Origin of the sequence: Nocardioides alkalitolerans DSM 16699 (assembly GCF_000426525.1) — a bacterium.
GTDB lineage: Bacteria > Actinomycetota > Actinomycetes > Propionibacteriales > Nocardioidaceae > Nocardioides > Nocardioides alkalitolerans.
This window is the reverse complement of record NZ_AUFN01000012.1, coordinates 112922-227337: the sequence shown is the minus strand read 5'-3', so window position 1 is coordinate 227337 and position 114416 is coordinate 112922. Positions and strand designations below refer to the sequence as shown.

Sequence of the window (114416 nt, the reverse complement as noted above, 5' to 3'; positions counted from 1 at the left end):
CCCGGCGGCACGAGCAGCGTCGAGGTGTCGCTCCATCATGAGCTCCAAGCGTTTGAGCACCCGGGTCGCGTTCACTAGCAACCCCTTGAGGTAAGAGTCCGCCAACGCGGCATGCACGCCCTCGCCGGAGGTCTCTTGGCTCCCCAGATCATCACCGGGCCTCGCATCGATGTGCTCCACCGCAAGGTCGACGTAGCCGAGGGCTGCCGTCAATGGCGCCCGCAGGTCGTGCGTAAATGCCGCGTACTGCTGCTCTCTGTCGAGCTCCAGCAACCGTTGCGCGGTCACGTCTCGTGTGACCTTTACGTAGCCCGCTAGCTCGCCGTCGGGCTCGCGGAGCGAGCTGATAGTGACGTCAGCCCAGAACAACGTCCCGTCGCGACGCACCCGCCACCCCACCGCATGGGCCACACCATCCGACTGAGCCCGTTCTAAGAGGCGCCGCGGCAACCCGGCTCTCTCATCGGCTTCGGTATAGAAGCGGGTGAACGAGGTCCCGACGATCTCATCGGCTCGGAACCGCTTGACCCGCTCTGCCCCCACGTTCCACGACAGCACGGTGCCTTCCACGTCGAGGGTGATGACCGCGTAGTCTCGGATTTGCGCCAACAACGCGTGGACGTCGCGCAGGACCCAAGAGCTGCCAACCAACTCTTGGTCCGGCCGTTGCTCGGCTTCGGCGTCGCTGCAGCCAGCACGACCCGTTCTCGGGTCGCGAGGCGCATTCGGTTTGGTCGTACTCACGAGTTGGTCTCCTCGGTGACAGGCCACGAACGCATCGGCAGCCGCCATCGGCGACCCAAACCGCCGCGTGCGCCGAAGCCCGAGAACCGACCAGAATTTAATTACCCACTGGCATACAGATCAGCCCTACGCATCAGCCCTCGTGTGGCCTGAACCGCGGCTCCCTTGGCGCGGTCGTACCCAGAGCCCCCGTGTCGGTGGGCGCAGCGGTTGACTTGGCGTTGACCTTCGAAGGCACGGGGCCCACCGGTGTCCGCGGGAGGCGGACGCCGGTGGGCCGGAGGGGGTGCTTAGCGCCGGACGGGCACCGAGAGCGACGATCCGCTCGGCATGATCGTCGGGTGGGACGGGTCGGTCCACACCCGCAGGCGGTGCCAGCCGGTGGGCATCGCCGGGAGGGTCACCCGGGCGAAGCCGTTGCGGACCCAGACCTGGAACCGCACGCCGCCGTACACGACCTGCACGCTGCCCGTGTAGGGCGCACCGCTGGAGTTGCCGACTTGGATGCCGAGCGTGCCCGTGCGACCGGTCGGGACCGGCTGCGGCCAGGCCGAGACGATCACCGTGGAGCGCGCCCGGTTGACGGTCACGACCACGCCGCTGGAGGCGGCCGCGGTGGTGGCGTCACCGGCGTAGCGCAGCCCGACGCGATAGGTGTTCGGCGCGAACGTGCGCGGGATCCGGACCGTGGCCCGCCCGTCGCGCAGCTCGCCCGAGCCGATGACCCGACCGCCCCACACCGCCTCGACGACGCCGGTGGCGGTGCCCTCCGAGGTGAGCGTGACCGGCACTAGGGTGTCCTGGCCGAAGAACCCGGTCGCCGTGCCCGGGGACGTCAGAGTCGAGGCCGCGGGACCCGCCCCCTCGACGGCGACCTGTGCCTCGGCGACGTTGCCGGCGACGTCGGTGACGCGTCCGGTGGCGGTGACCCCCTGGCGCCCGAGCGCCACGGGGCCGGTCCAGGGGGTCCACTCACCGTCGTCGAGGCGGTACTCGAGGAGCTGGACGCCGGAGTCGGTGTCCGCTCCCTCGACGACGAGCCGGCGCTGGTCGTCGACCCGCACCGTCACCGTGGGCAGGGCCGTGTCGACCTGGACCGTGGTCGATCCGGAGGCGAGCACGACGTCGCCGTCGATCCAGCGGTGGTCGACCGTGTAGCTGCCCGCCGCGAGCGCGACCGGGGTCGTGTAGGGCGTCCACTCGCCGCCGTCGATGGCGTACTCGAGCCCGGCGGTGTCGCTGCCCGGGTCGCCCTGCGGGGTCAGGGTCAGGGCGGCGCCGGCGCCGTACCAGCCCTCGTCGCCCGCGTCGCTGACCTCGGCGACGACCGAGAGCCCGGTGGCGGGCTCGGCCGCGCAGACGCTCAGCAGGCGCTCGTCGGTCTCGCTCCCGCCCATCTGGCCGGGGGCGGTCGAGAGCACGTGGCAGCCGGCCGGGACGGACCCGACGACCGCGAAGCCGTCCGCGGCTTGCACCGTGCGCGGGGATCCGTCGACGTACACCGTCACCGGCCCCGACGCGGACGTCGGCACGCTGACGGTCGCCGCGGTGTTGCCGGGCACGGAGACCGCGAGCCGCAGCGCACCTTCCTCGCCGGAGCGGTCAAAGCCCACGCCGACGCTGCCGCGCACCGTGGGCGTGGCGATCGTCGCCCACTCCAGGTCACCCGGCTGCGGGCGCACCGCGAAGGTGCGGTAGCCCGGCGTCAGCGGCTCGATGCCGAACAGCCCGGCCGGCACGCTGAACGCCGGCGACGCCGCCCACGGGTGGGAGTAGGTCAGGTTTCCCTTGAGCGACGGGTCCCAGGCCTCGGCCGTGGCGCCGGCCCCGAGCGCGATCATGTTCATCCAGCTGCGGGTGCCCGTGCCGGTGAGCAGGTCGAGCGCCGACTGGCCCTCGCCCCCGTCGTAGAGGCCGGGGATCAGGAACCCGGCGCAGTAGACGCTGCACGCCATGCCCTGCGAGGCGACGTGGGCGGCGACCGCGGGGCGCTGCTCGTCCGCCGGGACGCCGAACGCCAGCGAGAAGGCGCTCGCGTGCAGCGCCGAGTGGCCCGTGCGGTTGTACGACGCGTCCATGCCGTCGTCGTAGCTGCCGGTGGCCGGGTCGTAGAGCCTCTCGTTCATCGCGGCCCGGAGCCGGTCGGCCGTCGCCGTGTAGGTGGCGGCGTCCTCCGTCTCGCCGAGCGCCTCGGCCAAGGCAGCCATGTCGCGGTAGGAGCGGTACGACAGTGCGTTCAGCACCGTGTTGAAGTGGCGGAACTGGTAGCCGTCGCGCTCGCTGGCCGGCCAGTCGACGATGTCGCAGTCGGTCTGGCTGTTGCAGCCGTTGGCGCGGAAGTTCTTGCCGACCAAACCGGTGGCCGGGTCGATCCACTCATCGGGCAGCTTCAGCGCGAGGTTGTCGTAGTAGGCCGCCGCCTGGGTGAGGTCGCCAGTCTGACGCCACGCGTCGTGCACGGCCAGCACCACGTAGAGCGGCCACTCGGTGGGCCACGTCCGGTTGTCGCGGAAGTAGTCCATGGAGTAGCGACCCAGCGAGAGGTCGTCCATCAGGTAGAGGGTCGACATCAGCTGCAGGTAGGCGTCGGCCTCGTAGTTGGTGCGCTCCCGGGTCCATGAGTCGGTGTAGAAGTTCATGTTCGTCGACTCGATCGTGTTCTTCGACAGCGCGTAGACCTGGTTGAGGTTGTCGCTCGAGGACGCGAACCGCGAGGCCTCGGCGTCGAAGGGGTAGACGAGGGCGAGGGCCTGCAGGTTCTCGGCCGTGATCGCCTCGGGGGCGCCGATGATCTCGACGTAGCGGAAGACGCGCGCGCCCCAGGTCTCGACCGTCTGCTCGCCGTCTCGCAGGGTCACGACGTCCTGGTAGGTGTTGCCGGTGTTCAGCTGGTAGCGGACCGTGTCGGCCGAGGACGTGACCTCGCCGAAGCGCAGGTCGACGCGCTGGCCGGCGACGCCCTCGGTCAGGTCGAGGCGCACCCCGCCGATCCAGGTGCGGCCGAAGTCGACGAAGTAGTGACCGGGCGCCTTCTCCACGACGCGGGCCGGAGCGCGGAGCTGCTCCTCGACCTTGTCCATCGGGGCGGCGCGCAGTTCGCCGAGCGCCGGGCGGGCGACGGCCGCCGGCCAGGCGGACGCGTCGTACCCCGGCTCGTCCCAGCCCTCGGGGTAGGCCCGCAGATCGAGGTTCTCCTTGGGCGCGTTGAAGTAGCTCGTGCCGATGCTGCCCGCGGTGGGCCAGACGTCGGAGGCCACCCGCGCCCGCCAGATGCCGGGGTCGGTGCCCAGCACGGTGCGCGTGCCGTCGGTGAAGGCGACGACCAGCTCGGACTGGAACTGCTGGCCGCTCGTCGTGAACGCGACCGCCCCGACGACGTTCTCGCCGGCGCGGACGAGCTCGGTGACGTCGAAGCCGTCGTAGCGCGACTCGCGGCCCATGGGCTGCGTCGGGCCGAGACCGACGAAGGTGCCGTTGAGGTAGAGCTTGTGCACGTACTGCTTCGCCGGACGGGGGTCGCTCGCCGTGGCCGTCAGGGTCGCCCAGGCGACCTCCTTGTCCGGCACGTCGACCGCGCCCCGCAGCAGCGCCCAGTCGGCGGTCAGACCGGTCTGCAGGCAGACCCCGGAGTTCGGGACGGTCAGGTTGCCGCCGGCGACGGTGCCGCAGGCGAAGGTGCGGTCGCCGTCGGCGAACGTGGTGTCGAGCAGCGTGGCGCCGTCGGCGGCGGTGACCTTCACCGATTCGTACGTCGCGGACTCGGTGCGCCCGTGCCGCACGCCGATCCCGCCGCGCGTGTCCTGGGGAGCGACCGTGATAGTGCGCTCGTCGACGAGCACGCCGTCGATCGAGGTGCGCACGACCGGGCCCGCCACCTGGACGGAGAGGTCGGCCGACCGACCGGCGGCGAGGGTGCCCGCCGGGAGGGCGACCGCGGGCAGCGCGGTGTAGGTGCCGCGCACCTGCGTGTGGGGCACCAGGCGGTTGTCGGCCCGGAACTGCCACATGAGGCCGTTTGAGGAGTCGGTCGCCCGGAAGGTGAGGCCGGTGGCCACCTGGTCGATGCGGACGCGCGCCTCGATCGTGTAGTCGCGCCAGGTCTCCACCGGGGAGGGCGCCCAGACCGGGACGGAGCTCGACCACGAGGTGCCCGGACCGGTGCCGAACGAGGCGGCCGCCGACCACTCCGAGGCGGTGCCCTGGCCGTCGTACGTGCGCACGGCCCACCAGTAGCGCTGCGAGGGCGCGAGGCCGGGGCCGCCGTACGCGATGCCGGTCTGCTCCGTCGAGGCCACCCGACCGCTCGCCCAGACGTCGCCGCTCCCGCCGGCCGCGGAGGCCGCCGAGGAGGCGACGACGACCTCGTACGCCGTCTGCCGCGGCGTGGAGACGTGCCACCCGAAGGCGGGCGTGACGTCGAGGTCGACCGGGCCGGGCAGGCCGTTGACGCTCAGCCCGGAGGGCGCGGTCGACGCGCTCTCCGGCGCGGACACCGCACCGAGGACGGCGCCGGCCGGGCTCGACGACGCCGAGGCGACCGGTGTGACGCCGAACGAACCGGCGAGCACGAGGAGCGCAACGGCGGACGCCGAACGCCATCCGGCATGGGCGGGACGGATGGGGCTGCGCGGGAGCGCGACGGTGGGTGGGGGCACCACATCTCCTATTAAAACGATTTAAACCGAGGGTCATTCGGAGCGTATGACCTTCGTCACCTGGGCGTCAACAGACGTCACCGCCTTGTGGAAGCAGCTCTGACTCTCGCCGAAACGACACGCCGGCCGCGCACCGGTGCGTTCAGATAGTTTGTCCACTGCCGCTTCTCAGGGAGGCCAGTGGCGTGTCGTCGGCACCCGAACGCCGCGGCTCAGATCGGCTCCACGTGGGCGCCGTAGCCGGCCGCAGCCTGCCACCGAACCACCCCAATAATGCCCGTCTCGAAGGCGCCGATAACCGACATTATGTCACTCTGGAGGGAGTCGACCTGTTCAAGGACGCGCTGCGTCGAGCCCCAGCAGGTTGGGTACGTTCCCCCGACTAGCGTTCAACCCACTCCGCTGGATCACCAGCAACTGCTACGCCAAAGGATGGCGGCGCCCGTCGGATGGGGCGGCCACGATGCGCAGCAAGGCCTCGCCCGGCGGTCAAAGTTCGGAAGCCCGACCATCGCGGCTTCGCCTTCACCATCACGTCAAACCACCAGCGTCCCGTCGAACGCGTTGTTAAAGTCCCACAAAGCAATCTGCCGCCCGATGGAAGGCCTCTCATGCTTCGACGACAACTGGCCCGAGTCTCATCCGTGATAGCGGTGGCAGCACTGGCAGCGACCACAGTCACCCCCGCCCACGCAGCAACGCCCCTGCCCTCGGGGGTCTACTCCGATCCAGTAGCCGATGTTCGAGCCAACGAGTTCGACACTGCGGGCCCCGGGTTCACCCCACCTCCACTACCCGACAGCCGCGCCCTCCCCGGCAGCGTCGACATTCTCAGCATTGAGGTGGCTCGCACCGAGGCCGTCACCTACGTCCGCGTCAACATCACCGACCTCTTCGGGTACAGCAAGGCGACCGACCGCCGTGCCTACCAGACCGTCGAGATCCAGGCTGGACCGCATGTGGGGTGGCTGTTGTGGGGCCAACGACCTGGTGCACCCGTCGCCGGGGCGACCTGCAACCCCTTCCCCAGCGGCCCTTCTTACTCGCTACCCGTCACTTGGTCGACGACGCAGGAGTACATCCTCTTCCGTTTCGACAACCGCTGCGAGGTCGACGACCAGAACGTCCTCACCGGCGTTCAGGTCGACACGACCTGGCTCGCCCAGAAGCTCGTCAACAACAGGCCCTCCACCGACGTCAGGCGCCAGTTTTACGACGGAGCCCGAGCCGCCGCTCCGCAGTGACGCGACGAGGACCTAACGAGAGCACGCACGGCGCCTTGTCTGGTTGTCGCTCCCCCAGAGCAAGGACAGTGGCGCGTCAAGCCAGCGACCTCGGGGAGGAGTGAGCTGTACCCAGAGGGCCCCACGGCACGCCGGCGAACGCCGGAACTCGTCAAGCACAACGTCGTGACGGGGACCGGTGGCAGCAACTAGACGGAACTCGGGGTCCACGTGATGGCAAACGCACGACTCATCGATGGACACGATGGGGCGGCACCTGAGGTGCCGCACACACTACGGGCACGCCTGTCCCCACCACCCCCGGCTGCCACCAGTGACCCCCGCCACCGGCAGCCAGCGGGGTCGATGCGTGGCTCGAGTCTCAGCAGCCCAGGTCCGCGCGCATGCGTCGACGGCATCTCACTGGGAGGGGACTTGCTAGCGGCTAGAGGCCGCGCGCTGGGCCGCTATCGCGACCTTTGGCGGGCGGCGACCGGAACGGCGATCGATCCTGCGTCTTCGTCCGCTCCTTCTTTACTACCTGCCCGGCCACCGTACTGGAGGGCACCGTCGTCGCAACGGCCCAACGACGCTCGACGTCTGGACGAAGGTGTGACGCGGCCTCGCTGGCCGCGGCTGCCTCACCGTGGCGTTGCCCGCCTACGCCATCGACGAGCAGACGGCGGTCCGGGTCGACGGCGCCGAGGTCGACGTGGTCTCCGAGGGACGGTGGACGTCGTTCACTCCGTAGGCCGACAGCCGGCCGCCGGCGAGATGGCGCTGGGTCCTCGACGGAGCCGCGTGCTCACCCGGGACCGAGGAGGAGGGGCTCACCCGCCCATGATCGCCGAGCCGAGCGCTTCTCCCCCGCCGCCGGTGGTCCGCTTCGGGGCGAGCGCCTCGTCGTACACCTCGGCGGTGTCACGGGCCATCCGGGTGGCGGTGAAGAGCTCCTCGTGGCGCCGCTTCCCCGCCGTCGCCATCCGCCGGCGGAGCGCCGGGTCCCCGAGGAGGCCGTCGATCGCCCCGGCGAGCGCCGTGGGGTCCTGCGGTGCCACGAGCCGACCGGTGACGCCGTCGTCGACCGCTTCGGAGGTGCCGATGACGCGGGTCCCGACGACGGGGAGCGACGCGTCCATGGCCTCGAGGACCGCGAGGGGCATGCCCTCGTGGCGCGACGGGAGCACGAACACGTCCGCGGCGGCCAGCAGGTCGCGGGCGTCGGTGCGGTGGCCGGGGAACCGTACGGCGTGGGCCACTCCGAGGGTCCGGGCGCGCTCCTCGAGCACCTCGCGCAGGTGCCCCTCGCCGACCACCACGACCACGAGGTCGGGGAAGCGCTCGAGGAGCATGGGGACCGCCTCGACCAGGTAGCGGTGGCCCTTCATCACGGTGAGCCGGCCGACGGTCATCACGACGGGCTGCTCCGGACGGAGGCCGAGCTCGCGCCGGGCAGCGTCCCGGCCGAGCGAGCCGGTGTGCGGGTGGACGCCGTTCGGCACGGTCACCATCCGGTGCGCGGCCACGCCCATGTGCTCGTAGGTGGCGCGCTGCCAGTGCGAGACCGTGATGATGCGGTCGACCGGCTCGAGCGCGGTCAGGGCGCTCGCCCGCTTGTGGTGGTTGCGGATCAGCCACGGCAGGTGGAGCGTCTGCACGATCGCCGGCACCCGGACCGACCCGGCGGCGGCCCGGGCGGCGTCCCAGTTCTCGCGGCCGGTGCCCACGTGCAGGTGGAAGACGTCGCTGGGGTGGCGGTCGAGGTCCTCGGCGATGCGGGCGGCGAAGCGTGCGTCGCGGGGGTGCGGGATGCGGGCCAGGCGCACGCCGCGCTCCCCCGCCGGCGCGAACAACCGCTCGGCCTTGGCGTTCGGCCAGTACATCAGGGTCACGCGTCGGCCCTCGCGCACGTACGCGTCGGCCAGGCAGAGCATGTGCGCCCCCATCCCGGACGGGTCGGCCGACGGCGTGTAGAGGTGGACCGACGGCAGGTCGCCGGGCGGGCCGCGCCGGCCCGGGGTCGCCTCGAGGGGGCTCCTGACCTCGTGGGGGGCGATCGCCGTCGCGGGTGTCGCGCGGTAGTCAGACATCGTCGTCAAGAGAGCCTCCGGAACGTGCTGACAGTGTGTGGCGCACCGTACGCGTGCGACACGGTCCCAGCACATCGCCGCCGTACCGACCGGCGGTCGCCCACCGCAGCTCCGCTCAGGTCACGGAGCATCCCTCTCCGCCAGCCGCCGGAAGGTGGCGAGCTGGCGGCGCGCCATCACCAGGTCGCCCACGGACACGACCGGCGCGACCAGGCGGCCGCGCGCCATGACGATCTTCATCAGCAGCCGGGTGCCGTCGGGAGCCGGCACGAGCACGTACGACATCACCGCCCCGGCGATGCGTCCGGTGAGCTGCTCCCCCGGCGCCACGGAGAGGATGCGGCCCACCGGCCGGCCCGCGGTGGCCGTGAAGCGTTCCCCCACCACCGGCTCCGGCAGGCCCCGCAGTTCCTGCGGCGACCGGCGCCCGAGGTTGTCCACCCAGTCGTAGGAGTACGGCGCCAGCCGGATCTGCGCCACCCAGGGCCAGACCCTCTCCGGCATCGTCGCCACGGTGACACCGCGCCATGCCTCGAGCACCGGGGAGCTCACGAGGTCGTCGCAGGGATACCGGCGGGCGACCTCGGCGTCGCTGACGCCCCAGCGGTCGCCGATCACGCGGGGTTCCCGGACGAGATCCTCCGCAGCTCGTCCGCCAGGTGCCCGAGCACCGACACGTGCCCGTCCCCCGGGTGCACCACCGCAGTCGCCCCCGGCACCCGGGCGGCGAGCGCCGTCGCGTGGCCGGCCGGCACCACCCGGTCGTCCTGCCCGTGCACCAGGCGGGTGGGCCCGTCGTACGCGTCGAGGGCGACGCCCCAGGGCCGCACGAAGGCCAGGTCGTCGTCGACCTCGCCGTCCGGACCGTGCTGGTGGGCGGCCTGCGCGTCGGCGCCGAGGGCGCCCCACTCCCCCTCGAGCGCCGCGTGGTCGCGGTCGTTGAAGCTGCGCGGGTCGAAGTCGCCGGCGTGACCGCCGCGCGCGACCGGTCCCTCCACGGCCGCCTGCAGGCCCGACGGGTCGACCATGCCCGCGAACCAGTCGGGCGTGCCGTCGTACGGCGCGATGCCGCCGAAGGTCAGGACGGCGCGGACGCGTCGCGGCACCGCCGCGGCGACCGCGAGGGCGTGCGGTCCCCCGCCGGAGTAGCCGACGACGAGCACGTCCTGCAGGTCCAGCCGCTCGAGCACCCCCACCGCGTCCTCGGCCCCGTCCGCCACCGTGCGCCCCTCCCGACGGGGTGCTCCCCCGAACCCGGGGCGCGCCACGGTGAGCACGTCACGTCGTACGGCGGCCGCCGCCGCGACCACCGGGGCCAGGAGCGCGCCGGTGTGCGGCGTGCCGCCGCACCAGAGGACGACCCACGACAGCTCGCTCGGCGGCGCGGTGGCGTGGACGAGCGTGCCGGACGACTCGTGCTCGAGGATGCGCATCCCGCCATGCTCGCGGAAGTGCCACGATGCCGCCATGCCCCTGTGGTCGGAGCACACCCGCGTCGAGACCGAGCGCCTCGTCCTGCGGCCGCGCGCCGCCGAGGACGCCGACGTCGTACGACGCCTGTGGGCCGAGCGCGACCCGTGGGTGCCGGCCCACCGCCGGTTCGACGCGGAGGGACGCCCGACGGTGGCGGACCTGGCGGCGCGGATCGCTCGGGAGAGGGACGACCCGACGGCGGGCCTCATGACGGTGCAGCGACGAGAGGCCGGCGACGTCATCGGCTACTGCGGGCTGCTCCTCCCCGGCGAGGGTGGTTCCGACGAGCCCGAGCTGGCCTTCGAGCTGCTCCGCGAGGTGCACGGCCGCGGCTACGCCACCGAGGCCGCGTCGGCGGTCGTCGAGCTCGCCACCGCGGCCGGCCACCACCGGCTCCGGGCGACGGTCCGGGACTGGAACGTCGCCTCACGTTGGGTGCTCGAGAAGCTCGGCTTCCGCGAGACCGGTGACGTCGAGGTCGATGCCGTCCACGGCGACAGCCTGCTGACGGTGAGATCGGCGCCGACTTCTTCGTCGTAGCCGGACCGCGGAGAGCGCGGCGGTGCGATCGTGGACCGCACCGGGGTCGCCCGATCCCTGCCGACGCCCCGCTCCGCGCCGCCCGTCCGCGAGAGGTCACCCGCATGGCCGAGCAGTTCCGGCACCACCCGGGTCCCGGGGACGCACCACCCGCGGCGTTCGACGAGCCGACCCGAGCGGTCCGGGGGCGCTGGGTCACCGTCTTCTCCCTGGCCTGGCTGGGCCTGTGGATGGGGCAGCTCGCCCCGCTCCAGCTGCTGCTCCCCGCGCAGGTCGACGAGCAGCTGCCGACCGACGACTGGCTGCGCACGCTCGTGTACTTCGGGGTGGTGTCGGGCATCGCGGGGCTGGTCGCGGTGGTCGTCTACCCGGTCGCGGGCGCGCTGAGCGACCGCACCCGGTCGCGGTACGGCCGGCGCCGTCCGTGGGTGGCCGCCGGCGTCGGCCTCCTCGGCGTCGGCCTGGTGCTGCTCGGCGCCCAGTCGACGCTGCTGGGCATCGTCGCCTGCTGGACCGTGGCGCTCTCCGGCTTCTGCGTCGCCTCGGCGGCGCTGTCGGCCGTCATGAGCGACCACGTCCCCGAGGGCCAGCGCGGGTACGTGTCCGGCTGGATCTCGGCCCCGAACGCGATCGGCATCCTGCTGGGCCTGGTGCTCGTCACCGCGGTCTTCACCGGTCAGCTGGCCGGGTACGTCGCGATCGCGGTGCTGCTCGCCCTGCTCGCCGTGCCGTTCCTCGCCACCCACCCGGAGCCGGTGCTCACCCGCGCCCAGGCGGCGGGCCTGCCGCCGCTGACGGCCCGCACCGTCGCCGGCTCGCTGTGGATCGACCCCCGGCAGCACCCGGACTTCGGCTGGACCCTGCTCAGCCGCGTGCTCATCAACCTCGGGAACGCGATCGGCACGACGATGCTGCTCTACTTCTTCACCTACGGCCTCGCCCTCGACGACCCCGAGGGCTTCCTCGTGCGCTCGAGCCTGATCTACATGGTGATGACCGTGCTCTCCGCCGTCGTGCTGGGTCGGCTCAGCGACCGCGTCGGGCGACGCCGGGTCTTCGTGCTCCTCTCCGGAGCAGCCCAGGCGCTGGCGGCGTTGCTGCTGGCCGGCTGGCCCTCGGCGGGGATGGCGGTCGTGGGGAGCGTCGTGCTCGGGCTGGGCCAGGGCTGCTTCTTCGCCGTCGACCAGGCGCTCGCCACGCAGGTGCTGCCGGCCGCGGCCTCCCGCGGCAAGGACATGGGCATCATGAACGTCGCGATGGCGCTGCCCCAGGCGATGGGGCCGTTGATCGGCGCGGGGCTCGTGGTGCTCACCGGCGGCTTCGCCGGGCTGTTCGTCGCGAGCGGTGTCGCCGGCCTGCTCGGCTCGGTCGTCATCTACCGGGTGCGGTCGGTGCGCTGAGGCTCCGGCGTCCTGGTTTGAGCAGGGGCCTCCCGGCGCACGCTCGTGGGCGTGACGCTCGCGCACCGCGCGCGAGGGACGGGGGAAAGAGGCCACCATGCAGACCGAAGTGCTCTACCGACCGGCGTACCCGGCCGCCAAGCTCACGCTCGCCGCGGGCGAGTCCGTGCGCGCCGAGTCCGGTGCGATGCTCGCCATGTCGGGCGTCGACATCACGACCTCCGCCCAGGGCGGCGTGATGAAGGGGCTGCGCCGCGCGGTGCTCGGTGGCGAGTCCTTCTTCATGAACACGTTCACCGCCCAGACCGACGGCGCCGAGCTTTACGTCGCGCCGTCGCTGCCGGGCGACGTCGTCTCGTGGTCGATCAACGGCCCGCTCTACGTGCAGTCCGGCTCGTTCCTCGCCTCGTCCGCCGACGTGGAGGTCGACACGCAGTGGGGCGGCGGGAAGTCGTTCTTCTCCACCGACGGGCTGTTCCTCCTGCGCATCGACGGCGCCGGCGAGCTGGTGCTGTCGGCGTACGGCGCGCTCCACGCGATCGACCTGCAGCCGGGCCAGACCTACACGGTCGACACGGGCCACGCGGTGGCGTGGACCGAGGGCGTCTCCTACGAGCTGCGCCGGGCCGGCAACTGGAAGTCGACGCTCTTCTCCGGGGAGGGCATGGTCTGCGACTTCACCGGTCCCGGACGGATCTACCTCCAGACCCGCAGCGAGGAGGCGTTCCTCGGCTGGCTGATCCCGAAGCTGCCGAAGCCCGACGCCGGCCGCGGCTGAGCGTCAGCCGTTCGTCGCGCCCCGGCCGTGGGGCGCGACGACGGCACGCCCGCTGAGCTCGCCGGCCTCGAGGGCGCGGTAGGCGTCGAGCGCGTCGTCGAGCGCGTAGACCTCGATGTCGGGGGTGATCTGGCCGGCGCGGTAGAGGTCGACGACCTCGTGCAGCTCCTCGATCGTGCCCCAGTAGGTGCTGGTCAGCTCGACCTCGTAGGGCACCTTGTAGAAGTTCCACTCGACGGTGCCGTTGGCGATGCCGACGACGGTCACCCGTCCACGCAGGGCGACGGTCGCGAGCGCCAGCTCGATGGTGGGAGCGGCGCCGACGAAGTCGAAGACGGCGTCCACTCCCCGGCCTCCCGTGAGCTCCCGGATGCGCGCGGCCTGGTCGTCTCCGCCGCCCACGGTCACGGCACCGGACGCCTCGGCGCGGCGCATCGCGTCGGGCTTCGTGTCGGTGGTGATCACGGTCGCGCCGGTCAGCGCCGTCAGGATCTGCACGGCGATCTGCCCGAGACCGCCGAGGCCGATCACCAGCGCCGTCCTGCCGCCGCCGGCGAGCGTCGGCAGGGCGAGCTTGATCGCGTGGTACGGCGTGAGGCCCGCGTCGGAGAGCGGCGCCGCGGCGACCGGGTCGGCGTCGCCGAGCGGCACCAGGTTGCGGGCGGGCACGGAGACGTACTCCGCCATGCCGCCGTCGCGACCGAGACCGGCCCCGAGGTGGGGCACCGACGCCGCGTTCTCGCAGTACGTGTCCTGCCCGCGCGAGCAGGCGCGGCAGCGCCCGCAGCCCATCGGCCCGTAGACCAGGAACGCCTGGCCCACCTCGATGCCCGTCACGCCGTCGCCGAACGCCTCGGCCCAGCCCGAGTTCTCGTGGCCGAGCACGAACGACGGCTTCAGCTGGGACGGTCCGAACGACTCGTCGAAGTCGCGGAAGACGGCGACGTCGGAGTGGCAGGCGCCGGCCCCCGCGACCTTGAGCAGGACCTCCCCGGGGCCGGGGACGGGCTTCGCCACGTCCTTCAGCGTCGGGGTCGTCTTGTACTGGTCGAACACCACGGCCTTCATCGTCGGATCCCTCTCGTCGTACTGCTCTCACGACGCGGGCGCCGCTCGATGGTCGCCTCCCACGCTACTCACCGGTCGACGGGACACCGGGGCGGCCGGCGTGCGAGCGTTCACCCCGATGCCTGCCGCTGCCCGCCGTACCCCTCGCACCCGGTCCCTCTCCCCCGCACTCGGAACGGTCCTCGCCGCACTGCTCCTCGGCGGCTGCGCGCCCGCCGCTGCACCCTCCGACCCCGGTACGACGAGGTCGTCGACGCCCGCCGTCGCGACGACGGCTCCCGCGGCCGCCGGGACCGCCGCCGACGTGCTCGGCACCCTCGAGGTGCGCGGACGCGCACCGATGACGGGCTACGACCGGGACCTTTTCGGCCAGGGTTGGATCGACACGGACCGCAACGGCTGCGACACGCGCAACGACGTGCTCGCGGCGCACCTCGCGCCGCTCGCCGTGCGGCCCGGCACCAACGGCTGCGTCGTCGAGGCCGGCACGCTGGCGGACCCCTACACCGGGACGAGCATCGACTTCGTCCGGGGCGACGGTGCCCTGGTCGACGTGGACCACGTGGTGGCGCTCGGCAACGGGTGGGTCTCCGGGGCGCAGGCGTGGGGCGCCGGCACGCGGGTGGCGTTCGCCAACGACCCGCTCAACCTGCTCCCGGTCGACGCCGGGCAGAACCGGCAGAAGGGCGACGGCGACGCCGCGACGTGGCTCCCGGCCGACCGCTCCTACCGGTGCGCGTACGTCGCGCGCCAGGTCGCCGTGAAGGCGAAGTACGCGCTGTCGGTCACCCCGGCCGAGCACGACGCGATCGACGGTCTCCTCGACGGCTGCCCGGACGAGCCGGTGCCTGCCGACTCCGGCCTGCCGACGACGAGTGACGTGGGCGTCCCGGCCGGGAGCCCGAGCGGCACACCGTCCGGCGGCTCCGCGTCGTACGAGAGCTGTGCGGCGGTGCGGGCCGCGGGTGCCGCGCCGATCCGGTCGGGCGACCCCGGCTACGGGCGCCACCTCGACGGGGACGGCGACGGCGTCGCCTGCGAGTAGGCCTCAGTCGCGCTGCTCGCCCGGCGTCACCAGTCCCGACTCGTAGGCCAGGACGACGAGCTGCACCCGGTCGCGCAGCCCGAGCTTGCGCAGCACCTCGCTGACGTGCGACTTCACGGTCTGCTCCCCCACCGTGCGCGCCGCCGCGATCTCGGCGTTCGACAGCCCGCGCGCGACGTGGACGGCGACCTCCCGCTCGGTCGGGGTCAGGACGTCGAGACGGCCCGGATCGGCCGTCCGCCGGCGGAGGGCGACCTTCTCGACGAGCCGGCGGGTGACGGAGGGGCCGAGGAGCATCGCGCCCTCGGCCACCGCACGGACGGCGTCGACGAGCGCCGCGGCCCGCGTGTCCTTCAGCACGAACCCGCTCGCGCCGGCGCGCAGCGCGTCGTACACGTGCTCGTCGAGGTCGAACGTGGTGACCATGAGCAGCCGGGTGGGCAGGCCGCGGGCGGTGATCGCCCGCGCCGCCTCGATGCCGTCCATGCGGGGCATCCGGATGTCGACCACGGCGACGTCCGGCACCAGCCGCTCGACGAGCTCGAGCAGCTCGACCCCGTCGCAGGCCTGCCCGACGACCCGCAGGTCGGGCGCGGCGTCGATCATGGCTTCGAAGCCGGTGCGCGCGACGGGTTGGTCGTCCGCGACGACGGCGGTCCAGCCGCCTGGTGGGGAGGTGCTCACACGAGGGAGCCTGCCGCGGTGCGCAGCGGTAGACGAGCAGCCACGCGGAACCCGCCGTCGACGGTCGGCCCGGCGTCCAGGGCGCCTCCGAGGGCGTCGACCCGCTCGACCATGGCGGGGATGCCGATGCCGTGGTCGGTGGACCCGGCCGTGGGTACGTCGCCCCGCCCGGCGCTGTTGCTCAGCTCGACGAGGAGGTCGTCGCCGTCGAGGCCGAGCCGCACCAGGACCGCACCGCCGCGCGCGTGGCGGCGGGCGTTCGTCAGTCCCTCCTGCACCACGCGGTAGGCGACGTGGCCGGCCACCGGGTCCACCACCCAGCGCTCGTCGAGGCCCGAGACGGAGACGTCGTCGCCCGCCGCCCGTGCACGCTCCACCAGGTCGGCCACGTCCTGCAGACCGGGCTGCGGTGCCCGCGACCCGGGGGCCCCCTCGTCGCCGTCGGCGACCTCCGCGCGTCGCAGCACCTGCAGCACCCCGCGCAGCTCGTCGAGCGCACGCCGCGCGTCGTCGGCGATCTCCGCGAGCACGGTCGTGGCCTCCGGAGCCATGTCGGGGTGCTGGTACGGCGCCGACTCCGCCCGCACGGCGATGAGCGAGACGTGGTGGGCGATCACGTCGTGCAGGTCCCGGGCGAGCCGGGCCCGTTCGACCTGCACCGCCTCGGCAGCGGCGAGCCGACCGCGCTGCAGGCGGAAGCCCTCGGCGAGGCGGACCGCCCGGGCCAGCCCGAGCAGGCACCCGCCCACGAGGACGAGGGTCGGGACCAGGAGCGGGACGACGAGGAGGTCCGCCGTCGTGCGCTCGGTCTCGAAGGAGACGGCGGTCTCCGGCAGCAGGAGGAGCAGGGACCGACTCGCCATCAGGGACACCAGGGTCGCTGCGGCTCCCGCCACGGCCACCGCCCCGCGGGCGCCGCCGTGGCGCAGCACGACGACGACCGCCGTCAGCGTCGACGCGAGCGCCCAGGCCCACGGGAGGTAGTCGTCGCCCACCGCGAGGTAGATCAGGGGACCGAACGTGGCCAGACCGGCGACGACCGGATGGCGGTCGAGGAGCACGGCCGCAGCGACGAGGCCGGCGCCGACCACGACGCCCAGCGCGACGAGCAGGGGCGTCGGCGGGACGACCACGAGGAGGGACTCGCCCCACGAGAACACCTGCACCTCGTCGGCGACGTAGCCGTCGAACGCGACGAGCAGGAGGGCCCCCACGATCCCGAGCGCGGCCACGACGGCGGCGCACCCCCGGACGAGCAGCGACGAGCCGTCCCGGCGGACGGCGGGAGCGGTGGTGGGTGCAGGTACGGCGGTGGGAGTGCTCATGCCGATGATGCTCCTCGTCGGGAACGCCCTGGGGCCACCCCCGAGGGAGGGATCATCCCGGTGCCCTCACCCCCCGGCGGTAGGGGGCGGCGAAGGGGTGTCCCCCCGTGGGCGGTAGGACGCCACGACGTAGCCCCCGTCGTCGTACGGCGCGCGGTCCCACCCCGCCCAGTGCGCGGTGGGCTCCAGACCGACGGCGGCGAACGCGGCGTCCACGTCGGCGAGGGCAAGCACGGGGCAGTCACCGGGCAGGTGCGCGGCGTCGAGGCCGAAGCCGGTCACGAGCGCTCCCCCGGGTGCGACGTGGTCGGCGAGCGACCGGGCGGCCGCGGTGAGCGTGCCGGGCTCCAGGAGCGGCAGCACGTTGCCGGCCAGGAGCACCAGGTCGAAGCGGCGGCCCAGAGCCAGTCCCGCCAGGTCGGCGACGTGCCACTCGACGTCGGGCACCTCGTCGCGCGCGACCGCGACCATGGCGGCGTCGACGTCGCAGCCCACGACGTCGTACCCCAGCTCGTGGAGCCGCGCGCCGACCCGGCCCGTGCCGCACCCGGCGTCCAGCACCGACGCGGGCGGGGCCAGCAGCTCGGCGACGAGGGCCGCCTCGCCGTGGACGTCGCCCCCGCCGGCCGCGATGGCGCGGAACCGGTCGGCGTAGACCGTCGCGTAGTCGTCGCCGGCCTGCGCCCGGGCGATGCGTTGCCACACAGTGCTCACGACGCCGTTCCTACCAGGCCGGGGGTACGACGCCGACCGTCAGCCCGCACCGACCCCGGCGTGCACGAGCGCCGCGATCTGCCGCTCGACGGCGTTGAAGTCGGGGGCGTTCACGTCGCGCTCGCCCGCCAGCGTCACGGGCACGACCTCCTTCACGTGACCGGGCACGCCGTGCGAGGCGCCGCCGGCCATGACGACGACCCGGTCGGCGAGGTAGACGGCCTCCTCGATCGAGTGGGTGACGAGCAGGACCGTGGCTCCCGTCTCGACATGGAGGCGACGCAGCTCGTGCTGCATCGACGTGCGGGTGAGGGCGTCGAGCGCCCCGAACGGCTCGTCCATCAGGAGCACCGCCGGGTCGTTGGCGAGCACCCGGGCGATGGCGACGCGCTGCTGCATGCCGCCCGACAGCTCGCCGGGATACCGGTCGGCGAAGCGGGTGAGGCCGACGATCTCGATGTACTCCGCCGCGCGCCGCTTCGCGGCGGTCCTCGACATGCGTCGCTGGCGGGGCCCGTAGCGCACGTTCTCCGCGACGGTCAGCCACGGGAAGAGGCCGTAGTCCTGGAAGACCACGCCCCGCTCGGGCCCGGGGCGCCGTACCGGCCGGCCGCCCACCTCCACGACGCCCGCGGTGTGGCGCTCGAACCCGGCGAGGATGCGCAGCAGCGTCGACTTGCCGCACCCGCTCGCCCCCACGACGGCGACGAACTCGCCGGGCGCCACCTCGAGGTCGACGTCGGCGACCGCGTCGACGGGGCCGCGCCGCGTCGCGTACTGCTTGCCGACCCCCTGCAGGAGGACCCGGCCGGACTCGTCGACGACCCGGTGCGGTCGGACCGTCGCTCCGGGCGTCGCTGTCTTCTCCGTCATCGCCTTCTCCTTCACGAGGCCCGCACCAGCGGGCGGCGCCCGAAGGCACCCTTGAGGCCGAGGACCAGCAGACGGTCCGAGAGATAGCCGGCGACGCCGATGACGATCATGCCGACAACGATCCGGTCGGTGCGCACCTGCTCGCGGGCGAGCATGATCATGCTGCCGAGGCCGGTGTCGATGCCGTTGCTCTCCCCCAGCACGAGGATCACCCAGGCGAGGCCCAGGCCGATGCGCAGGCCGCTGACGATGCCCGGGGTGGCGGCCGGCACGACGACCTTGAGGAGCACCCCGATCGGGCGCGTGCCGAGCATGAGGGCCGCCTCGACCAGCCGCGGCGAGACCTCCCGCGTCGCGCTGAGCGTGTTGAGCAGGATCGGGAAGAACGCCGAGATCGTGATCAGGAAGATCGTGGCCTGGCTGCCGAAGCCGATGATGAGGAGCACCAGGGGCACCCAGGCGGTCGCCGGGATCGGGCGGAAGAGGTTGACCGCCGGGTCGAGCGTCGCGAGCACGAGCGGGAACCGGCCCATCAGCACGCCCAGCGGGATCGCGAGGGCGGCCGCGAGGCCGAAGCCGGCGAGCACCCGCAGCGAGCTGGCCCCCAGGTGGCCCCAGAGCGAGCCGCTGAACGCGTCGTCGTACACCCCGCCGAAGGCGAAGTCCCACAGCAGCTTCGCCACGTCGACCGGGGGCGGCAGGAAGCCCATCTTGATGTCGAAGAGGAGCACCCACTCCCCCCGCACGCCGAGGTCCCACATCAGGAGGATGAAGGCGATGAACCCGGCGCCGAGGGCGAACCGGCCCGCGGCCGGGCCCCACCTGCTCATGCGTTTTCGTCCGGCTCGTCACGCGAGGCGAAGGAGGTGTCGACGACGTCCTCGAGCGCGGGCGCCTCGTCGATCATGCCGAGCCGCGCCATCTGGGTGATGAGGTTGTCGATCTGGCCCTCCAGGGTCGGAGACAGGTCGGCGCGGAGCCAGAAGTTGTCGAGCGCGGTGGCGAAGACGGCCTCGTCGCCGCCGTACTCCGCGACCATGTCGGGCAGCCACTCGTCCTGGTTGTCGACCATGTACGCGGTCGTGGCGGCGTGGGTCTCGACGACCTCCTGCACGGCCTCGGGCTGCTCGTCGATGAAGTCCTGGCTGGCGAGCAGCGCGATGTTGACGCGGCCGATGTCGGTCTCGTACGGCGAGGTGATCTCCTGACCGCCGGCCCCGAGGGCGAGGGAGACCCCGATCTCGGGGGCGAGGAACGCGTCGATCTGGTCGGTGTTGAACGCGTTGAAGAACTCGGGCGCGCTCAGCGAGACCAGCCCGAGGTCGGCGATGTCGACGCCCTGCTCCTCGAGGATCAGCTGGAGCGCGACGTACTGCGAGCTCGACTCGAGGTAGCCGACCCGGCGGCCGACGAGGTCCTGCACCGAGTCGATCTCGGCGTTGCCGATGAACCCGCTGCCCCCGTCGGCCGCGCCCGCGACCACCTTGACCTCGCGGCCCTGGGCGGCCCCCGCCACGGTCGCGGTGATGCTGCCGACGGCCATGTCGATGGTGCCGCTGAGCAGCGCGTCGTTGAGCGCCGGCGCGGTGTCGAGCGTGACCACGTCGTACTCGATGTCGCCCGTCGCGTGGTCCTCGTAGAGGAAGGGTGCGTAGAAGTGCGGCTGGCCCCGCAGCGTGCCGACGGTGACGGTCGTGACCTCGCCGTCGTCGTCACCCCCGGTGGACGTGCAGGCGGCGAGCGCGCTGCCGAGCAGGACGGTGGAGACGGCGACCGCGAGGCGGCGGGACAGGGGTGCAGCGAGTGGCACGGGGGCTCCTCTGGGGGAATGGAGACGACCCGGTCCACCCTCCGGCACCGGCGTTTCACGACAGTGACAAGCGTGTTCCAGCGGACGTCGACGGCGTCGACGTGGGGGTGACGGTGGGCACGGGAGTACAAAGGAAGGCGTGAGCTCTCCTGCGTCGACCACCGCGCCCGATCCCGGCGACGACCTCCTGACCACCGAGGTCGAGCTGGCCGACGGCACCGTCCTCGCCGTCCAGGAGTCGGGCCGCGCCGACGGGCCCGCCCTCCTGCTCCTCGCGGGCCAGGCGAACTCGCACGCCTGGTGGACGGATCTGCGCGACGGCTTCGCCGACTTCCGGGTCGTCTCGTTCGACTACCGCGGCACCGGCGCCACCCGCGCCGACGACCACGACGACGGGTGGTCGACCGAGCTGTTCGCCGACGACGCCTGCGCGGTGATGGACGCGCTCGGCATCGAGCGGGCCCACGTCTACGGCACCTCGATGGGCGGTCGCGTGGCCCAGATGCTCGCGATCCGCTCCCCCGAGCGCGTGGACCGGCTGGTGCTGGCGTGCACCTCGCCGGGCGGTTCGGTGGCGCGCGAGCGGGGGCCCGACGTACGACGCCGGATCGCCACCCCCGACCCCGCCGAGCGCGCCCGGGCGCTGCTCGACCTCTTCTACACCCCCGCCTGCGCGGAGCGCCGGCTGCGCAGCCACCTGCTCGGTGACACGTCGATGACCTCGCGGGCGCAGATGCGCCACCTGCGGGTCAGCGCCCGCCACGACGCGTCCGACCGCCTCGGCGAGATCGTCGCGCCGACGCTCGTGCTGCACGGCGCCGACGACGTGATGACGCCGGTGCAGAACGCCACCGTCATCGCCCAGCGCATCCCCGGCAGCCGGCTGCAGCTCACCCGCGCCGGCCGCCACGGGTTCTTCGACGAGTTCAGCGACACGGTGACGCCCGGCGTCATCGGGTTCCTGCGGGAGTGACCGGGCGCCCTCGGGTGCCTGGGCCCTTGGGCTGGGGTGGGCCCTTGGGCTCGCTGGAGGCCCTTGGGCTCGGAGGAGGCCCGTGGGGAACGCTGTGGCGGGGAGTTGTGCGGCTAGTTGTTCGGTGGGTGAGGAGCGAGCGCAGCCTGGCCGGTGGGTGAGGAGCGAGCGCGGCGCGTCCGGTGGGCGAGGAGCGAGCGCAGTGAGCGTCTCGAAGCCACGCAGGTCCCCCGGGCACGACGGCACACCCCAGCGACGGTGGTCGCTGAGGTGTGCGGTCAGTCAGCTGTGTCAGGCGGCGAGCGGGACCGTGCCGTACGGGTCGACGAGGTACTGCTGGTCGTGGGGGCTCGTCCACACGAACGACCCGTCGGGCAGGCGCCGGTAGCGCCACCTGCGTTCCCTCCCGATGCCGCTCGGCGACGGGTGGGTCTTGACCCGGTGATGTCGCCGGCAGAGCGGGGCGAGGTTGGTCGTGGAGGTCTGACCCGGTGGTCCGCCGTCATCTGCTCGGACGTACTCGTCGACGTGGTCAAGGTCGCAACCCCGAGCCGGTCGGGTGCAATGGGGGAACACGCAGATGGGCCTCGTGAGGCGGACGCGTTCGGCGATCCGGTCCGGGATCTCGTAGGCGTCGACCGCGACCTGGTCTCGGAGATCGATGACCGGCTTCACCACCACCTGGGTGGAGGTGGCGCGGCACCATTCGCGGACCTGCTCGGCGAGCACGAAGCTCCGGGTCTTCTCGACCCGAGCCAGGTCGACACCACCGCAGACGTGCGGGTCGAGCTCGGTCAGCGCGGCCTCGGAGAGGTGGACGTGGAGCACGACTTGGCGGGCCTTCGACCGCGTCGCAGCCGACGCGGCCGGCGCGGCCACATCGTCGTCGGCCGGGTCGCCGCAGCCGCTGAGGTCCAGCGTCGTCTGGCGCCGCGCGATCTCTCCCACTGCGGATGACCGCCGTGCGTCGAGGGAGTCCAGCGACCCCGCGAGCGCGAGGTCGGCGGCGACCCGGGACACCGCGTTCTCCAGGTCGAGGGCGTCGGCAAGGTCGAGGGTCCCCAATACCGGCACCACCCCTCGGGCCGGATCCACCTGGGCGTCGAAGTCGATGTCGAACCGTCGGGTGGCGTCGGAGTCGGCGCGGTCGAGCTCGGCCTTCTCGGGGTCGAACCTCGCGATCGCCTCCGCGACCAGCTTCTGCGCGGTCACCATGCCCGTCTTGTGCGCCACCGGCGCCAAATGACGGTCGACGAACTCCGCACCCTCGAACGTGAGCTGGGTCGTCTCCTGCGCGATCTTCCGAGCCCGCCACACCGGCAGTACGCCAGCGGTCACTCGGCTCCAGAGCCGCGGGAGACGGTGCCGCAGCTCGACCGCCTCACCGACCAGCCGGCGACCCGAGTCGGTCGACAGACCCAGGGCGGCCGCGATCTCGACCACGCAGAACTCCGACACCAACGGAGCGCCCGGCCCACCGAGCTCACCGAACACGTCCGCGCCCGGCAGCAGGTGCGCATCGTCGCGGAGCAGCCCGAACGGGCCGTACTGGTCGGCCACCACGCCGCCCTCGGTGTGGGCGTCGGCCCAGTCCGCGACCGCCACGAGGACCTCGACCTCCGCCGCCCGCTGACGTGCCAGCGCAGCCCGGGCGCCGTCGAGCAGCACAGCCGGGAAGGCAGTGCTGCCGAGGGTGGCGGTGGTCGGGCTCATGTCCTGATTCTATTCGATCACGCGTTCGATCGCCAGGGTGACGAGGTGATCTGTGGAGAACTGTTTGCCCAGTTCAGATGGCCTTCGATCGCATTGGGTGGTGTGGTTTCGAGACGGGCCTAGCGGCCCTCCTCAACCAACGCCGGCACGGGCTCGGCGGCCTCCTCAACCACCACTGGGGCGTGGCTTCGAGACGCTCGCTGGCGCTCGCTCCTCAACCATCCCTGGGGCGTGGTGTCGAGACGCTCGCCGGCGCCCGCTCCTCAACCACCGCTGCGCTTACTCTTTGCCCGGCGCCCGCACCTCGCCCGCCCGCACCTCGCCCACCCGCACGTCGTGCGTGAGCACGAGGTCGAGGACCTCGGCGAACCGGGCGGCGTCGGCGCGGGAGAACGGGAGCGGCGGGCGCACCTTGAGGGTGCTGCCGTACGGCCCGCACACCGACGTGAGCACGCGCCGCCGCCGCAAGGCGTTGACGACGTCGGCGGCCAGCGCCGTACCCGGTGCGGTGGTGCCGGCGGACGCGACCAGCTCCACCCCGGTGTAGAGGCCGTCGCCGCGCACGTCCGCGACCACGGGGTGACGGGCGGCGACCTCGCGGAGCAGGTCACGCAGGTGCGTGCCGACGTCGGCGGCGTTCTGCTGCAGGCCCTCGTCGCGGATCACGTCGAGGACGGCCTGCGCCGCGGCGATGCTGACGTGGTTGCCGCCGAAGGTGTTGAAGTAGGGCACCGTGGCGGCGAAGGGCTCCAGCACGTCGGCCCGAGCCGCGACGGCGGCGATCGGCATCCCGTTGCCCATCGGCTTGCCGGTGGTCACGAGGTCGGGCACCAGGCCGTGGCGCTCGAACCCCCAGAACGCGGTCCCCGTGCGGGCGAAGCCGGGCTGCACCTCGTCGGCCACCAGCAGCCCTCCGGCCGCACGCACCGCGTCGACCGCGGGAGCGAGGAAGCCGGCGGGCGCGGCGTGCACCCCGTCGGAGGAGAGGATCGAGTCCACCAGCAGGGCAGCGGGTCGCACCCCGGCCGCCTGCATGGCGTCGAGGGCGGCGCGCACGTCGGCGGCCAACCGTGCCCCCGGGTCCGGCGTCGGGCGGCGGAGCGGGTCCGGGGCCGGCACGGTCCACACGTGCGCTCCGAGGGGGGCTCCTGCGCCGAGCGACGGGGACAGACCGGTGACCAGGTCGGTGTTGCCGTGGTAGGCCTCCGCGGTCACGATGACGCCCCGCCCGCCGGTGGCCGCACGGGCCACCCGCACCGCCAGGTCGTTCGCCTCCGAGCCGGTGCACGCGAACATCACCTGGTCGAGCTCCGCGGGCAGCAGCCCGAGCAGGTCCTCGGCGTACGTCACCAGCCCGCGGTCGACGTACCGCGTGTGCGTGTTGAGGGTCGCCGCCTGCCGTGCCACGGCCGCCACGACCGCCGGGTGGGCGTGGCCGACGCTGGCGACGTTGTTGTAGGCGTCGAGGTACTCCCCGCCCTCGGCGTCGTAGAGGTGCACCCCGCTCCCCCGCACCAGCTCCAGGGGCTCGCGGTAGAAGAGCCGGTACGCCGGCCCCAGCGCGCGTCGACGTCGCTCGACGAGGGGCGTCGCGGTGCCGGGGGCGCCGGTGTACGCGTTGGCGTCGAGGATGCTCGACCTGGTCTCCACGGTGAGGGGCTCCTCGGTGACGGCGTTTTGGTCTGGTGAGTGTCAGCATGATGGCGGCGCAGTGTGCGGCACAAGGTCGGGTGACCCATCGCACCGGGAGTGTGACCGGGGTGTTGCGCCGCCTACCGTCCGCGTTACGAGTGCGTGAAGGTCGGAGGTAATTGGTCTGCTGGTGCTCGGCGGACGGTCTACTGGCGTCGTACCGACGAGAGAGGGACCCATGCTGAGCGAGCAGGACTGTGCGGAGATCGCCGCCGCGGCGCTCCCCGCGTACGGGCTCGACGCCGCCTCGAGCGAGGTGAGGCTGCTGAGCCTCTCGGAGAACGGCACCTACCGGGTGCGCGGGCCGGCTCGTGAGCTCGTCCTGCGCGTCCACCGGCCCGGCTACCAGACGCCCGGGTCCATCGCGTCGGAGCTGACCTGGATGGACGCGCTGCGCGACGAGTGCGGTGTCGTGACACCGGCGGTGGTGCCGGCCGTCGACGGACGCCGGGTGGTGACGCTCGAGCGGTCCGACGGGCCACGGCACGTCGTCGCCTTCGAGCTCGTGCCGGGCGTCACCGCCGAGGAGTCGGCCCACCTCCTGCCCGTGGGCGAGCTGGGTCGGCTCACGGCCCGGATGCACCTCCACACGCAGCGCTGGCCGGTCCCGACCGGGTTCGAGCGCTTCCACTGGGACCTCGACGCCTGTCTCGGGGACTCGGCCCGGTGGGGCGCGTGGTCGGCGGGCCCCGGGCTGTCCGACGCCGACCGCCCGGTGGTCGCCCGGGCGGCCGACGAGGTCCGGGCGAGGCTCACGGCGTACGGGCAGGGCCCCGATCGCTACGGGCTGATCCACGCCGACCTGCGCCTCGCGAACCTCATGGTCGACGACGACCGGCGACTGACCGTGATCGACTTCGACGACTGCGGCTTCGGGTGGTTCCTCTACGACCTCGCGACGGTGCTCTCCTGGCTCGAGCACGAGCCCGGCTCACCGACGACCGTCGCCGCGTGGCTCGAGGGCTACACCGCGGAGCGCGAGCTCAGCGAGGTCGACCTGGCGATGGTCCCGACGTTCGTGATGCTGCGCCGGCTCATGCTGACCGCCTGGCTCGGCACCCACCCCGCCTCGCCGCCGGCGCTCGAGCTCGGCACCACGTTCGGCGCCGGCACCGGCGACCTCGCCCGGCGCTACCTCGACGACGCGGACTGGTTCCGCGTGCCCGCCCGACCGACCCCCGAGAAGGAGTGAGCGATGTTCGACCTGTCCGACGTACGCGTGCTGGTGACCGGAGGCTCGCGCGGCATCGGCCTCGGGATCGCCCGGGTCTTCGCCCGGGCCGGGGCGTCCGTCGCGGTGAGCGCCCGCTCCGCCGACGACCTGGCCCGCGCGGTGGCCGAGCTCGACGGCCTCGGTGACGGGGTGGTGCTCGCCGTGCCGGGGGACGTCGCGGACCGTGCCGGCGCGGCGGCCATGGTGGCCGCCGCCGTCGACGCCTTCGGCGGCCTGGACGTTCTCTGCGCGAACGCCGGGATCTTCCCCGAGGCCCGCCTGACGACCATGACCGAGAGCGACCTCGACCGGGTGCTCGACGTCAACGTGAAGGGCACGTTCTGGAGCGTCCAGGCGGCGATCGAGGCCCTGACCGCCTCGGGGCGCGGACGGGTGGTGCTCACGTCGTCGATCACGGGTCCCGTCACCGGCTTCCCGGGGTGGTCGCACTACGGCGCCTCCAAGGCGGCCCAGCTCGGCTTCCTCCGCAGCGCGGCGATCGAGCTCGCGGCGGCGCGCATCACCGTCAACGCGGTGCTGCCGGGCAACATCGCCACGGAGGGGCTGGCCGAGATGGGTCCCGAGTACGTCGCGCAGATGGCCCGGTCCGTACCGCTCGGCGCGCTGGGCGAGCCGGAGGACATCGGCCACGCGGTGGCGTTCCTGGCCTCGCGGGAGGCCGGTTACATTACGGGCCACGCGCTCGTGGTCGACGGCGGGCAGATCCTGCCGGAGTCGCCCGACGCGGTCGCCTGACCCCCGACGTCCCCCGTCCCGAGCCGAGCGAGGTGCCCGTGCAGGAGTCCGAGGGCGGTGTCGTCGCGGAGGACGTGCGACGGCGGCTGCTGCGCCTCCTCGCCTCGGGCGCGCTGCGGCCCGGCGACCGGCTCGGCACGGAGCGGGAGATGGCGGCACGGTTCGCGGTGTCCCGCGCGACGTTGCGCAGCGCGCTCGTGCCGCTGGCCCGGGCGGGCCTGCTGGAGCGGCGCACCGGCCGCGGGGGCGGCACCTTCGTGCGCGCCGCCACCGTCGCCCGCGAGGCCGCCGAGCGCCTCGGTCTGCCCGAGCGCCTCGAGGCCGCCGGCCACACCGCGGCGACCGCTCTGCTGGCGAGCGTCGTGCGCCCGGCGACCGAGGCCGAGCGCGACACGCTGCGCCTGGACGGGGACGCCCGGGTCGTGGAGGTCGAGCGGGTCCGCTACGCCGACGGCCTGCCGCTCTCGCTCGACCTCGCCCGGTTCCCGCTCGACCTGGTGCCGGGGCTCCTCGACCGGCCCCTCGAGGGCTCGCTCTACGCCGAGCTGGCCGCGACGTACGGTCTCGAGCCCGTGACGACCGAGGAGGAGATCTCCGTGGTGCACGCCCGGGCCCGCGAGGCCCGGGAGCTCGCGGTGCCCGTCGACGCCCCGCTGCTGCAGGTGGTGCGGGTCGCGCACGACGCGGACGGGCGGGCGTTCGAGCTGTCGGAGGACCTGTTCCGCGCCGACCGCGTGCGCCTGGTGGCGCGGGGGACGACCGTCAGCGTCACGCGTCGGTGAGGCGCTGCACGTAGGAGCGGTGCGTCGTGGTGCTCTTCGTGATCACGAGCAGCTCGCCCATGTGGGGCTCGAGCGCGGTCACCTTGTCGAGCGGGGCGCCGACGATGAGCTGGAACCCCAGGCCCCGCCAGGCGGCGACCGCGCGGCTGGCGAAGTTGCCGTCGGACTTCACGAAGCCCTCGTCGAGGAACACCGGGGCGAACCGCGGGCGGGTGCGCAGCTCGTCGCCCAGCCGGAAGCGCAGCGCGGCCCCGACGATGAACGCCACGAGCTCCTGGCTCTCGCCGCCCGACTTGCCGCCGAGACGGGCGTACGTCGAGCGCAGCTCCCCCAGGACGCTGCGGCGCTCGGCGGTGATCTCCACGTGCCGGCGTACGTCGAGCAGCCCCTCGCGGTCGGACAGCTCGGGGTCGAAGCGCGGGTCGGTGCGGTGGCGCAGGCGACCCATGAACTCGCGCAGGTCGGTGAACCGGCGCTCGAGCTCGTCCTCCGTCAGCTCGGTCGCCGCCGCGGCGGAGAGGCGCGTGAGGTTCTTACGGAACCGGGTGACGCTCTCGGGCGCGAGGCGGCGCAGACGGATCTGCAGGCGGTCCTTCTCGGCCCCGAACGGCAGGCTGCGGAGGATCTCGTTGATCGGGCGGAGCCGGTCCTCGATCTCCTCGATGGAGGCGTCCATGGCACCGGCGAGCGGCACGAGGTCCTCCCCCGACCACTCGGTGACCTTCTTGCGCCACTGCAGGCGGCGGTCCGCCAGCCCGGTGGCGCGGATGCCGTCGAGGATCGCCGCGTAGTCGGGGTACGACGCGGCCGTGCGCCCCAGGTTGGGGTCGGGCCACGTGTCGAGGTAGGCGGAGAAGATCGTCGCGAGGGTCTCGCTCGCCTCGCGGCGCTGCTGCTCGGAACGCTCCACCGACTCCATGAGCCGGCGGCGCAGGCGGCCCAGGTTGCCCGGCAGCTCGGCGAGGCTCGTCGCGTCGTCGGGCTGGGCCGCGACGGCGAGCTCCTCGTCGAGCCGGGCGACGTGCTCGTCGGTGAGCACGACCGAGCCGGTCTCCTCGATCCGGTCGAGCTCGTCGGCCAGCGCGTCCTGGCGGTCGACGTACGCCCCCTGCTCCTCGCGCAGCCGGTCGTGGCGGGCGTCGAGGCCGTACTTGTGCCGGCGCGCGTCCTCGAGACGCGACGCGAGGGTGTCGACCTCCGTCTGCAGCTCGCGCAGGCGGTCGTCGGAGGAGAGGATCCGGTCGCGGTCGGCGACCAGGCGCGCCAGGCGCTCGGCGCTGCCCGGCACGTCGACGTCGGCCCACCGGTAATGCGTGACGGCCTCGTGGGCCCGGCGGCGGTCGGCGAGGTCCTCGGCCTCGACACCGAGGTCCTCGAGGTCGGCGTCGATGCGGTCGAGCTCGCGCTCGAGCTGCGCGAGACGCTGGTGCAGCTCGGTGACGGCGTCGGCGTTGTCGAAGCCGATGATGTTCTCCACCTCGCCGCGGCGCCGGTCCTGCCCGTGCGCACCGCGCCCGCCGGGACGGCGCTCCTGCCCGGTGACGGTGACGCGGTAGCCGCCGCCCCCGAGGTCGGCCGTGTCCTCGACGCAGAACGCGTTGAGGCCGTCGCGCGTGAGCTCGCGCTGCACCCAGCCGCGGAACGGCGAGGCCTTGTACAGCAGCTTGCCCGCGACGTGGTCGGTGCCGCCGACGGGCACGTCGGGGAGGTCGGTCGGGGCGCCGACGAACCGCAGCCGGCCCGGGAGCGGCAGGTGGTCGATGGCCGCGGAGAAGGCGTCGAGCAGCGGGGCCGGCACGAGCATCTGCCGCGCGGTCGCGCCGAGCACGGTCTCGATCGTGGGCCGCCAGCGCGCCTCGTCGGGGGCGACGTCGATCAGCTCGGCGACGAACGGCAGGTCGGCGGCGTCGATGCCCGAGGCCGCGGCCACCGCTGCGCGCAGCTCGTTGAGGTGGCGCGGCACCTTGCCGCTGCGGCCGCGGAGGTCCTGCACGTCGGCGGCGAGCTCGCGCTTGTCGGCGAGCAGGCGGCCCTGCTGGTGCAGCAGCGGCTTGCGGGCCTCCTCCACGCGCTCGACGGCGTCGGGCACGGTGGCGAGGAACTGCTGGCCCTCGGTGCGCAGCCCGTCGAACGCGTCGCGGGAGCCCAGCACGTCGTCGAGGTCGAGACGCAGGTCGGCCACCTGCTCCGCGAGCCGGTCTCGGTTGTCGACGAGGGTGGCGTGGTGCTGCTCCTCCTCGCGGATGCGGTCCTCGAGCGCGTCCAGCGCGCCGCCACCGCTCTCGCGGTGCTGGGTGCGCGCCGCCTCGAGGTCGTCGGCGAGCCGGGTGACCGCCGTGACGGCGTCGCGCAGCTCCTCGGTGACGGCCGTGCGGGCGACCCGGTTCGCGTCGACCGCGGCGTCGAGCAGCCGCGCCTCGGTGCGCAGCGACCAGAGCGTCAGCGGGGTCGCACCCTGACGGGCCACCCCGAACGTGTCGAGCACGTCGAGCTCGGCGCGCGCCGCGACGAGCCGCTCGTGCGCCTCGGTGATCGGCGCGAGGCGGCGCTCCTTGCGCTCCTCGGTCTCCATCGCGACGTACGACGCCTCGAGGTCGTCGAAGTGCTCGATGGCCCGGTCGGCCTTGGCGAAGCTGTCGGGGGTCTCGAGCACCATCTCCTTATAGAGCTCGTCGACCGTGCGGATCTGGTGGCCGGACTGGATGCGGACCAGCAGCCGGAGCGCCTTCGCGCCGTCGGTGTTCGCCCCGATGCCCAGGCGCGTGTAGAGCGTCTGCGCGAAGGTGGCGTAGGTGTCGTACGTCGTGATGCCCTCGAACGCGGCCTTGAGGCCGCGCACCGCGAACCGGTCGGGCACGCACTGCTCCAGGTCGGCGAGGTCGAGCGCCCCGTCGTACGTCGCCATGCGCATGCTGATGTCGCCGGCCCGGGTCGCCGAGGCGGGCACGTAGTAGGCGCGCAGCGCGGTGAGCCGTCGTCCGTTGTCGTCGACGAAGGTCATGCCGACCGCGCCCCAGGTGGCCGTGCCCTGACCGCGGAGCACCTGGTCGACCTCACGGCCCGAGGCGTCGGTCGTCGAGTCGGTCTTGCCCCGCAGGTAGGAGAGCAGGTTGCGCTGCTCGGCGCTGCGCGCCCGGCCGCCGGCGGCGTCGTTGGAGGCGCCGTTGAAGGCGGTGTCGGAGGGCATCATCAGGGCGATGTAGCCGTCGAGGAGCGTGCTCTTGCCCGTGCCCGAGGCGCCGGAGACCAGCGTCGAGGAAGGGTGGAAGTCGAAGCGCACCCGGCCCTCGAAGCCGCCCCAGTTCACGAGCTGGAGGGCCTCGGCCCGCCACTGGGAGGTGCCCTCGGTGGCGCCGGCCGCGTAGAAGAGCGGCATCTCGACGCCGGCGGCCGGGACCGGGCGCTCGTCGGGGTCGGTGAGCACGAAGCGGGTGTCGCCGCCGCTGGTGCCGGTGGTGTCGTCGGTGCCGGTCATCACCACGCCCCGTCCTGGTCGTCGCGGTCGTCGTGCTGGTCGTCGTCCTGGTCGTCGTCCTGGGGATCGGGCTCCTCGGGCGTCGCGAGGTCGAACGGCTCGTCCTGCTCGTCGGGGGTCTCGGCGGGGAGCGCGACCTCGTCGACCGAGGGGGTCTCGTCCGGTCCGGACGGGTCGGGGTCCGTGTCCCCCGGCACCTCGCCGGCGTTGGTCTGGCGCAGCCACGTCAGCAGCTCCTGGAGCCGCTCCATGGGCAGCAGCACCTCGATGGCGCGACTGATCTCGAACCGGTCGCCCGTCGCAGGGCCCAGCAGCAGGCCGGTGCGGTAGACGGCCTCGAGGGCCGCACGGGCCCGGCGCGCGTCGCCGGCGACGTCGGTCGCGTGCCGGGGCCGGAACTGCTCGACGTACGCGAGGACGGCGTCGCGGTCGACGTACGCCCGCGTCGTGCCCGCGCCCGTCTCGGCCCGGAAGCGCCCGCGGAGGAACACGAGCACGAGGGTCTCCTCGCGGCCCCAGGGGGTGTCGTGCAGCAGGGTCGGGAAGGGCCGTCCGCCGCCCTCGGGGGTCACCTGCCGCTTGTGGGCGACCTCGCGCTCGGGGTCGACGGCGAGGTCGAGGAAGAGGTCGTGGAGCCGGCCGCGGAAGAGGTCGGGGTCGGCGGCGACGGCGCGCCACTCCGACGGGTGCGTCTGCGCGCTGATGAAGCGGTGCTTCAGCAGCGCCACGAGGGCGCGACGCTGGAGCACGTCGAGACCGCCCTCGTCGCCCTCGAAGAGGGCCACGCTGCTGTCGGCGGGCTCGTCGTCCCAGCCGTCGGCGCCGTCGGGGCCGTCGTACTGCTCGGGGTGCTCGGTGGCGGTGTCGGTCACCGGGTCTCCTCGGTCGTGGGGTCGGGGGCGGCGCCGACGCGCGGCACGGCCAGCACGCGCGCGGAGCCGTCGGGACGCGTGGTCGCCCAGGGCTCGGTGTCGTCCGCGGCCGCCATGCCGCGGCTGGTGGCCAGCTGGAGCAGGCCGAAGACCTCCACCGGGCGTCGCAGGTCGAGCGAGAGCGAGGCGAACAGGTCGCCCAGGCTGCGACGGCGGTCGGGGTCCTCGTCGAGCCAGCCCTCCAACGCCTGCTCGAGGCGGTCGGTGGACGGGCCGCCCTGGGCCAGCAGGTCGTCGAGCCGCACGTCCTCCTCGGGAGTGGTGGTGGACTCGTCCAGCGGCGGGGGCGCCAGCGAGGCGGCGGGGTCGGGGAAGCGCTCGCGCAGGTGGCGTACGACGGCACGCGGCGGCAGCAGGGGCACGTCGACCACGGCGCGCGGCCCGGCGGTCTCCATCCAGGTCGTCAGCTCGCCCTCGAGGTGGCGCAGGACGGCGTCGAGCTCGCGGTCGCGCGCGGCGTCGTGGTTCTCGATGTAGTCGCGCAGCGTCGCCGAGACGCGCTTGCGCTGGGCGATGACGGCGTCGAGGCCCGAGCGGATGAGCGCGACGGTGCCGAGGAGGTCGGTGCGGTCCCCCGCCGTCAGCAGCTCGTGGGCCCGCGGGTGGTCGAGCAGCTCGGCGAGGTCGGCGCGCAGCTGGCGCAGCAGGGTCTCGTCGCGCAGGAGCGAGACGGCACCGGAGAACGCGCGCCCCTCGGGCGTGGCCGTCATCAGGGTGTCGACGCGGTCGAGGTACTCCGCCACGACCTCACCGGCCGGGCGCTCCTCGGCCCGGAACGCGGCGAGCACCTCGCTGCGCATCGTGTCGAAGGCCTCCTCGACGCGGGCGAACTCGCTGGGCAGCCCGCTCACGAGCTGCTGGACCTCGTTGTAGCCCTCGCGCATGTAGTCGACGGACATCTCGGGCAGGTCGCCGCCCTCGACGATCCGGTCACGCTCGGCCTGCAGACGGGCGATCTCCGTGTTCAGCAGGGTGACGCGCGCGCCCGCGTCGGGGTTCGCGTCGGTGTTGAACCGGCGGACGGTCGTGAGGATGGTGGAGATCCGGTGCTCGCTGAGGCGCGCACGGTCGCGGGTGAGGCTGCGGACGAGCGCCAGGGCGTCCTGGGCGTGGGAGGTGAGGGAGTAGGTCTCGTCACCCTCGGCGTCCACGCTGCGGATGAGCCACTGGCCGCGCATCCACCGGAGGCAGAGGTCGCGCCCGTCGCCGGTCGGCAGGTCGTCGGCGCCGGCGAGGCGCAGGTCGTGGAGGTAGGCGTTGACCTGGTCGTGGAGCCGGGCGGCCGGCACGGTGCGGACGTCGCGGCCGAACACGCTGCGGAAGACGGCGAGCACGACGGGCGCGGTGCGCTGGTTGAGCAGCTTGAGGGTCGGCTGGTCGTACGCGCTCTGCACCCGCGCGAGCTCGTCCACGATCTCCGACATGCCGCCCCTTCCTCCTCGTCGTCCGAGGAGGAAGGCTCTCATCCAGCGCCGGGCCCGCCGTCAGGAGGCCCCGCGCCGGCTGGCCTCAGACGTCGACGCCGAAGTCGGAGGCGATCCCGACCAGCCCGGAGGCGTAGCCCTGGCCGACGGCCTTGAACTTCCAGTCCCCACCGCTGCGGTAGACCTCGCCGAAGACCATGGCGGTCTCGACGGAGGCCTCCTCGCTGAGGTCGTAGCGGGCGATCTCGCTGCCGTCCGCCTGGTTCACCACGCGGATGAACGCGTTGCGCACCGAGCCGAAGTTCTGGCCGCGGGTGTCGGCGTCGTAGATCGAGACGGCCACGATGATGCGCTCCACCTCGGGCGCGACCGTCGCGAGCGCCACCTTGATGACCTCGTCGTCGCCCTCCCCCGCGCCCGTCTTGTTGTCGCCGATGTGCTGCACCGAGCCGTCGGGCGACGTCAGGTTGTTGAAGAACACGAAGTGCTGGTTCGAGACGGCCTTGCCGTTCGCCCCCAGCAGGATCGCGGAGGAGTCGAGGTCGAAGTCGCCCCCGGAGAACGAGTTCACGTCCCAGCCCAGGCCGACGTCCACGGCGCTCAGGCCGGGCGCCTCCTTGGTCAGCGAGACGTTGCCGCCCTTGCTCAGCGAGACACCCATGGTCGTCGTCCTCTCCTCGTGCACCCCGCACCGTCGCGGGCTGTGGGGTGCTGTGCCCATTCCGTGGCGCTCACAATCCCACGGCTCCGACCAGGTGGGGAGCGGCGAGGGCCTGCGGGGAGGGTCGTGCCCGGGGCGCCGGGACGTCCCGTTGGCCCCACCCGCCCCACGGTCCTGCGCGATACCGGCACCTGGCGCACGAAGGTTCGCGCGCCAGGTGCCGGATTCACCGGCTAGCCGGTGAAACCGGCAGGGCCCGCCCCGTCGCCGGCTCCGTCGCCGGCCGGGTCGTCCGAGGCGCCGCCTCCCGCCCCGTGCAGGTGGGCACGCTCGCCGTCGCGGTCGAGGATGACGAGCAGCTCGACGGGGCCGTCGTACGCCGAGATGGCGTGCGGCACCATCGTCGAGAACTCGGCCGCCTCCCCCGGCTCGACGAGCAGCGTGCGATCGCCGAGCTGCAGCCGGGCCGTGCCGGTCAGCACGGTGAACCAGTCGTGGCCCGGGTGCACCCCGAGCTGGTCGGCGGGCAGCGGCCGGGTGGGCCGGGTGATCCGCAGCTTCGCGACGGTGCGCGGACCGTGGTCGCGGGTCAGCATCCAGGCGGTCATGCCGGGGCGGGCGTCGTCGGCGACCGGGCGGATCACGACGTCGGCGTCCGACGCCGTGTCGACGAGCTGGTCGAGCGTCGTGCCCAGCGCCCGGGCGAGCGGCACCAGCTGGTCGAGGGCGATGCGGCGGTGCCCGGTCTCGATACGGCTCAGCGTCGACGGGCTGAGGTGGCACCGGGCGGCGAGGGCGTCGAGCGACCAGCCGCGGGCGAGGCGGAGGCTCCGGATGCGGCTCCGGACCACGGCGTCGAGATCCACGTCTTGCGTCATGCGCAAAAGTGTATGTCGCTGACGCAGGTACGACGTACGGTCGGACCCATGAGCGCACACGACCACGTGGCAGGCCACGAGAGCGGCCACGGGCACGCCAACGGACACGGACACGGTGGGCTGCCCCTCACCGACGACGAGCAGTCGCTCGGCGAGCTCGCCGACATGCTGGACCTCGACGGGGCGGTGCTCGCGCCGTACCTCGCGGAGGTCGTCGACTGGGTGCACGCGGAGGCCGAGGGCCTCCCGCGGCGGGCCCTGCTCGACCTCGGGGCCGGCACCGGCACCGGCAGTGTGGCCCTGGCCGAGCGGTTCGCCGACGCGAGCGTCTACGCCGCCGACCGGTGGCGGACCATGCTCTCCCGGGTGCGTGCCCGGGCCGAGCGCGCGGGCGTCGACGACCGCGTCCGCACCGTGCAGGCCGACGTCGACCAGGAGTTCCCGGCCCTCGAGGTGGTGGGGCTCGACGTGGTCTGGGCCTCGCTGATGGCCCACGAGCTCACGCATCCGGAGCGGGTGCTGCGGGACGCCCGGGAGGCGCTGCGCCCTGGCGGGCTGCTCGTGGTGGTCGAGATGGACGGGCTCCCCCGGTTCCTCCCCGGCGACGACGAGGAGCGCTGGCACGCCGCGCTGCGCACGGGCGAGCACGGGGTGGCGTCGTCGCACGCGGTCGACTGGGCGCCGGTGCTCACGTCGGTCGGGTTCGACGACGTGACGGTCCGGCGCTTCGACCTCCGGGCCGCGGAGGGCGCCGACCTCCCCCGCTACGCGCGGGGCTACCTGCGCATCGTCCGACCGACGCTCGCCGAACGCCTCGATCCCGACGACCTGGCCACGCTCGACGGGCTCCTGGACGACGACGGGCCCGCGAGCGTGCTCCGCCGCACCGACCTCGCGCTCCGCGGCGGCCGCACCGTCTGGCTCGCGCGCCGCTGAGACCGGCGCTGGGGGACCGGCACGACCGAACGGGGGCGCTCAGACCGGGTCGACGACCGCGAGCACCTCGTCGTGCTCGTCCCAGGTGCCGACGAGCGTGCCGGCCGTCGCGGCCAGGTCCGGGGCCGCCGCGTCGCCGAGCACGCGTCGTACGACGACCCGCCGCCCGCCGACGGTGACCGTGGTGGCGGTGGCGTCGGTGACCACGTGCTCCTCGGTCACCGGACCCTCGAGCGTGGCCCCGACGGCCGATCCGCCGGACCCGGTGACCGTCATGGTGAGCACGCGCGGCTCGAGGGCGCCGTCGACGTCGACGAGGTAGTCGGCCTGGTGGCCGCCGGTGGCGACGGCCGTCAGGAGGGTCGTGAGGTACGTCGGGTCGCCGACCGCGTCGTACACCCAGCGGCGGCCCAGCACCGAGTGCTCCATCGTGCCGACCAGCCAGGGCTCGCCGCCCTCGAGCGGCGCGCCGCGGTAGGTCACGGGCACGTGCAGCAGGGGCCCGTCGCCCACGCGGAGGACGAACGCCTCCATCCCGACGTCGCCGCTGGGGTCGTCGAGGCGGTAGGCGTCCACGACCTCGAGCCGGACGAGCTCGCGCCCGGCCGCCCAGGGTGCGCCGGCGAGCAGGCGCGTGAGCAGCGCGGGCTTGGTGGGCGTGATCTCGGCGCGGTGGATGAGGGCCATGGGGGCGATCCTAGGAACCGGCCCCTTGCGCCCGGCTGCGCCCGAGGTCTTGGCTGGGCCCGTGCACTCGTTCCCACGCCTCTCCTCGACCGTCCTCGACGCGACCGACGCCCGTGGTCTGGCCGAGTTCTACCGGGCGCTGCTCGGACTGCGCTACCGCCGGGGCGACGAGCCCGGTGCGGACGGCACGGAGGACGAGGCCGACTGGCTGGTGCTGGTCGACGACGAGGGCCGACGGGTGGCGTCGTTCCAGCGCGTCGACGAGCTGCCCCGCTCGACGTGGCCGACGACCGAGGTCCCGATGCAGCTGCACCTGTGCTTCATCGTCGACGACCCGAGCGACCTCGAGCCCCACCGGTTGCGGGCCGAGGAGCTCGGCGCGACGGTCCTGCGGCGGAGCGAGGAGCCGGAGGAGGTCCTCTACGTCCTGGCCGACCCCGCGGGTCACCCCTTCTGTCTCTACACGCAGCCCTGAGCCGCCCCTAGGGTCAGGTGCATGAGCCCCGCGCCGCACGACGAGAGCCCGACCGAGCAGCCCACCGAGCAGCCCACCGAGCAGCACCGCCGCCCCGACGGGGTCAGCGACGCGACCGTCTCGGCGCTCGGCAAGCTCTCCGAGGCGCTGGAGGCCGTCGAGGTCGCCCGCGGCCACCTCTACACCTTCCACCGCCTCAGCGGCACGGCCGACCTCACGCTCGGCGAGGCCGTCGACGAGCTGCGCGAGGCGGGCCACGCCGACCTGGCCGACGAGGTGGAGCGCGAGCTCGTCGGCCGCAACGTGGTCGAGGGCCGGTGGTCGTTCCAGATCGTCGAGGAGTACGACGACACCTACTACTCCGCGTTCCGTGCCCTCGAGCAGCAGGCGCGCGACGCGCTGGTCGGCGGTCGCCGCCACCTCTTCGAGGCGGAGATGAAGGAGTCGCGCCGTACCCCCGGCCACCGGCACCACGCCGCGCGCCCCGCCGACGACGGACCCCAGGGCACCTGACCTCCCCCTCCCTCACGGCCCGCACTCCCCCCGTGCTTCCCCGGCGTGCGTAGCGTGGCGGCATGACGATCGAGGTCCCCACCCACACCCTCAACGACGGCACGACCCTCCCCGCGGTCGGCTTCGGCACCTACCCGCTGAAGGGCCAGGAGTGCGTCGACGGCGTGCTCTCCGCGCTCGAGGTCGGCTACCGGCTCATCGACACGGCGGTGAACTACGAGAACGAGGAGGCCGTCGGCGAGGCCCTGCGCCGCAGCGGGCTCCCCCGCGACGCCTACCAGGTCACGAGCAAGATCCCGGGCCGCCACCACGGGTACGACGAGGCCGTCGCCAGCGTCGAGGGCAGCCTCGAGCGCCTCGGGCTCGACCACCTCGACCTCCAGGTCATCCACTGGCCGAACCCGAGCGTCGGCCGGTACGGCGAGGCGTGGCGCGCGCTCATCGACCTGAAGGAGCGCGGACTGGTGCGCTCCATCGGCGTCTCCAACTTCACCGAGCAGCACCTCGAGACGATCGTCGACGCCACCGGCGTCGCGCCGTCGGTGAACCAGGTCGAGCTGCACCCGTACTACCCGCAGGCCTCGCTGCGGAAGGCCCACGAGCGGTGGGACGTCCGCACCGAGGCCTGGAGCCCGCTCGCGCGGGTGGGCGACCTCGCCCACGAGGCCGCGGTGACCGGCCCGGCCGAACGCCTCGGCGTCGACCCGGCGGCCGTCGTGCTGCGCTGGCACGTGCAGATCGGGTCGCTGCCGATCCCCAAGTCGGCCTCGCCCGAGCGGCAGCGCAGCAACCTCGACGTGTTCGGCTTCGAGCTCACCGACGACGAGGTCGCCGCCCTCACGGCGCTCGGTCGCCCCGACGGCCGCATCTTCGGCGCCGACCCCGAGACGCACGAGGAGATGTGAGCCTCCGGACCGCGCCGGCCACGCCGTACCTGCAGGTCGACGAGCAGCGCGTCCGGCGCAACCTGCGGCGTGTGCACGCGGCGGCCGCCGAGCGGGGCGTGGCGGTGCGGCCGCACGTCAAGACCCACAAGTCCCCCGAGCTGGCGCGCTGGCAGGTCGAGGAGGGCGCCCGCGGCATCACGGTCGCGACGGTCGGCGAGGCCGAGGTGTTCGTCGCGGCGGGCTTCGACGACGTGCTCGTCGCCTACCCGGTCTTCCTCGACGAGGCCCGGCTCACCCGGGTCCGGGCCCTCGCCGAGCGGGCGCGGATCGTGCTCGGCGTCGACTCGACGGACGGTGCACGCCGGGCCGCCCCGCTGGCGGGCACGGGGGTCGAGGTGATGGTCGAGCTCGACTCGGGCCAGCACCGCACCGGGGTCCGCGCCGCGGAGGCGGCGGCCGTCGCGGGCGCGGCGTACGACGCAGGTCTGCCTCTCGCGGGTGTCTTCACGTTCCCCGGCCACTCCTACGGCCCGGGCGTCGCCGGCGACGTGGCGCGCGCCGAGGCGGAGACCCTGGCCGCCGCGGCGACCGCGCTCGCGGACGCCGGACTGGCCTGCCCCGTGCGCAGCGGCGGCTCCACGCCCAGCCTCGCCGCGACCCTGGCCGCCGGTGCCCCGGCCGTCGACGAGCTGCGGCCGGGCGTCTACCTGCTGGGCGACGCGCAGCAGTGGGAGCTCGGCCACGCCCAGCCCGACGACCTGGCCCTCGTCTGTGTCGCCACCGTCGTCAGCCACGCCGGAGGGCGCCTCGTGCTCGACGCGGGCAGCAAGGTGCTGGGCGCCGACCGCGCGCCGTACGCGACCGGTTTCGGTCGGTTGCCCGACCACCCGGACGCCCGCGTGGTGCAGCTCTCGGAGCACCACGCCGTGGTCGACCTGGCCGGTGCGGTGCTGCCGCCCGTCGGCTCGCGGATCGCCGTGGCGCCCAACCACGTGTGCGCCGCCGTCAACCTCGCCGACGAGCTCTGGGTGGACGGCACGCCGCTGCCGGTGGAGGCCCGCGGCCGCAACACCTGACCCGCCGCCTAGGCTCTGGCGCATGAGCCGAGCAACCACCCGCGCCCTCTCGATCGCCGCCGTCCTCGCCCTCCCGCTGCTCGCGGCGTGCGGGTCCGACTCCGACGAGTCGGACTCGTCGGGCTCCTCGGGGGGCGACGGGTCGTCCGCCGCCGCGGACGGCACGTGCGAGTACGTCGCCGAGGGCGACGCGGCGCGCGAGGTGGACGCACCGCCGACGGAGGCCACGCTCACCGAGCCCACCTCGGCCGTCATCACCACCTCGAACGGCGACCTGGACATCACCCTCAACGGCGACACCACGCCGTGCACCGTGAACTCGTTCGTCTCCCTCGCGGAGCAGGGGTTCTACGACGACACCCCGTGCCCCCGCATCACCACGACCCCGGGCTTCGAGCTGCTGCAGTGCGGTGACCCGTCGGGCACGACCGCCGGCGGCCCGGGCTACTCCTTCGCCGACGAGCTGTCCGGCGACGAGACCTACGGCGCCGGCACGCTGGCCATGGCGAACGCCGGCCCCGACACGCAGGGCTCGCAGTTCTTCATCGTGTACGGCGACACGCAGCTCCCGCCCAGCTACACGGTGTTCGGCACCGTCGACCCCGCCGACCTCGGCGTGATCGAGGAGATCGCGGCCGACGGCGACGACGGCAGCAACCCGGCCGGCGGCGGCGCCCCGAACACGCCGGTCGACATTGTCTCCGTCACGATCGGCTGAGCGACGCGCCGAGGACCCGCCCGGTTTGTGTCCCGGCGGGCTTCTCGGCATGGTGGGGGAGGTCTCTGCACGCGACATCGGAAGTCGAGGAACGATGCTCACCCTCACCGAGAACGCCAGCACGATCGTTAAGGACATCACCACCCAGCAGCCCGACACCACGGGCCTGCGGATCACGGCGGACGCCGCGCCGGAGCCCGCCTTCGCGGTCTCCACGGCGCCGGCACCGGAGGACGGTGACCAGGTCGTCCAGCAGGACGGCGCCACCGTCTACCTGGACGGCGCCGCCGCCGGAGAGCTCGACGACAAGGTGCTCGACGCCGCCGTCGACGAGGGCGGCCAGGTCCAGTTCTCCCTCGGGGTCCGGGCCTGACGCCCCACCCCGGCACCACGTTCCACCCCACCGGCCCCGTCGCGACCCCGTGTCCGACGGGGCCGGTGGCGTCTGCGGACCCGTCCGCCGCGGCTCGTAGGGTGACGGCGTGACCGACGCCACGAGCTCTCCGACGCCCGCCCACCCGGACCGGCCCCGCAGCCTGCGGCGCGACGAGGCGGTGGCCCGCAGGGCGCTGCTGGACGTGACGTCGTACGACGTGGAGCTCGACCTCGCGGCCGACGAGGCCACCTTCGGCTCCCGCACCACGATCTCGTTCACCAGCCAGGGCGGCGCGACCTTCGTGGACGTGAAGCCCCGGTCGCTGCGCTCGGCCGAGCTGAACGGCCGCCGTCTCGCCCCCGAGTCGCTCGCGGCCGGCCGCCTCCCGCTCGACACCGAGGCCGGCGAGAACGTGCTCGTCGTCGACGCCGTGATGGCGTTCCGCACCGACGGGGAGGGCCTGCACCACCACACCGACCCGGCCGACGGTCGCCGCTACGTCTACGGCATGAGCTTCATGGATGCGGCGCCCAGCGTCTTCGCCTGCTTCGACCAGCCGGACCTCAAGGCGCCGTACACCTTCACCGTGCGCGTGCCGCAGGACTGGAACGTGGTCGGCAACGCCCCGGGCCGGGAGGTCGAGCCCGGCCTCTGGCGCCTCGAGCGGAGCCAGCCGCTGTCGACGTACTTCGTGACGATCGTGGCCGGCCCCTACCACCAGCTGCACGACACCCACGACGGCATCGGCCTCGGCCTGTCGTGCCGGCAGAGCATCGCGCCCCACCTCGAGGCCGACGCGGACGAGCTGTTCACGCTGACCCGGCAGTGCTTCGACGAGTTCCACCGGCTGTTCGGCATCCGCTACCCGTTCGGCGACTACCACCAGGCGTTCGTGCCCGAGTTTAACGCCGGCGCGATGGAGAACCCGGGCTGCGTGACCTTCCGCGACCCGCTCGTCTTCACGAGCCGCGTGACCCGCGGCGCCCGCATCCAGCGCGCCACCACGGTCGCCCACGAGATGGCCCACCAGTGGTTCGGCAACCTCGTCACGCCGCGCTGGTGGGACGACCTCTGGCTCAACGAGTCCTTCGCGGAGTACATGGGCAACCGGGTCACGGCCGACGTCACCGAGTACGGCGACGCGTGGGTCCACAACGCGCACCGCCGCCGCCAGTGGGGTCTCGTCGCCGACCAGCGGCCGAGCACCCACCCCGTCGCGGGCAACGGTGCGGAGGACGCGGCGAGCGCGCTGCAGGACTTCGACGGCATCTCCTACGCCAAGGGCTCGAGCGTGCTCAAGCAGCTCAACGCGAGCCTCGGCGACGAGGTGTTCCTCGCCGGCGCGGTCGACCACTTCACGCGCAACCGCTTCGGCAACGCGACGATGCACGACCTGTTCGGCTCCTGGGAGCGTGCGGGCGCCGGTGACCTGGGCGGGTTCGTCGACGGCTGGCTGCGCACGGCCGGCGTCGACGAGCTGCGGGCCGACCGCGACGCGGGAGCGGTGCTGAGGCTCTCCCCCGCCGACCTGCCGGCCGACCGCACCCACACCGTGCGGGTGGCCCGTGCCGTCCCCGGCGACGCCGCCTGGACGATCGACACCGTGACCCTGGCCGGGCCGAGCACGCCGTACGACGTGCCCCCCGGCGCCGCGGTGCTCGTCGACCCCTTCGAGGACTCCTGGTCCCGCTCGGCCCCCGACGCCACGACGCTCGCCGCGCTCCCGGGGCTCCTGCCGGCCACCGACGACCCGATGCTGCGGGCGGGGCTGTGGAACGGTCTGCGCTCGGGCGTGCACGCGGGCAGCGTGGCCGCGGCCGACGCGCTCGAGGTCGTCGTGGCCGGTCTCCCCGGGGAGAGCGACGACGACGGCGTCAACGTGCTCACCACCTGGGCGCTCGGACGGCTGCGGGCGGTGGCCGACGACCCGGTCGTCGTCGACGAGCAGGTCGCCGGCGCCTGCCGCTCCCTGCTGACGGGCGCACCGGCGGGCAGCACGCTGCAGCTGGCGGCGTACGCCGGGCTCGTCGCCTCGACCACCGACCCCGCGACGCTGCGGGGCTGGCTGGCCGGGCGCGACCTGCCCGAGGGCCTCACGCTCGACGAGGCGCTGCGCTGGCGGGTGCTGGTGCGGCTCGCCGTGCTGGGCGAGGTGGAGGCCGAGTTCCTCGACGCCGAGCTGGCCTCCGCGCCGTCGGCGGTGGCCCGCGTCGAGCACGCGCGTGCCCTGGCCTCGCGTCCCACCGCCGAGGCCAAGGCCTGGGCGTGGGAGCGGTTCACCGGCGACGCGACGGGGTCGAACTACGAGGTCGAGGCGGTCGGCCTCGGGCTCTGGCAGCGCGGGCAGGAGGACGTCACGGCGCCGTACGTCGACCGGTACGTCACCGAGCTCGCCGGCACGGCCGCGGTCTTCTCGGGGTGGCTCCTCGCCGACGTGGCCGAGGCGTTCTTCCCGATGACCGCCCGCGACGAGAGCACCCTGGCGCGGGTCCGGGGGCTCGCCGTCGACCCGGACCTGCCGGCGGCCGTACGACGCCGCGTCGGCGACCTCGCGGACGAGCTGGCGCGCCGGCTGTGAGCGACCGCCTCGTCCGGGAGGTCGCCTTCGGGCCCCCGACCGACACACCCCTCGACCGGGTCGAGGCCGACTGGACGTCGGCCGCCACGAGGCGCGACCGGCTGCGGGCGGGCCTCGAGCTGGTCAAGGCGGGGCGGCTCGAGGTCGCCGCACCGCTGCGCGACGAGCTCTTTGCCGGCGCCGGCGACCTCGCGCGGTCGGACGACCCGATCGAGCTGGACCACCAGTCGCTGGTGACGTGCCTGCTCACGGCCGACGAGGCGGGATCCCCCCGCTGGCGCTCCTACCTGGGGCGCAGCGGCGGCACCGTCGTCGAGATGCTGGCCTGCTCGGGCTCGAGCGTGCTCGCCGCGTCCGCGCTCGACGGCTACCTCGAGCTGGCCCTGGCGTGGTGGGACGACGCCCCGGCGACCTTCCTGCGGGCTGCCATCGACAGCGTCGTGGCGCTCTCCGGCGTCGACGTCGAGGAGTGGGACGAGGACGTCGACCGGCAGGCCTGGGCGGACCGGGCCCGGGCGGCGGTGGCCGCGAGCAGCAGCGCGTACGTGGTCGACGGCCGCCCGCTCTCGGCCGCGGCCGTCGGGCGGGCCGCGGTCGAGTGGACCGAGAGGGCCGTGGCGAGGAACCGCCCGGCTCCCCGGGCCGACCTCCAGCTCCTGAGCACGTGGTCCGGGGTGATGGGGCCGGTGGCGCCCCTCGGCCGACCCGCCACGACGGCGGACGTGCAGGCGGTCTCGGCGTACGTCGAGCAGATGCTCGCCCTGCCCTGGCGGGACGGCGTGAAGTACTTCTACGGCCACGACGTCGACGGCGGACCCGGGCTCCACGGCCCCTCGCGGGCGCGGTGACCCGCCCCACCCCGGCCGTGGGAGCGGCGTGGGTCCCGCGCGTTGTCGGTGGCGGAACCTAGGTTCGTCCCGTGCGCATCCTCCACACCTCCGACTGGCACCTGGGCCGCTCGTTCCACCGAGCCGACCTGCTGGGCGACCAGGCGGCCTACGTCGACCACCTGCTCGAGGTGGTCGCGTCGGAGGAGGTCGACCTCGTCGTCGTGGCGGGCGACGTCTACGACCGCGCCCTCCCGCCGGTCGACGCCGTGCGCCTGGCCGACGAGACCTTCGCGCGCCTCGCCGCCTCGCGGGCGCGGGTGGTCGTGACGAGCGGCAACCACGACTCCGCGCGCCGCCTCGGCTTCGGCTCGCGGCTGATGGACGCGGCCGGGGTGCACGTGCGCACCGACCCCGCGTCGGTCGGCACCCCCGTGGTGGTCGACGACGCCCACGGGCCCGTCGCCGTCTACGGGCTGCCCTACCTCGACCCCGACGCGGTGCGCGAGCCCTGGGGGCTGACGTCGCGCTCCCACGAGGCGGCGCTCGGCGCGGCCATGGCCCGGGTGCGCGCCGACCTGGCGGGCCGCGGCGCCCGGTCCGTCGTGCTGGCCCACGCGTTCGTCGCCGGCGCGCAGCCCAGCGAGTCGGAGCGCGACATCTCGGTCGGCGGCGTCCAGCGGGTGCCCACCTCGGTCTTCGAGGGCGTCGACTACGTGGCCCTCGGTCACCTCCACGCGCCCCACACGCTCGACGAGCGCATCCGCTACTCGGGCTCCCCGCTGGCCTACTCGTTCTCGGAGGCCGCGCAGGTCAAGGGCTCCTGGCTGGTCGACCTGGCGGCCGACGGCGTGGTGGCCACCACCTTCGTGCCCGCCCCCGTGCCGCGCCCGCTGGCGCGGCTGCGCGGCACCCTCGCCGACCTGCTCGCCGACCCCGGGCTCGCCGAGCACGAGGGCGCGTGGGTGCAGGCCACGCTGACCGACGACGTCCGGCCCCGCCAGCCGATGGAGCAGCTGCAGCAGCGCTTCCCGCACACGCTGGTCCTCGCCTTCGAGCCGACCACCACCCTCCCCGGCACGCCGGTGGCACGGCCGGCCGCGGGCCGCAGCGCCCACGACGTCACGCTCGACTTCGTCGCCGAGGTCCGCGGGCTCGGCGCCACCGCCGAGGAGGCGGCGCTCCTGGCGTCCGCCTGCGAGGCCTGCACCGGAGACCGCGACGCCGACCGCGAGAACGGGCCCGAGGCGGTGGCCGGGTGAGGCTCCACCAGCTCGAGGTCACGGCGTTCGGGCCGTTCGCCACCACCGTCGAGGTCGACTTCGACGCGCTCGCCGACGGCGGCCTGTTCCTGCTGTGCGGGCCCACGGGCGCCGGCAAGTCGAGCATCCTCGACGCGGTCTGCTTCGCTCTGTACGGCGGGGTGCCCGGCGACCGCAACGACGCACGCCACCTGCGCAGCGACGGTGCTCCCCCGGAGCGCTCGCCGCGCGTCCGGCTCGAGACGACGCTGTCGGGCCGACGCTTCCGCCTCACCCGCAGCCCGGCGTGGGACCGTCCGAAGAAGCGCGGCGCGGGTACCACCCGCGAGCAGGCGTCCGTGCTCGTCGAGGAGCGGGTCGACGGTTCCTGGACCCACCTGACCGGGCGCCTCGACGAGGCGGGCCACCTGGTCGGCCGCCTGCTCGGCATGACGATGAGCCAGTTCTGCCAGGTGGTGATGCTCCCGCAGGGCGACTTCCAGCGCTTCCTCAAGGCCCGGGCCGACGACCGGCAGCAGCTGCTCCACAGCATCTTCCGGGCCGGTCGCTACGCCGACGTCGAGGCGTGGCTGCGCGACCACCGGCTCGTGCTGCGACGCACGTCCCTCGCCGAGCAGGCGGGTCTCGCCGACCTGGTCAGCCGCCTGAGCGAGGCCGGTTCCAGCACCCCGCCCGACGAGCCGGTGTTCGACGTGCCCGAGGGCGGCTTCGACGTGGACGCCCTGCGCACCTGGGCCGCCTCCCTGGCCTCCGACGCCCGGGCGGCGCGCGTGGCGGCCGAGGCCGCGGTCGCGCCCGCCGAGCTCGCGTCGGACGCCGCGTCCGACGCGCTGACGGCCGCCCGGACCCTGGCGGGTGCCCAGGCCCGGCACGCCGACGCGCTGCGCCGGCACGACGAGCTGGCCCACCGGGCCGAGGCGGTGGCGGAGGCCCGGCAGCGCCGCGACGACGCCCGCCGCGCGGCCCCCGTCCGGGGGCTCCTCACCGCCCGCACCCGTGCGCTCGCCGGGCTCGAGCGGGCCGCGGTCGCGGAGGCCGACGCCATGGCCGGGCTCGGAGCCGAGGCCCACGAGGCCACCGGCATGCTGAGCCTCGACCTGGGCCCGCCCCGGCTCGACCTCCCCACGCTGCGAGCCGGGCTCGAGAACGCGGTCGCCCGACGGCACCGCTGCTCCGCCGCCCGCGCCGACGACCGCGAGCTCGAGTCGCTGCGGCGCGCCGCCCGCGACCGCGACGACGAGATCGGCCGCGTCCGCCGACAGCACGACGAGGCGCTGGCGGCGCTCGCCGCGCTGCCCGAGCGCATCGTCGCCCTGCGCACCGAGGTGGCCGCCGCGACCGAGGCGCAGACCGGGGCCCGCGCGGCGCTCGAGCGCTGCCGCGAGGTCGAGGTCCGGCTGGAGGCGGCGCGCTCGCACGAGAAGCTCCTGGCCCGCATGAGCGAGGCGCGGGCCGACCACCAGGACGCCGTCGCCCGCCACCAGGCGGCGCGCGAGACCCTCCTCGACCTCCGCGAGCGACGGCTCGAGGGCATGGCCGCGGAGATCGCCGGACAGCTGGCCAGCGGGGGCAGCTGCCCGGTCTGCGGGTCGTGCGACCACCCGCACCCCGCCCGCCCGGCGGCCGGCGCACCCGACGCCCGCGTCGAGCGCGACGCGGTGCGCGCCGTCGACACCGCCGCGGTCACCGAGCAGGCCTACGCCGGCAACGTCCGTGACCTGACCGGCGAGGTCGCCGCCGCCCGGCAGGCCGCCGAGGAGCAGACCGTCGAGCACTGGCGCTCCGTCCTCGCCGAGACCCGCGCCGCGGCCGACGACCTGGGCGGCCGGGCGTCCGGTCTCGACGACCTGACCCGCCGGCTCGAGCAGGCGGAGGCCCGTCTCGGGTCCCTCCAGGCCGAGGTCGCCGACGACGACCGCACCGCCACGCGGCTGGCTGCCGAGCAGACGGCGGGGGCCGCGCGGATCCGCGACCTCGAGCGTCGGCTGACGGTCCTGCTCTCGGGCGAGGGCGCCCGCACGCTCGCCGAGGCCCTCACCGCTCTCGCGTCGGCCGAGCAGCGCTGGCGCTCGGCGGTGGAGGCGGCCGAGGCCCACGAGCGCGCCGGGGCCGCGGCCGACGAGGCCCACACCGCTGCCCTGGAGGCAGCGGCGGAGGCCGGCTTCGACGACCTGGCGGCCGTCGAGTCCGCCACCCTTCCCTCCGCAGAGGTCGACCGTCTCGAGGCCGACCTGCGCACCCACGACGACGCCGTGGCCGCGACCACCCAGGCGCTCGCCGACCCGGACCTCATCGCGGCGGCGCAGCAGCCGGCCCCGGCCCTCGGCGCGCTGGAGCAGGCGGCCCGCGACGCCGCGGCCGTGCTCGCGGCCCGCCGCTCCGGGGCGTCGGTCGCGGCCTCCACCGCGCAGCGCCTCGGCCGGCTCGCGAGCGACCTCGTCTCCGCCCTCGACGCCTGGCTGCCCACGCGCGCGTCGTACGACGTCGCCGACCGCGTGGCCACGCTCGCGGCCGGCTCGTCGGCCGACAACCGGTTGCGGATGCGGCTCTCGGCCTACGTCGTCGCCTGGCGGCTCGCCCAGGTCGTGGAGGCGGCGAACGTGCGCCTCGCCCCGATGACGGGCCGGCGCTACGCCCTGGAGCAGTCGACGGCCACCACGGGCGCTGGCCGCGGTGGCCTGGGGCTGCAGGTGCGCGACGAGTGGTCCGGCGAGCTGCGCGACCCGGCCACCCTCTCCGGCGGCGAGACGTTCGTCGTCTCGCTCGCGCTCGCCCTGGGCCTGGCCGACGTCGTGACCTCCGAGTCCGCCGCGGACGGCGAGGGCACCGACGTCGACACCCTCTTCGTCGACGAGGGCTTCGGCTCCCTCGACCCCGACACCCTCGACGACGTCATGGACACCCTGGACGCCCTGCGCGACGGGGGCCGGGTCGTGGGCGTCGTCAGCCACGTCGCCGAGCTGCGCACGCGCATCCCGGTCCAGCTGCACGTCACGCCCGACCGCGCGGGCTCCCGCGTCGCGCTCGTGCACGACGGCTGACCCCGCCCGTCCGGCGCCGCCCCGTGCGCGGAGGAGGATCCGCGCGTCGACGGCCACCGCGCCGCAGGACGTCCGTCCCCACCACCTCGCCGTGGCCTCACGGGCATCCGTTAGGTTGAGGAGATGAGCGGCTCCGGCATCGATCCGACGTTCCTCGCACTCCCCTTCCGCAGCCTGGCCGACGTGGCCCTGGCGCGGGCCTCCGAGCTCGGCGCGACCCACGCCGACTTCCGGTTCGAGCGGGTGCGCTACCAGGACCTCCACGTCCGCGACGGGGTGCTCCTCGGCACCCGGGACTCCTCGGACGTCGGCTTCGCCGTCCGTGTGGTCCACGGCGGTGCGTGGGGCTTCGCCTCCGGGGTGGTGCTGACCCCCGAGGAGGCACGGGGCGTGGCCGAGCGAGCCGTCCGGGTCGCGCAGGTCGCCGCGGCGATGACGCGGGTGCCGGTCGAGCTGGCGCCGGAGCCGACGTACGCCGACGCCACCTGGGTCTCGCGCTACGCCGTGAACCCCCTCGAGGTGCCGGTCGCCGAGAAGGCCGACCTCCTCATCGACTTCACCGAGCGGCTGCGCCGCAGCGACGCCGTGCAGCACGCCACGGCGTCGGTCCAGCAGGTGCTCGAGAACAAGTTCTACGCCGACCTCTCCGGCACGAGCACCACCCAGCAGCGGGTCCGGCTCCAGCCCGACGTGACCGCGATGGGCACCGACGAGAGCACCGGCGTCTTCGACTCGATGACCTCGATCGCTCCCCCGGTCGGCCGCGGCTGGGAGTACTTCACGGCCCCGGCGAGCGCCGGTGGCTGGGACTGGGACGCCGAGCTCGCCGAGATCCCCGACCTGCTCGCGGAGAAGCTCCGGGCCCCGAGCGTCGAGGCCGGTCTCTACGACCTCGTCATCCACCCCTCCAACCTCTGGCTCACCATCCACGAGTCCATCGGCCACGCCACCGAGCTCGACCGCGCCCTCGGCTACGAGGCCAACTACGCCGGCACGAGCTTCGCGACGTACGACAAGCTCGGCTCGCTGCAGTACGGCTCCCCCGTCATGAACGTCACCGGCGACCGCACCGTCGAGCACGGTCTCGCGACGATCGGGTACGACGACGAGGGCGTCGAGACCCAGCAGTGGGACATCGTCAAGGACGGCGTGCTCGTCGGCTACCAGCTCGACCGCGTCATGGGCCACGCCAAGGCGGAGCTGAACGGCGGCCGGTCCAACGGCTGCGCCTACGCCGACTCCCCCGGCCACATCCCGATCCAGCGGATGGCCAACGTGTCGCTGCAGCCCGCGCCCGACGGTCCGTCGACCGAGGAGCTCATCGGACGCGTCGAGCGTGGCCTCTACGTCGTCGGCGACAAGTCGTGGTCGATCGACATGCAGCGCTACAACTTCCAGTTCACGGGCCAGCGCTTCTACCGCATCGAGAACGGCGAGCTCGCCGGCCAGGTGCGCGACGTGGCCTACCAGGCGACCACCACCGACTTCTGGGGGTCGATGGAGGCGGTGGGCGGCCCCGAGACCTACGTGCTCGGCGGTGCGTTCAACTGCGGCAAGGCCCAGCCGGGCCAGACGGCGTCGGTGAGCCACGGCTGCCCGACGTCGCTGTTCCGCGACGTCCGGATCCTGAACACGACCGAGGAGGCCGGCAAGTGACCACGCCCGCCAGCACCGCACCCGTGAACGCCACCCCCCAGGAGCTCGTCGAGCGCGCGCTGAGCGCGTCGCGCTCCGCCGACGCGATCGCCGTCGTGCACGCGACCTCGAGCGCGAACCTCCGCTGGGCCAACAACACGCTCACCACGAACGGCGAGATGCGGGCCTTCGAGGTCACGGTCGTCGCCTTCGACCGGCGCTCCGAGGGCGTCGCCGCGGCCTCCGTCTCCGGCGCCGTGGCGTCGCTCGACCAGGTGCTCGCCCTCGTCGAGCAGGCCGACGCGGCCGCGGCGGCGAGCGCCCCGGCCGAGGACGCCGGCGAGCTCGTCGGCGGCACCGTGGCCGCCGACTGGGACGAGCCCCCGGCCACGACGTCCATCGGCGTGTACGACGCGCTGGCCCCGGCCCTCGGCAGCGCCTTCGACACCGCGCAGGGCGGTGGCCGCATCCTCTACGGGTTCGTCGACCACGAGGTCGCGACCACCTACCTCGGGTCCACGACCGGGCTCCGCCTGCGCCACGTGCAGCCGACCGGTCACTGGGCGTGTACCGCCAAGCCGACCGACCTCTCGCAGAGCGCCTGGGTCGGCGGCGCGACGCGCGACTTCGCCGACGTCGACCCCGTCGCGATGGAGCGCGACCTCACGCAGCGGCTCGCCTGGGGAGAGCGTCGCATCGACCTGGCCGCCGGTCGCTACGACACGGTCCTGCCCCCCACCTCGGTCGCCGACCTCGCGATCTACGCCTACTGGTCGGCCGCCGCGCGCGACGCCCACGACGGCCAGTCCGTCTACAGCCGCCGCGGCGGTGGCACGCGGGTCGGCGAGCAGATCGCCAGCGCCGGCGTCCAGCTGCGCTCGGACCCCACCCACCCCGGGCTCGAGGCCGCCCCGTTCGTGGTCGCGACGTCGTCGGGCGAGACGACGTCCGTCTTCGACAACGGCCTGCCGCTCGCGCCCACCGACTGGATCCGCGACGGTCGGCTGACGTCGCTGGTGCAGACCCGTCACTCGGCCGCCCTCACCGACCTGCCGGTGACGCCGATGGTCGACAACCTGGTCATGAGCGTCGACGGCGGCGCCGGTTCCACCGAGGACCTCGTCGCCGCCACCGATCGCGGCCTGCTCGTGACGTCGCTGTGGTACATCCGGGTCGTCGACCCGCAGTCGCTGCTGCTCACGGGCCTCACCCGCGACGGGGTCTACATGGTCGAGGGCGGCGAGATCACCGGCGTGGTCAACAACTTCCGGTTCAACGAGAGCCCGGTCGAGCTGCTCCACCGCTTCAGCCAGGCCGGCGAGGCCGTCCCGAGCTTCAGCCGCGAGTGGGGCGACTACTTCTCGCGCACCGTCACCCCGGCGCTGCGCGTGCCCGACTTCAACATGTCGAGCGTGTCGCAGGCCCAGTGACGGGCCGGGGCGGCCACCCTCATGCGGGGTGGCCGCCCGGCACCGGGGTGCCCGGCTCGTAGGGCGCACGGCTGTAGACGAACGTCGCCACCTCCAGGTGGCTCACCGAGCCGTCCCCGCGTCGTACGACGTGCACGGTCTCGCCGTCGTGGTAGCCGCGCACACCGACCAGCGTCGGCGCGCCGGCGACCTCGTGCACCGCGAAGCGGTACATCTCGGCCTCCCGCACCCGGACGACGACGGCCTCGTCCTCCCAGGTCCACACCGACGGCGTGTTGCCCCAGTGCCACACCCCGAGCACGTCGGAGACGACGGCCGGCACGTCCGCGCTGGGCCGCCACGGCGCCGGCAGCGTCGGCTCCGCGTCGTGCAGCGTCTCGAGCAGGCGGGTGGCGAGCGCGCTGGTCGGCACGCCCGTCGTCGAGTTCGCGAGGACGACCGCCGCCGTACGGCGGGGAGCGTCCGCGAAGCAGGCCGCCTGGAAGCCGGGCATCGTGCCGGTGTGGCCGCGCAGCATCCCCGACCCGCCCCGCAGGAGGGCGAGGCCGAGGCCGTGGGCCGCGCCCAGCCGCGTGTGCCGGTTCGCGCCGACCGGGTGGGATGCGAGGTCGAGCCAGGAGCCGTCGAGCACGTCCGGGTGCCCGCCGGCGAGGAACCCGGCGTACGTCGCGAGGTCCGTCACCGTCGACCAGACCTGCCCGGCCGGGGCCATCGCCCCGGTGTCGGTGGCGGGCTCTCGGTCGAGGGCGTGGGTGTAGGGGTGCACCGACCAGCCCTGGGCGTGGGTGCCCTCGGGCAGGTACGTCGTGCGACCCAGCCCCAGCGGCGCGAGCACGCCGGCGCGGACCGTCTCCCACCACGTCGTGCCCCGCAGCCGCGCGACTGCCTCCCCGACGAGCGCGAAGGCGACGTTGGAGTAGTGGTGCTGCTGCCCGGCCGGGAAAACGGCCCCGCTGCCGTCGTGGGCGGCGGCGAGCTCGGCGAACGGCACCCCGGGGGTCCGCTCCCACCACTCCCCGGCCGGCTCGGACTGCATCCCCGACGAGTGCGACAGCAGCTGCCGCAGCGTGCGGTCGCCGTACCCGGGTGCGGTGGTGCCGAGCTCGGTGAGCACCGACCCGACGGGGTCGCCGAGGTCGACGAGCCCGTCGCGCACGGCCTGGAGGAGCGTGACCGCGGTGAGGGTCTTGGTGATCGAGCCGATCCGGTACTGCGTGTCGGCCACCGGCCCGGGCACGTCGCCCCAGCCGCCCGACCACACCAGCACACCGTCGCGGACCACACCGGCTACGACCGACGGCGCGCGGCCGGCCACCTGCGCCTCGGCGACGAGGGTCAGCAGCCGGCGTGCCGTCGGGGGCAGGACCGGGTCGACGTCGAGGCTCACGCCGTCGTGACCTCGGCGGTGCCGGCCTCGGGTGCCTCCTCGGCGAACGCCTCGAGCGGCGGGCAGGAGCAGACGAGGTTGCGGTCGCCGTACGCCTGGTCGATGCGGCCGACGGGCGGCCAGTACTTGTCGGGGTCGACGCCGGTCGGGAAGACGGCGAGCTCACGGGAGTAGGCGCGGTCCCACGCGCCGACGAGGGTCCGCGAGGTGTGCGGGGCGTGCCGCAGCGGCGACTCCTCGGGGGTCCACTCCCCCGCCGCCACGCGCTCCACCTCGGCACGGATCGCGATCATCGCGTCGCAGAACCGGTCGATCTCGGCGAGGTCCTCCGACTCCGTCGGCTCGACCATCAGGGTGCCGGCGACGGGGAACGACATCGTCGGGGCGTGGAAGCCGTAGTCGACCAGGCGCTTGGCCACGTCGTCGACCGTGACGCCCGTGGCCTTCGTCAGCGGACGCAGGTCGAGGATGCACTCGTGCGCCACGAGGCCGTGGTCGCCGCGGTAGAGCACCGGGAAGTGCTCCTCGAGCCGGGAGGCGACGTAGTTGGCGGCGAGCACCGCGACCGCGGTCGCCCGGGCCAGGCCCTCGGCGCCCATCAGCCGCACGTAGGCCCACGAGATCGGCAGGATGCCCGCCGAGCCGTACGGCGCCGCGCTGATCGCCCCGACCCCGTCGCGCTTCTCGGCCTCCGCGTGGAACGGGTGGGAGGGCAGGTACGGCGCGAGGTGCTCCCGCACCGCCACCGGGCCGACGCCCGGGCCGCCGCCGCCGTGCGGGATGCAGAACGTCTTGTGCAGGTTGAGGTGGGAGACGTCGCCGCCGAAGGCGCCGGGCCGGGCGTGCCCGACCAGCGCGTTGAGGTTGGCCCCGTCGACGTACACCTGGCCGCCGTGCTCGTGCACGATCGCGCAGAGCTCGGTCACCGTGTCCTCGTAGACGCCGTGCGTCGAGGGGTAGGTCACCATGATCGCCGCGAGGTCGTCGCTGTGCTGCTCGCACCGCGCGCGCAGGTCGTCGAGGTCGACACCGCCGTCGTCGGTGGCCTTGACGACCACCACCCGCATCCCGGCCATCACGGCGGAGGCCGCGTTCGTGCCGTGCGCGGACGACGGGATGAGGCAGACGTCGCGCTGCTCCTGGCCGCGGGCACGCTGCCAGCCGCGGATGGCCAGCAGGCCCGCGAGCTCGCCCTGCGACCCGGCGTTGGGCTGGATCGAGACGCGGTCGTAGCCGGTGACCTCGGCCAGCCAGCCCTCGAGGTCGGCGACGAGCCGGCGGTAGCCCGTCGCGTCGTCGGCCGGCACGAAGGGATGCAGGTCGGCGAAGCCGGGCAGCCCGATGGGCTCCATCTCGGTGGTGGCGTTGAGCTTCATGGTGCAGGAGCCGAGCGGGATCATGCCGCGGTCGAGCGCGTAGTCGCGGGCCGAGAGCCGCCGCAGGTAGCGCAGCATCTGCGTCTCGCTGTGGTGGCTCGAGAAGACCTCGTGGGTCAGGTACGGCGTGGTGCGGCGCAGCGCGTCCGGCAGGGCGTCCGGGGTGGTGCGGTCGAGCTCGTCGACGCGGTCGTCGTCGACGTCGGCGAGCGAGCTCGCGACGACGCCGAAGGCGCGCAGCACACCGCGGAGGGTGCTCCGGGTGGTGCACTCCGACGTGGCGACGCCGACGTGGTCGGCGTCCACGAGCCGCAGGTGGAGGCCGTCGCGGCGGGCGGCGGCGACGACGTCGGCCGCGGCGCCCGGCACGGCCACGGTCACGGTGTCGAAGAACCCCTCGGCGAGCACGTCGAGGCCCGCGCCCCGCAGCCCGGCGGCGAGCACGGCGGCGTACCGGTGGGTGCGCAGCCCGATGGTGCGCAGGCCGGCGGGACCGTGGTGCACGGCGTACATCGACGCCGTCACGGCCAGCAGCACCTGGGCGGTGCAGATGTTGGAGGTCGCCTTGTCACGACGGATGTGCTGCTCGCGCGTCTGGAGCGCGAGCCGGTACGCCGGACGCCCCTCCGCGTCCACGGAGACCCCGACCAGGCGGCCCGGCAGGTGGCGCTCGAGGCCGGCGCGCACCGACATGTACGCCGCGTGCGGCCCGCCGTGGAAGAGGGGGACGCCGAACCGCTGGGTCGAGCCGATCGCGACGTCGGCGCCGAGCGTGCCCGGCGACTCGACGAGCGTGAGCGCCAGCAGGTCGGCGGCCACGACGGCGAGTGCGCCGTGCTCCTGCGCCGCGGCGATGACCGCCCGCGGGTCGACGAGCCGGCCGGACCCGCCCGGGTACTGGACCAGGATGCCGCTGAGGCCGCTGTCGGCCACGGACGCGGGCAGCCCGTCGGTCAGGTCGGCGACGACGACCTCGATGCCCATCGCCTCGGCGCGCGTGCGGACCACGTCGATGGTCTGCGGGAGCGCGTCGGCGTCGACGACGAACGGGCCGGCGGCCGTGCGGTTCGCCCGGCGCACCAGGGTCATCGCCTCGGCGGCGGCGGTCCCCTCGTCGAGGAGGGACGCGTTGGCGGTCGGCAGGCCGGTGAGGTCGCCGACCATCGTCTGGAAGTTGAGGAGGGCCTCGAGCCGGCCCTGGGAGATCTCCGGCTGGTACGGCGTGTAGGCCGTGTACCAGCTCGGGTCCTCCAGCACGTTGCGGCGGATCACGGGCGGCGTGACCGTCGGGTGGTAGCCGAGCCCGATGAGCGACTCCCCCGGCATGTTGGCGCCGGCCAGTGCACGCAGCTCGCGGGCGACCTCCGGCTCCCCGGCCGCGGCGGGCAGGTCGAGCACGACGTCACGGTCGCGGATCCCGGCCGGTACGGCGGAGTCCATCAGCTCGTCGAGGGAGGACAGCCCGAGGCGGGCCAGCATGGTCGCGACCGCTGCCTCGTCCGGTCCGATGTGGCGGGAGACGAAGGGCGATGCGGTGTCGAGGTCGGCGAGGGTGGGCTGATCGGTCATCAAGGCGCTCCGGAGGACGGGTCGGTCGGGTCGCCTCCCCCTCTGTCGGGACGGCATCGTCCTTCCAGAGTCGCCTGGCCCGCACGGTCCTGGGCGCCTGAGAGGTTCCGGGGAGGGGTTGCCCCTTCGGCGCTCCGCAACCCCGACCACCACCGGTTCGCACCGGGGACGGAAGGGAGGGACGGAGTCTCTCCCGGCGGGTTCGTCAGCGTCCGCCAACCTACCACCGCGGTGCCCGGACGACGCGAGGCCCGACACCGTGCGGTGTCGGGCCTCGTGACGTCTGGTGCCAGGTGGTGCGGGCTGCGGTGCGGGTCAGCCGATCTTGCGGGCGGCGCGGCGCGCGGCCAGCTCGTCCGTCTGCGAGGGCGCGGCGTCGCTGTCGGCGCTGCGCTCGCTCGGCAGCTGCGCGAGCGTGCCCTCGATCTCGCGCCAGACCCCGCCGATGGCGATGCCGAACACGCCCTGGCCGCCCTGCAGCAGGTCGATGACCTCGTCGTTGCTCGTGCACTCGTAGACCGAGGCGCCGTCGCTCATCAGCGTCACGCGCGTCAGGTCGTCGGTGCCGCGCTCGCGCAGGTGCGAGATCGCGGTGCGGATCTGCGGCAGCGAGATGCCGGCGTCGAGCAGGCGCTTGATGATCTTGAGGATGAGGATGTCGCGGAACGAGTAGAGCCGCTGCGACCCCGAGCCCTTGGCGCCGCGGATGGTGGGCTCGACCAGGCCGGTGCGGGCCCAGTAGTCGAGCTGGCGGTAGGTGATGCCCGCCGCGTTGCACGCCGTGGGTCCGCGGTAGCCCTGGTCGCTCGGGAGCGGCGACACGTCGTCGGTGAAGAGCAGACCTTGCTCGTCGGCGAGCTCGGTCGCCTGCGCGACCTTCTGCTCGTCAGCCTTGCTGCGCAAGTGCTGCTCGTCGTTCACTCCCACTGCGACCTCCGTCAGGTTTCTTCGTGGAGCGTAACCCCGATGGGGGGAAGGTGTCGCCGTGCGGAGCACAACGGTGGAGTTACAACGAAGAGAGCCCCAACGTAGGGCCGCACCCCACCCGGGTCAACGCACGACACGCCGGTGGGAACCCTCGATCTCAACCTGAGGGTGAGACCGACGCCACCCCGGTCAGGGCGCGTCGGGAGACTCCGGCGACTCGAAGTCCTCCGGCGTCACGTGGTCGAGGAACTCGCGGAACTTCTCGACCTCGTCCTCCTGCTCCGCGGGGACGGCGAGGCCGGCCTCGTCGAGCACGTCCTCCGCGCAGACGATGCGGGTGCTCGTGCGCAGCGCCAGGGCGATGGCGTCCGAGGGGCGTGCGCTCACCTCGACCCCCGAGGCGAGGACCAGCAGCGCGTAGAACACGCCGTCGCGCATCTCCACGATGCGGATCTCGTCGAGCTCGTTGCCCGTCGCCTCCAGCACGTCCTTCAGGAGGTCGTGGGTGAGCGGACGGGGAGGGACCACGCCCTGCTGGGCGAAGGCGATCGCCGTCGCCTCCACCGCCCCGATCCAGATCGGGAGGTACCGCTCCCCCGTCACCTCGCGCAGCAGCACGATCGGGTGGTTGGAGGGCATCTCCACTCGGACTCCGATGACATCTACCTCGCGCACGTCGTCCACCCTACTCGGCGGGGGTGGGGCGGCTCAGCGGTCGGGGAGGGACGCCTTGACCAGCGTCGCGTGGAGGCGCACCGTGAGCGCCGCGATCTGGGCGGCGACGTCGGCGGCCCGTGCCTCGGCGGCGGCGTCGCGGCTGCGCCGTACGGGCGCGACGACCTGCTCGACGAGGCCGACCTCGCGGTCGGCGGCCGCCCGGAAGGCGCGCAGGTGGCGCGGCTCGATGCCGAACTCCGCGAGCTCGCGGGCCGTCGCGGCGATCAGGAGGTCCTCGGAGTCGTAGTGGCCCGTGCCGGCCCGCGGCCGGATGAGGCCGAACTGCTCGAGCTGGTCGAGGAACTCGGCGTCGACCTCGGCGACCTTGAGCAGCTCGCGCCGGGCGAGCCGGAGGTCGCTGGTGCGGCGGAAGGTCTCGGCCCCCGGGAAGCCGTCGGCCGCGAGGGCCACCTTCGGCACGGTGGGCCGCACGCCCTCGATCGGCGGGGGCTCGAGGCCGCGGTCGATCGCGTCGAGGTGCTCGCCGATGACCTTCAGCGGGAGGTAGTGGTCGCGCTGCATCAGCAGCACGTAGCGCAGGCGCTCGACGTCACCGTCGGAGAACTTGCGGTAGCCCGCCGGCGTCCGGTCGGGCTTGATGAGGCCCTTGTCCTCGAGGAACCGGATCTTCGGGATCGTGATGCCGGGGAACTCCGGCCGCAGCATGTCGAGCACCTGGCCGATGTTGAGTCGGCTGGGCCCTCCGGCAGCCTGGGCGCCCGGGTGCGGTACGGACGCGCTCACGGTCAGACCGGCGAGCCCGAGAAGAAGACGAGCCGGTACTTGCCGATCTGGACCTCGTCGCCGTCCTTGAGCGCGACCTCGTCGATGCGGTCGCGGTTCACGTACGTGCCGTTGAGGCTGCCGACGTCGCTGACGGTGAACGAGCCGCCGTCACGACGGAAGTCGGCGTGGCGGCGCGAGACGGTGACGTCGTCGAGGAAGATCTCGCTCTCCGGGTGGCGTCCGGCGGAGACGAGGTCGGCGTCGAGGAGGAAGCGGCTGCCCGCTCCCGGACCGCGCTGGACCACGAGGAGCGCGTGGCCCGGCGGCAGGGCGTCGACCGCAGCCGCGTCGACGGCGTTGAGCGCGCGGTCGGAGCTCTCCGTGACCGTCGGCGTCGCACCGGAGCCGGTGCCGAAGGTGATGGTCGCGGTGGACTCCGTCACGCCCGCCGCAGGTGCGGCGACCAGCTTGGTGCCGCACTGCGAGCAGAACCGTGCCTCGTCGGGGTTCTGGTTTCCGCAGGCTGTGCAGAACGGCATGGCGCTGGCCTCCCTGTCGTGCTGGTCGCACTCGTCGTCACGTGGTCGCCGACCTCTCCCGCGCCGGAGGGAGACGGTGAAGTCTCAACTGGGGGCTGAGGTTGACGGTTGTCAGAACCTACCAGTCACCGACCACGGATCAACCCGAACGGGTGGAAGCGGACGGCGAACGGAAGGGGTCAGCCCGAGAGCCCCGCGGAATACGTGGCGGCGTCCAGCAGGCCGGCGACGGCGTCGGGGTCGCCGGGCGCGAGCTCGAAGAGCCAGCCCTCGCCGTACGGGTCGCTGTTGACGACCTCGGGGGTGGCGTCCAGCGCGGTGTTGACCGCGGTGACCTCCCCGGCCACCGGGGCGTAGATCTCGCTGACCGACTTGGTCGACTCCAGCTCGCCGCAGGCGTCGCCCGCGGCCACGGTGTCGCCGACCGCCGGGAGGCTCGCGTAGACGATGTCGCCGAGAGCGTCCTGGGCGAAGGCGGTGATGCCCACGCGCACGGTGCCCTCGCCCTGGCCGGGGCTGCGCACCCACTCGTGCTCGGCGGTGTACTTCAGGTCCTCGGGGTACACGCTGCTCCTCGCGTCGGTCGTGTCGGCAGGCGGAGTGGAGAGGTTAGCGTCAGTCCTGCGGCTCGGCGAACTGCGGTGTCTCGGTGCTGCGGACCGCCATGATCTCGAGCGTCTCCAGCTGCTCCACCTCGACCTCGGCGTCGTCGCTCTCGAACGTCTCGGTGGGTCCGCCCGGGAACGACATGCCGCCCGCCAGGGTGTCGGGCTCGCCGATCACCTCCACGACGTACGGCGACGTGAGCTCGACGCCGTCGATGGTGATCCCGTCGCGGTGGGTGCCGAAGTGCGAGCTCGCCACGAGACGGACCTGGTCGTTCACCTCGATCGCCTCGGCCCCCGCCGTCCGCAGCTCCTGCACCATGTCGAGCACGGCCGACGGCTCGATCGGCTCGTCGTCGTCCTCCGTCACCGTGACCCGGAGGCCCGGGCCCGCGACGGGCACCGTGCCGGCCAGCACGGCGAGCACCTGCTCCTCCCGGCGGGCCGCCTCGAGCGCCGCCGAGCGCGCGTCGTTGGTCGAGCGCAGCTCGTCGCGGGTCTGCTGCAGCCGGGCGATCTCGGCCTCGGCCCGCTGCGTCGTGCCGGCGATGCCGCTCAGGAGGTCGATGAGGTCCTGCTCGCGGTAGCCGGCGTAGCTGTCGTCGGTGTCGTTGACCCGGACCTGCACGATGCCCGCGAAGCCGACCACGGCGAGCAGGACGGCCACGACCGCCTGGCTGCGGGACGGGCGGAAGATCGCCTCGGCCAGCCGTCGGCGCCCGGTCGGGGGTGCCTCGGCGGAGAGGTCGGGGTCGGCGACGTGGCCCGCGTCCAGCGGGTCGCGCGGGTCGCGCTCGGGTCCGGGGCGCTCAGGCATGGAAGAGGTGCCTCCGGATGGCCGCCATGTTGGAGAAGATCCGGATCCCCAGGACGACGATCACGCCGGTCGAGAGCTGGCCCCCCACGCCCAGGCGGTCGCCGAGGTAGACGATGAGCGCCGCGATGACCACGTTGCTCACGAACGACACGACGAAGACCTTGTCGTCGAAGATGCCGTCGAGGTAGGCGCGCAGGCCCCCGAACACGGCGTCGAGCGCGGCGACGACCGCGATGGGCAGGTAGGGCTGCAGCCCGAGCGGGACGTCGGGCTCGAGCACGAGCCCGAGCACGATCCCGATCAGCAGGCCGAGTGCGGCGATCAAGGCAGGACCCCCGTGGTGGTGGACGACAGCTCGGCCGACGGAGCGTCGGCCGGCTCGGCGTGGCGGAGCCGGGGCTCGGGGCCGGCCGGCAGGACGAGCCGGTCGACGTTGTCCATCTCGACGACGAACCCGAGCGAGGAGGCGATGATGTCGAACTCGGAGCCGAGGCGCGTGTCGACCAGGTCGGCCTGGAGCGAGCGCGGGTCGCCGATGGCGGCCACGACGTACGGCGCGGTGAGCGGGCGGCTGTTGACGTTGATGGCCTGCGAGGAGTTGCGGATGGACGTCAGGGCCGTCATCCGCTGGCCGTTGATCGCGATCGCCTCCGCGCCGGCGGTCCACAGGCCGTCGACGAGGCGGGCGAGGTCCTCGTCGCGCACCCGCCCCTCCGGCTCACCGCCGGGTGCGTCGTCGACCACGACCTGGACGCCCGGCCCGGCGACCGCGACGAACCCGCCCGCGAGCTGGAGGCGGCTGCGCCCGGCGACCGCCGAGGCCTCGCGCGACGTGGTGCGGTCGAGGGCGGACGACGCCTCCGCGGTCTCCTCGCGCAGGTCGACGAGTCGCTGCTGCAGCTCGGTCAGCCGATCCCGTCCCTCGTTGGCCCGGCCCACGAGCGTCGTGCGGCTCGTCTCGTCGGTGGTGGCGTTGCGGGAGGTCTGCACCGCCGCCGTGGCGACGAGGAGGCCGAACGCGGCGATCACGGCCACGCTCCCCCGGCCCAGGCGCGGACGCGGGGGGCGGGCACCCGACGTACCGGCCGCGGCCCGCTGGTCGGCGACGTGGCGGTAGTCCTCCTCGAGCGACTGCTGCGTGACGAGGGCGAGCAGCGGCATCGTGACGCGCTCGGGCACCGGCTGGACCGGCCGGGCCGGCTGCTCGGGCCGCACCGGACGCAGGGGCCGACGCTCGTCACGGGGTCGCATCGCGCACCGACCTCCGCTCGGTGGTGGCGAGGAGGCGACGGACCTGCCAGGCGTATAGCAGGCCGGCCCACCAGTAGAGGGCGATGCCCCAGATGGCGAACGCCCACCCGAACACGAGCGCGAGCGTCGCGACGACGCCCGTGCCGTCGCCGAGCAGCAGGAGCGGGAAGGCGTAGAGCAGGTTGAAGGTCGCGGCCTTGCCGAGGAAGTGCACGGGCAGGGCGCTGTAGCCGCGGGTGCGCAGGAACGGCACCAGGCACCACAGCAGCGCGTCGCGCAGCGGCAGGATGATCACTACCCACCACGGGATGACCTCGCGCAGGCCGAGGCCGATGATCACGGCGAGGATGTAGAGCCGGTCCGCGACGGGGTCGAGGATCTCGCCCAGGGGCGAGCGCTGGTCGAGCCGGCGCGCCAGGTAGCCGTCGAGGAAGTCGGTGACGCCCGAGACCATGAGCACGAGCAGGGCGAGCCCGTCCTCCTCGGGGCCCAGCACGAGCCAGAGGAAGAGGGGCACCCCGAGGAGACGCAGCGAGCTGAGGGCGTTCGGGATCGTCCAGACGCCAGCGTCACGGGTCGCCTCTTCGGACACTCGTCCCTACCTGCTTCTCGCTCGTCTCCAGGGCGGCCCGGCCGGCCGCTGGGCGCCACCTTAGTTGCGGCGGCGCCCCGCCCGCGGGAGGGGCTCCGGCGGGGCGGGGCGCCTCAGACCAGCTCGTCGGCGTGCGCCGCGTCGCGGATCTCGCCCACCAGCTCCTCGAGCACGTCCTCCAGGGTCGCGAGCCCGAGCAGCTCCCCGTCCTCGCCCACCACCCGGGTGATGTGGGCGCCACGGCGCTGCAGCACCTCGAGCGCGTCGTGGAGGAGGTCGGAGTCACGGACCCCGGCGAACGGGCGGATCCACTTGTCGTCGACCACGCGGCCGCGGCGGGACTCGTCGGTCTCCAGCACGTCCTTGATGTGCAGGTAGCCGAGCAGCTCGCCGTCGTCGGAGACGGGGAACCGGCTGAAGCCGGTGGAGGCGCACAGGTCCTCGACCTCCGCGACGGTGGCGCCGCGTCGTACGGTCGCGAGCGTGTCGAGCGGCATGATGACCGCCGCGACCCGCTTCTCGGTGAAGCCGAGCACGCCGGAGAGGCGGTCGTACTCCCCCGCGCCGATGAGCCCCTCGCCCCGCGACTCCTCGACGAGCGCGGCGACCTCCTCGCGGGTGAAGCTCGACGAGACCTCGTCCTTCGGCTCGACCCGCAGCAGCCGCAGGGTGCCGTTGGCGACCGCGTTGACGGCGAGCAGCACCGGACGCAGCACCATGACGACGGCCATCAGCGGGGGGCCGAGCACGACGGCGGCCCGCTCCGGCGCGGCCAGCGCGATGTTCTTCGGGATCATCTCGCCGAGCACCACGTGCAGGTAGACGACGATCGTGAGGGCGATCGCGAACGAGATCGGGTACGTGAAGGCCTCGGGGACCCCGACCCGCTCGAAGATCGGCTCGAGCAGGTGGGCCACCGCGGGCTCGCCGACGGCACCGAGGCCGACCGAGCAGATCGTGATGCCGAGCTGGGCGCCCGCCATCATCAGCGACACCTGCTCCATCGCGCGCAGCGTGATCTTGGCCCAGCGCGAGCCGGCCTGCGCGAGCGGCTCGATCTGGCTCCGGCGGGCGGAGATCAGGGCGAACTCGGCGCCGACGAAGAAGAAGTTGAGCGCGAGCAGCAGGACGGCGACGCCGAGGGCCACGTAGTCGTTCATCGTCGGACCGCCTTCCGGTCGGAGCGGCCGGGCTCGCCGGTGGTCGGGGTCCCGGTGGTCGCGGTGTCGACCGCGGAGCCGGCACCGACGAGGGCGTCGGCCGCGATGGAGTCGTGGAGGCGGAGGGCGACCCGGTCGACCCGCAGGCCGTCCATGTGCTCCACCGTCAGCACGGCGAGCTGCTGGCGCGGCTCGTCGTCCTCGTCGCCCTGCACCGGCACGGGCACCTCGGCGACGTCGCCGGCGCGCGGGATGCGGCCGAGCTCGCGGACGACGAGGCCCGCGATCGTGTCGTAGTCCTCGTGCTCCGGAAGTGCGACGCCGCTGACGTCCTCCACCTCGTCGGGGCGCAGGAGGCCGGAGAGCGACCAGGTGCCGTCGCGGCGCTGCCGGGCGCGGGCGCCGAGCCGGTCGTGCTCGTCGGCGATGTCGCCGACGATCTCCTCGACGACGTCCTCGAGGGTCACGATGCCGGCCTGGCCGCCGTACTCGTCGAGCACCACGGCCATGCCGAAGCCGTCCTGCCGCAGCAGCGCGAGCAGGGGGTCGAGCCGGAGCGAGTCCGGCACCAGCGTCGGCGACACCATGATGTTCTTGATGCGGGTCGTGGCCCGCTCGTGCACCGGCAGGGCGACGGCGTGCTTGACGTGCACGGTGCCCACGACGTTCTCGTCGGCGTCGAGCACCGGGAAGCGGGAGTGGCCCGACGAGCGGGCCAGCTCGATCACCGCGGCCGCGCGGTCCGACTGCTCGAGGCTGTCGGTGCGGACGCGGGGCGTCATGATCTCGGAGGCCGTGCGCTGGCTGAAGTCGACCGACCGGCCCATGAGCTCGGCGGTGTCGGGGTCGAGGGTGCCCTGGTCGGCGGAGCGGGCGATGAGCGAGGCGAGCTCGCGGGAGCTGCGGGCGGACCGCAGCTCCTCCTGGGGCTCCATGCCGAGCCGGCGCACGGCGCTGTTGGCCGAGTTGTTCAGCAGCCGGATCGGGCCGGCCATGACCGCCGTGAACAACCGCATGAAGCCCTGGGTCGAGCGGGCCGTGCGCATCGGCAGCGAGATCGCGAGGTTCTTGGGCACGAGCTCGCCGAAGATCATCGTCAACGCCGTGCCGATGGTGAGCCCCAGCGCGACCGAGATCGGGGTCACCGAGGAGTCCGGCAGGCCGGCGGCCCCGAGCGGGCCGCGCAGCAGCGTCGCGATCGCCGGCTCCGCGAGGAAGCCGATGGCGAGGTTGGTGACGGTGATGCCGACCTGGGCGCCCGAGAGCTGGGTGGAGAGCGACTTGAGCGCCTTCTGCACGCCGGCGGCGCCGGTCTCGCCGTCGGCGACGGCACGCTCGACCTGCCCGCGGTCGACGGTGACGAAGGAGAACTCGGCGGCCACGAACAGGCCGCACGCCAGGACGAGGAGGAGCGAGACCCCCAGCAGGACCCACTCCATCAGGGACGCCCCCCGTCGACGTCAGGTCGTGCGGGGGGCACGGGACTTTGGTAGCCGTCCATCGGCGGAGTCGAACCGTCCTTCGCTAGATCGTGGTGCAACTGGTCGAGAGTACGAGAGGGACCCGACGGCCACCAAGGGGGGCGCCGCGGTGCGAGGCGTGACGTTGCCCCCACGGTTCCCACCAGAAACTTCTCCTCTTTGCCTCAGGTGCGCGGCGTCCTGACCAATTCTTGAGGGAGCAGCCGCGCCGGTCTCGATCGAGCCCGGGGGGAGCGACGGCGACTCGGAGGCTCACGTGACCAGCTCGGCCCGTCCCAGCACCGCCCGACCGCGGGCGCGCACCGCCGCGCGCCCGGCGGCCGCGGCGACGACGTACACGCCCGTGCGGTACCCCGGTGGCGCCCCGCTCGACGCGACGGCGCAGCACTGGGTGCGTCGGTTCACCTACGGCTACACCCCCGCGCTGGCCGAGCAGATCCGTGCCGCGGGCGGCGTCCGCCCCTGGTTCGAGCGCCAGCTGCAGCCCGCCTCGATCCCCGACGCCGCCGCCGACGCCCTCATCACGTGGTGGCCGTCGCTGCGCAGGAGCCCGCAGGAGCTGTGGCAGCGCCAGGTCGACGAGATCGAGGGCGGCTGGGTGGTCATGGCCAGCTACGGCAGCTGGTTGCTGCAGCGGCGCATCACGACGCAGCGCCAGGTGCACGAGATGATGACCGAGTTCTGGGAGAGCCACTTCCACGTGCCGGTCAACGGCGACGCGCCGTTCGTCCACCGCGTCTCGTACGGCGACGCCATCCGTCGCCACGCGCTCGGCCGGTTCGCCGCCCTCCTCGAGGCCGCGGTCACCCACCCGGCCATGGGCATCTTCCTCGACAACGCGGTGTCGACGGCGCGCACGCCCAACGAGAACCTCGGGCGCGAGCTGCTCGAGCTGCACACCGTCGGCCGGGGCGCCTACACCGAGACGGACGTGAAGAACTCGGCCCGCATCCTCACGGGCTACCGGGTGCAGATGTGGTCGACCTGGGTGGCGGAGTACAAGCCGGCCGACCACGCCGTCGGCCCGGTCCGGGTGATGGACTTCCAGCACGCGAACGCCGCTCCCGACGGCCGGCCCGTCGTCCGCGCCTACCTCTCCTACCTCGCGCGCCACCCCGCGACCGCCCGGCGCATCTGCCGCCGCCTGGCCGTCAAGTTCGTCAGCGACGACCCGCCGGCCGCCCTCGTCGACCACCTCGTCCAGGTCTACCTCTCGAGCGGCACCGACATCTCCGCCGTGCTCCGCGCGCTCGTGGCGCGCCCCGAGTTCACGGCGGCCGCCGCGCCCAAGGTGCGGGACCCCGGCGAGGACGTCGTGGCGACGTACCGCGCGCTCGGCGCCCAGATCACCCGGCCCACCGTCACGGACGGTGCGGCCGTGCAGATCGTCTGGCAGGCGCACGCCATCGGCAGCCAGCCGTTCGCCTGGGGCCGCCCCGACGGACCGCCGATCGACAACGCGGCCTGGAGCTCGGGCTCGCGCGCGCTCGCCTCGTTCTCGTTCCACTGGAGCGTCGCCGGCGGGTGGTACCCGTCGAAGGACATCACCTACCGCACCCCCGCGCAGTGGCTGCCCCGCACCGAGATGAGCTTCGCGATGCTCGTCGACTACCTCTGCATCCGGATGCTCGGGCGCGTGTCGACGGCCGCGATCCTGCGCGCCTGCTGCGAGGTCACCAACTACGCCCCGGCCACCCGGATCACCGCCCAGCACAACCTCCTGAAGTGGGAGTTCCACCGCCTGCTCAGCACGATCCTCGACACCCCCGACCACCTCACGCGCTGAGCGCGCCTCCTCTTCCCCCTCTCGGTCTGGAGCCCCCGATGTCCGATCCCCGACCCTCCTCGCAGCCGTGCTGCGGCGAGTTCGCCGCCGTCTCCCGCCGCGGCGTCCTGCGCGGTACGGCGCTGGCCGGCGCCGTTGCCGCCTTCGGCGGTGCCGTCGTGCGCACGTCGACCGCGTTCGCCGCCCCGGGCTCCTCGCTGGCGGCGGCCGGCACGACGCCGGCGTCGAGCGTGCTCGTCGTGCTCTCGCTGCGCGGCGCGGCCGACGGCCTCTCGCTCGTCGTGCCCCACGCCGACCCGGCGTACTACCGCGCCCGTCCCCGCATCTCGATCGCCGCGTCGACGCTGCTGGCGAAGGACGCGATGTTCGGCCTGCACCCCAGCTTCGCCCCGCTGATGCCGCTGTGGACCGCCGGCAAGGTCGCCGCCGTGCACGCCACCGGTCTGCCCGCGCCGAACCGCTCCCACTTCTCGGCGATGGAGGAGCTCGAGGACGCGGCCCCCGGGAGCACCGTGCGGGAGGGCTGGCTGAACCGCCTGCTCGGGCAGGACACCATCAGCCACCCGCTCCAGGGCGTCGGCGTCGGCGACGGGGTGGTGCCCACCTCCCTGTACGGCGACCAGGCCGTCACGACGCTGCGCTCCCCCGAGACCCTCCAGCTCGCCGGCGACGACCAGTGGGACACCTTCAAGGGCCGCCGCCGCTCGGTGGAGAACCTCTGGGCGAGCTCGCGGGTCAGCCTCGGCACGGGTGTGCGCTCCGCGCTGGCGGCCATCGACGACTTCGCGCCGGTCAAGGCGGTCACGGCGACACCCGCCAACGGGGCGGCCTACCCCGGCGGGGACCTCGGGGCCGCGCTCAAGCACACCGCCCGCATCATCAAGGGCGACGTCGGCGCCAAGATCATCACGGTCGACCAGGGCGACTGGGACATGCACTCCGACGCCGGCACGCTGGCCTGGGGCGGCATGAAGTCCAACGTCGCCGCGCTCGCCAGCGGCATCGCAGCGCTGTTCACCGACCTCGGCACCGCAGGAGACAAGGTGACCCTCGTCGTGCTCAGCGAGTTCGGCCGCCGCGTGCGGGAGAACGACAACTACGGCACCGACCACGGCTACGGCAACGTCATGTTCCTCGCCGGCGCCGGCGTGCGCGGCGGGCGGTACTACGGCTCCTGGCCCGGCCTCACCGACGCCGCCGACGCCGACCTGCTGGTCACCACCGACTACCGCAGCGTGCTCTCCGAGGTCGTCACCCGGCGCTTCGGCGTCAGCACGGCCCAGGTGTTCCCGGGCTTCACGCCGACGCGCGTCGGGGCGATGGTCGGGGCCTGACGCGGCAGGCCGCGGGCCGGGCGGGCCGGGCGGTGCGCAAGCCGGACGGGAACGCGTCACCGGCCGTAACAACCGCTCACTACGCTCCGCCGGCATGAGCGACGTGGGTGAGGGTGGGCGCACCGTGCTGCGCGGGGCGCGCTGGGTCGGCGACGGGCGTTCGCCGGGCGGCCCGGCAGACGTGGCCGTGGCGGGCGGGCGCATCGTGGCCCTCGGCTCGGTGGCGGCGGAGCACGGCGACGCCGTGGTCGACTGCGACGGCGACCTGGTGACGCCCGGCCTGGTGAACACCCACCACCACTTCTACCAGTGGCTCACGCGCGGCTGGGCCGTCGACGAGACCCTCTTCGGCTGGCTCTCGACGCTCTACCCGGTCTGGGCGCGGCTGAGCCCGGAGGACGTCGAGGCCGCCGCCGCGGTGGCCCTCGCCGAGCTGGCGCTCTCGGGATGCACGACGGCCGCCGACCACCACTACCTCGTGCCCGGCGGTGACGACTCGGTGTTCGACGCCATCGTGGCGGCTGCCCGCCGCATCGGGCTCCGCCTGCACGTCGCCCGGGGCTCGATGGACCTCGGCCGGAGCCGGGGCGGCCTCCCGCCCGACGGCGTGGTCGAGGAGCGCGACGCCATCCTCGCCTCCACCCAGCGGGTGGTCGAGCGGCACCACGACGGCGACCGCGTGGCGGTGACGGTGGCGCCCTGCAGCCCCTTCAGCGTGACCACCGGCCTCATGACGGAGTCGGCCGACCTCGCCCGGCGCCTCGGCGTGCGCCTGCACACGCACCTCGCCGAGACGCTGGACGAGGAGCGCGACTCCCTCGCCCGGTTCGGGCTGCGGCCGCTGCAGCTGCTGGACGACCTCGGCTGGGTGGCGGACGACGTGTGGTTCGCCCACGGCATCTGGTTCGACGACGCGGAGGTCGCGCGGCTCGGGGCCGCCGGTGCGGGGGTCGCCCACTGCCCGTCGAGCAACTGCCGCCTGGGCTCCGGTACGGCGCGAGTGCGCGACCTCGTGGCCGCCGGCGCCCCCGTCGGGCTGGGGGTGGACGGCGTCGCCTCGAACGAGATCGGCACCCTCATGGTCGAGATGCGTCAGGCGGTCTACCTCGCCCGCCAGCGCGAGCTCGACCCGCGCGCGCTCGGGGTGGCCGACGCGCTGCGGCTCGCCACCGAGGGCGGCGCACGGTGCCTGGGTCGCGACGACGTGGGCAGGCTCGAGGTGGGGCTGGCCGCCGACCTCGTGGTGTGGCCCGGCGACGACATCGGCGACGTCCTCGACCCGTTGGCAGGGCTCGTCCTGGGGCCCGAGCGCCGGGCGCGGCACGTGCTCGTCGGCGGGGAGCCCGTGGTGCGCGACGGCGCGCTCGTCGGGGCCGACCGTCGCGAGCTCCACCGGGAGCTCACGCGCCGGGCGCGGCGCCTCTGGCCCGACGGGCCGTGACGTAGCAGGCGACCGCGCTGGCGGCGGCCACGTTGAGGGAGTCGATGCCGGCGTGCATCGGGATGACCGCGCGCACGTCGGCGGTCGTCTGCCAGCGCGGGGAGATCCCGTGGCCCTCCGAGCCGAGGACGAGCGCGACCTTGTCGAGCCCGGCCACGGCCTCCTCGAGCACGACGGCGTCGTCGGCCAGGGTGAGCGCGACGGTGGTGAAGCCCTCCGCCGCGAGGGCGGGGAGGGCGTCGTACCAGTCGGGCAACCGCGTCCAGGGAAGCGAGAACACCGCGCCCATCGCGACCTTGACCGAGCGACGGTAGAGAGGGTCGGCACAGCGGGGGCTCAGCAGCACGGCGTCGAAGCCGAGGGCGGCGCCGCTGCGGAAGACCGCGCCGACGTTGGTGTGGTCGACGAGGTCCTCGAGCACCAGCACCGACCGGGCGCCCGCGATCACCTCCGCGACCGTCGGCAGCGGGCGGCGCTCCAGGGAGGCCAGTGCGCCGCGGTGCACGTGAAAGCCGGTGACCTCCTCGGCGAGCGCCTCGCTGAGCACGTAGCAGGGCGCGTCGGTCGTGCCGAGCACGTCAGCCAGGCCGTCGAGCCAGCGCGGGGCCATGAGGAACGAGCGGGGCGTGTAGCCGGCCTCCACCGAGCGGCGGACCACCTTCGCGCCCTCGGCGAGGAACAGCCCGTGCTCGGTCTCGACGTGCTTGCGCAGCGTGACGTCGCGCAGGTCGCGGTAGTCGCCGAGCCGCGGGTCGGTGGGGTCGTCGATCTCGACGAGGGTCGCCATGGGTCGGGTCCCCGGGGGCCGGTGCTCAGGCGCCCGGGTGGGCGGCCGGGTGGGCGCCCGGGACGACGCCGGGGTAGGCCTCCGGGTGGGCCACCGCCACGACCTCGCCGACCACGATGATCGCCGGCGGCCGGATCGCGCGCGTCTCGATGTCGTCGCCGAGGGTCGCGAGCGTGCTGAGCTCGACCCGCTCGGCCGGCATGGTGCCGTCCGAGACGACCGCGACGGGCGTCGACGCGGGCCGTCCGCCCTCGACGAGCGCCGCAGCGATGGCACCCGCGTTCGCCACCGCCATCAGCAGCACGAGGGTGCCGCGGAGCCGGCCCAGCGCCGACCACTCGACCAGCGAGTCGGGGTGCTCGGGCGGGAGGTGGCCGGAGATGACCGTGAACTCGTGGGCGACACCGCGGTGCGTGACGGGGATGCCGGCCATGCCCGGCACGGAGATGGAGGAGGAGAGTCCGGGGACGATCGTCACGGGCACGCCCGCGGCCTCGCAGGCCTGGATCTCCTCGTAGCCGCGGCCGAAGACGAAGTTGTCGCCGCCCTTGAAGCGCACGACGCGCTTGCCCTCGAGGGCCCGGTCGACGAGCACCTGGTTGATGGCCTCCTGCGTCGCGGCACGGCCGCGGGGCAGCTTGGCCACGTCGAGCAGCTCGACGTGCGGGGCCAGCTCGTCGAGCAGCTCGCGCGGGGCCAGCCGGTCGGCGACCACCACGTCGGCCGAGGCGAGGGCCTGGCGCGCGGCGACGGTGACGAGCGAGGGGTCGCCGGGGCCACCGCCGACGAGGACGACGCCCGGGGTGCGGTCGGCCGTCGACTCGGCGGCGATCCGCCCGTCGACGAGCGCGGCGACGATCTCGTCGCGCACGGCGGCGGAGCGCCGCGGCTCCCGGTTGCTCAGCACGGCCACGGTGACGCCGGCGTGGCGCCCGACGGCGGGCGTCCAGGCGGAGGCCTCGCGGGCGTCGTCGGCGCGCACGCAGAAGATGCGGCGCTCCTCGGCGGCCTCGACCACCGCGTGGTTGACCTCGGCGTCGGCCGTGGCGGCGAGGGCGTACCAGGCCTCGTCGAGGTCGGTGGCCGTGAAGCGGCCCTCGCGCCAGGTGATCTCGGCGAGCATCCCCTCGAGCGCGGGCGTCAGCACCGGGGAGACGACGTGCACGACGGCGCCGCAGGCCAGCAGGGCCGGCACGCGGCGCTGGGCGACGTGCCCGCCGCCGACGACGACGACCTTGCGGCCGCGCAGCCGCAGCCCGACCGGGTACGGCGGGTGCACGTCACCGGGTGCGGGCGGCGTCGCGGCCGAGAGGGCCGTCTCGTCCGGGCGCGGGGCATGGGGCTCGGTCATCAGGAGTCCTTCCGGGCGACGCCGGCGGCGTCGAAGGTGGCCATCTCGTCGAGCACGAGCGCAGCGCTGCGCACGAGGGGGAACGCGAGGGCAGCCCCGCTGCCCTCCCCCAAACGGAGGTCGAGGTCGACCAGGGCGCGGAGCCCCAGGTGCTCGAGCGCGACGGCGTGGCCGCGCTCGGCGGACCGGTGGCCGGCCAGGCAGTAGGCCGTCACGCCCGGGGAGAGGGCCTGCGCCACGAGCGCGGCCGACCCGGCGATGAAGCCGTCGAGCAGCACCGGCACACCCGCGGCCGCGCCGCCGAGCACGAAGCCGGCGAGCGCGGCGTGCTCGAGGCCGCCCACCTCGGCGAGCACGTCGAGCGGGTCCAGCGCCCCGTCGAGCGGGGTGGCGAGGCGGCCGACCGCGCCGGCGACGACCTCGGTCTTGAGGGCGAGCGTGGCGTCGTCGACGCCGGTGCCCCGGCCCGTCACGTCGGCCGGCGCCGCGCCGGTGAGGGCGGCGACCAGGCAGGCGGCGGGCGTGGTGTTGCCGATGCCCATGTCGCCGGTGAGCAGGAGGTCGTGGCCGCGGGCGACCAGCTCGGTGGCCACGGCGATGCCGACCTCGACCGCGCGGACGGCCTCGTCGCGCGTCAGCGCCGGGCCCACCCGCAGGTCGGCGGTCGCGCGCCGCACGTTGCGGTCCCACACCACCGCGTCGGCCTCGACGGGGGCGGCGACGCCCACGTCGACCACGACGACCTCGGCCCCGCAGGAACGGGCGAGCACGTTGACCGCCGCTCCCCCGCCCCGGAAGTTCTCCACCATCCCGAGGGTGACCTCGGCCGGCCACGGGGAGACACCCTGGGCGAGCACGCCGTGGTCGCCCGCGAAGACGACGACCACGGGTCGGGACGGCACCGGCGGCGGGCAGGTGCCGGCGATGCCGGCGAGCTGCACCGAGACGTCCTCGAGCACGCCCAGCGACCCGGCGGGCTTGGTCAGCTGCGCCTGGCGGGCGCGTGCCTCGGCCTGGGCGGAGGCGTCGGGCGGGGAGATCCGGGCGAGGGTGTCGACGAGGTGCACCCGCGCATTCTCCCCGATGCCGGGCTGGCCCCATGTCCTAGGTTCGTGGCATGAACCTCGACCGCCCCGTCACCCCGGACCCGTACACCCTGCTGCCGGCCCTCCCGGCCTTCACCGTCACCAGCGACGACGTCACCGACGGCGCCCCGCTGAAGGACGACCAGGTGGCCGCCCACGGCAACACCTCGCCCCAGCTGTCGTGGAGCGGTGCGCCGGAGGGCACGCAGTCCTACGTCGTCACCTGCTTCGACCCCGACGCCCCGACCCCGAGCGGCTTCTGGCACTGGGTGCTCGTCGACCTGCCCGCGAACGTCACCTCGCTCGACCTCGGTGCCGCCGCCCAGCCCCTCCCCGGAGGCGCCTTCCACGTGCGCAACGACGGTGGCGAGCAGGGCTTCATGGGCGCGGCTCCCCCGGAGGGCGACCAGGTGCACCGCTACTTCTTCGCCGTGCACGCCGTCGGCGCCGAGACCCTCGGCGTCACCTCCGACGTCTCGCCGGCCGTGGTGTCCTTCAACCTCGCGTTCAAGGCCGTCGGTCGGGCCGTCCTGCACGGGACCTACCAGCACTGAGCCGGGTCGCGGTCCCCGCGGCGTACGTCGCGGGGCTGCGCCCGACCAGCGCGGTGAAGTCGCGCGTGAAGTGGGCCTGGTCGTACCAGCCGAGGCGCGCGGCGAGGTCGCCGAGCCCGCCGGGGCCGACCTCGCCGGCGTCGATCGCGGTGATCGCGTCGTGGAGCCGGTAGCGCTGCACCAGCCACTTGGGGCCGACGCCGACGTACCGGCGGAAGAGCCGCTGCAGGGTGCGCACCGAGAGCCCGGCGCGCTCGGCCACCTGCTCGACCCCGACGACACCGGGGTCCGCCAGCATCCACCGCACCAGCGCCAGGACCTCCTCGTAGCGAGGGTCGGGGGCGGGTGCGTGTGCGAGCAGGTGGGCGTCGACCAGGGCGGCCCGGCGGTCGTCGTCGCCCTCCGCGAGCACCCGGTCCCGCAGCCCGGCGGCGTCCGGGAGCACCGGCTCCTCGGAGGGGTCGACCGCCGACACCGAACGGCCGGTCCAGGACGCGACGTCGCGGCCGGTGAACGCCCCGAAGCCGCCCGGCCGGAACTTGACGCCGAAGACCCGGCCCCACCCCTGCAGGTCCAGCACGAAGCCGCCGGTCACGACCCCCTGGAGCACGGCCGCCGGCATCGGGTGGCCGTGGCGGGGGTGCGAGCCGTCCTCGACGGTCAGGTTGACGGCCGGGTGGGCGACGATCTCGCTGCGGTACGACGTACCGGCGGGCAGGTCCCAGGCGACGGCCCAGTAGTTCTCCACCCAGTCCGCGAGCCGGGGGTCGACGGGCGGTCGGGCCAGGCGCACGTGGCGGTCGTGGTCGGTCGGGTCCAGGATGCCGGCGTACGTCGCGGTGGCGGGCCGCGGCAGCTCGGGGGGCAGCAGCCGCAGGGACGGCCGGCCGGTCACGGGGTCACCCGCCCTGCCGGGGCTGTCGCGTTCGTCCAAGACCGCATGGCGGCAGCGTAGGAGCGTGGACGACATGACGACACCCGCACCGGTCTGCCCCGTGCCCGCCGGCTACACCAGCCTGACGCCGTTCCTCTGCTGCCGCCCGGCCTCCCGGGCCGTCGACTTCTACGTCGAGGTGCTCGGCGCCGAGGTCGTGAGCCGTAACGACCTGCCGGACGGCACGGTGGCCCACTGCGAGCTGCAGCTGGCGTCCGGGCGCCTCCAGCTCTCCGACCCGGCACCCGACCACCACGTCGTCGCGCCGACGGGCGACGAGGACGTCTCCCGGTCGACGGTGGCCTACGTGGACGACGTCGACGCCGTGTACGCCGCTGCGGTCGCCGCCGGCGCGCGGGGCTACGGCGAGCCGTCGACGTTCGTCACCGGCGACCGCTACGCGGCGTTCCTCGACCCGTTCGGCCACCGCTGGGCCGTCATGACCCGCGTGGAGGAGGTCGACCCCGCCGAGGCCGCGCGTCGCGTGGACGCGTGGCTGCAGGACGGGCTGCAGGACGGGCTGGAGGAGGCGGTCAGCGACGGAGCAGCTGGTCGAACGGGATGACCTCGCCGAACTCCTCGTCGGGGGCGGGCAGGGCCGCCGTACGACGGGGAGCAGCGGGCGCCCCCGCCGCCAGGGCCGCCAGCTCGCCCGCGGCGCGCCGTACGCGACCGGGCAGGCCGTCCTCGCCGGGCTGCCCACCGGCGCCGAAGTCGTCGGTGGCCGCGAACACCGCGGTCGGCACCGTGACGGCACGGAGGTAGGAGAACAGCGGACGCAGGGCGTGCTCGAGCACCAGCGAGTGGCGTGCGGTGCCCGCCGTGGCGGCGAGGAGCACCGGGGTGCCCTCGAGCAGGTTCGGCTCCAGGACGTCGAAGAACGTCTTGAACAGCCCGGAGTACGACGCGCTGAACACCGGCGTGACCACGACGAGGGCGTCGGCCGCGCCGACCGCGGCGACGGCGTCGGCCAGGGCCCCCGAGGCGAACCCCGTGAGCAGGTGGTCGGCCAGGGCGTGGGCGTGCTCACGCAGCTCGACGACGGTCAGCTCGACGCCGGCCCCGCGCTCCGCCAGGGCGGAGGTCGTGGCGTCGGCGAGCTGGTCGGCCAGCAGCCGCGTCGACGAGGGCTGCGAGAGCCCCGCCGACACGACCACGAGCCGCAGCGGGCGGGTCACGCGATCTCCTCCGCCCGGTGACCGGTCACGTCGTCGACCGCGTGGACGGTGCCGTCGTGGGCGCCGCCCGCCGCCGCCACGAGCGAGCCGTGGGTGGGCGCGTCGGGCACGTGGGCCGGTCGTCCCTCGGCCATGCCGGCCCGGAGGTCGGGCAGGATCTCGCCGAGCAGGTCGAGCTGCTCCAGCACCGTCTTGAGCGGCAGGCCCGCGTGGTCGACGAGGAACAGCTGGCGCTGGTAGTGGCCGACGTAGTCGCGGAACCCGAGCGTGCGCTCGAGCACCTGCTGCGGCGAGCCCACGGTCAGCGGGGTCTGCGACGTGAAGTCCTCCATCGACGGGCCGTGGCCGTAGACCGGGGCGTTGTCGAAGTAGGGCCGGAACTCGTTCACCGCGTCCTGGCTGTTGCGCCGCATGAAGAACTGACCGCCGAGGCCGACGATCGCCTGGTCGGCGCTGCCGTGGCCGTAGTGCTCGAAGCGGCGGCGGTACAGCGCCACCATCTGCCGCGTGTGGGAGGCGGGCCAGAAGATGTGGTTGTGGAAGAAGCCGTCGCCGTAGTAGGCCGCCTGCTCCGCGATCTCGGGGCTGCGGATCGAGCCGTGCCACACGAACGGCGGCACGCCGTCGAGGGGGCGCGGCGTCGACGTGTAGCCCTGCAGCGGGGTGCGGTAGCTGCCCGACCAGTTGACGACGTCCTCGCGCCAGAGCCGGTGGAGCAGCGCGTAGTTCTCGACCGCGAGCTCGATGCCCTTGCGGATGTCCTTGCCGAACCACGGGTAGACGGGGCCGGTGTTGCCGCGGCCCATCATCAGGTCGACGCGGCCGTCGGTGAGGTGCTGGATCTTCGCGTAGTCCTCGGCGATGAGCACGGGGTCCGTCGTCGTGATGAGCGTCGTGGCCGTCGAGAGCACGATCTTCTCGGTCTTCGCGCCGATGTAGGCGAGGGTCGCGGTCGGGTTCGACGACACGAACGGCGGGTTGTGGTGCTCGCCGGTCGCGAAGACGTCGAGGCCCACCTCCTCGGCCTTCCGGGCGATCGCGACCGTGGCCTTGATCCGCTCGTGCTCCGTGGGCGTCCGCCCCGTCGTGGGGTCGGGCGTGACGTCGCCGACGCTGAAGATCCCGATCTGCATAGCCGCTCACCTCTCAGGTAGTTGAAAGCGAAACTATCATGCCCAACCGTCGTCAGGGGTGAGTTGTTCCCGTGCCCCCCTAACCGCTGCCGCTCAGGCGCTCCGGCTCACGACCAGCACCGCCCGGTCGTCGTCGCCGCGTGTGACCTGGCGCAGGAGCCGCGCCGGCAGCCCGCCGAAGCCGCCGCCGAGCGCGGGGTCCACCTCACGGTCGGCGGTCCGGCGCAGCCAGTCCAGGCCGACGTCGATGTCGGCGTCGCGGGACTCGATGACGCCGTCGGTGTAGAAGAGGAGGCCCTCGCCGGGTGCCAGCACCCCGGCGGTGGTCACGAGCTCGGGCCGGTGGGCGATGCCGAGCGCGGTGCCGCGGGCGTGGTCGACCTGCCACCCGCCGGCGGCCGCGTCGTACCGCAGTGCGGGCGGGTGCCCGGCGCTGACGATGCCGTAGGCGCCGGTCGTGAGGTCGACCGTGACGTGCACGGCCGTCGCGAAGGTCTCGTCGTCGCCGGTGCGGAGCAGGAAGTCGTTGGCGGCCGACATCAGGGCAGTCGGGGGCAGTGCGCCCAGCAGGCCGCCGAGGGCGCCCGCGAACTGCAGCGCCTGCGTGCCGGCGCCGACGCCCTTGCCGCACACGTCGACGAGGATCATCTCGAGGTGGCGCTGGTCGTCGGAGAGCTCGGCGACGAGGAAGTCACCGGCGTAGTCGATGCCGTACGCCGCGATCATCGCCGACTCCGCAGTCCACCCGGCTGGCAGCGGCGGCACCGTGCCCTGCGACTGCAGCCGGTCGCGCAGGTCGACCAGCACCGCCTCGCTCACCAGACCGGGCAGGCCGCTGCGCTGGCGGCTCGACTGGAGCAGGATCAGGGCCACGGAGACGGCCAGGGCGACCAGCGCCGACACCTGGGCGGGGGTGGTCGGGCCGTTGACCAGGATCGCGACGACCCCGGCGCCCGACGCCGCGGCGGAGAGGACGACCAGGGGTCGGAACCGCAGCACCAGCATCCCGAGGAGCAGCCACACGAAGTACGTCGTGAGCGGCATCGTCTCGTAGTCGTAGAGGGAGATCGCGAAGCAGACCGCCACGCAGCCGAGCAGCACGCCGAGGGCGAACCGCTGGCCGCTGCGGCTGCCCGTGCGCCACCGTCCGACGCGATCGCCGAGGTAGGCGTTCACGGCGGCGCCGAGGTGGGGTCGCGGGCTCACCGCGGCAGCGTACGGCGGGCGCGTCGCCGCTCCCACCCCCGCGGGTGACAGAGGGTCGCCTTTCTTGATCTGGTCAAGACAGCGTGTTTCAGTCGAGGGGTTCGCACGCCCGCCGTACCGATCGGAGACGACGCACATGACTGACCCGCACCCCCACGGTGGCTCGACCACCGTCACCGGCGCCCCGGCCGACTCCGACCGCAACTCCCTGAGCGTGGGCCCCGACGGCCCGCTCCTGCTGCACGACCACCACTTCATCGACCAGATGGCCCACTTCAACCGTGAGCGCGTGCCCGAGCGCAACGTGCACGCGAAGGGGTCGGGCGCGTTCGGCGAGCTCGTCGTCACCGAGGACGTGTCGGCCTACACCAAGGCCGCGCTGTTCCAGCCCGGCGTGCGCACCGAGATGCTCGCGCGGTTCTCCACCGTCGCGGGCGAGCAGGGCTCCCCCGACACGTGGCGCGACCCCCGCGGCTTCTCGCTGAAGTTCTACACGACCGAGGGCAACTACGACCTCGTCGGCAACAACACCCCGGTCTTCTTCGTGCGCGACACGATGAAGTTCCCCCACTTCATCCGCAGCCAGAAGCGCCGCGGCGGTCCGGGCCTGCGCGACAACGACATGCAGTGGGACTTCTGGACCCACAACCCCGAGTCGGCCCACCAGGTGACCTGGCTGATGGGCGACCGCGGGCTGCCGCGCTCCTACCGGCACATGAACGGCTACGGCTCCCACACCTACATGTGGATCAACGCCGCCGGCGAGAAGTTCTGGATCAAGTACCACTTCAAGACCGACCAGGGCGTGAAGTCGCTGACCCAGGAGGCGGGCGACCGCATCGCGGGCGAGGACAGCGACTTCCACCGGCGCGACCTCTGGGACTCCATCGACCGGGGCGACCACCCGTCGTGGACCCTGCACGTGCAGGTGATGCCGTACGAGGACGCGAAGACCTACCGGTTCAACCCCTTCGACCTCACGAAGGTGTGGCCGCACGCGGACTACCCGCTGATCAAGGTCGGCACGATGACCCTCAACCGCAACCCGGAGAACTTCTTCGCGCAGATCGAGCAGGCGTCGTTCGAGCCGAGCGCCGTCGTGCCGGGCATCGGCTTCAGCCCCGACAAGATGCTTCTGGGCCGGGTCTTCGCGTACGCCGACACGCACCGCTACCGGATCGGCCCGAACTACCACCAGCTGCCGGTCAACCGGCCCAAGAACGTGGAGAACCCCAACACCTACACGTTCGACGGCCCGATGGCCTACGACCACCGCGGCGACGAGCCCGTGTACGCCCCGAACTCCTACGGTCGCGGCTACAGCGACCTCACGGGCGGCGTCGAGGACTCGTGGGAGACCGACGGCGAGATGGTGCGCCAGGCCTACACGCTGCGTCCGGAGGACGACGACTTCGGTCAGGCCCGCACCCTCGTCAACGACGTCTGGGACGACGACCAGCGCGACCGGTTCGTCGCCAACGTCTCGGGCCACATCCTCGGCGGCGTGAAGGAGCAGACGCTCCCCCGCGTCTTCGAGTACTGGAAGAACGTCGACGCCGAGATCGGCAAGCGGATCGAGGAGACGGTGCTGGCCGGGGCGGCCGAGCCGCCGGCCCCGCACCCGACCGAGCCCGACGGCGTCCTGGGCTGACGCTCCCGGGCCGGCACGGGCGGGCGACGGTGGCAGGATGAGGCGTGTGAGCACGACCGCCTCCTCCTCCCCGTCGCCCGTGCCCGTCCCGGCCGCGGAGCCGGTCGAGGATCCGGTGCTCGGGGCGCCGTACACCGCCCAGACCCTCGTGCTCGAGCCCGACGACGAGGGCGAGGTCGTCACGACCCTCGTGCACCGGCCCGCCGACGGTCCCGACGGCGCCGTGAACGGTGCGGTCCTCCACGTGCACGGCTTCTGCGACTACTTCTTCCACGACGAGTTCGCCGCGTGGTGGACCGCCCGCGGCTACGACTTCTACGCGGTCGACCTCCGCAAGTACGGCCGCTCCCTGCGCGAGCACCAGACACCGGCCTACGTCACCGACCTCCGCACGTACGACGAGGAGCTCGACGCCGCCTGGCAGCTGATCACCGGGCGCGACGCCCACACGCGGGTCGTGCTGTCGGGCCACAGCACCGGCGGGCTGCTCGTCCCGCTCTGGGCCCACGACCGTCGCCCGGACGCGCTCGCCTCGATCGTGCTCAACGCCCCCTGGTTCGACCTGCGCGGGCCGCTGCTGATGCGCACCGTCGGCACCTTCGTGATCGACCGTGTCGGCGCGGTCCTCCCCCGCCGGGTCATCCCCCGCACCGTCAGCGGTCTCTACGGCCGCAGCCTGCACCGCGACCACGAGGGCGAGTACGACTTCGACCTCCGCTGGAAGCCACTGGAGTCGCTGCCCGTCCACACGGGCTGGCTGCGCGCCGTACGGCGGGCCCACGCCGCCCTGCACCGAGGCCTCGCCGTGGGGGTGCCGGTGCTCGTGCTCAGCTCGGACCGCACCACCGCGCCCCGCGAGATGGGCGAGGACGTGCACACGAGCGACGTGGTGCTGGACGTGGCCCAGATCCGCCGGTGGGCGCCGTACGTCGGCGCGCGCCACCTCACCCTCGTCACCGTGCCGCGCGCCCGGCACGACGTCGTGCTGTCGCGCCCCGAGGTCCGCGAGGTCGTGTACGACGAGCTGGCGCGCTGGGAAAGCGCTTACCGCACCGCGAGCCGCTAGGTTGGCTCCTACTTCGCCGCCGTCCGGCGGCCCGACGCAGGAGTCGCCTCGTGAGCATGCCCCCGCCCCCCGGTCACGGGTACCAGCCCGCCGGATCGTACGGAACCCCCCAGCCCCGGCCCGCCGAGCTGTTCGAGCGGTTCGTCGCGCGGTTCATCGACGGGCTGCTCGTGGGCCTCGTCAGCGCCATCGTCTTCAGCGGGATCGTCGCCGGGATCTTCATCAACTCCGGCACGAGCGGCGCCGTCGAGTTCATCGTCCGCGCGATCCTGACGGTGCTCGGCCTCGCGGTCTCGCTCGCGTACTACGCCTACTTCGAGACCACGACCGGCCAGACGCTCGGCAAGATGGTCATGAAGCTCAAGGTCGTCGGCCCGAGCGGCCAGAAGGTCACGCTCGACCAGTCGCTGCGGCGCAACGCGTTCTACGCGCTCAGCCTGCTGGCGATCGTCCCGCTGCCCGGGTTCAGCTTCCTCGCCAACCTGGCGGTGCTCGCCGCCTGGGTCTTCATCGCCGTCACCATCAACAACGACAAGCCGCTCCACCAGGGCTGGCACGACAAGTTCGCGCAGGAGACCTACGTGATGAAGCTCGGCTGACGCCGGCCTCCTCGCACCGGACGCGGTGTCGCCGGCCCCTCGGGGTCGGCGGCGCCGCGTTCGTCGTACCGGGCCCTCAGCCCAGCAGGAAGGCCACGAGGGCGGCCAGGCCGACCACGACGATGAAGCCGCGCAGCACGTTGTCGGGCAGGCGCCGTCCGTACGCCGCGCCCAGCTGGGCACCGATGATGGCGCCCACGCCGATGAGCCCGACGACGAGCCAGTCGACGTCGACGAAGATCGCGAAGAGGACGCCGGCGATGCCGTTGACGAGGGCGACGAGCAGGTTCTTCACGGCGTTGAGCCGCTGGAGGGTCTCGTCGAGCCCGATGCCGAGGAAGGCCATCAGGATGATGCCCTGGGCGGCGCCGAAGTAGCCGCCGTACACCCCGGTGAGCGTGACGACCGGCCACATCCACCACGGGCCGTGCTCGCGCAGGGTGCCGCCCTTCGCCTCGCGACGACGGGCGACGCCCTTCGAGATGCGGGGCCCGGTGACGACGAGCACGAGGCCGAGCACGATGAGCACCGGCACGATCGCGGCGAACGCGTCGTCGGGCAGCACGAACAGCAGCACGGCCCCGATGGCACCACCGATCGCCGAGGCGCTGGCGAAGCGCAGGAGGCGCGCCCCCTGGCCCTTCAGCTCACGCCGGTAGCCCCAGGCCCCGGAGAGCGACCCGGGCACGAGGCCGATGGTGTTCGAGGCGTTCGCGACGATCGGAGGCACACCGAAGGCGATCAGCGTCGGGAACGTGATGAGCGTGCCCGACCCGACGATCGTGTTGATGGCACCGGCAGCGCCCCCGGCGAGCAGGATCGCCAGGATCTCGAGCGCGCCCACGTCAGCGGCGGCGGCCGGGACGGCGACGAGCGGCCCAGCGGCCGTCGTCGAGCGTGACGGAGAGCGGCGTGCCGAAGGTCGCCGAGAGGGTCGCGTCGGTGAGCGTCTCCTCGAGGGGGCCCGCCGCGACGATGGCGCCCTGCTTCAGCAGCAGCGCGTGGGTGAAGCCCGGCGGGATCTCCTCCACGTGGTGGGAGACCAGCACCGTGGCCGGCGACTCGGGGGCGTACGCCAGGGTCGAGAGCGTGCCCACCAAATCCTCGCGGCCGCCGAGGTCGAGGCCGGCGCCGGGCTCGTCGAGCAGGAGCAGCTCGGGGTCCGTCATCAGCGCACGCACGATCTGCACCCGCTTGCGCTCGCCCTCGCTGAGGGTCCCGAAGAGCCGGTCGGCGAAGCGCTCGACGCCGAACTCGCGCAGGAGCGACTCGGCCCGGTCGTGGTCGAGCGCGTCGTACTGCTCCCGCCAGCGGCCGAGCACGCCGTACGCCGCGGAGACCACGAGGTCGCGCACCTTCTCGTCGCGGGGGATCCGGTCGGCGACGGCGGCGCTGGCCACGCCGATGCGGGGCCGCAGCTCGAACACGTCGACGGTGCCGAGCAGCTCGCCGAGGAGGGCGACGATGCCCGACGTGGGGAACATCTGGGCGGCGGCGACCTGCAGGAGCGTCGTCTTGCCGGCGCCGTTGGGGCCGAGCAGCACCCAGCGCTCGCCCTCGCGGACGACCCACGTCACCTCGTCCAGCAGGGTCGCGTCGCCGCGTCGGACCGTCACGTCGGCGAGCTCGAGCACAGCGGTCATGGCGAGCACCCTACCGACCCGCCCGCCCCGGCCGACGGCCGCCCGACAGCAGCCGCGGCGGGCTCCCGCCGTACCCTCGCGTCCGTGAGTGAAGCACCCGTCTCCGCCCTCGTGGCCTGGTGGGGAACCGCCTGGCTGCGCGGTCACGCCTCCGCCGACGACCTCCTCGACGCGTTCGCCGCGACCGGCTTCCGCCACGTCGTGGCCGCTCCGGGCGACCCGTCGTCCGACCTGCTGCTGGCGCTCGCCGACCTCAGGCGCGCCGGCGCGACCGGGGTCGGCGCGGCCTTCCCGGTGCCGGGCGACCTCGTCGGCCTCGGCGGACCCGCCGCCTTCAACGCCGCCGCGCTGGACGGTGGCGAGGCCGTCGTGGCGGCCGAGGCCGGTGTCGGCTGGACCCCGGTGCAGGTGGGGGCGGCCGTCGAGTGGACCGTGCACCCCGCCCAGCGACGCCAGTTGCCCGACGTCGGCGAGGCGGACCGGGCGCTGCGCACCACGCTGCTCAGCGCCGCGCAACGGCTCGCCGACCTCGACGTGGCGCGCTGGCAGCCCGACGTCGCGGACGCCCTCATGAACCTCCGGCACCCCGTCGCGCCCGACGTGCCGCCCGGCGTCCCGCCCCGTTGCGTCGACCTCGCGACGCGCGCGCTGCAGGCCATCGGCATCGCCGGGCTGGCCGTCGCCACCGACGGCGGGGCCGTCACCGCCGCCGAGATCGACGCCCGCCGGGCCGCCCTCGTGCCGCTCGACCGGGCCGGTCGCCACGCCCTCACCGCCGCCTGCTCCCCCGAGGTGTGGCCGCCCTCCTGAGCGCCTGCCCGGGTGGGGCGCGCGACGGGGCGTGGGCACGATCGTGGGTCCCGGTGCGTACGGCGATAGCCTCGCCCCCGATGACCGAGCACGCCATGCCCAGCCCCCTCCCGGAACCGTCCACCGCGGACGTCCCCTCGGAGACCCTCCTCGTGACGCTGACCGGCAAGGACCGGCCCGGAGTCACCAGCACCGTGCTGGCGACGCTGGCCCGGGGCGGCGTCGACGTGCTCGACGTGGAGCAGATCGTGCTCCGACGACGGCTCGTGCTCGGTCTGCTCGTCACGGCGCCGCGCGACGTCCCCCGCATGCACGAGGCGCTGAACCAGGCCGCGGGCGACCTGGGCATGCAGGTCGAGATCTCCCAGGGCACCGGTGACAACCGCTCCCGCGGCGAGGGACGCGTCCACGTCTCCGTCATCGGGGCGCCGCTCACCGCCGAGGCGCTCGGCGCGATCACGGGCCGCATCGCCGACTCGGGCGCCAACATCGACCGCATCGAGCGCATGGCCCGCTACCCCGTGACCGCCATCGACCTCCACGTCTCGGGCTCGGCCCCGGAGCGCCTGCGGGTGGCGCTCGCGGCCGAGGCCGCCCGGCAGGGCGTGGACGTCGCGGTTCAGCCCGCCAACCTCCTGCGCCGCGGCATGCGCCTCATCGTGATGGATGTCGACTCGACGCTCATCCAGGGCGAGGTCATCGAGATGATCGCCGCCCACGCCGGCTGCGAGGCCGAGGTCGCCGCCGTCACCGAGGCGGCCATGCGCGGCGAGATCGACTTCGAGGAGTCCCTGCGCCAGCGCGTCGCCCAGCTCGAGGGCGTCGAGGTGGCCGCCCTCGACAGCGTGTACGAGAACATCCGCCTGGCCCCGGGCGCCCGCACGATGGTGCGCACCCTCAAGCGCCTCGGCTACCGGTTCGCGATCGTCTCCGGCGGGTTCACCCAGATCACCGACCGCCTCGCCGCCGACCTCGGCATCGACTTCGCCCGCGCCAACGAGCTCGAGATCGCCGACGGCCGCCTCACGGGGCGCATCGTCGGTCCCGTCGTCGACCGCGCGGGCAAGGCCGACGCGCTCCGGCAGTTCGCCGACGAGGTCGGCATCCCGGTCGAGGCCGTCATCGCCATCGGCGACGGTGCCAACGACCTGGACATGCTGAGCGCCGCCGGTCTGGGCATCGCCTTCAACGCGAAGCCCGCCGTCCGCGCAGCCGCCAAGGTCGCGGTGAACGTGCCCTACCTCGACACGATCATCTACCTGCTCGGCATCTCCCGCGAGGAGGTCGAGGCCGCCGACGCCGCGCACGGCTTCGTCACGCCGTCGCCGCTCGTCTGACGGCGAGTGCCGGGCGGTGGTCGAGGAGCGAGCGGCGTGCGGGGGTTGAGGAGCGAGCGCCGTGCTGTAGTTGAGGAGCGAGCGCGGGCCGTCTCGGTGGTTGAGGAGCGAGCGCCAGCGAGCGTCTCGAAACCACGGGCCTCGCGGTGGTGGAGGAGCGAGCGCGGGCCGCCTCGGTGGTCGAGGAGCGAGCGCCAGCGAGCGTCTGGAAACCACCTGCCTCGCGGTGGTTGAGGAGCGAGCGCCAGGCGGTGGTTGAGGAGGGCCGCCAGGCCCGCCTCGAAACCACGCGCCCCAGTCGATCCAGGGCCGTCTGACCTGGTCAAACAGTTATCCCCAGAAGACCAGCGGGGACCTAGCGTTCGAACGCGTGATCGAATAGAATCAGGGCATGAGCCAGCCCGTTCCCACCCTCGGAGACACCGTCTCGAGCGCCGCCTCTCCGGCCGTGCTGCTCGACGGTGCGCGGGCGGCGCTGGCGCGTCAGCGGGCGGCGGAGGTCGAGGTCCTCGTCGCGGTCGCCGACTGGGCGGACGCGCACACCGAGGACGGTGTGGTGGCCGACCAGCACGGACCGTTCGGGCTCCTGCGTTCCGACGCGCACCTCCTGCCGGGTGCGGACGTGTTCGGCGAGCTCGGTGGTCCGGGCGTTCCGTTGGTGTCGGAGTTCTGCGTGGCCGAGATCGCGGCCGCCCTCGGTCTGTCGACCGACTCGGGTCGCCGGCTGGTCGGTGAGGCGGTCGAGCTGCGCCACCGCCTCCCGCGGCTCTGGAACCGGGTGACCGCTGGCGTGCTGCCGGTGTGGCGGGCGCGGAAGATCGCGCAGGAGACGACCCAGCTCACGGTCGAGGGCGCGGACTTCGTCGACCGTCACCTCGCACCCGTGGCGCACAAGACCGGCCTGGTGACCGCGCAGAAGCTGGTCGCGGAGGCGGTCGCCCGGTTCGATCCCGAGAAGGCCGAGCTCGACCGCGCCGACTCCGACGCCACCCGCCGGTTCGACATCGACCTGCAGGGCCAGATCGACCCCGCCCGCGGCGTGGTGCCGGTGTCGGGCACCCTCGACCTGGCCGACGCCCTCGACCTCGAGAACGCCGTGTCCCGGGTCGCCGCTGACCTCGCGCTCGCGGGGTCGCTGGACTCCGTCGACGCACGACGGGCGTCCGCAATGGGTGAGATCGCGCGGCGCCAGACGACGCTCGATCTCAGCGGGTGCGGCGCTGTCGACACGAACGACGCCAGCGACAGCGCAGGCGGGGTGGGGGGGGGCGGGCGGGGCAGACAGCACAGCACCGACGGTGACCCGTTCGATGGCCCGCCAGGTCGTGCTCCACGTTCACCTCGCCGAGGCCGCGCTCACCGACCTGGACCCGAACGCCTGCGGCGGGGTCGACCTCGCCCGTGTCGAGAAGACCCGGAGCTTCGTGCTCGCCGAGCAGGTCCGCGAGTGGTGCCGCGCCACGTCGACCCAGGTGGTGGTGAAGCCGGTGATCGACCTGCGCGACCAGGTCGCGGTCGACGCCTACGAGATCCCGGACCGGATCGCCGAACGCGTCCGCCTCACCCGACCGACCTGCGTCTTCCCGCACTGCACTCGACCGGCACGTGGCTGCGACCTCGACCACGGCGACGAGTACGTCCCGCCCGACCCGAACCATCCATGCGACGGCGGGCCACCGGGCCAGACCTCGACGATGAACCTCGCCCCGCTCTGCCGCCGACATCACCGGGTCAAGACCCACCCCTCGCTGAGCGGCACGGGACCCGAGAGACGGTGGCGCTACCGGCGCCTGCCCGACGGATCCTTCGTCTGGACCAGCCCCCACGACCAGCAGTACCTCGTCGACCCGCACGGCACGGTCCCGCTCTCTGCCTGACCGCGCCGCCTGACCCACCGCGTCGTACCCGCCTGACCGCACACCTCACCGACACCACCGTCGCTGGGGTGTGCCGTCACGCCCGGAGCTCCACCGAGCAGGCGCGCCACTCGGTCTCACCTGTCGTCGTGGCCGGCCCCTGCGGTCAGACCGTCGTGAGGCGCTCTCGGACCTCGTCCTCGATCTCGTCCGCCGAGTCGAAGGGGCCGACGTGCACCCACGTGATCACACCGTCCTCGACCAGGAGCGTCGCCGGCAGGTACGCGACCGAGACGTCCCCCTGGAGGGCGTCGACAATCCATCCGCCCTCGTCGAGGTAGTTGGCGAACCTGACGTGCTGGGTCTCGAGGAGCTCGGTCGCGAAGCGTTCCCGCGTGTCTCGCGACACGCCGACCACGCCGATGCCGAGGTCGCGGTCAGCGAGGGCCTGGAGGGCGGGCAGCTCGTCCCGGCACGGCGCGCACGTCGACGCCCAGACGTTCACCAGCGTCGCGGGCGAGTCGGCGACGGCATCGGGGAGCGCCGCCTGCCCGACGTCCGCCGATCCGAGGACGGGCAGTGCGGGGAGGTCAGCGAGCGCCTCATCCGGGAACGTGCTCCCGACCTGCAGCCATCCCGTCGCTGGATCGGTGCGCAGTTCGTCGGCGTCCGACGACCCACTGCTGACCTCGGTGCCGGGCAGGACGCGCTCGTGGCCCAGCAGGGCGACTGCGCTCGCAGCGACCACCAGTACCGCTAGCAGCCACCGCCGGCGACGGACACCCTCACCCACGCGGCACGTGGAAGTCGACGAGCCGCGTGGTGGCCCACCCGACCTCGGCCCAGGTCGTGGGCACGTCGAGCACGGTGAGGGCGCCGGTCGGGTGGCCCTGGGCCATCCGGAGGGCCGCGTCCTCGTCGCCCAGCCCGTCGTGCAGCAGGTGCGAGATCGACGCCACCGTCGGGTTGTGCGCGACGACGACCAGCGTGCGCACGTCGTCCGGCACCTCGCGCACCAGGTCGAGGGCCGAGTCCGGGCCCGCGGCGTAGAGGGCCTCGACGTGCTCGACCCGGGGGCCGCCGTCGGTGTCCCACCCGGCCGCGGCGGCGAGGTCGGCCCACGTACGGCGCGTGCGGGTCGCGTCGGAGACCAGGGCGAGGTCCGGGACGATGCCCTGATCGACCAGCCAGCGGCCCGCCGCGGCGGCGGCGTCACGGCCGTCGGGCGCGAGGTCGCGCTCGTGGTCGGAGGGTGCGGTCGGGACGGCCTTCGCGTGGCGCATCACCACGAGGCGGCGTGCGGCGGGTCGTGCGTCTGGGCTCACGGTGCTCCAATCTTCCACCGGCTAGCCTGCCTGTCATGGCAAGCGGAAAGTTGATGGTCATCGGCGGCGCCGAGGACAAGCTGGGCAGGCGCACCATCCTCGGCGAGTTCGTGCGGGCGGCCGGTGGCCCCGACGCCCGGATCGCCGTCGTCGCGACGGCCTCGTCCCTCGGACCCGAGATCGTCGAGGTGTACGACGCGCTCTTCCGCAAGCTGGGAGCCGCCTCGGTCGTCTCGACGCGGCCGGAGTCCCGGGACGAGGCCCACGACCCGGCGCTGGTGGCGCAGCTGGAGGAGGCGACCGGCATCTTCATGACCGGGGGCAACCAGCTCAAGCTCTCGGGGGTCGTCTCCGGCACCCCGTTCGGCGACGCCCTCGTCGCCGCCCACGAGCGCGGCGTCGTCGTGGCCGGCACCTCCGCGGGCGCCAGCATCCAGTCCTCCCACATGGTGGCCTTCGGCAGCGGCGGGGCCACCCCCAAGCAGCGCATGACCCAGGTGGCCGCGGGCCTCGGCCTCGTCCGCTCGTCCGTGATCGACCAGCACTTCGACCAGCGCAACCGCTACGGCCGGCTCCTCATGATCGTGGCGCAGTCGCCGCAGCTGCTCGGCATCGGCGTCGACGAGGACACGGCGGCCGTGATCGACCACGAGCCCACCACGGCGCAGGACGGCTCGCCCGGCCCGGTGCGCGAGGTGCTCTCGGTGCTCGGCAAGGGCGCGGTCACGATCATGGACCCCTCCCGCATGACGTCGAACGCCCACGAGGCCCGCCGCTCGGCGCCGCTGCTGGCCAGCGGCGTGCAGCTGCACGTGCTCCCCGCCGGTGCGCGGTTCGACCTCACCACCCGTACGCTGCTGCCCGAGGTGGCGCGGCCCGACCCGGCCGAGGTCGCCGAGATGACGGCGGCCGGCGACGACCTCCGCAAGCTCGCCCGCGACATCGCCGCCGGTGACGCGGGCCCGTCCGTGCTGCGGCGCCGCCAGGCGCGCAAGCGTCGGGTCGGCGAGCCCGTCGACGACTGACCCGCGGCCCCCGCACCACCACGCACGGCACCCCACCCATCCCCCACCCTGACTCGGGAGACGACCACCCATGAGCGAGCGGCCCACGCCGGACCTGACCATCACCGAGACCCGTGTCTACCGCGGGGCGAACGTGTGGTCCTACGACAAGGCGATCCACCTCGTCGTCGACCTGGGTGTGCTCGAGCAGTTCCCGACCAACACGCTGCCGGGCTTCACCGAGAACATCCTCGACCTCCTGCCCGGCCTGCGTGAGCACTCCTGCTCCCGCGGTCGCCGCGGCGGGTTCGTCGAGCGCCTGAACGAGGGCACCTGGCTCGGCCACGTGGCCGAGCACGCGGCCCTGGCGCTGCAGCAGGTCGTCGGTCACGACGTACGGCGCGGCAAGACCCGGCAGGTCAAGGGCAGCGTCGGGGTCTACAACGTCGTGTTCGGCTACATCGACGAGCAGGTCGGCCTGGCGGCCGGCCGGTTGGCCGTGCGGCTCGTGAACCACCTCGTCGAGGCCGATCCCGCCTTCGACTGGGACACCGAGCTCGAGGAGTTCATCCGCCGGGCGCAGCGCACGGCCTTCGGCCCGTCGACGCAGGCGATCCTCGACGAGGCGGTCTCGCGCGACATCCCGTGGATCCGGCTCAACCAGCACTCGCTCGTGCAGCTCGGCCAGGGCGTCCACGCCAAGCGGATCCGCGCCACCATGACGTCGGCGACGTCGGCCATCGCCGTCGACATCGCCTCCGACAAGGACCTCACGACGAGCCTCCTCGGGGCCGCGGGCCTGCCCGTGCCCAAGCAGGACTCCGTGCGCACCGCCGAGCAGGCGGTCCGCGTGGCCTCCCGCATCGGCTACCCGGTCGTCGTCAAGCCGCTCGACGGCAACCACGGGCGCGGGGTGTGCCTCGACCTGCAGGACGCCGACGACGTGACCGAGGCCTTCGCGATCGCCAAGGAGCAGTCGCGCCGGGGCGTCGTCATCGTCGAGTCGTTCGTGGTCGGCAAGGACTACCGCTGCCTCATCATCGACGGCCGCGTGGCCGCCATCGCTGAGCGCGTCCCGGCCTCCGTCACGGGAGACGGCGTCAGCACGGTCGAGCAGCTCGTCGACACCGCGAACGCCGACCCCCGCCGGGGCGTGGGGCACGAGAAGGTGCTGACCCGCATCAAGCTCGACGCCGCGGCCGAGGCGCTGGTGCGGGAGCAGGGCCTCGAGCTGACCGACGTACCGGCCGAAGGGGTCGCCGTGAAGCTCGCGCTGACCGGCAACATGTCGACCGGCGGCATCTCGATCGACCGCACCTTCGAGGCGCACCCCGAGAACGTGGAGATCGCCGAGGAGGCGGCCCGCATGATCGGCCTCGACATCGCCGGCATCGACTTCATCTGCCCCGACATCACCCAGCCCGTGCGCGAGACGGGCGGGGCGATCTGCGAGGTCAACGCCGCCCCGGGCTTCCGGATGCACACCCACCCGACCATCGGCGAGCCGCAGTTCATCGCCAAGCCGGTCGTCGACATGCTGTTCCCGCCGGGTGCGCCCTCGCGGATCCCGATCGTGGCCGTGACCGGCACCAACGGCAAGACGACGACGTCGCGGATGATCTCCCACGTCTTCAAGGGCATGGGTCGCAAGGTCGGCATGACGTCGACCGACGGCGTCGTCATCGACGAGCGCCTGCTCATCCGCGCCGACGCCTCCGGTCCCCGCTCGGCCCGGATGGTGCTGCAGAACCCGCGTGTCGACTTCGCCGTGTTCGAGGTCGCCCGCGGCGGCATCCTGCGCGAGGGCCTCGGCTACGAGCGCAACGACGTCGCCGTGGTGATCAACGTCCAGCCCGACCACCTCGGCCTCCGCGGCATCGACACCGTCGAGCAGCTCGCGGACGTCAAGGCCGTGCTGGTGGAGGCCGTGCCCCGCGACGGCCACGCCGTGCTCAACGCCGACGACCCGCTCGTGCGCGAGATGCGGCGCCGTTGCTCCGGCCAGGTCGTCTGGTTCTCCATGGAGGAGCCCGGCTCCGAGACCCGCGAGATGATCGAGGCCCACTGCCGCCGCGGCGGCAAGGCGCTCGTGCTCGAGCCGAGCGAGCGCGGCGAGATGATCGTCGTGAAGCACGGCCGGCGGGAGATGCAGCTGGCGTGGACGCACCTCCTGCCCGCCACCTTCAACGGCCGGGCCCGCATGAACGTGCAGAACGTGCTCGCCGCCGCTGCCGCCGCGTTCGCCGCCGGCGCGCCGCTCCACGACATCCGCCAGGGCCTGCGCACCTTCTCGACGAGCTACTACCTCTCCCCCGGCCGCCTGAACGAGGTGGACGTCAACGGCGTCAACGTCGTCGTCGACTACTGCCACAACGCGCCCGGCATGAAGATGCTCGGCGACTTCGTCGACCGGGTCGGCGAGTCGCTCGAGTCCGGCCACACGCTGTCGCGCCCGTCGCGGATCGGCATCATCGCCACGGCCGGCGACCGTCGGGACGAGGACATGGTCGAGCTCGGCTACATCGCGGCCCACCACTTCGACGTGGTCATCGTCCGCGAGGACGAGGGCCTGCGCGGCCGCCAGCGCGGCGAGGTGGCCTCCCACGTCGCGGCCGGTGTCCGCAAGGCCATGGACGAGGGTGCGCGCTGCAAGCAGCTCGAGGAGGTGCTCGAGGAGATCGACGCGGTGCGGCACGCCATGAGCCGTGCGAACCGGGGCGACCTGGTCGTCGTCTGCGTCGACCAGCACGGCGCCGTCATGGCCGAGCTCGAGGGCTGGTCCCAGCACGCGCACGCCGGCAGCGGCGTCTCGGCCGACAACCCGACCGCCGACCCCGACCTGCTGCCCCCGAACGCCGACGCCTGAGACCTCTGAGGGGTTCCGCTACCGAGGGTGGGGACGTACCGCTAGGCTGACGACGCTTCCATGGGAGGGAGGCTCACGCCTCCCGGGGCACCATGCCGCAGCGCCGACTGGGAGGGAGGCGCTGCACCAGCATGGTGCCCCGCATCCCGTGGGAGCGCCTTGCTTTCCCGCCTCCCCGGTACGGCGCTCAGCCCCGGGCCGCGAGCACCTTCGCCCGCAGCGTCCCGGCCGTGTCGGCGACGCCGCCCGCGCCCGCGATCCACTCGTAGACCTCCTCCCGCTCCGCGTGGCACATCAGCGCCACCACGTCGCCGGGCCGTGCCCGGGCCACCAGGGCCTCGAGCGCGCTGACCTCGGTCGGATAGACGGAGACATCCGTGACACCGACCTTCGCCGCTCCACCGAGCATGAGGTCCTCCAGCTCCTCGCGGGTCCGGCCGCGGAGGTACTTCTCCTTGTGGCCGATGACGAGCACGTCGGAGTCGCGGGCCGCCAGCTCGCCGAGCGTCTCGATCAGCTCGTCGGTGCGGTCGCCCACGACGCCGAGGCCGAGCAGCAGGCGGCCGCCGGGGCGCCGTACGCCCCGCATGATCTCCACGAGCGCCTCGAGGCCGGCCTCGTTGTGCGCCAGGTCGATCACGACGGTGACCTCGCCGACGCTGAACGTGTTCATCCGCCCCGGGTTGTGCTCGGCGTCCGGGAGGAACGTCCGCAGGCCCTCGACGACCTGCTCGCGGGCCAGGCCGACGCCCAGGGCGGCCGAGGCGGCCGCCAGCGTGTTCTCGACGTTGTAGCGCGACAGCCCGGCCAGCGTCATCGGCACGTCGACGAGCTCGACCAGCGGGTCGGGGTCGGCCCCGGCGCTCAGGACGCTGACCCAGCCGTCGAGGACCGTGGTGGCCCGGCCGCCGTCGTCGATCACCTGGCGCACGGCGGGCGAGTCGGCGTCGCGGGAGAACACCCAGGTGCGGGACTTCACGGTGTGCCGCATCGCGAGCACGCGCGGGTCGTCGCCGTTCAGCACGGCCCAGCCCGACCGGCGGGTGATGCGGGGCACGACGCCCTTCACCTCGGCGAGCTGGTCGAGCGTGTCGATGCCGTGGAGGCCGAGGTGGTCGGCGGTGACGTTCGTGACCACCGAGACGTCGTTGCGGGTGAGGCCGATGCCCTTGAGCAGGATGCCACCGCGGGCCGTCTCCGTGACGGCGAGCTGCACGACGTCGTGCTCGAGCACCCGACCGGCGCCACTGGGCCCGGAGTAGTCCCCCGCCTCCACCAGGCGGCCGTCGACGTAGATGCCGTCCGTGCTGGACCAGCCCACGTGGAGGCCGGCGGTGCGGGCGATGTGGGCGACCATCCGGGAGGTGGTCGTCTTGCCGTTGGTGCCGGTCACGGCCACGACCGGGACGCGCGGCGTGAGGGTCGTCGGGGTCGCCCCCGGCTCCGAGTGCCGGACCCGCTCGGCGGCGGCCGTCACGGCCTCCTCGAGCTCGGCACGACCGCTGCCCTCGGGTACGGCGTCCAGCACGTCCGCGACCGCCTCCCCCAGGGCGCGGGCACGCCCGCGGTGCTTCCAGGGGTAGGCGACGACGAGCACGTGCGGGTCGCGGGTGGTGCGCACCCGCACGGCGAGCCGCTTCGTCCCGGCGTCGCCCGCCACCGACCGCACCAGGGTCGCGAGGGCCCGGGCGACGAAGCGCTGGCGGAACTCGGTGCCGGGCTCGCCGGGCCGGGCGGTGCCCAGGCCGATGCTCGTCGCCAGCCGGCGGGCACGCTCCGCACTGACCGCCGACAGCGGCGCCACGTCGAGCGTCAGCTTGATCGCGGCGCGCGGGAAGTAGAGGTTCGGCCCCTCCAGCACCCGCAGCTCGAGGAGGGCCGGGGTGGCGGCAGGGTCGGCGGCGTCGGTCCCGAGGTCGGAGGTCACGGCGGGCAACGCTACCCGCCGGTTCGACCGGTGGCGGGATCGAGGTGGGGCTCAGGCACCCATCGCGTGGAAGCCGCCGTCGACGTGCACGATCTCGCCCGTCGTGGCGGGGAAGAAGTCCGACAGCAGGGCGCAGACGGCCTTCGCGGTGGGCTCCTGGTCGGTGTTGTCCCAGCCGAGCGGCGCGCGGGCCTCCCAGGTCTCCTCGAGCTTCTCGAAGCCCGGGATCGCCTTCGCGGCGAGGGTCTTCAGCGGGCCCGCGGAGACGAGGTTGACGCGGATGCCGTCGGGGCCGAGGTCGCGGGCCAGGTAGCGCGAGCAGGACTCCAGCCCCGCCTTCGCCACGCCCATCCAGTCGTAGGCCGGCCAGGCGACGGTCGCGTCGAAGGTGAGACCGACGACCGAGGAGCCCGACGAGAGCAGCGGACGCGTGGCGGTGGCCAGCGACTTCAGCGAGTACGCCGAGACCTGCACCGCCTGCGCGACGTCCTCCCACGGTCCGTCGAGGAACTTGCCGCCCAGCAGGGTCTCGGGGTTGCCGTACGCGATGGAGTGGACGACGCCGTCGAGACCGTCGACGTGCTCGCGCACCTGGGCCTCGAGACCCGCCAGGTGCTCCGGATCGGTGACGTCGAGCTCCAGCACGGGCGGCTCGACGGGCAGGCGCTTGGCGATCCGGCGCGTGATGCCCAGGGCCCGGCCGAAGTTCGAGATGAGCACCGTGGCGCCCTGCTCCTGGGCGACCTTCGCGGTCGCGAAGCCGATGGACGAGTCCATCGTGACGCCGGCGACCAGGATCCGCTTGCCCTCGAGAATGCCCATCTGCTGCTGCCCTCTTCCGTCGTGTACGTCGGGTACGTCAGGCACGCCGTCTGCGTCGTGCCGGTGGTGCGGGTGCCGGTGCCGTGCTGCGGGTGGTCCGCGAGCGTCAGTGGCCCATGCCGAGGCCGCCGTCGACCGGGATCACGGCGCCGGTGACGTAGGCCGCGCCGTCGCCGGCGAGCCACGTGACCGCCTGGGCGACCTCGTCGGGGCGGGCGTAGCGCTGGAGGGGCACGCTGGCCTTGATGGTGTCGCGCTGGGCGTCCGTGAGCACCTCGGTCATGTCGGTCTCGACGAACCCGGGGGCGACGACGTTGGCGGTGATGCCCCGGCTGCCGACCTCGCGGGCCACCGAGCGGGCGAGCCCGACGAGGCCGGACTTCGACGCGGCGTAGTTGACCTGGCCCGGCGAACCGAGCAGGCCGACGACCGACGAGATCAGGATGACGCGGCCGCGACGCTGGCGGAGCATGCCCTTCACGGCGCGCTTCGTGAGCCGGAAGGCGCTCGTGAGGTTGGTGTCGATCACCGACGACCAGTCGTCCTCGCTCATGCGCAGGAGCAGGGTGTCCTTGGTGATGCCGGCGTTGGCCACGAGCACCTCGACCGGCCCGTGGGCGGCCTCGACCGTCGCGAACGCGGCCTCGACCTGCGCGGCGTCGGTGATGTCGCACCGGACGTCGAGCGCGCCGTCGGGGGCGCCACCGTTGCGGGTGGTCACGGCGACGCGGTCACCCTGGGCGAGGAAGGCCTCGGCGATCGCCCGGCCGATGCCCCGGTTGCCCCCGGTCACCAGCACGGAACGACCCGCGGGGGCCTGGTCGGTCTGCACGTCCTGCTCCACGTCGCTCACGTGCCGAGACGCTAGCGATTACTTCCGCGTACTGCGAAACCGCCCGTTCCCTCAGTGCCGCCGTCCGGGCCCGGGCCGTCGGGCTGCTGGGCGCCGGTCTCGACGCCGAGCATCCACGTCGCGGCCACGCCGAACGCGAGCTCGATGCGCTTCGCGACGGTGACGAACTCGTTCATCGGGGGCTGGTTGCGGCCGGCCTCCCACGCGGAGTAGCGCTGGGCGCCGACGTTGAGGCGGGCAGCGAAGTCGCTCTGCGTGAGGCCGGTGTCGCGGCGCACGCGTCGGAGGCGGTCGGCTGTCGTCCACTCGGGGAAGTAGCGATCGACGGGCTGCGTAGTCATGGAGGCAGTCTAGACAGAACCTCCCCAAACCTGTCAATACCTACGCAATATCGGCGGAACTACGTGCGCAGGGTTGACCAACTATCGGTAGGTATGCGTACGGTTCCGCCATGACCAGTACGGATACCTACGACAGCCAGGCCGACGAGCTGCTGTCCATCGGAGACACCGCGCGCCAGCTCGGCGTCTCCGTCGCCACGATCCGGCGCTGGGAATCCGACGGCAAGATCTCCGGCTCCCGCACGGCCGGCGGCCAGCGCCGCTTCCCGCGCTCCGAGATCAGCCGTCTCCGGATGCCCCCCGCCTGACCCCCCTCAGAAACAGCAGACCCCCCGCGCTTCCAGGCCTCGGGGGGTCTACCAACCAACTTCGAACCAGAGGATAGCCATGTCCGAACCCACTGAGAAGACGCCGGCCGAGGCGTCCGATTTCGCTCCCGAGCAGCAGCGTCGTCGTGCTGCTCTGACCGCTGCCCGCACCGCCCTGACCGCGTCGGGTGGGATCTTCTCGTCGAAGATCGAGGGCAACCCGCTCGAGCAGGTCGACGCGCTGACCGCGCTGGCCGACTGGCTCCTCGACGGCACGCCCTCGGCGCCCGTCGACGGCCGCGTGACGTACGACGACCCCGACGACGACCTCGCCCCGGAGGTGTGGGTCGGGAAGACCGTCGCCGGCGACCGCTGGCTCGTCCAGGTCGACACCCACGAGCACACCGGCATGACGAAGGTCGTGCTGAACGACTGCCCCGTCCCGCTTTACGACGGCGACCCCGAAGGCCTCGCGGGCGAGTCGGCTCCGCAGCCGCGCGAGTTCGTGCAGAGCGACCAGTCGCTCGCGCTGCGCCAGGTCGCGCACCTCATCGACAAGGGCCTCGGGATCATCTCGGTCACCGCGTACGGGCCGCCGTCGGTGCAGATCCGCGAGGGTGACGTGCCGGCGTGGGTGGCCGAGCTCGGCCTGTCGGCGCCCTCGTGGGGCGCCTACTCCGACCTGCACGACGCGGCGCACTGGCCGGCGGACGACGAGCGCGCGTTCGCGGTGCTGTCGGTGCGCGAGAAGCGGGTCGGCGCGTGATGGCGACCGAGGCGCCGACCCCGGTGGAGTCGGGCCCGGACCTTCTGCGCCGCGCCGCCGAGCGCATGCGCGAGCGCGCCACCGCGGCTTCCCCGGGGCCGTGGGAGACCTACATGACGATCCACGCCGAGGCGTGGGTGTGCGAGGTCGACCGCGGTGGATTCGGCGCCGTCGCGCTCCCCGCCACCGGCCGGCCCGACTACGGCAAGGCCAACTCCGAGCACGTCGCGTCGTGGCACCCGCCCGTCGCGCTCGCCGTCGCCGACCTGCTCGAGCGCGATGCCGAGGGCTGGGAGCAGCTCGCCGAGGTCCTGCCCCCCGCGACCACCGAGGGCGAGGAAGCGTTCATCGAGGCCTTCGCGGGCTCGCTCGCCGTCGCCCGCGTCTACCTCGGCGAGGTGTCGTGATGGGCGCCGGCTACCCGTACGACGACATGGGCGAGCGGTCGTACTCCGTCCGCGAGCTCGACGACCTCGGCGACCGCAGGGCGGACGAGGCCGAGCGTCGCCGCGACACCGCGAACGACGACGCCGCCGACCGTGACGCGATCCGCGCCGCGCGCCGGCGCGACGTCGGTGTCGACCCCGGGGCGGGCTCGTGGTGACCGGGCTGTCCGGCGTCGAGCTGCTCTGGTGCGTCGTCCTCGTCGCCTTCCCCGTGCTGACCGCCCTGTGCGTGGCCGCACTCATCGCTGACGTCCGGGCTGACCGGGCGGACCGAGACCGAGAGGAGCAGGGCCGATGACGGACCTTGACCACAACCTCGCCGCCGAGCGCTCGATCGAGTTCCTCGCGCTGCTCGCGGGCGACGACCGCCAAGAGCTGGACGCCTCGTGGCGCCGGCTCACCGCCCTGATGACGACGCCGACCGAGATGCACGTCGTGCTGTACGGCCTCATCCACGTCGCCGGCGGCATGCTCGACGCGATCGACGACACCCCCCGCGCACTGCGCGGCCTCGTCATCGAGAGCCCCCTCGGTCCCGTCCCGGTCGAGCAGGCCCCGCCCGAGGTCGCGTGGTTCGGCCGGTACGTCATCGCCTGCATGAACGGCGACGGCGAGACCGCCGTCGCTCTCTGGTTCTCCCAGGCGCCCGAGACGCAGACCGAGGAAGTCGCGATGCGCCAGTTCGACGCGCTCATGTCGTGGCTGCGCGGCATCGTCCGAGCGTTCCTCGCGTCCGGGCAGCGTCTCCGCTCCGACTTCACGAAGCGGGTGATCTGACCCGTGAGCACTCGACAGACCGCCGACGAGGTCCTCGTCATCACCACCGCCGGGATCTACGACGGCATGAGCGACGACACGTACCACTCCGACCCCGTCCCCGGCGGGTCACTCTCCTCGACCGGGGTGCGGCTCCTCACCCCGCCGTCGACACCCGCGCACTACCGGTGGGCGATCGACAACCCGAAGACGAGCGCGACGTTCGAGCACGGCCACGCCGCGCACGCCCTCGTCCTCGGCACCGGCCCCGAGCTCGTCCGCATCGACGCCGACGAGTGGCGCACGAACGCGATCAAGGACGAGGTCGCCGCGGTCCGCGAGCGGGGCGCCGTGCCGCTCAAGCCGGCGGCGTACGACGCGATCCACGCCATGGCCGACAGGATCCGCGAGCACCCCGACGCCGCGCAGCTGCTCACCGCCGACGGCGGGCTCTCCGAGCAGTCCGCGTTCTGGCGCGACCCCGGCACCGGCGTGTGGTGCCGGGCCCGGTACGACCGGCTCCCGCCGAAGGTCACCGAGCCCGGCCGGCGGCTCGTGCTGGCCGACTACAAGACCACGGTCGACGCGTCGACCGAGGCGTTCGTGAAGTCGGCCGCGTCGTACGGCTACCACCAGCAGCAGGAGTGGTACCGCGCCGGGCTCATCGCGTGCGGCTACGACCCGGACCCCGTCTTCCTGTTCGTCGCGCAGGAGAAGACGGCGCCGTACCTCGTGAACGTCATCCAGCTCGACCACGAGGCCGGCGTGCTCGCGCGCCGGCAGAACGCCCGGGCGCTCGGCATGTTCCGCGACTGCCAGCGGTCCGAAACCTGGCCGGGCCACCCCACCTCGATCGACCCGGCGCCCCTGCCGGGCTACTTCGTCACCAAGGCTGAGGAGTACCTCGCATGAGCACGCTCGACCACCTGGCACAGTCCACCGGCGCGACGTCGCAGGCGACCGCGATCGAGCAGGCCCGCGCGGTCGCCGAGGTCGCCGCGTCGATCGAGGCGGCGCTGCGCTACCCGCGGGACCTCGACCGCGCGTTCGCCCGGATGGAACGGGTGTGCGCGTCGTACGACCTGGCGCAGCGCGCGTTCTACGCCGTCACCAACCGCGGATCGGGCCCGTCGGTGCACCTCGCCCGGGCGCTGGCCGCCTGCTACGGCAACACCGACCACGGCATCGTCGAGCTCCGCCGCGACGACGACGCCCACGTGTCCGAGGTCCAGGCCTTCGCGTGGGACAAGGAGCACAACGTGCGGTCGACGCGGTCGTTCATCGTGCCGCACGCCCGGATGGCTCGAGGTAGCCGGCAGACCCTCACGGACCTGACCGACATCGTGAACAACAACAACAACGCCGGCGCCCGCGCGGTGCGGGAGACGATCTTCACCGTCCTGCCGCCCGACTACGTCGAGAAGGCGAAGCGGCTGTGCCGGGCCACGCTCGAGCGGGGCGACGGGACCTCCCTCGAGGACCGCATCCGGCAGATGGTCGCCGCGTTCGCTCGCGGCGACGTTACCGAGCAGATGCTCGAGCAGCGCGCCGGACGAGAGCGCTCGAGGTGGGACGCGCAGGACGTCGCCGAGCTCGGCGTGCTGTTCGAGTCGCTGCGCTCCGGTGACATCACGAAGGCGCAGGCCTTCCCCCAGACGGCGGCCGGGCTCGACGAGTCCCAGCTGCCGGGCCGCGAGGTGGAGGGGCCGACCGATGACGGCTCCACGGCAGCCAGCCGTGGTGACCGGGAACGACCCGAGGTCGCCCCCTCCACCGACACCCCGGCCCCGGCCACCGGTGCGCAGCGCCGCATGGTCACGACCCTGCTCGGCGAGCTCGGCGTCAAGAAGACCGACACCGAGGAGACGCTGCTCATCGTCTCGAAGCTCGCCGACCGCGGCCTGACCGCGCTCGAGGACCTCACGGGCAACGAGGCCGAGCACGTGCTCGACCAGCTGCGGCAGTGCGACGACCGGGCGGCGCTCGACCTGGTGCTCGACGACATCGACCGGGCCACGGCATGAGCGGCGTCGAGCACTACGCCGAAGCCGAGCGCCTGCTCGATCTGGTCGAGCAGTGCGACTGGCAGGAGGAGTCGGAGCGCGAGCGGTTCTTCCTCACGACCGCGCTGTCTGCGGCGCAGGCACACGCCACCTTGGCCGCCGTGCCCGAGCCCGCCGAGGCGCCGCGAGTCGTCAAGGTCGAGCCGGACGACGAACTCGGAGGATGCGCCCGATGCCCACGTCGGTGGGGCGCCGGATGGATCGACCTCTGGGTGCCTGACGAGGTGTGGCAGCGGATCGCGCCTGTTCCGAACGGTCAGGTCGACGGCAGTGGACACCTCTGCGCGAACTGCATCGTCGGGGCCCTCGCTGCACTCGGGCTGACTGACGTCCCGTTCGAGGTGTACGCGGCGCCGTTGCGACAGCCCGCTCATGAGTCCGGCATCCAGGCCGCCCTCTACCCAACCGCCCACTGCGGCTTCGACATGGGCGAGGGCGACCGCTGCCTGCTGCCCGTTAACCACGAAGGACAGCACTCATGACCGACCACCCCATCGTCGAGGACGATCCGATCCAGCCGTACTGGATCAGCAGCGGTCGCGCTTGTAACGACCGCAAGCCCGAAGCAGGACCCGCGCACGGCTACCGCTGCACGCGATCAGACGGCCACACCGGCAACCACGTCGCGCACGACATGGACGGCTCGCTCATCACGACGTGGGGGCGGTGCGCGATGAGCGCTGACCAGAGACTCCCCACCGCTGCCGAGGAGGAGGCCCGCGCCACGAAGTCCTCCGGTGACGTCGTCGACCTGCTCACGGCGCTGCAGCGCTCGGTGCAGGCCGCGAAGGACGCCCGCCGCGAGGACGGCACCGACCCGACGCGGATCACGTGTCCGTCGTGTGGGGCGTCGACCACGGTCACGAAGGGCGGCCGGGTCCGCACCCACCGCCGCGAGGCCGAGGCAGTCCAGTGCGACGCGTCCCGCACCCCCTGGACCGGAGACGACCAGTGAGCGCCGAGTACGTGCGGCGCACGTACGGCGTGCCGTACAAGGGCGAGAAGCACACCGAGCGCTGCCACCCGAAGTGGCGGGTCGAGCCCGTCAAGGCCAAGTCGGGAGCCGTCCAGTGACCCGGCCGCCGCGCATGTGCCCGGGCCCGTCCTGCGGGGCCCCCATCACCGGCGACACCGTCCTCTGCCCGCCCTGCTTCGCGACCGTCCCCGCCGGCCTCCGGGGCGCCGTGAACCGCGCCCACGCCGCCGCCCAGCGGGCCCGCGGGAAGCCGTGGTACCGCGCGGCGCTCCGCACCTGGCACGACGCCCGAGACCGGGCCATCGCGTCCATCCAGCCCCCCAAGCCCCCCAGCACCACCAACCAGAAGGAGCAGTAACCATGCCTGACACCACCGCGCAGATCCTCCGCAAGGGATGCGAGACGACCGGGATCGACGAGGACATGGCGGCGCGGATGATTCACCGCGTCGGCGGTCGCGTCATGGCGATCGTCGAGCTGCAGATCAAGAAGCCCCACGGCCCCGACCTTGAGGGCAAGCGGTCGATCGACCTCATCATCAACCAGATCAACCCGGTGCCGCTCGACGACGAGACCGGCCTCGACGAGCGGCTCCGCAACGTCGCCCGAACCCTCGACTACAACCGGCGTGTTGCGACCGGGGACGAGCCCACCCTCGACGGCACCGAGCCCGAGCCGATCGCCAACGTCATGCAGCACCTCGACCCGTTCGTGCAGCCCGAGGCCCTCGACCTCGGCGACGACGGCTCCGGGGACGGCGAGGACTGATGCTCACGCGCTCCCTGGCCCTCACGATCTGGGGCGCTCCCGCGACCAAGGGGTCGATGAAGTGCATCGGGGCGCGCGGCAAGGCCAAGCACGCGCTCGTCGACGACCACGCCACCACGAAGCCGTACGTCGACAAGGTCGTCGCCGCGGTCATGCGGAAGTGGCCCGCCGACCAGCGCGCGAGCGAGGGGCAGCCGATCCACCTCATGGTGACGCTGTCCCTCGCTCGACCGGACTACCACTTCGGCACCGGCCGGAACGCCGGCGTCGTCAAGGACCGGCACGTGCACGCGTTCCCCACCGGCGCCAACACCGGCGACACCGACAAGTACCTCCGGGCCCTCATGGACGCCTACCAGGCCGGCCACGCCCTCCACAACGACGCCCAGGTCGTCGACTGCTTCGGCTCGAAGCGGTACGTCGCGCTCGGCGACCGCGAGGGCGACGTGCTCCCGCGGCCCGGCGTCGTCGTCCGCGTCACCCCCCTCGTCGTGCCCAGCGCCGACGTCCCCCTGCCCGACCTCGAGGAGGTCACCACCCCATGAACACCACCGAGAACCAGCCGACCGGCGCCGATCTCATCGCCGCCGAGCGTCAGCGCCAGATCGAGGCCGAGGGCTACACGCCCGAGCACGACGACGAGCACGACGACGAGCACGGCTGGCAGACCCTCTGGGCTGCCGGAGCCACGTACGCCGAGATCGGTCACGTGTCGTGGCCGTGGCGAGTCGAGGAGTTCAAGCCGACCAACGTCGTGCGGGACCTCATCAAGGCGGGAGCGCTCGCGCAGGCGGCCATGGAGGTCGCGGAGCGCGCCAGCATCGAGAGCGTCTACTGCTACCCGGCGAAGAACCTGCGCAAGTACTGCGCCAACCAGCTCGACAGCATCCTGGACGGCGTCCGCGACCTCGGGCTGATCCGATGAGGGCGCTCACCGTCCAACAGCCGTGGGCGTGGTCGATCGTGCACGGCGGGAAGGACGTCGAGAACCGCACGCAGGCGTGGTCCTACCGCGGCCCCCTCGCGATCCACGCCGGCGCCCGGCTCAGCGAGCGCGGATGCATGGCCGTCCCCGACCTCCTCGACGCCACCCAGCCCGAGAAGGTCGCGGAGTACGCGCTCGCCGACCTCGCGTACGGCGCGATCATCGGCGTCGTCGAGCTCGTCGACGTGCACGTCTCCCACGCGCCGGACCCGACGTCGTCGGCGCCCCAGCAGCCCGCGTGCTGTGACTCGCCGTGGGCCGAGACGTCGTACGACGAGCACGGCGGCCGGACCCGGCGCGACGTCGTGCACCTGGTGCTCGAGGACCCCCGACCGCTCGCCGAGCCAGTGCCGTGCCGCGGGATGCTCGGCCTCTGGACGCCGCCCCTCGACGTCCTCGCGCAGATCGCCGCCGAGGTGACCCCATGAGCGTGGACCTCGACGCGATCCGCGAGCGCGCGCCCGTCTCGGTCGCGCGTGCCGCGCGCCGGCGCCTCACTGCCGACCGCTCGCAGGAGGGTATCGGCGCGCCCAACACCCTCGACCCGAAGCAGTCCGTGCACGGCGCAGGACGCAACCCCGGCGACGTGTGGAACTTGCCGACGACACCGTTCCCGGGAGCCCACTTCGCCGTCATGACCCCCGCTCTCGCCGACCGCTGCATCGCCGCCGGATGCAAGCCCGGCGGCGTCGTGCTCGACCCGTTCAGCGGCTCCGGCACCACGGGGATGGTCGCCACACGTCGCGGGCTCCGGTACGTCGGCATCGACCTCAGCGCCGACTACCTCGATCTCAGCCTCCGAACCCGCCTCGGGCAGCCCGGGCTCCTCGACGGGCTGCCGTCGTGACCGAGCCGTGCAGCGCGTGGGCGCCCGCAGCGGGCTACTGCGGCACCCCCACGACCCACCGCTACCTCCCCGGCTGGCGATGCCCCCAGCACACGCCCGCGGCGTTCGCTGGCCGCCCCGACGTCGTCCCGGACCCGAAGCTCACGATCGCCGGTCTGCGGGCCGCTCACGGGCTGCCCGACGTCGGGTTCACCCCGGGCGGCGAGACGCTCGTCGACCAGCGCGCGAAGGCCTCCGGGAAGCGCCGCTCGACACCGCAGGCCTACCGCGCCGCCAGGGCCGCCGTCGACACACCACCCCAGGAAGGACGCACACCGTGAACTACTCACTCCGCCGCGACGAGACGGAGTGGCAGCCGCCCCTCGAAGCCACCACCCGCGTCCGCGACCTCGAAGTCGGGATGGTGCTCGCCCGCTGGTGGGGCGCGTGGGAGGTCACCCACATCGCGCCCATGGCCGAGCCGGACGACGCCGGCTACGACACCCGGTGCACCCTCCGCCGCCTCCACGGGCCCCCATCGGAGCACGAGAACAGCCGGCGGGAGGTCGCGCGGCGCTACTCCGCTCGCCGGACGGCCTACATCTGGCGGGTCTACACCGACGGCCGGGTGTGGCTGTGCTCGTGCTGCAACGACCCCGCCCCGTGCCGCCAGCAGGTCGCCCAGCAGGTCGCCCGCCAAGAGGCTGCGCTGTTCGAGAAGCGACTCGCGCGGATGGGCACCGGCATCTGCTACGCGTGCGGGGAGGTCATCACCCAGCGCCAAGACAGCGTCCGTTTCAGGGGCGACCACGCCGACTTCCCTGGCCGCCCAGCCCCCCGGTTTCACACCCGCCGACAGTGCGCCGGCGAGCGCTGGTCGTACGCCCGCCGCGCCGGCACCGACATGGACGGCAACCCCCTCGACGGCCCACCAGCCGAGCAGTCCGTGCTCGGAGAAGGAGACCCGTCGTGAGCGTCCAGGACCTCGCCTCGCCCCTCGTCGCGGACGGCCCCCGGCCCGCCGTCTCGTGGGTCACGGCGCTGCCCTCGCCCTGGCTCACCTCGGCCGACCGGCACCTGCTCCTCGTGCTCGCCCTCGACACGTTCGCGCAGCGCGCACCCTTCACCGCCAGCCCCTCCACGGCGCAGCTGTGGGCGTGGACCGGCGACTCCTCGAAGGGCACGCTGCTCGCTCGCATCGGACGGCTCTCGCAGCCCGTCGAGGGGGTCCGCCCGGCGCTGCTCGAGGTCAAGAAGGGCCACGGTCGGCAGCGCACGAAGTACCGCCTGATGACCGAGCACGGGCCCTCGCACACGGTCGCGACGCCCGACGACGTCCGCCCGTTGCGGTCCGTCGGATCGGACCACTACGCCCCCGATGAGTGGTCCGATCTCGCAGACCACGACACGCCCGACCTGCCTGTGGATAACTCCCGTAGCGGTCCGATCCAGCAGACCACAGACGTGCGGTCCGATCTCGCGGACCACAACGCCCGTAGTGGTCCGACTAGCGGTCCGACGAGCGGTCCGTCAGATCGGACCACTCCCTTTCCCTTACCCACTACCCCAGCCACCTCTACAACCTCTACCCAGGCCGCGCGCGAAGCCCGAGCAGCGATCGCCGCCGCACGACGAGCCGGAGACTCCCGATGAGCACGATCGCCACCCCCACCGTCTGCGCCAGCTGCGAGGCCCGCACCACCGCCCGCGGCTACACGCTCTGCACCACCTGCACCCGCACCCTCACCACCGCCCTCGCGAACGTCGTCGCCCACCACGCCGACCTGCAGTCCACCGTCCGCACCCGCCGCACCCGCTTCGGCGGAGGCGGCGGACCCCGCAGCGACACCCACCCGCTACCCCTCGACGTCCGCTTCACCCCCTCCCGGCCCGAGGACGACCCGACCGCGCCCCTCACCGCCGGCAAGGGCGACCGCGTCGACCTCGACGTCCGCACCACCCTCAACCGCTGGTCGAAGACGCTCCTCACGACCTGGCCGCCCATCCCCGACCAGGAGCACCAGAGCGCCGCCGACGCCCTCGAAGCCGCACGCCGCGCCGCACCCACCCGCCACAGCGTCGCCCACCACGCCGCCCACATCCGCCGCCTCGTCGACCACATCGCCCGCCACGACCACGCACCCCGCCTCCTCGACGACATGCTCCGCCTCGAACGCACCCTCCGCGCCGTCATCGACCGCCCCGGCGACCGCTGGCCCCTCGGCACATGCGGCCTCAACATCGAGCCCGAGAAGCCGCACAACATCACCACCTGCGGGTGCCGCTGCCACCACGGGCCACGGTTCGCGTGCGACACCGGCGACGACGGCTGCCACCCCGAGCAAACCGTCATCCCCGCCATCCGCTGCGAGCAGAAGCTCTGGGCCCCCGAGCGCGACTCCCGCATCGTCACCTGCCCCGGATGCGGCACCCAATGGCCCGTCGCCTACCGCCGCGAAGTCCTCCTCGACGTGGCCGAGGACGAGGCCGCCACCGTCGAGCAGATCGCCCGCATCGTCACCGCCATCGAAGACCGCGACGGCCAGACCGCTCGCCTCGCCTCCCGCATCCGCCGATGGACGAGCCGCGGCGAGCTCACCGCCGTCGGCTCGACCCTCATCGCCGGCCGCCAACGGTCGCTCTACCGCGTCCGCGACGTCCGCGACCTCCTCGCCCGCAACGACCACCGCAGCCCCATCACCGGCGTTTCGCGGACCGCCTGACGACGACCGTGTACTCTTCCGATTGCGTTGATCCCGGTACCGGAGGTCTATCCGGACCCGGGTGAGATGCCCAGCACGAGGCCCGCCAGCTCCCCCGCCGGCGGGCCTCGCTGCATCCCAGGGGGTGCCGCGTGGGAGCGAACAGCGGACGCCGCGGCCGACCATGGAACCGGCTCAAGGCCGAGGTCTACGCCCGCCGCTCCACCTGCTGCCGGTGTCGCCAAGCCATCGACTACACCCGGCCCTACCGCGACCCCCTCACCGGCAAGGTCGACTCGCTCTCCAAGAGCGTCGACCACTACCCGCACCCCCTCGAGACGCACCCACACCTCGCCGAGGACCCCGCCAACCTCGCCGCCGCGCACCTCGGGTGCAACCTCAGCGCCGGCATGAAGGGCGCCACCTCGACGCTCGGCGAGACCACCGAGGAGTGGTGAGCATGGCCCGCCGCGTCGTCCTCGTCTGCGGCCCACCCGGCGCCGGCAAGTCCACCCACGCCGACCAGCTCGCCCGCGACCACGGCCTCGACGTCTACGACATCGACCGACCCCCGTACCTCGGCAACCGCCGCGCGTTCAACCGCGACACCGCAGCCCTCGCCGACCAGCCCCACGCCCGCGCCGTCGTCATCCGCGCCGGCGCAACCCGCGCCGCACGCGACCAGGCCGCCGCCCGCATCCGCGCCACCGAGACCACCGTGCTCGACGTCGACGCCGCGACCTGCATCGACCGCCTCACCACCCGAGGCCAGAGCACCCAGCACATCGCCCGCGAGATCGCCGCCGTACGCGACTGGTGGAAGACCCACGAGCCCGCCACACCCGAGCTCGGACCCACGACCGAGGACTGGTGACCATGACGACGTACGCCGCGATCGCACAGCGCGCCCTCGAGGACGAGGCCTACCGCCAGGGCCTCGAGGACGCCGCGGCCGTCGCTCGCGCCAACCGCGGACCCGACCACGCCCCGTGTCCGTCGAGCATGGTCGCGGTCTACCTCGAGCAGCTCGCGAACGGGGAGGGGCGGGGCGAAACTCCGACCGATCTGAGGGCGGACCACCGCCGGGGAGGTGAATCGTCTCCCCCCGAGGCGCCGACCACCCCATCACGCGCACGAGACGGCCGGTCGTGAACAGCCCGCTCCCGCTCGACGTCCCGCTCGTCGTGGCGTACGACGTCGCGGTGCTGGCGGCCGGCGAGGTCGGCCGGGTCGACGCCGCGGTCGTGGCCGCGGGCCGGACCATCGCGCAGCAGATCGACGACGTCATGGAGACGGGCACCCCGCTCGAGAAGACGAAGGCGCTGTACCTCATGCCGCACCTGCTGAACGTGCTGCGCGAGCTGCTCGCCACGCCGAAGGCCCGCGACGACGCCGGCCGCCTCCCGGGATCCGGGGCCCTGCAGACGAAGCCGGACGTCGACGACGAGGGCGAGCCGACGAAGCGAGGGAGCGTGGGTCGTGGGAGCAGCAACGGCGGCACCGGCCTCGGCCGTCTCTCGTCCATCCCGCGGCCGGCGGCCGGGTAGCCGACCGCCGCGGCCACCGCGGTTCGGGAACACCGAGCCCCGGATCTTCACGCCCCCGCTCCGGGAGCTCACCCCCGACACGAGCCTCGGGTTCTCGGTCATCGAGTTCGCCCGCGAGTACCTCGGCCTCGTGCTCCTGCCGTGGCAGCAGTGGTTGCTCATCCACATGCTCGAGCTGCTCCCCGACAACACGCTCCGATTCCGCACGGTCCTCGTGCTGGTCGGCCGACAGAACGGCAAGAGCACGCTGTCGCAGGTCCTCGCGCTCTGGTTCATGTACGTCTACAACGTCGCCCTCGTGATCGGCACAGCGCAGGACCTCGACGTAGCGGAGGAGATCTGGCAGGGCGCCATCGACATGGTGACCGAGGTCGACGACGAGACCGAGCAGCCCGTGCGCCCCGAGCTGTACCGCATGGTCGGGAAGGTCAACCAGACCAACGGCAAGAAGTCGATGCGGCTCACGACCGGCGAGCGCTGGAAGGTCAAGGCCGCGAACCGCCGAGCCGGCCGGTCGCTGACCGCGAACCTCGTGCTCCTCGACGAGCTCCGCGAGCACCAGTCGTGGGAAGCATGGTCGGCAATCTCGAAGACGATCATCGCCGTCGCCCAGGCACTCATCCTCGCGCTGTCGAACGCGGGCGACTCCTCGTCGGTCGTGCTGCGCCACCTGCGCCTCGAGGCGCACCGGATGCTCGACGACCCGGACGGCATCGTGGCCGCCGCGGAGGCCGGCCCCGAGCCGACCGAGGACCTCGACGACGAGGACGACGACGAGCCGTACGACGAGTGGGACGACGACGACGAGGACGACGTCGACGACACCCTCGCGATCTTCGAGTGGTCGGCGGCCCCGGGCCGCGCGAAGCGGGACCGCGACGGATGGGCCGAGGCGAACCCGTCGATGGGCTACACCGGCTTGACCGAACGCACCATCAAGTCCGCGCTGTCGGACCCCGAGTGGGTCTTCCGCACCGAGGTCCTGTGCCAGTGGCCCGAGGGCACCCTCGACGGGCCGTTCCCCCCGAACGCGTGGGAGACGTGCCGCGACGAGGAGTCGCGGCGCAACCCGGCGTCCGAGATCACCCTCGGGCTAGACGTGTCGTGGGACCGCACGACGTCGTACGTCGCGATGGCCGGGTGGCGCGAGGACGGCGACGTGCACGGTGAGCTCATCGCGCAGCGGGCCGGCGTCGACTGGATCATCCCGTGGTTCACCGACCCGAAGCGGTCGGCGGCTGTGAAGGCGGCGCCCGTCGCGGTGCAGGCGAAGGGCGCGCCGGTGTCCGGGCTCATCGAGGACATGCGGGCGGCCGGCATCAACGTCGTCGAGTGGGGCGGCTCCGACCTCGCGGGCGGATGCGGCCAGATGTACGACCGGGTCGCTGGGACCGAGGAGTCCGAGGACGAGGACGGCAACCGCACCGCCGCCGTACCCCCGACGTTCCACCACACCGGGAAGCACCCCGCCCTGAACGAGGCGGCCGGCGCGACCACCACGAAGCGGTCGGGCGACTCGTGGTTCTGGGACCGCACCAGGTCGCCGGTCGACGCCGCGCCCCTCATCGCACAGACCGGCGCCGTGTGGCTGCTCGGCAAGCCCAAGCCCAAGCCCGCGCCACAGCCGCGCGTGAGAGTGATCGGAGGCCGAGTGTGACCACCCCGGACCGTGACACCCAGAAGACCGCGGAGCGCGTCGAGGGCCTCGGCGCGATGCTGCTGATCGTCGGCGCGATCGCCCTCGGTGGCGCCCTCGACGGCGTGCTGCTCGCGGTCGCGTTCGGTGCGCTGGCCGCCGGCGCCCTTCTCGTGCTGGTGGCGAACGCATGACCGTCGTCCGCCGACTCCTCGGCCGCGAGGTGCGCAGCTCGCGGCGCATGCCGATGAACGTCGGCACCGCCACGACGGCCGGCGTGAGCATCACCCCCGAGCTGTCGCTGCAGGTGGGCGCCGTCTACTCGTGCGTGCGGCTGATGAGCGAGGCCGGCTCGGGCCTGCCCGTGAGCATGTTCGACCGGATCGCGTCGTCGCGCCAGCAGATCGCCGAGCACCCGGTGCTGACGCTGGTGCGCGACGAGCCGAACCCGAACATCGACGCCGCCGAGCTCTGGCGCCTCGTCATCGGCTGGATGATGCTGCGCGGGAACGGATTCGTCTACATCGAGCGCAACGGCGCCGGCGGCGTGCAGCACCTCTGGCCGATCAAGCCGACCAGCATCGAGCCGAAGCGCACCGCCGTCGGCGAGCTCGTCTACAAGGTCACCCTCGACGCCGACGAGTACGCCCCGATCCGGGAGCCCGGCGGCCTCGTGCGCCGCGAGAACATGCTGCACTACCGGGCCTTCGGGCTCGACGACGTCCTCGGCCTCTCGCCTATCGGGCTCATCCGCCAGTCGGTCGGGATCGGGTGGGCGGCGCAGTCCTACATGGGCGGTTTCTACGCCCGCGACGCCTCGCCCGGCGGGAGCATCGTCGTCCCCGGCGAGCTCAGCGAGCCCGCCTTCGAGCGGCTCACGCAGCAGTGGCGCGACATGCACGAGGGCTTCGGCAACAGCCACCGGCTGGCCGTGCTCGAGGGCGGCGCCGAGTGGAAGTCCACGACCCTCAGCCCGGCCGACGCGGCGTTCATCGAGACGCAGAAGTTCACGCGCGGCGACATCGCGTCGATCTACGGCGTCCCGCCCCACATGATTGGCGACACCGAGAAGTCGACCAGTTGGGGATCCGGGATCGCCGAGCAGGGCATCGGGTTCGTCACCTACTCGCTGCGCCAGTACACGAGCCGACTCGAGCGCGTCACGCGGCGCCTGCTCGTCGAGCCGAACCGCCGGTTCCGGTGGAACGTCGAGGGCCTGCAGCAGGGCGACATGAAGGCGCGCTACGACGCATACGCCGTCGGCAAGCAGTGGGGCTGGCTGTCGACGAACGACATTCGCAGCCTCGAGGACGAGGAGCCCGTCGAGGGCGGCGACGTCTACCTGCAGCCGCTCAACATGGTGCCGGCCGGTGACGCCTCCGCACCGAACGCACGGGCCCGCCAGGGCCGCGCCACCCGAGCGGCCGACGTCGCGCCGGCCGACACGGTCACGCCGTGGGTCGTGCGACACCGCGACCTCCTCGTCGAGGTCTTCGAGGAGCAGCGCGCCGAGATCCTCGCCAGCATCGGGACCGGCGCGGCCACGCTCGATCGGGAGGCGTGGGACGCCGAGCTCACGACGCGGCTCGTCGCCCCGTCCCTCGGGCTCACCTCCGAGCTGGCCGGAGCTCTCGCGCTCCAGCTGGGCGGCGCGTACGACCCGTCGCTGGCGCTGGCCTTCCTCGCCGGCGAGGCGGCACGGCACGCGACGAACATCAACATCACCACGGCCGACGCCCTCGCCCGCGCGCTCGCCTCCGACGGCGACGAGACCCCGGCGGCCCGCGTCGGCCGGGTCTTCGACGACGCCACCACGAGCCGGGCCGGCGAGGTCGCGACCGGCATCGTCAACCAGCTCGGCAACTTCGCCGACCACGAGGGCGCCACCCAGGCCGGCGCCCGCTCGAAGACGTGGCGCACGACCTCGAGCAACTCGAGGTCCACGCACGCCCGGATGGACGGCGAGACCGTCGCCATCACCGACAAGTTCAGCAACGGCATGAAGTGGCCCGGCGACTCGCGCAACATCAACGAGACCGCCGGGTGCCAGTGCCGTGTCGAGTACACCCAGGAGGCACCGTGACCAGGACCTTTGAGCGTCGGGTCTTTCCCGCCGCCGGAGCGCAGATCATCCGAGCCGACGACCGGACGGGGACGCTCACCTTCCGCGGCCGCCCGTGGGTCTACGGCGCACTGTCGGCCGACCTCGGCGGGTGGAACGAGGTCATCACCCCGGGCGCCGCGACGCGCACCCTGGCGCGGGACCCCGACGTCCGGTTCCTCACGAACCACGACGCGAACCTGCTGCTGGCCCGCACGGTGTCGGGGACGCTCACGCTGACCGAGGACGACGAGGGCGGCATCGCGGAGTCGGAGATGGCGAACGTCTCCTACGCCCGGGACCTCGCCGTGCTCATCGAGCGGGGCGACCTCACGCAGATGTCGTTCGGGTTCTGGATCACGAGCGACGAGTGGGCCGGCAACCTGCACCGCGTGCACGAGTTCGACCTCGACGGCGGCGACGTCTCGGCGGTCACGTTCCCGGCGTACCCCCAGACGAGCAGCGAGCTTCGCAGCGCGGCGGCCCGCCACATCGACGGCGCCGGCACGCCCCCGGGCTCGCCCGAGCAGGCCGAGGAGAGCGGCGTCGTACGGCGTGCGCTCGAGGGCCTCGCCATGCCGGACGCCGTCGAGCGTGCGCTCATCGAGCTCCGCGAGGGACGGGTGCTGTCGGCCTCGAACCGCACCCTCGTGACCGACGCCCGCGACGCACTGTCCGAGCTGCTCGAGAAGACCGAGCAGAAGAACAGCGGCGACACCCCCGAGACCTACCCCACCGAGCGGGCCCTCGACCGGCTCCGCTCCCTCGAGGCGATCGCCTCCCTCTGACCTCGACGCGCGCCCGCGCGTCGACCGGCAACCGGGCCGGAGCACCACCAACACATGAAGGAGAACCCCATGCCCACCAGCGTGGAGCTGCGCCAGCAGCGCGCCCGTGTCGTCGAGTCGATGCGGACCATGACCGACGCCGCCGAGGCCGAGAACCGCGGCCTCAACGCCGAGGAGCGTCAGGCGTTCGACCGGCACGAGACCGACTTCACCGGCCTGACCGAGCGCATCGGTCGGCAGGAGGCGCTCGAGCAGCGCGAGGCCGAGGAGGCCCGCAGCCTCGGCGGCGGCAACCGCCCCGACACCGGGGGCGGCGGCAACGGCGACGACCCCCAGGAGCGCAGCCGGCAGCACCGGTCCGCGTTCGCCGCGTTCATCCGCCGCGGCGTCGGCGGCCTCGCCCCCGAGCAGCGCGCTCTCGTCGAGAACGCGGCCGGCGAGATCCTCGTGCCGGAGGACCTCGAGTCCGAGATCCTCCGCGAGCTGCCCGGCCTCACGGTCATGCGCGAGCTCGCCTCGCAGCGGACCGTGACGACCAACCGCATCCGCCGTCGCAGCATGGGCGAGGTGTCGGTCGGGTGGGGCAAGCTCGAGACCGGCGAGCAGGAGCTCGTCGACTCGATGCCGGGCGTGCCCACCGAGGAGTACACCTACATCGAGGACCTCTACGGCCTCGCGAAGATCGGCGAGGACGAGTTCGACGACACCGACGTCAACCTCGAGGCGTTCGTGCGCGACTCGTTCAGCCGGGCCACCGGCGAGGCCGAGGACACCGCCTTCGCGGTCGGCACCGGCCACCCGGACAAGATGCCCGTCGGGATCTTCGCGCCGACCGCCCTGACCGGGATCCCGACCGTCGCGTCGGCCGCGCTCAACGCGCTGTCCGTCGACGACTTCCTCGCGCTGGTCTACGCGGTGCCGCCGCAGTACCGCCGGAACGGGTCGTTCCTGATGCCGTCGAGCACCGAGCTCCACCTCTCGACCAAGAAGGACGCCAACGGCCAGTACCTCTGGCAGCCCTCGGTGCAGGCCGGCCGGCCGAACACCTTCAAGGGCTACGCGGTCAACAACCAGGAGGACATCGGCGCGCTCGGCGTCGGCTCCCGGAACGTCGCCGCCTTCGGCGACTACAACGCCGGCTACCGCGTGTACGACCGCCTCGGCATGACGGTGCAGCGTCTCGTCGAGCTGTACGCCGAGGACGGCATGATCGGCTTCAAGGTCCGTCGCCGCGTCGGTGGCGACGTGATCCGCCCGCAGGCGATCCGCGTTCTGCGCACCCCCGCGGGTGCCTGATGCGTGAGGTCAAGATGCGCGTCGCCGTCGCTGACGGCTTCGGCACCGCCTTCCAGTCCGGCCAGGTCGTGCTCGTCGACGACGACCTGGCCGTGCTGTGGGAGGGTCTCGGCTACATCGAGGCTCTCCCCGACGAGGGCGAGGACACGCTCGACGGCGACGCGCTCGCTGCCGTCGAGCCGGTCGAGCACATCACGCTCCCCGCGGTCGACGTCGAGCTCGGCGACGGCGACACGTTCCCGGCCGTCGTGCTGTCGGTCCCGCTGTCGAGCGAGCTGCTCGACCAGCTGGCCGACATCGCGACCGACGAGGACGAGGGCCGCGCGGTGTCGCTGACCGTCGTAGTCGACGCCGACGGGAACGTGGTCGTCGACACGGCGCCCGTGCTCGCCGACGCCGACCAGGTCGGCGAGGACCCGGTCGACCTCGACAAGCACGACGGGACCGAGCCGGAGACGGCCGAGCCCGGCGAGCAGGGCGACGCGGGCCAGCCCGCCGAGCCCTCGACCAGCGGTCGCCCCCGGGGCAACGCGAGCTACCCCGAGTGGGTCGCGTACGCCCGCACGCTCGGCGCCACCGACCCCGAGCTCGAGGGCCTCAGCCGGGACGCGATCCGCGAGCGTTGGGGGAAGTGACCATGCCGACCCCCGAGCCGCTGCCGTCGCTGGTGAGCCCGGACGACCTCGCGTCGTACCCGGGTGCCCCGTTCACGCAGGGCGAGATCGACAACGCCAGCGCGACAGTGCGCTCGTGGGCCGGCTGGCACATCGCCCCCGAGCGGAACGAGACCGTGACCGTCGAGACGGAGGGCGGGCGCCGAGCGATCATGCTCGAGACCCTCCACCTCTCGGCGGTCACGGCCGTCCGAGACGTCACCCACGCCGGTCACACCGCCGTGCTGACCGACCTCCCGACCCACCCCACGGCGCGATTCCGGGCCGGCATCCTCAGCCGCCGGTCCGGCTGGCCGTGCGGGGCGGTCGAGATCACCTTCACCCACGGGCACGCGACGTGCCCCGCAGAGCTGCGCGCCGTCATCGCCGAGGTCATCCGC

General features: G+C 73.5%; 113 protein-coding genes, 2 pseudogenes and 1 riboswitch (2 of these 116 running past the window's edge). Of the genes and pseudogenes, 67 read left to right on the top strand and 48 right to left on the bottom strand.

Features of this window, described 5'->3' with window-relative positions:
• Together K329_RS0110870 and K329_RS26190 are read right to left on the bottom strand one after the other, a co-directional pair.
• Positions 1-744, bottom strand: partial view of a PAS domain-containing sensor histidine kinase gene (locus tag K329_RS0110870; RefSeq protein ID WP_169721587.1) — the 5' portion only. 489 nt of this gene lie to the left of the window's left edge; the window shows 744 of its 1233 coding nt (coding positions 1-744); it begins with the start codon at positions 742-744; its stop codon lies beyond the left edge, outside the window.
• A 290-nt stretch (positions 745-1034) separates the two neighbouring features.
• The gene (locus K329_RS26190; RefSeq protein ID WP_211225829.1) at positions 1035-5399 is read right to left on the bottom strand and encodes a family 78 glycoside hydrolase catalytic domain; all 4365 of its coding nucleotides are present in this window, start codon (positions 5397-5399) and stop codon (positions 1035-1037) included.
• Between the two features lie 842 nt (positions 5400-6241).
• Between K329_RS26190 and K329_RS0110855 the strand changes: the two genes are divergently transcribed.
• The gene (locus K329_RS0110855) at positions 6242-6643 is read left to right on the top strand and encodes a hypothetical protein (RefSeq protein ID WP_028473051.1); all 402 of its coding nucleotides are present in this window, start codon (positions 6242-6244) and stop codon (positions 6641-6643) included.
• 809 nt (positions 6644-7452) lie between these two features.
• Here K329_RS0110855 and K329_RS29530 read toward each other — a convergent pair.
• The 3 genes from K329_RS29530 to K329_RS0110835 all read right to left on the bottom strand — a co-directional run bounded on the left by K329_RS29530 (position 7453) and on the right by K329_RS0110835 (position 10145).
• Positions 7453-8712 carry a glycosyltransferase family 4 protein gene (locus tag K329_RS29530; RefSeq protein WP_052336740.1) on the bottom strand — a complete coding sequence of 420 codons (1260 nt, stop codon included), beginning with the start codon at positions 8710-8712 and terminating at the stop codon, positions 7453-7455.
• A 120-nt stretch (positions 8713-8832) separates the two neighbouring features.
• On the bottom strand, positions 8833-9330 hold the full coding sequence (locus tag K329_RS0110840; RefSeq protein ID WP_028473050.1) for a hypothetical protein: 498 nt from the start codon (positions 9328-9330) through the stop codon (positions 8833-8835).
• Complete coding sequence (locus K329_RS0110835) at positions 9327-10145, bottom strand: alpha/beta fold hydrolase (protein WP_028473049.1); 819 nt, start codon at positions 10143-10145, stop codon at positions 9327-9329. Before K329_RS0110835 ends, K329_RS0110840 begins: the two co-directional genes overlap by 4 nt.
• A 34-nt stretch (positions 10146-10179) precedes the next feature.
• Between K329_RS0110835 and K329_RS0110830 the strand changes: the two genes are divergently transcribed.
• The 3 genes from K329_RS0110830 (at position 10180) to K329_RS0110820 (ending at position 12903) form a co-directional block, all read left to right on the top strand.
• Complete coding sequence (locus tag K329_RS0110830) at positions 10180-10725, top strand: GNAT family N-acetyltransferase (RefSeq protein WP_028473048.1); 546 nt, start codon at positions 10180-10182, stop codon at positions 10723-10725.
• Between the two features lie 104 nt (positions 10726-10829).
• Positions 10830-12125 (top strand): MFS transporter, encoded by a 1296-nt coding sequence (locus K329_RS26180; protein ID WP_052336738.1) that lies wholly within the window; start codon positions 10830-10832, stop codon positions 12123-12125.
• A 97-nt stretch (positions 12126-12222) separates the two neighbouring features.
• Positions 12223-12903 carry a TIGR00266 family protein gene (locus tag K329_RS0110820; RefSeq protein ID WP_028473047.1) on the top strand — a complete coding sequence of 227 codons (681 nt, stop codon included), beginning with the start codon at positions 12223-12225 and terminating at the stop codon, positions 12901-12903.
• Between the two features lie 3 nt (positions 12904-12906).
• On the opposite strand, the gene K329_RS0110815 is transcribed toward K329_RS0110820, so the two are convergent.
• On the bottom strand, positions 12907-13971 hold the full coding sequence (locus tag K329_RS0110815) for an NAD(P)-dependent alcohol dehydrogenase (protein ID WP_028473046.1): 1065 nt from the start codon (positions 13969-13971) through the stop codon (positions 12907-12909).
• A gap of 118 nt (positions 13972-14089) precedes the next feature.
• On the opposite strand from K329_RS0110815, the pseudogene K329_RS0110810 reads away from it, so the two are divergent.
• Together K329_RS0110810 and K329_RS32090 are read left to right on the top strand one after the other, a co-directional pair.
• Positions 14090-14824: pseudogene (locus K329_RS0110810) on the top strand (HNH endonuclease family protein); the annotation flags it as partial.
• Positions 14816-15016, top strand: coding sequence for an excalibur calcium-binding domain-containing protein (locus K329_RS32090; protein WP_425411476.1), 201 nt, complete (start codon positions 14816-14818; stop codon positions 15014-15016). The pseudogene K329_RS0110810 and the gene K329_RS32090, both read left to right, overlap by 9 nt.
• A 3-nt stretch (positions 15017-15019) precedes the next feature.
• Here the strand turns inward: K329_RS32090 and K329_RS0110805 are convergent, their stop codons facing one another.
• The 6 genes from K329_RS0110805 to K329_RS0110780 all read right to left on the bottom strand — a co-directional run bounded on the left by K329_RS0110805 (position 15020) and on the right by K329_RS0110780 (position 20422).
• Entirely contained in the window at positions 15020-15700 is a 681-nt protein-coding gene (locus tag K329_RS0110805; protein ID WP_028473044.1) for a response regulator, read from the bottom strand.
• Entirely contained in the window at positions 15697-17025 is a 1329-nt protein-coding gene (locus tag K329_RS29525; RefSeq protein ID WP_052336736.1) for a sensor histidine kinase, read from the bottom strand. Before K329_RS29525 ends, K329_RS0110805 begins: the two co-directional genes overlap by 4 nt.
• A 66-nt stretch (positions 17026-17091) precedes the next feature.
• The gene (locus K329_RS0110795; RefSeq protein ID WP_211225828.1) at positions 17092-17739 is read right to left on the bottom strand and encodes a class I SAM-dependent methyltransferase; all 648 of its coding nucleotides are present in this window, start codon (positions 17737-17739) and stop codon (positions 17092-17094) included.
• A 39-nt stretch (positions 17740-17778) separates the two neighbouring features.
• Complete coding sequence (locus tag K329_RS0110790; protein ID WP_052336794.1) at positions 17779-18612, bottom strand: ABC transporter ATP-binding protein; 834 nt, start codon at positions 18610-18612, stop codon at positions 17779-17781.
• An 11-nt stretch (positions 18613-18623) separates the two neighbouring features.
• A complete protein-coding gene (locus K329_RS0110785) occupies positions 18624-19442 on the bottom strand; it encodes an ABC transporter permease (RefSeq protein WP_028473041.1) in 819 nt (272 codons plus the stop codon).
• Positions 19439-20422 (bottom strand): ABC transporter substrate-binding protein, encoded by a 984-nt coding sequence (locus K329_RS0110780; protein ID WP_028473040.1) that lies wholly within the window; start codon positions 20420-20422, stop codon positions 19439-19441. Before K329_RS0110780 ends, K329_RS0110785 begins: the two co-directional genes overlap by 4 nt.
• A 139-nt stretch (positions 20423-20561) precedes the next feature.
• Here K329_RS0110780 and K329_RS0110775 point away from each other — a divergent pair, with 139 nt between their 5' ends.
• The gene (locus tag K329_RS0110775; protein ID WP_211225827.1) at positions 20562-21395 is read left to right on the top strand and encodes an alpha/beta fold hydrolase; all 834 of its coding nucleotides are present in this window, start codon (positions 20562-20564) and stop codon (positions 21393-21395) included.
• Positions 21396-21686: 291 nt separating this feature from the next.
• On the opposite strand, the gene K329_RS0110770 is transcribed toward K329_RS0110775, so the two are convergent.
• The gene (locus tag K329_RS0110770) at positions 21687-23108 is read right to left on the bottom strand and encodes an HNH endonuclease signature motif containing protein (RefSeq protein WP_028473038.1); all 1422 of its coding nucleotides are present in this window, start codon (positions 23106-23108) and stop codon (positions 21687-21689) included.
• 279 nt (positions 23109-23387) lie between these two features.
• Complete coding sequence (locus K329_RS26170; RefSeq protein WP_052336733.1) at positions 23388-24758, bottom strand: aspartate aminotransferase family protein; 1371 nt, start codon at positions 24756-24758, stop codon at positions 23388-23390.
• Between the two features lie 220 nt (positions 24759-24978).
• On the opposite strand from K329_RS26170, the gene K329_RS0110760 reads away from it, so the two are divergent.
• The 3 genes from K329_RS0110760 to K329_RS0110750 are packed head-to-tail and all read left to right on the top strand — an operon-like array spanning position 24979 to position 27551.
• Entirely contained in the window at positions 24979-25992 is a 1014-nt protein-coding gene (locus K329_RS0110760; RefSeq protein ID WP_028473037.1) for a phosphotransferase enzyme family protein, read from the top strand.
• Between the two features lie 3 nt (positions 25993-25995).
• The gene (gene fabG, locus K329_RS0110755; protein ID WP_028473036.1) at positions 25996-26769 is read left to right on the top strand and encodes a 3-oxoacyl-ACP reductase FabG; all 774 of its coding nucleotides are present in this window, start codon (positions 25996-25998) and stop codon (positions 26767-26769) included.
• A gap of 38 nt (positions 26770-26807) precedes the next feature.
• The gene (locus K329_RS0110750) at positions 26808-27551 is read left to right on the top strand and encodes a GntR family transcriptional regulator (RefSeq protein WP_028473035.1); all 744 of its coding nucleotides are present in this window, start codon (positions 26808-26810) and stop codon (positions 27549-27551) included.
• On the opposite strand, the gene K329_RS26165 is transcribed toward K329_RS0110750, so the two are convergent.
• The 5 genes from K329_RS26165 to K329_RS26155 all read right to left on the bottom strand — a co-directional run bounded on the left by K329_RS26165 (position 27538) and on the right by K329_RS26155 (position 34921).
• Entirely contained in the window at positions 27538-31026 is a 3489-nt protein-coding gene (locus K329_RS26165; protein WP_157571678.1) for an ATP-binding protein, read from the bottom strand. The two genes, K329_RS0110750 and K329_RS26165, sit on opposite strands and share 14 nt — an antisense overlap.
• On the bottom strand, positions 31026-31898 hold the full coding sequence (locus tag K329_RS26160; RefSeq protein WP_084541203.1) for a DUF4194 domain-containing protein: 873 nt from the start codon (positions 31896-31898) through the stop codon (positions 31026-31028). Before K329_RS26160 ends, K329_RS26165 begins: the two co-directional genes overlap by 1 nt.
• The gene (locus K329_RS0110735) at positions 31895-33382 is read right to left on the bottom strand and encodes a DUF3375 domain-containing protein (protein WP_028473034.1); all 1488 of its coding nucleotides are present in this window, start codon (positions 33380-33382) and stop codon (positions 31895-31897) included. Before K329_RS0110735 ends, K329_RS26160 begins: the two co-directional genes overlap by 4 nt.
• 85 nt (positions 33383-33467) lie before the next feature.
• The gene (locus K329_RS0110730) at positions 33468-34043 is read right to left on the bottom strand and encodes a TerD family protein (RefSeq protein ID WP_028473033.1); all 576 of its coding nucleotides are present in this window, start codon (positions 34041-34043) and stop codon (positions 33468-33470) included.
• 233 nt (positions 34044-34276) lie between these two features.
• On the bottom strand, positions 34277-34921 hold the full coding sequence (locus tag K329_RS26155) for a helix-turn-helix transcriptional regulator (RefSeq protein WP_043643004.1): 645 nt from the start codon (positions 34919-34921) through the stop codon (positions 34277-34279).
• 48 nt (positions 34922-34969) lie between these two features.
• On the opposite strand from K329_RS26155, the gene K329_RS0110720 reads away from it, so the two are divergent.
• Positions 34970-35857: a class I SAM-dependent methyltransferase gene (locus tag K329_RS0110720; protein ID WP_028473032.1), complete on the top strand. Its 888-nt coding sequence runs from the start codon at positions 34970-34972 to the stop codon at positions 35855-35857.
• Positions 35858-35896: 39 nt separating this feature from the next.
• Here K329_RS0110720 and K329_RS26150 read toward each other — a convergent pair whose 3' ends face one another.
• A complete protein-coding gene (locus tag K329_RS26150) occupies positions 35897-36544 on the bottom strand; it encodes a maltokinase N-terminal cap-like domain-containing protein (RefSeq protein ID WP_043643002.1) in 648 nt (215 codons plus the stop codon).
• Between the two features lie 61 nt (positions 36545-36605).
• Between K329_RS26150 and K329_RS0110710 the strand changes: the two genes are divergently transcribed.
• The 12 genes from K329_RS0110710 (at position 36606) to K329_RS0110655 (ending at position 51362) form a co-directional block, all read left to right on the top strand.
• Complete coding sequence (locus K329_RS0110710; RefSeq protein ID WP_028473031.1) at positions 36606-37019, top strand: VOC family protein; 414 nt, start codon at positions 36606-36608, stop codon at positions 37017-37019.
• Between the two features lie 21 nt (positions 37020-37040).
• Positions 37041-37532 carry a hypothetical protein gene (locus K329_RS26145; RefSeq protein WP_052336729.1) on the top strand — a complete coding sequence of 164 codons (492 nt, stop codon included), beginning with the start codon at positions 37041-37043 and terminating at the stop codon, positions 37530-37532.
• A gap of 62 nt (positions 37533-37594) precedes the next feature.
• On the top strand, positions 37595-38437 hold the full coding sequence (locus K329_RS0110700; RefSeq protein ID WP_028473030.1) for an aldo/keto reductase: 843 nt from the start codon (positions 37595-37597) through the stop codon (positions 38435-38437).
• Positions 38434-39495 carry an alanine racemase gene (locus K329_RS0110695; RefSeq protein WP_028473029.1) on the top strand — a complete coding sequence of 354 codons (1062 nt, stop codon included), beginning with the start codon at positions 38434-38436 and terminating at the stop codon, positions 39493-39495. Before K329_RS0110700 ends, K329_RS0110695 begins: the two co-directional genes overlap by 4 nt.
• A 22-nt stretch (positions 39496-39517) precedes the next feature.
• Entirely contained in the window at positions 39518-40213 is a 696-nt protein-coding gene (locus tag K329_RS0110690) for a peptidylprolyl isomerase (protein ID WP_028473028.1), read from the top strand.
• A 94-nt stretch (positions 40214-40307) separates the two neighbouring features.
• Complete coding sequence (locus K329_RS0110685; protein WP_028473027.1) at positions 40308-40586, top strand: Fe-S cluster assembly protein HesB; 279 nt, start codon at positions 40308-40310, stop codon at positions 40584-40586.
• Positions 40587-40695: 109 nt separating this feature from the next.
• A complete protein-coding gene (pepN, locus tag K329_RS0110680; protein WP_052336727.1) occupies positions 40696-43167 on the top strand; it encodes an aminopeptidase N in 2472 nt (823 codons plus the stop codon).
• Entirely contained in the window at positions 43164-44015 is an 852-nt protein-coding gene (locus K329_RS0110675; RefSeq protein ID WP_028473025.1) for a hypothetical protein, read from the top strand. The genes pepN and K329_RS0110675 overlap by 4 nt, the downstream gene beginning before the upstream one ends.
• Positions 44016-44086: 71 nt before the next feature.
• On the top strand, positions 44087-45256 hold the full coding sequence (locus tag K329_RS0110670; RefSeq protein ID WP_028473024.1) for an exonuclease SbcCD subunit D: 1170 nt from the start codon (positions 44087-44089) through the stop codon (positions 45254-45256).
• Positions 45253-48297: an AAA family ATPase gene (locus K329_RS0110665; RefSeq protein ID WP_028473023.1), complete on the top strand. Its 3045-nt coding sequence runs from the start codon at positions 45253-45255 to the stop codon at positions 48295-48297. The genes K329_RS0110670 and K329_RS0110665 overlap by 4 nt, the downstream gene beginning before the upstream one ends.
• Before the next feature lie 123 nt (positions 48298-48420).
• Positions 48421-49953: a TldD/PmbA family protein gene (locus K329_RS0110660; RefSeq protein ID WP_028473022.1), complete on the top strand. Its 1533-nt coding sequence runs from the start codon at positions 48421-48423 to the stop codon at positions 49951-49953.
• Positions 49950-51362, top strand: coding sequence for a metallopeptidase TldD-related protein (locus K329_RS0110655; RefSeq protein ID WP_084541200.1), 1413 nt, complete (start codon positions 49950-49952; stop codon positions 51360-51362). Before K329_RS0110660 ends, K329_RS0110655 begins: the two co-directional genes overlap by 4 nt.
• Positions 51363-51381: 19 nt before the next feature.
• Here K329_RS0110655 and K329_RS0110650 read toward each other — a convergent pair whose 3' ends face one another.
• From K329_RS0110650 to K329_RS26125, 13 genes are all read right to left on the bottom strand, one after another.
• Positions 51382-52749, bottom strand: coding sequence for a serine hydrolase domain-containing protein (locus K329_RS0110650; protein WP_028473020.1), 1368 nt, complete (start codon positions 52747-52749; stop codon positions 51382-51384).
• Positions 52746-55694 carry an aminomethyl-transferring glycine dehydrogenase gene (gcvP, locus tag K329_RS26140; RefSeq protein WP_052336725.1) on the bottom strand — a complete coding sequence of 983 codons (2949 nt, stop codon included), beginning with the start codon at positions 55692-55694 and terminating at the stop codon, positions 52746-52748. The genes K329_RS0110650 and gcvP overlap by 4 nt, the downstream gene beginning before the upstream one ends.
• A gap of 74 nt (positions 55695-55768) precedes the next feature.
• A riboswitch (glycine riboswitch) is annotated at positions 55769-55900 on the bottom strand.
• 109 nt (positions 55901-56009) lie between these two features.
• Positions 56010-56597: a MerR family transcriptional regulator gene (locus tag K329_RS0110640; RefSeq protein WP_052336793.1), complete on the bottom strand. Its 588-nt coding sequence runs from the start codon at positions 56595-56597 to the stop codon at positions 56010-56012.
• 213 nt (positions 56598-56810) lie between these two features.
• Entirely contained in the window at positions 56811-57296 is a 486-nt protein-coding gene (locus K329_RS0110635) for a bifunctional nuclease family protein (protein ID WP_028473018.1), read from the bottom strand.
• 33 nt (positions 57297-57329) lie between these two features.
• The gene (ftsR, locus tag K329_RS0110630; protein ID WP_281169802.1) at positions 57330-58082 is read right to left on the bottom strand and encodes a transcriptional regulator FtsR; all 753 of its coding nucleotides are present in this window, start codon (positions 58080-58082) and stop codon (positions 57330-57332) included.
• A 2-nt stretch (positions 58083-58084) separates the two neighbouring features.
• Positions 58085-58603 carry a zinc-ribbon and FHA domain-containing protein gene (locus tag K329_RS0110625; RefSeq protein ID WP_028473016.1) on the bottom strand — a complete coding sequence of 173 codons (519 nt, stop codon included), beginning with the start codon at positions 58601-58603 and terminating at the stop codon, positions 58085-58087.
• A 179-nt stretch (positions 58604-58782) separates the two neighbouring features.
• Positions 58783-59169: a glycine cleavage system protein GcvH gene (gcvH, locus tag K329_RS0110620; protein ID WP_028473015.1), complete on the bottom strand. Its 387-nt coding sequence runs from the start codon at positions 59167-59169 to the stop codon at positions 58783-58785.
• 49 nt (positions 59170-59218) lie between these two features.
• Complete coding sequence (locus K329_RS26135) at positions 59219-60025, bottom strand: DUF881 domain-containing protein (protein WP_084541198.1); 807 nt, start codon at positions 60023-60025, stop codon at positions 59219-59221.
• Positions 60018-60350: a small basic family protein gene (locus tag K329_RS0110610; RefSeq protein ID WP_028473014.1), complete on the bottom strand. Its 333-nt coding sequence runs from the start codon at positions 60348-60350 to the stop codon at positions 60018-60020. Before K329_RS0110610 ends, K329_RS26135 begins: the two co-directional genes overlap by 8 nt.
• On the bottom strand, positions 60347-61276 hold the full coding sequence (locus K329_RS29520; protein WP_052336723.1) for a DUF881 domain-containing protein: 930 nt from the start codon (positions 61274-61276) through the stop codon (positions 60347-60349). Before K329_RS29520 ends, K329_RS0110610 begins: the two co-directional genes overlap by 4 nt.
• Positions 61263-61868 carry a cardiolipin synthase ClsA gene (gene clsA, locus K329_RS0110600; protein ID WP_028473013.1) on the bottom strand — a complete coding sequence of 202 codons (606 nt, stop codon included), beginning with the start codon at positions 61866-61868 and terminating at the stop codon, positions 61263-61265. Before clsA ends, K329_RS29520 begins: the two co-directional genes overlap by 14 nt.
• A 113-nt stretch (positions 61869-61981) precedes the next feature.
• Positions 61982-63028, bottom strand: coding sequence for a hemolysin family protein (locus tag K329_RS0110595; protein ID WP_028473012.1), 1047 nt, complete (start codon positions 63026-63028; stop codon positions 61982-61984).
• Positions 63025-64467, bottom strand: coding sequence for a hemolysin family protein (locus K329_RS26125; protein WP_084541197.1), 1443 nt, complete (start codon positions 64465-64467; stop codon positions 63025-63027). Before K329_RS26125 ends, K329_RS0110595 begins: the two co-directional genes overlap by 4 nt.
• 298 nt (positions 64468-64765) lie before the next feature.
• Between K329_RS26125 and K329_RS29515 the strand changes: the two genes are divergently transcribed.
• The 3 genes from K329_RS29515 to K329_RS26110 all read left to right on the top strand — a co-directional run bounded on the left by K329_RS29515 (position 64766) and on the right by K329_RS26110 (position 69070).
• Positions 64766-66295: a DUF1800 domain-containing protein gene (locus K329_RS29515; protein WP_169721585.1), complete on the top strand. Its 1530-nt coding sequence runs from the start codon at positions 64766-64768 to the stop codon at positions 66293-66295.
• A 38-nt stretch (positions 66296-66333) separates the two neighbouring features.
• A complete protein-coding gene (locus K329_RS26115; protein ID WP_043643000.1) occupies positions 66334-67629 on the top strand; it encodes a DUF1501 domain-containing protein in 1296 nt (431 codons plus the stop codon).
• A 94-nt stretch (positions 67630-67723) separates the two neighbouring features.
• Positions 67724-69070 carry an 8-oxoguanine deaminase gene (locus K329_RS26110; protein ID WP_084541195.1) on the top strand — a complete coding sequence of 449 codons (1347 nt, stop codon included), beginning with the start codon at positions 67724-67726 and terminating at the stop codon, positions 69068-69070.
• Here the strand turns inward: K329_RS26110 and K329_RS0110565 are convergent.
• From K329_RS0110565 to cobT, 3 genes are read right to left on the bottom strand one after another with little or no spacing between them, the layout of a single operon-like run.
• Positions 69030-69857: a TrmH family RNA methyltransferase gene (locus K329_RS0110565; RefSeq protein WP_028473011.1), complete on the bottom strand. Its 828-nt coding sequence runs from the start codon at positions 69855-69857 to the stop codon at positions 69030-69032. The genes K329_RS26110 and K329_RS0110565 overlap by 41 nt on opposite strands.
• Positions 69858-69882: 25 nt before the next feature.
• Positions 69883-71208, bottom strand: a complete 1326-nt coding sequence (gene cobA / locus K329_RS26105) for a uroporphyrinogen-III C-methyltransferase (RefSeq protein ID WP_084541194.1) — start codon at positions 71206-71208, stop codon at positions 69883-69885.
• Positions 71208-72275, bottom strand: a complete 1068-nt coding sequence (gene cobT / locus K329_RS0110555; protein WP_028473010.1) for a nicotinate-nucleotide--dimethylbenzimidazole phosphoribosyltransferase — start codon at positions 72273-72275, stop codon at positions 71208-71210. Before cobT ends, cobA begins: the two co-directional genes overlap by 1 nt.
• A 50-nt stretch (positions 72276-72325) precedes the next feature.
• On the opposite strand from cobT, the gene K329_RS0110550 reads away from it, so the two are divergent.
• Positions 72326-72847 (top strand): YbhB/YbcL family Raf kinase inhibitor-like protein, encoded by a 522-nt coding sequence (locus K329_RS0110550; protein WP_028473009.1) that lies wholly within the window; start codon positions 72326-72328, stop codon positions 72845-72847.
• On the opposite strand, the gene K329_RS26100 is transcribed toward K329_RS0110550, so the two are convergent.
• Complete coding sequence (locus K329_RS26100; protein ID WP_211225826.1) at positions 72801-73742, bottom strand: helix-turn-helix domain-containing protein; 942 nt, start codon at positions 73740-73742, stop codon at positions 72801-72803. The two genes, K329_RS0110550 and K329_RS26100, sit on opposite strands and share 47 nt — an antisense overlap.
• A gap of 73 nt (positions 73743-73815) precedes the next feature.
• Between K329_RS26100 and K329_RS26095 the strand changes: the two genes are divergently transcribed.
• A complete protein-coding gene (locus tag K329_RS26095; RefSeq protein WP_052336788.1) occupies positions 73816-74346 on the top strand; it encodes a VOC family protein in 531 nt (176 codons plus the stop codon).
• Here K329_RS26095 and K329_RS0110535 read toward each other — a convergent pair.
• The 3 genes from K329_RS0110535 to K329_RS26090 form a co-directional block, all read right to left on the bottom strand.
• On the bottom strand, positions 74315-74959 hold the full coding sequence (locus tag K329_RS0110535; protein ID WP_043642998.1) for a CE1759 family FMN reductase: 645 nt from the start codon (positions 74957-74959) through the stop codon (positions 74315-74317). The two genes, K329_RS26095 and K329_RS0110535, sit on opposite strands and share 32 nt — an antisense overlap.
• On the bottom strand, positions 74956-76092 hold the full coding sequence (locus K329_RS0110530) for an LLM class flavin-dependent oxidoreductase (protein WP_028473007.1): 1137 nt from the start codon (positions 76090-76092) through the stop codon (positions 74956-74958). The genes K329_RS0110535 and K329_RS0110530 overlap by 4 nt, the downstream gene beginning before the upstream one ends.
• Positions 76093-76185: 93 nt before the next feature.
• Positions 76186-77298: a PP2C family protein-serine/threonine phosphatase gene (locus tag K329_RS26090; protein ID WP_052336720.1), complete on the bottom strand. Its 1113-nt coding sequence runs from the start codon at positions 77296-77298 to the stop codon at positions 76186-76188.
• A gap of 136 nt (positions 77299-77434) precedes the next feature.
• Here K329_RS26090 and K329_RS0110520 point away from each other — a divergent pair, with 136 nt between their 5' ends.
• Genes K329_RS0110520 through K329_RS0110510 form a run of 3 tightly spaced genes read left to right on the top strand, consistent with a single transcriptional unit; the run spans position 77435 to position 80614 of the window.
• Positions 77435-78949, top strand: a complete 1515-nt coding sequence (locus tag K329_RS0110520; RefSeq protein ID WP_028473006.1) for a catalase — start codon at positions 77435-77437, stop codon at positions 78947-78949.
• A gap of 46 nt (positions 78950-78995) precedes the next feature.
• A complete protein-coding gene (locus tag K329_RS26085; protein WP_245596520.1) occupies positions 78996-80015 on the top strand; it encodes an alpha/beta hydrolase in 1020 nt (339 codons plus the stop codon).
• A gap of 56 nt (positions 80016-80071) precedes the next feature.
• Complete coding sequence (locus K329_RS0110510; RefSeq protein WP_245596533.1) at positions 80072-80614, top strand: RDD family protein; 543 nt, start codon at positions 80072-80074, stop codon at positions 80612-80614.
• Between the two features lie 76 nt (positions 80615-80690).
• Here the strand turns inward: K329_RS0110510 and K329_RS0110505 are convergent, their stop codons facing one another.
• A complete protein-coding gene (locus tag K329_RS0110505; RefSeq protein ID WP_028473004.1) occupies positions 80691-81458 on the bottom strand; it encodes a sulfite exporter TauE/SafE family protein in 768 nt (255 codons plus the stop codon).
• Between the two features lies 1 nt (position 81459).
• A complete protein-coding gene (locus K329_RS0110500) occupies positions 81460-82257 on the bottom strand; it encodes an ABC transporter ATP-binding protein (RefSeq protein ID WP_028473003.1) in 798 nt (265 codons plus the stop codon).
• Positions 82258-82341: 84 nt separating this feature from the next.
• Between K329_RS0110500 and K329_RS0110495 the strand changes: the two genes are divergently transcribed.
• From K329_RS0110495 to K329_RS0110480, 4 genes and pseudogenes are all read left to right on the top strand, one after another.
• Positions 82342-83067, top strand: coding sequence for a serine/threonine-protein kinase (locus K329_RS0110495; RefSeq protein WP_028473002.1), 726 nt, complete (start codon positions 82342-82344; stop codon positions 83065-83067).
• Positions 83068-83147: 80 nt separating this feature from the next.
• Positions 83148-84404 (top strand): phosphoserine phosphatase SerB, encoded by a 1257-nt coding sequence (serB, locus tag K329_RS0110490; RefSeq protein WP_084541191.1) that lies wholly within the window; start codon positions 83148-83150, stop codon positions 84402-84404.
• A gap of 391 nt (positions 84405-84795) precedes the next feature.
• A pseudogene (locus tag K329_RS32085) lies at positions 84796-85539 on the top strand (DUF222 domain-containing protein); the annotation flags it as partial.
• Between the two features lie 163 nt (positions 85540-85702).
• A complete protein-coding gene (locus K329_RS0110480; RefSeq protein WP_157571675.1) occupies positions 85703-86281 on the top strand; it encodes an HNH endonuclease signature motif containing protein in 579 nt (192 codons plus the stop codon).
• Positions 86282-86426: 145 nt separating this feature from the next.
• Here K329_RS0110480 and K329_RS29510 read toward each other — a convergent pair whose 3' ends face one another.
• Together K329_RS29510 and K329_RS0110470 are read right to left on the bottom strand one after the other, a co-directional pair.
• A complete protein-coding gene (locus K329_RS29510; protein WP_052336715.1) occupies positions 86427-87008 on the bottom strand; it encodes a TlpA family protein disulfide reductase in 582 nt (193 codons plus the stop codon).
• A 37-nt stretch (positions 87009-87045) separates the two neighbouring features.
• A complete protein-coding gene (locus K329_RS0110470; RefSeq protein WP_245596519.1) occupies positions 87046-87585 on the bottom strand; it encodes a SixA phosphatase family protein in 540 nt (179 codons plus the stop codon).
• 35 nt (positions 87586-87620) lie between these two features.
• Here K329_RS0110470 and K329_RS26075 point away from each other — a divergent pair, with 35 nt between their 5' ends.
• A complete protein-coding gene (locus K329_RS26075) occupies positions 87621-88610 on the top strand; it encodes a cyanophycinase (protein ID WP_052336713.1) in 990 nt (329 codons plus the stop codon).
• A gap of 70 nt (positions 88611-88680) precedes the next feature.
• Positions 88681-91455, top strand: coding sequence for a cyanophycin synthetase (cphA, locus tag K329_RS0110460; protein WP_028472997.1), 2775 nt, complete (start codon positions 88681-88683; stop codon positions 91453-91455).
• A gap of 187 nt (positions 91456-91642) precedes the next feature.
• Here the strand turns inward: cphA and K329_RS0110455 are convergent, their stop codons facing one another.
• From K329_RS0110455 to K329_RS0110440, 4 genes are all read right to left on the bottom strand, one after another.
• Entirely contained in the window at positions 91643-93382 is a 1740-nt protein-coding gene (locus K329_RS0110455) for a Mur ligase family protein (RefSeq protein ID WP_245596517.1), read from the bottom strand.
• A gap of 51 nt (positions 93383-93433) precedes the next feature.
• A complete protein-coding gene (gene fabI / locus K329_RS0110450; protein ID WP_028472995.1) occupies positions 93434-94204 on the bottom strand; it encodes an enoyl-ACP reductase FabI in 771 nt (256 codons plus the stop codon).
• Between the two features lie 106 nt (positions 94205-94310).
• The gene (gene fabG / locus K329_RS0110445; protein WP_169721590.1) at positions 94311-95048 is read right to left on the bottom strand and encodes a 3-oxoacyl-ACP reductase FabG; all 738 of its coding nucleotides are present in this window, start codon (positions 95046-95048) and stop codon (positions 94311-94313) included.
• Between the two features lie 20 nt (positions 95049-95068).
• The gene (locus tag K329_RS0110440) at positions 95069-95398 is read right to left on the bottom strand and encodes a helix-turn-helix domain-containing protein (protein ID WP_084541189.1); all 330 of its coding nucleotides are present in this window, start codon (positions 95396-95398) and stop codon (positions 95069-95071) included.
• A 110-nt stretch (positions 95399-95508) separates the two neighbouring features.
• On the opposite strand from K329_RS0110440, the gene K329_RS0110435 reads away from it, so the two are divergent.
• From K329_RS0110435 to K329_RS0110280, 30 genes are all read left to right on the top strand, one after another.
• A complete protein-coding gene (locus K329_RS0110435; RefSeq protein WP_028472992.1) occupies positions 95509-95706 on the top strand; it encodes a MerR family transcriptional regulator in 198 nt (65 codons plus the stop codon).
• 79 nt (positions 95707-95785) lie between these two features.
• The gene (locus K329_RS0110430) at positions 95786-96472 is read left to right on the top strand and encodes a hypothetical protein (RefSeq protein WP_028472991.1); all 687 of its coding nucleotides are present in this window, start codon (positions 95786-95788) and stop codon (positions 96470-96472) included.
• Complete coding sequence (locus K329_RS0110425) at positions 96469-96879, top strand: hypothetical protein (RefSeq protein WP_157571674.1); 411 nt, start codon at positions 96469-96471, stop codon at positions 96877-96879. Before K329_RS0110430 ends, K329_RS0110425 begins: the two co-directional genes overlap by 4 nt.
• Positions 96879-97076 (top strand): hypothetical protein, encoded by a 198-nt coding sequence (locus K329_RS0110420; RefSeq protein WP_028472989.1) that lies wholly within the window; start codon positions 96879-96881, stop codon positions 97074-97076. Before K329_RS0110425 ends, K329_RS0110420 begins: the two co-directional genes overlap by 1 nt.
• A gap of 136 nt (positions 97077-97212) precedes the next feature.
• The gene (locus tag K329_RS0110410; protein ID WP_028472988.1) at positions 97213-97695 is read left to right on the top strand and encodes a hypothetical protein; all 483 of its coding nucleotides are present in this window, start codon (positions 97213-97215) and stop codon (positions 97693-97695) included.
• 3 nt (positions 97696-97698) lie between these two features.
• The gene (locus tag K329_RS0110405; RefSeq protein WP_052336710.1) at positions 97699-98586 is read left to right on the top strand and encodes a PD-(D/E)XK nuclease-like domain-containing protein; all 888 of its coding nucleotides are present in this window, start codon (positions 97699-97701) and stop codon (positions 98584-98586) included.
• Positions 98583-99698, top strand: coding sequence for a hypothetical protein (locus K329_RS26070; RefSeq protein WP_052336708.1), 1116 nt, complete (start codon positions 98583-98585; stop codon positions 99696-99698). Before K329_RS0110405 ends, K329_RS26070 begins: the two co-directional genes overlap by 4 nt.
• On the top strand, positions 99695-100219 hold the full coding sequence (locus K329_RS0110395; RefSeq protein ID WP_028472986.1) for a hypothetical protein: 525 nt from the start codon (positions 99695-99697) through the stop codon (positions 100217-100219). The genes K329_RS26070 and K329_RS0110395 overlap by 4 nt, the downstream gene beginning before the upstream one ends.
• Positions 100216-100692: a hypothetical protein gene (locus tag K329_RS0110390; protein WP_028472985.1), complete on the top strand. Its 477-nt coding sequence runs from the start codon at positions 100216-100218 to the stop codon at positions 100690-100692. The genes K329_RS0110395 and K329_RS0110390 overlap by 4 nt, the downstream gene beginning before the upstream one ends.
• Complete coding sequence (locus K329_RS31910) at positions 100689-100811, top strand: hypothetical protein (protein WP_281169801.1); 123 nt, start codon at positions 100689-100691, stop codon at positions 100809-100811. The genes K329_RS0110390 and K329_RS31910 overlap by 4 nt, the downstream gene beginning before the upstream one ends.
• Entirely contained in the window at positions 100808-101071 is a 264-nt protein-coding gene (locus K329_RS0110380) for a hypothetical protein (RefSeq protein WP_028472984.1), read from the top strand. The genes K329_RS31910 and K329_RS0110380 overlap by 4 nt, the downstream gene beginning before the upstream one ends.
• A gap of 2 nt (positions 101072-101073) precedes the next feature.
• Entirely contained in the window at positions 101074-101481 is a 408-nt protein-coding gene (locus K329_RS0110375) for a hypothetical protein (protein ID WP_028472983.1), read from the top strand.
• Positions 101481-102026, top strand: coding sequence for a RusA family crossover junction endodeoxyribonuclease (locus K329_RS26065; protein WP_043642995.1), 546 nt, complete (start codon positions 101481-101483; stop codon positions 102024-102026). The genes K329_RS0110375 and K329_RS26065 overlap by 1 nt, the downstream gene beginning before the upstream one ends.
• Positions 102023-102406 (top strand): hypothetical protein, encoded by a 384-nt coding sequence (locus tag K329_RS29505; RefSeq protein WP_052336705.1) that lies wholly within the window; start codon positions 102023-102025, stop codon positions 102404-102406. The genes K329_RS26065 and K329_RS29505 overlap by 4 nt, the downstream gene beginning before the upstream one ends.
• The gene (locus tag K329_RS0110360) at positions 102403-102894 is read left to right on the top strand and encodes an ASCH domain-containing protein (protein WP_028472982.1); all 492 of its coding nucleotides are present in this window, start codon (positions 102403-102405) and stop codon (positions 102892-102894) included. Before K329_RS29505 ends, K329_RS0110360 begins: the two co-directional genes overlap by 4 nt.
• Complete coding sequence (locus tag K329_RS26055) at positions 102891-103313, top strand: DNA methyltransferase (protein ID WP_084541188.1); 423 nt, start codon at positions 102891-102893, stop codon at positions 103311-103313. The genes K329_RS0110360 and K329_RS26055 overlap by 4 nt, the downstream gene beginning before the upstream one ends.
• Positions 103310-103633, top strand: a complete 324-nt coding sequence (locus tag K329_RS0110350; protein WP_028472981.1) for a hypothetical protein — start codon at positions 103310-103312, stop codon at positions 103631-103633. Before K329_RS26055 ends, K329_RS0110350 begins: the two co-directional genes overlap by 4 nt.
• Entirely contained in the window at positions 103630-104265 is a 636-nt protein-coding gene (locus tag K329_RS0110345; protein ID WP_028472980.1) for a hypothetical protein, read from the top strand. Before K329_RS0110350 ends, K329_RS0110345 begins: the two co-directional genes overlap by 4 nt.
• Positions 104262-104945 carry a hypothetical protein gene (locus K329_RS0110340; protein WP_028472979.1) on the top strand — a complete coding sequence of 228 codons (684 nt, stop codon included), beginning with the start codon at positions 104262-104264 and terminating at the stop codon, positions 104943-104945. The genes K329_RS0110345 and K329_RS0110340 overlap by 4 nt, the downstream gene beginning before the upstream one ends.
• On the top strand, positions 104942-106015 hold the full coding sequence (locus tag K329_RS30820) for a hypothetical protein (RefSeq protein WP_028472978.1): 1074 nt from the start codon (positions 104942-104944) through the stop codon (positions 106013-106015). The genes K329_RS0110340 and K329_RS30820 overlap by 4 nt, the downstream gene beginning before the upstream one ends.
• A gap of 131 nt (positions 106016-106146) precedes the next feature.
• Entirely contained in the window at positions 106147-106452 is a 306-nt protein-coding gene (locus K329_RS31245) for a hypothetical protein (RefSeq protein ID WP_043642992.1), read from the top strand.
• 2 nt (positions 106453-106454) lie between these two features.
• Positions 106455-106868 carry an AAA family ATPase gene (locus K329_RS31240; RefSeq protein ID WP_043642989.1) on the top strand — a complete coding sequence of 138 codons (414 nt, stop codon included), beginning with the start codon at positions 106455-106457 and terminating at the stop codon, positions 106866-106868.
• A gap of 274 nt (positions 106869-107142) precedes the next feature.
• On the top strand, positions 107143-107541 hold the full coding sequence (locus K329_RS0110315; RefSeq protein WP_028472975.1) for a terminase small subunit: 399 nt from the start codon (positions 107143-107145) through the stop codon (positions 107539-107541).
• Positions 107474-109198 (top strand): hypothetical protein, encoded by a 1725-nt coding sequence (locus K329_RS26045; RefSeq protein ID WP_052336701.1) that lies wholly within the window; start codon positions 107474-107476, stop codon positions 109196-109198. The genes K329_RS0110315 and K329_RS26045 overlap by 68 nt, the downstream gene beginning before the upstream one ends.
• Positions 109195-109371, top strand: a complete 177-nt coding sequence (locus K329_RS30810; protein ID WP_157571671.1) for a hypothetical protein — start codon at positions 109195-109197, stop codon at positions 109369-109371. The genes K329_RS26045 and K329_RS30810 overlap by 4 nt, the downstream gene beginning before the upstream one ends.
• On the top strand, positions 109368-111260 hold the full coding sequence (locus tag K329_RS0110300) for a phage portal protein (protein WP_028472974.1): 1893 nt from the start codon (positions 109368-109370) through the stop codon (positions 111258-111260). The genes K329_RS30810 and K329_RS0110300 overlap by 4 nt, the downstream gene beginning before the upstream one ends.
• Entirely contained in the window at positions 111257-112066 is an 810-nt protein-coding gene (locus tag K329_RS30250; RefSeq protein ID WP_084541185.1) for an HK97 family phage prohead protease, read from the top strand. The genes K329_RS0110300 and K329_RS30250 overlap by 4 nt, the downstream gene beginning before the upstream one ends.
• A 69-nt stretch (positions 112067-112135) precedes the next feature.
• Positions 112136-113362, top strand: coding sequence for a phage major capsid protein (locus tag K329_RS0110290; protein WP_043643110.1), 1227 nt, complete (start codon positions 112136-112138; stop codon positions 113360-113362).
• Positions 113362-113997, top strand: a complete 636-nt coding sequence (locus tag K329_RS0110285) for a hypothetical protein (RefSeq protein WP_028472972.1) — start codon at positions 113362-113364, stop codon at positions 113995-113997. Before K329_RS0110290 ends, K329_RS0110285 begins: the two co-directional genes overlap by 1 nt.
• Positions 113998-113999: 2 nt before the next feature.
• Positions 114000-114416: the 5' portion of a hypothetical protein gene (locus K329_RS0110280; RefSeq protein ID WP_043642987.1), read on the top strand. Its footprint extends 126 nt past the window's final position; the window shows 417 of its 543 coding nt (coding positions 1-417); its start codon is at positions 114000-114002; its stop codon lies beyond the right edge, outside the window.

Bases quoted from the DNA above. Each gene is read 5' to 3' on its own strand.
- K329_RS0110435 (WP_028472992.1), top strand. From the start codon at position 95,509: ATGACCAGTACGGATACCTACGACAGCCAGGCCGACGAGCTGCTGTCC.
- K329_RS0110375 (WP_028472983.1), top strand. From the start codon at position 101,074: ATGCCTGACACCACCGCGCAGATCCTCCGCAAGGGATGCGAGACGACC.
- K329_RS26095 (WP_052336788.1), top strand. From the start codon at position 73,816: ATGACGACACCCGCACCGGTCTGCCCCGTGCCCGCCGGCTACACCAGC.
- K329_RS0110440 (WP_084541189.1), bottom strand. From the start codon at position 95,398: ATGACTACGCAGCCCGTCGATCGCTACTTCCCCGAGTGGACGACAGCC.
- K329_RS0110530 (WP_028473007.1), bottom strand. From the start codon at position 76,092: ATGCAGATCGGGATCTTCAGCGTCGGCGACGTCACGCCCGACCCCACG.
- K329_RS0110820 (WP_028473047.1), top strand. From the start codon at position 12,223: ATGCAGACCGAAGTGCTCTACCGACCGGCGTACCCGGCCGCCAAGCTC.
- K329_RS0110735 (WP_028473034.1), bottom strand. From the start codon at position 33,382: ATGTCGGAGATCGTGGACGAGCTCGCGCGGGTGCAGAGCGCGTACGAC.
- K329_RS26110 (WP_084541195.1), top strand. From the start codon at position 67,724: ATGAGCGACGTGGGTGAGGGTGGGCGCACCGTGCTGCGCGGGGCGCGC.
- cphA (WP_028472997.1), top strand. From the start codon at position 88,681: ATGAGCGAGCGGCCCACGCCGGACCTGACCATCACCGAGACCCGTGTC.
- K329_RS0110770 (WP_028473038.1), bottom strand. From the start codon at position 23,108: ATGAGCCCGACCACCGCCACCCTCGGCAGCACTGCCTTCCCGGCTGTG.
- K329_RS0110830 (WP_028473048.1), top strand. From the start codon at position 10,180: ATGCCCCTGTGGTCGGAGCACACCCGCGTCGAGACCGAGCGCCTCGTC.
- K329_RS26145 (WP_052336729.1), top strand. From the start codon at position 37,041: ATGAGCCCCGCGCCGCACGACGAGAGCCCGACCGAGCAGCCCACCGAG.
- K329_RS26180 (WP_052336738.1), top strand. From the start codon at position 10,830: ATGGCCGAGCAGTTCCGGCACCACCCGGGTCCCGGGGACGCACCACCC.
- K329_RS26070 (WP_052336708.1), top strand. From the start codon at position 98,583: ATGAGCACGCTCGACCACCTGGCACAGTCCACCGGCGCGACGTCGCAG.
- K329_RS0110815 (WP_028473046.1), bottom strand. From the start codon at position 13,971: ATGAAGGCCGTGGTGTTCGACCAGTACAAGACGACCCCGACGCTGAAG.
- K329_RS0110285 (WP_028472972.1), top strand. From the start codon at position 113,362: ATGCGTGAGGTCAAGATGCGCGTCGCCGTCGCTGACGGCTTCGGCACC.
- K329_RS0110395 (WP_028472986.1), top strand. From the start codon at position 99,695: ATGAGCGGCGTCGAGCACTACGCCGAAGCCGAGCGCCTGCTCGATCTG.
- K329_RS0110390 (WP_028472985.1), top strand. From the start codon at position 100,216: ATGACCGACCACCCCATCGTCGAGGACGATCCGATCCAGCCGTACTGG.
- K329_RS0110520 (WP_028473006.1), top strand. From the start codon at position 77,435: ATGACTGACCCGCACCCCCACGGTGGCTCGACCACCGTCACCGGCGCC.
- K329_RS0110690 (WP_028473028.1), top strand. From the start codon at position 39,518: ATGAGCCGAGCAACCACCCGCGCCCTCTCGATCGCCGCCGTCCTCGCC.
- K329_RS0110660 (WP_028473022.1), top strand. From the start codon at position 48,421: ATGAGCGGCTCCGGCATCGATCCGACGTTCCTCGCACTCCCCTTCCGC.
- K329_RS0110550 (WP_028473009.1), top strand. From the start codon at position 72,326: ATGAACCTCGACCGCCCCGTCACCCCGGACCCGTACACCCTGCTGCCG.
- cobA (WP_084541194.1), bottom strand. From the start codon at position 71,208: ATGACCGAGCCCCATGCCCCGCGCCCGGACGAGACGGCCCTCTCGGCC.
- K329_RS31240 (WP_043642989.1), top strand. From the start codon at position 106,455: ATGGCCCGCCGCGTCGTCCTCGTCTGCGGCCCACCCGGCGCCGGCAAG.
- K329_RS29530 (WP_052336740.1), bottom strand. From the start codon at position 8,712: ATGTCTGACTACCGCGCGACACCCGCGACGGCGATCGCCCCCCACGAG.
- K329_RS0110410 (WP_028472988.1), top strand. From the start codon at position 97,213: ATGACGGACCTTGACCACAACCTCGCCGCCGAGCGCTCGATCGAGTTC.
- K329_RS0110730 (WP_028473033.1), bottom strand. From the start codon at position 34,043: ATGGGTGTCTCGCTGAGCAAGGGCGGCAACGTCTCGCTGACCAAGGAG.
- K329_RS0110500 (WP_028473003.1), bottom strand. From the start codon at position 82,257: ATGACCGCTGTGCTCGAGCTCGCCGACGTGACGGTCCGACGCGGCGAC.
- K329_RS0110790 (WP_052336794.1), bottom strand. From the start codon at position 18,612: ATGACGGAGAAGACAGCGACGCCCGGAGCGACGGTCCGACCGCACCGG.
- K329_RS0110420 (WP_028472989.1), top strand. From the start codon at position 96,879: ATGGGCGCCGGCTACCCGTACGACGACATGGGCGAGCGGTCGTACTCC.
- K329_RS0110760 (WP_028473037.1), top strand. From the start codon at position 24,979: ATGCTGAGCGAGCAGGACTGTGCGGAGATCGCCGCCGCGGCGCTCCCC.
- K329_RS29520 (WP_052336723.1), bottom strand. From the start codon at position 61,276: ATGCGACCCCGTGACGAGCGTCGGCCCCTGCGTCCGGTGCGGCCCGAG.
- K329_RS26135 (WP_084541198.1), bottom strand. From the start codon at position 60,025: ATGCCTGAGCGCCCCGGACCCGAGCGCGACCCGCGCGACCCGCTGGAC.
- K329_RS0110300 (WP_028472974.1), top strand. From the start codon at position 109,368: ATGACCGTCGTCCGCCGACTCCTCGGCCGCGAGGTGCGCAGCTCGCGG.
- K329_RS0110625 (WP_028473016.1), bottom strand. From the start codon at position 58,603: ATGCCGTTCTGCACAGCCTGCGGAAACCAGAACCCCGACGAGGCACGG.
- K329_RS0110685 (WP_028473027.1), top strand. From the start codon at position 40,308: ATGCTCACCCTCACCGAGAACGCCAGCACGATCGTTAAGGACATCACC.
- K329_RS0110835 (WP_028473049.1), bottom strand. From the start codon at position 10,145: ATGCGCATCCTCGAGCACGAGTCGTCCGGCACGCTCGTCCACGCCACC.
- K329_RS26055 (WP_084541188.1), top strand. From the start codon at position 102,891: ATGAGCGTGGACCTCGACGCGATCCGCGAGCGCGCGCCCGTCTCGGTC.
- serB (WP_084541191.1), top strand. From the start codon at position 83,148: ATGACCGAGCACGCCATGCCCAGCCCCCTCCCGGAACCGTCCACCGCG.
- K329_RS0110510 (WP_245596533.1), top strand. From the start codon at position 80,072: ATGCCCCCGCCCCCCGGTCACGGGTACCAGCCCGCCGGATCGTACGGA.
- K329_RS29525 (WP_052336736.1), bottom strand. From the start codon at position 17,025: ATGAGCACTCCCACCGCCGTACCTGCACCCACCACCGCTCCCGCCGTC.
- K329_RS26165 (WP_157571678.1), bottom strand. From the start codon at position 31,026: ATGACCGGCACCGACGACACCACCGGCACCAGCGGCGGCGACACCCGC.
- K329_RS26150 (WP_043643002.1), bottom strand. From the start codon at position 36,544: ATGGCCCTCATCCACCGCGCCGAGATCACGCCCACCAAGCCCGCGCTG.
- K329_RS26065 (WP_043642995.1), top strand. From the start codon at position 101,481: ATGCTCACGCGCTCCCTGGCCCTCACGATCTGGGGCGCTCCCGCGACC.
- K329_RS26155 (WP_043643004.1), bottom strand. From the start codon at position 34,921: ATGACGCAAGACGTGGATCTCGACGCCGTGGTCCGGAGCCGCATCCGG.
- gcvP (WP_052336725.1), bottom strand. From the start codon at position 55,694: ATGACCGATCAGCCCACCCTCGCCGACCTCGACACCGCATCGCCCTTC.
- K329_RS26125 (WP_084541197.1), bottom strand. From the start codon at position 64,467: ATGGAGTGGGTCCTGCTGGGGGTCTCGCTCCTCCTCGTCCTGGCGTGC.
- K329_RS0110720 (WP_028473032.1), top strand. From the start codon at position 34,970: ATGAGCGCACACGACCACGTGGCAGGCCACGAGAGCGGCCACGGGCAC.
- K329_RS0110700 (WP_028473030.1), top strand. From the start codon at position 37,595: ATGACGATCGAGGTCCCCACCCACACCCTCAACGACGGCACGACCCTC.
- K329_RS0110565 (WP_028473011.1), bottom strand. From the start codon at position 69,857: ATGGCGACCCTCGTCGAGATCGACGACCCCACCGACCCGCGGCTCGGC.
- K329_RS0110785 (WP_028473041.1), bottom strand. From the start codon at position 19,442: ATGAGCAGGTGGGGCCCGGCCGCGGGCCGGTTCGCCCTCGGCGCCGGG.
- K329_RS30820 (WP_028472978.1), top strand. From the start codon at position 104,942: ATGAGCACGATCGCCACCCCCACCGTCTGCGCCAGCTGCGAGGCCCGC.
- K329_RS26075 (WP_052336713.1), top strand. From the start codon at position 87,621: ATGGCAAGCGGAAAGTTGATGGTCATCGGCGGCGCCGAGGACAAGCTG.
- fabG (WP_028473036.1), top strand. From the start codon at position 25,996: ATGTTCGACCTGTCCGACGTACGCGTGCTGGTGACCGGAGGCTCGCGC.
- fabI (WP_028472995.1), bottom strand. From the start codon at position 94,204: ATGGGCATTCTCGAGGGCAAGCGGATCCTGGTCGCCGGCGTCACGATG.
- K329_RS0110595 (WP_028473012.1), bottom strand. From the start codon at position 63,028: ATGAACGACTACGTGGCCCTCGGCGTCGCCGTCCTGCTGCTCGCGCTC.
- K329_RS0110290 (WP_043643110.1), top strand. From the start codon at position 112,136: ATGCCCACCAGCGTGGAGCTGCGCCAGCAGCGCGCCCGTGTCGTCGAG.
- K329_RS29505 (WP_052336705.1), top strand. From the start codon at position 102,023: ATGAACACCACCGAGAACCAGCCGACCGGCGCCGATCTCATCGCCGCC.
- K329_RS26115 (WP_043643000.1), top strand. From the start codon at position 66,334: ATGTCCGATCCCCGACCCTCCTCGCAGCCGTGCTGCGGCGAGTTCGCC.
- K329_RS0110360 (WP_028472982.1), top strand. From the start codon at position 102,403: ATGAGGGCGCTCACCGTCCAACAGCCGTGGGCGTGGTCGATCGTGCAC.
- K329_RS0110430 (WP_028472991.1), top strand. From the start codon at position 95,786: ATGTCCGAACCCACTGAGAAGACGCCGGCCGAGGCGTCCGATTTCGCT.